This is a genomic window from Halorubrum sp. SD690R, from assembly GCF_005435035.1.
Classification (GTDB): domain Archaea; phylum Halobacteriota; class Halobacteria; order Halobacteriales; family Haloferacaceae; genus Halorubrum; species Halorubrum ezzemoulense.
The window spans coordinates 57672-170147 of sequence record NZ_SGTV01000003.1; the positions used below are offsets into that span (position 1 = coordinate 57672).

A 112476-nucleotide genomic window follows, 5' to 3' on the forward strand; every position below is an offset into this window, starting at 1 on the left:
GAACGCGGCGACGGCGAGGACACCGGAGGGCGAGCGAGCGCGACAAATGACGGTCGGCCGAGCCCCCGACTCCGTTCGGTAGCCGATCGCTCCGTCCGGTAGTCCGTCACTCCGTGTAAGGTTTCTCGACGTTCCCGTCGCCGCTGATGTACGCGTTCATCCGACGGGTGATCCCGTCGAACAGCGTACTGAGCGGCGAGAGGACGCGCTCGACGAGTCGGATCGGCGACGAAGGCCGGGACGGGCCGGCCCGACGAGAGAAAACGGTCGACTCGCGCTACTCTTCTTCCTCTTCCTCGACCGGTCCTCGCCCTCGTTCCCAGACCGCGTCCGCGGAGGTGTCGTTCGGTGCTGTGTGCGAGACGTCTTTCATGGTGTCGCGATCGCTTGCCATATTGACTCCCAATACCCCGGACCTCTGTATTAACCCTTCGTGGAAAGAGATAATGAGTCCTCATACCATATAAGGTATTAATATGGCTCTGTGCCACGATAGCGCAAAAAGTGGACGAATTGCGTATTGCCTCTGTTTTATGCCCCAGGTATCGGATGTGCGTTCGGATCTGAGCGGAGGATCACAGCGATGAGGGACGCCGCCGCCGGAGGACGCGACGTGTTGGGAGATTCCGATCGCGACAGCGAAACCGCGGTGGTCCGAGAGGGGACGACGCTCGCGGTCGGCCGCGACATCGACGCCCCGCCTGAGCGGACCGCGACGGCGCTCCGCGACACGCGACGGTGGCCCGACTGGAGCCCGTCCGTGGGGGGCGTGGAGAGCACCGATCGGTACGTCGAGAGCGGGACGACCGGACGGGTCCGGGTCGCGGACGCTTGGGTTCCGTTCCGGGTGACGGCCGCGACGCGCCTCCGCTGGGACTGGCGGGTCGCCGGGGTTCCGGCCACGGGCCACCGGGTCGACCGCTATCCGGAGGATCCGGGTCGGTGTCGAGCGGTGATCGAAGTCCCGCTCGTCGCGGCCCCGTACGTCCCCGTCTGCCGACGCGCGCTCGACAAGTTCGCGGCGCTCGTCGAGGGAGGGTGATCCGGGCGGCGCCCGTGCCTCAGTTCTCGTAACCCGCTTCGAAGGGGTCGATGACCTCGCCGCCGGGCTCGTCCTCGTCGCGGGTGACTCCCGGCCCTCGCGTCGCGAGTTCGAAGACGAGCCCGTCGGGGTCGGTGAAGTAGACGCTCTTGAAGTAGGTCCGGTCTTTCACCTCGGAGACGCGGACGTCGTGGGCCTCGAGGTGTTCCCTCCACTCGCGGAGCGTCGCCTCGTCCTCGACGCCGAACGCGAAGTGGTGGCTCGCGCCCGGACCGGGCGTCCCCTGCGAGTTCGGGTACTCGAAGTAGGTGACGTTGGTGCCCGGCTCGCCCTCCGGAGTCGACGAGAAGTAGTAGTGCGGCGTCCCGGGGTCGTCGTAGTTCTGCGTCCGCTTGACCGTGTGCCAGCCGAGCACGTCCTCGTAGAACGCCGCGGTCTCCTCGATGTCGGTACAGATGTTCGTGACGTGGTGGAGTCCCGTCGTCGGCGGCGCGTCGGTCATGGTCCGCGTGATCGGTCGTCGGGAGAGTAGTTAGTCGTACTGGGGGTTCGAAACGCGGATACGCCAGTCGCCGGACGATTCGGTTGGGGGTCGGCTCGGTCAGTCGGTTCGAACGGCGCTCAGAACAGCCCGACGCCGACCGCGTACGGCCACGCGGCCCCGCCGACGGCGAGCAACGCCAGCGCGGCGCCGGCGCCGTAGACGTTCTTCAGGAAGCTCGTCATCTCATTCTGCCGCTCTTCGGGGTCGTCCACCGACCAGAAGTCGTGCATCGTCACGGCGGAGACGAGGAGGAAGAACGCGAGCGAGCCCCCGGCGAGGACCGGGAACGCGCCCGCGGCGACGGCGAGTCCGCCGAGGACGAGGACGGCGCCCGAGGCGATCACCGAGAACTGCGGCGCGGGGAGGCCCTTGAACTCGGCGTAGCCGGCCATCGTCTCGAGGTCGGTGAAGTGGTTGAGCCCCATGAACGCGAGCGTCGCGCCGAACAGGATCCGGCCGAGCAGGAAGAGTTCGCCCGCGAGGGGTGTGTCGAACTGGAGCGGTAACGTCGCGGTTTCAGCTAACATCGTGTAACCTGCTATACGGACGTAACCTATTTATCGCTTCCCGGACAATAGAGTTAGTAGGTAACACCGATGTCATCACAGGACCTTTCCGCGGCGGAGTCGGCGGAGACGGCGGATTCGGGGGCTGAAGCGGCTGGCGAGGCGACGGCGCCCGAGACCCCATGCCCCGTCATCGACTCCATCGAACAGATCGGCTCGCAGTGGCGGCTCGTCGTCCTCCACGAGCTGTTGAACGGCGAGGCGCGGTTCAACGAGCTCAAGCGCGAGACCGACGCGAACGCCCGGACGCTCTCGCGCGTGCTCAACGACCTCCAAGAGACGGGCTTCGTCGACCGCCGGTTAGAGGAGGACGCGCCGGTGGCGACGTACTACAGCCTGACCGCGAAAGGCGAGTCGCTCGCCCCCGTCTTCGAGGAGATCGACGAGTGGGCCCAGGAGTGGCTCGCCGAGTGCGACGCGTAAGCGTGCGTTAGCAGGAGTGGATTTCGTTTATAAACAGACATCCGTTTCCAGGCTGTTTGTTTATAAACTACCAACAGCGAATCGTCGATGAAGGCCTCCAAAGCCCCAGCCGCGAGGGCGGCGCACGCTCGCTGCGCTCCTCGGTCGCTCGCGCTGCTCGCTCCCTGCGGTGCTTGCGTCGCCTGCGCCGCCCTCGCGACTGCCCCTTTGAGTCCCGCCCCGTACAGCACCGCAGCCTCACACCATCCCAGCCTCGTCGGCCGGCCTCCGCTTCGCTCCGGCCCGCCGACTCCCTCGCGCGTGCTCCTCGCGTCCGTTGGACGCTCGGAGGCACGCGCCACCGCCTCACAAATCGATGAGCGGCGCTGGCAGGCTCATCGGTCTGTAAATCGTGCCGCCGCGTCGCGCAGCCGCTGCGTCGCTCTCACACGTACTTTCGCGCGAACGCGTACAGGTCCGGGATGATGTACGCTACCCCGCCCACCGCGAGAGCGATCACGAGCGGGACCCCCCATGGGGTGTACCCGTCGAGTCGTATCGACCACCTGAGCAGCCCGGCGGCCTCCACGAGCGGCGGCACGAGGTACACGCTCGCACCGACCGCCGCGGCCGCCGGCGCGTGGACCGCCGAGACCCGATAGCCGTAGGCGCTGCCGGCGATGAGGGCGAGGCCGAGAGCGATCACGAAGGCGGCGTAGATGAGCGCGCCGAACCCGCCGAGCGGACCCGGTCCGTAGAGCGTGAACTCGTAGACGCGCTCGTCCGCGAACACGTAGTACAGGCCCCCCTCCTCGGGAGCCTCCTCGATGTCGATCCCGGTGTCTCCCGGAGCGACGTCCAACCCCGAGGGAACCGGTTTCGAGATCGAGACGCTGCCGTCGTCGGAGTCCGCCGCCATCGTGAAGAAGCGCTGTCCCCGTTCGGAGAGGTCCTCGTATTCGAAGGCGAACCCCTCGCAGTCGGCGAACGCGACGCTGACGTCTCCGGAGTCGGCGTCGTCCGTCGGGAAGAAACACGCCAGTTCGCCGCCGTCCCTGACGAAGTTCCAAGCCCCCGACCGGAACTCGGACGGGAGGTCGTCGACGGCGACCTCATCGCGATCGCCGGCGGCCTTGACGGAGGCTTCACCGCGATCAGAGCCGGCGTCGACGACGTCCCGCGCCGCCCCGGAGAGGTCCGCGTAGCGGTGGACTTCGCTGTCCGTTCGATCTACCGAGTACGTAACCGGGGCCGGGTTCGTCGCGCCCGCGACAGCGCCGGTGACGACCCCGACTCCGACGACGAACAGGCAGAGGGCCGCGAGGAGTTCGGGTGACGGGCGATTCATCACCTGTTCCGATCCTCCGACGGCGTATGTGTTTTGTGTGACCTCGATTCGGCGACGGCGCTCCCGGCGCGGGCGGAAGGTGCTTGCCCGCCGAAACGCACACCATTCTCCGGCGCGTACGTGACGCCGTGTACGCCGGACTGAAGAACACCCCCTGTTGCCTGTGCGGCCGGGACGACACCCACACCCGGATCGCCGTGCCGCCGCGGGCGCTCCGGCTCATGGAGAACGGCGAGCCGATCGCGTGGCGCGACGTGGTCGGCACCGTGACGCTCCGCTTCTGCGCCGACGACTGGGACCTCGTGAGCGACCTCGCCGTCGAGATGGACGCGCACCCGCTCTCGCGGTGTAACGCGGCGCACGTCTCCCTCGACCTCCGCGAGGACCACGAGGCGCTGCTGTCGGCGACGAAGGCCGAGACGGACCAGACGGAACTGGAGACGCGACTGGCATCCGAGGCCGAGGCGACGCTCGACGCGGTCGACGATCCCTACACAGAGGAGCGCGACGTGGTCGAGGCGATCGTGGTGTTGCGCGCGCTAGAGGAGCTCGGCGTCCGGGAACCCCCCGGCGACGCCGCCGCGCTGGCGCGCGACGACTGAGACGGTCGGGCGGCGCCGACGCCCGCTCACCGCCTGACCTCGAACCCGTCTTCCCCCTCCGGCGCGCCGTACTCGGCGTCCACGTCGTCGACCTCGGCGGCCCGGCTCCCGGTCTCACACCACGCCACCATGTCGCGAACGGCTCCCTCCGGACCCTCGAAGACGGCCTCGACCCGGCCGTCGTCGAGGTTCCGCACCCAGCCGTCGACGCCCTTCTCGCGGGCGGCGTCGCGGGTGCTCGCCCGGTAGTAGACGCCTTGGACGCGGCCCGAGACGAACACGTGCGCTCGAACGCGGTCGGTCATCGGTCGGTGGTGCGGCGCGCTGCCTGTTAAACGACCCGCCCGCGACCGACCGGCCGCCGACCGACCCGCGCCCGCAACCGACGCCTACTAACTCCCGCGCGCCGACGTAGGCGACATGGACCTGTTCGGAACCGCCGGGATCCGCGGCGGCGTCGAGGACCGCGTCACCCCGTCGCTCGCGCTCGCCGTCGGGCGGGCCGTGGGCGCCGAGATCCGATCGCGTACCGACGATTCGACCGCCGCGTCGACGCCCGAGCCGACGGTCGTCCTCGCCCGCGACGGGCGGGTGACCGGCCCGGCGCTCGCGGCCGCGATGGAGGCCGGTCTCTCCGCCGGCGGCGTCGCCGTCCGCCGCGCCGGGCAGCTCCCGACCCCGGCGCTCGCGTACGCCTCGCGGGGGCGCTACGGCGTGATGCTCACCGCGTCCCACAATCCGCCGACGGACAACGGGATCAAGCTGTTCCGCGACGGGACGGAGTTCGACCGCGACGCTGAGCGCGCCGTCGAGTCGCGGGTCGCCGACGAGGAGCCGGTCGCTCCGTGGGACGAGTGGACCGAGCCGACTCGAACCGACCCGCTCGGCGACTACCTCGCCGCCGTCCGCGAGTACGCCGCGGGGTTCGGCGCGCCCCTCGACGGGCTCCGGGTCGCGGTCGACTGCGGAAACGGGATGAGCGCGCCCGCGACGCCGACCGTCCTCCGCGAACTCGGCGCCGACGTGGTCACGCTCAACGGGAACGTCGACGGCCACTTCCCCGGCCGCGGGAGCAAGCCGACCCCGGAGACGCTCGCCGACCTGCGCGCGTTCGTCGCCGACGCCAACGAGGGCGTCGAGGACCCCGGACGGCCGGCCGACGACGGGAGGGGAGCGGGAGGCGACGGCGACGCGGACGAGACCGAGGGGTTCGCCTTCGGTATCGGTCACGACGGCGACGCCGACCGGATCGTGATCGTCGACGCGGACGGCGAGGTCGTCCACGAGGACACGGTGCTCGCGGTGCTCGCGGAGCGGTACACCCGCGCGAGCGACGCCGCTGACCCCGTCGTCGTGACGACGCCGAACGCCTCCGGTCGGATCGACGAACGCGTCCGCGACGCCGGCGGGCGCGTCGAGCGCGTCCGGCTCGGCGCGCTCCACGAGGGGATCGCCGCGGTCCGGGAGGACGCCAGCGTGGCCGGCGCCCTCGGCGAGGCCGGCACGGTCGGCGAGGCGGGCGCCGCGGGAGAGGTGGGCGCTGACACGCGCGTCGTCTTCGCGGCCGAACCGTGGAAGCACATCCACGTCGCGTTCGGCGGCTGGATCGACGGCGTGACCTCCGCGGCGGTGCTCGCGCGCCTCGTCGCCGACGAGGGGCTCAACGCGCTCCGCGGCCCGGTGACCGAGCGCCCGTACCGAAAGGTGAGCGTGGCCTGTCCCGACGACGCGAAGGAGCCGGCGATGGACCGGTTGGCGACGGCGTTGCCGGACGCATTCCCCGACGCCGCGGTGGACACCGACCACGGCGTCCGCCTGGAGTTCGACGACGCCTCGTGGACGCTGGTTCGGCCCTCCGGCACCGAGCCGTACGTCCGCGTGTACGCCGAGAGCGACGATGTCGACGCCCTCGTCGCCGAGGTCGAAGCCGTGGTCGAGGACGCGGTCGCGGACGCGTAGGGCCGGCCGGTCCGACCGCCGACGCCCCGTCGCGGACGCGTCGGCGACCCCGCGTCACCCCGTTCGGAACCGTGAGAGATTCGGGTTCGTGGATCAGACGGCGGCGATCGGGCGACTGATACCCCGGAATCGGGCCGCTTCTCTCCACGAACGTGCCACCTCGACACCGCGAGAACGACGAATTTATGCCGCGTTCCGACGGGGGTACGAGTGAGATGGCATCCGACTTCGATCGGCGGCGGTTCATCAAGGCGGCAAGCGCAGCGGGCCTCGTCGGCCTCGCCGGGTGTAGCGGCGGCCCGAGCGGTGACGGGGGCGACGGGGGCGACGGCGACGTGCCGGCGCGGATCGGCATCGTCTATTCCGACGGCGGACTGGGGGACAACTCGTTCAACGACGCGGCCCAGCAGGGGATCTTCCAGGCGGAAGAGGAGTTCGGCATCGCGTACGACGAGTCGGAGCCCGACGGCGCCGGCGAGTTCGAGCAGTTCCAGCAGCAGTACGCCGGCTCGACCGACCCGGCCTACGACCTGGTCTGTACGATCGGGTTCAATCAGGGCGACTCGCTCTCGCAGACCGCGCCCGAGTACCCCGACCAGGACTTCATGATCGTCGACACCGTCGTCGACGAACCGAACGTCGCGAACTACCTGTTCCGCGAGCACGAGGGCTCGTTCCTGATGGGCGTGCTCGCCGGCCGCCTGACCGAGACCGAGTTCTCGGCCGGCGCCGGCGAGACGGACCCGGACTCGACGACCGTCGGGTTCGTCGGCGGCGTCGACAGCCCCGTCATCCGCCGGTTCCAGGCCGGGTTCGAGGCCGGCGTCGACTACGCGACCGACGACGTCGACGTCACCACGAGCTACGTCGGCAGCTACGCCGACCCCACCGGCGGGCAGGAGGCGGCGCTGTCGATGTACCAGAGCGGCGCGGACGTCGTCTACCACGCCTCGGGCGCGACGGGCGTCGGCGTGTTCCAAGCCGCACAGGAGGAGGGGCGGTTCGCCTTCGGCGTCGACCAGGACCAGTCGGTCTCCAACGAGTCGTTCTCGGACGTCATCCTGGCGTCGATGGTGAAACGCGTCGACACCGCGGTCTACGAGTCGATCTCGAACGTCATCGACGACAATCACCAGGGCGGGTCGACCACCGCGCTCGGCTTGGAGTCCAACGGCGTCGAGTGCGTCTACGGGCAGGAGATCGGCGACCAGGTCCCAGACGAGATCGCGACCGCCGTGGCCGACGCGCGCGACGAGATCATCGCCGGGAACATCGAGGTCCCGGAGACGACGAGCAACTGAACGCGGCGCCGCCGACTCGAAGCCGAACCCCGCTGGCGGAATTTTTTTGCTCCGGTCGGGCGACGGAGTGTCCCTCGTTCCGGTCGGACGACGAACAGGACCGGGCGCAGTAGCTCGGAATCCGGGCGCTTTTAGGCTCCGGCGCGGAGTTACGGGTGAATGAACCCGGCGGTCCACTTGGACGGTATCACGAAGCGATTCCCCGGGGTCGTCGCGAACGACGACGTCGATCTCGCGGTGGAGCGCGGGAGCGTCCACGCCCTCCTCGGCGAGAACGGGGCCGGCAAGACCACGCTGATGAACGTCCTGTACGGTCTCTACCGGCCGACCGAGGGGACCGTCCGGCTCGACGGCGAGCCGCGGTCGTTCGACTCGCCGCGGGACGCGATCGACGCGGGCGTCGGCATGATCCACCAACACTTCATGCTCGTCGACCCGATGACGGTGTGGGAGAACGTCGTCTTAGGCAACGAGCCGACGACTTGGGGCGGACTCCGCGTCGACAGGAAGGCGGCGCGGGAGGCCGTCGTCGAACTGAGCGAGCGGTACGGCTTCGACGTGGACCCGGACGCGACGATCGCGGACATCTCGGTCGGAGAGCAGCAGCGCGTCGAGATCCTGAAGGCGCTGTACCGCGGCGCCGAGGTGCTCATCATGGACGAGCCGACCGCGGTGCTGACGCCGCAGGAGGTCGAGGAGCTGTACGGCGTCTTCGAAGAGCTCACCGAACAGGGGAAGACGATCATCTTCATCTCGCACAAGCTCGGCGAGGCGCTGTCGGCGGCCGACGACATCACCGTCCTCCGCGACGGGGTCAACGTGGGCACCGTCGCCGCGGCCGACGTGACGCGCGAGGAGCTCGCGGAGATGATGGTCGGCCGGGAGGTGCTGATGGACCCCGCCACGTCGCCCCGAGAGACGGGCGAGCGCGTGCTGGAGGTGACCGACCTGTGCGTCGAGGACGACCGGGGCGTCGAGGCGGTCTCGAACCTGTCATTCGAGCTCCGGGGCGGGGAGATCCTGGGGATCGCGGGCGTCGACGGCAACGGACAGTCACAGCTCGCCGAGGCGATCACGGGTCTGCGCGAGACGGCGTCCGGGGAGATCCGCTACCGCGGCGAGTCGATGGTCGGGCAGACCCGCCGTGACCGGATCGACCGCGGGATGGCGTTCATCCCCGAGGACCGACAGGAGCGCGGCCTGGTGATGTCATACGACCTCACCGAAAACGGGGTTCTAGGGAGCCAACACGACCCGCCGTTCGCGCGCGGCGGACGGCTCGACTGGGGCGCGGCGCAGGACCACGCCGAGTCCGTCATCGAGCAGTACGACGTCCGCCCGCCGGACGCCGACGCGGAGGCCGAGTCGCTGTCGGGAGGGAACCAGCAGAAGTTCATCGTCGGGCGGGAGTTCGAGCGCGACCCTGAGCTGGTCGTCGCCGCCCACCCCACCCGCGGCGTCGACATCGGCTCCACGGAGTTCCTCCACGACCGGCTGCTCGAACTGCGCGCCGAGGGGAAGGCGGTCCTGCTCGTCTCCTCGAAGCTCGACGAGGTACAGGGGCTCTCCGACCGGCTCGCGGTGATTCACGAAGGAGAGTTCACCGGGGTCGTCGACCCCGCGACCGTGACCGAAGAGGAAATCGGGCTGCTGATGGCGGGCGAGTCGCTCGACGACGACTCGGTCGAACGGGCGGCGATCCACGACGCCGGCGGCGCGCCGGACGAGGCCGACGGCGGGGCGGCCGACGACGAGGGGGTGGACGCGTGAGCGATTCGGCGCCCGACGGGGACCGTACGGAGTCCCTCCTCGCCCGCGTGGTCGCCCCGTTCGTCGACCGGAGCGTCGTCGAGCGGCTCGTCATCAGCGTCGCCGCGATCCTCCTCTCGATCGTCGTCGGCTTCGCGCTCGTGCTCGTCTCCGGCCGGATCGCGCAGTGTTCGACCGCGGCGTGGACGATGCCGCTCACCGGGATCGGCTTCTGTTACGACCCGATCGAGGTGTACGTCGTGCTGTTCAACGGCGCGCTCGGGTACCCGTTCGCCGTCGGCGACCCCGGGCTGTTCAACCCCGCGTGGACGCCGTTCAACCTCTCGTTCGGTCTGACGCTCTCGGAGACGACGCTCCTGATCTTCACCGGGCTCTCCGTCGCCGTCGCCTTCCGCGCCGGCCTGTTCAACATCGGCACGCAGGGGCAGCTCGTCGTCGGGGCGCTCTCGACCGCCCTCTCGGTCCTCGCGCTCGCGCCCCTGCTCCCGGCCGGCCCGGTCGCCGGTGCCGTGCTGATCGTCGTCGGGACCGCGGCGGGCGCGGTCGGCGGCGGACTCTGGGGCGCGATACCCGGCGCGCTCAAGGCGTACGCCGACGCCAACGAGGTGATCACGACGATCATGCTCAACTTCGTCGCCGCGAACGTCGCGTACGTGCTCGTGTTGGAGGTGTTCCGCGCCGAGGGCTCCTCGGTGGTCGCCACCCGCTACGTCCCAGAATACGCGCAGTTCCCGTCGGTGCTGTTCCCCCCGTCCACCGACTTCGCGCTGCTCGCGCTGGCAGGGGGCATCGCCTTCATCGGCGCGCTCTACTACTTCGTCGAGCACACGTCGCTCGGGTACGACCTCCGGACGAGTGGCGTCCAGGCGGCCGCGGCCGAGTACGGCGGTGTGAACGCGAAGCTCACGACCGTGCGGGCGATGACGTTGTCCGGCGCGCTCGGCGGTATCGGCGGCGCGGTGTGGGTGCTGATGTCCGAGGGGCGGTGGATGGCCTCGATCCCGGACCTCGGCTTCGACGGGATCACCGTCTCGATCCTGGCCGGGAACAACCCGATCGGCGTGCTGCCGGCGGCGTTCCTCTTCGGGGTCCTGAAGGGCGGCGCCTTGGAGATCGGCTTCCGGACCGACGTTCCCACGGAGCTCGTCGCCGTGCTGCGCGGGCTCATCATCCTGTTCGTCGCGATGCCGGAGTTCTTCCGGATGATCGGTCGATACACCGGCGTCGGGGGGACCGCGGGCGGCCCGGGCGGCGCGGCGTCGGCGGAGTCAGATGCCTCCGCCGGCGGCGACGGGGGTGAAGCCGATGCGTAACCCGCTCTCGCCGGCGTCGCTCCTCGAAGGCGCGAGCGAGTCGGGGTACGTCCGTTCGCTTATCGCCGGCACCGTCGGAGTGCTCGCGCTGCTCGGCGTGTCCGGGCTCGCGTTCCCCGACTCCGTGGCGGGCGACCTCGCGGGCATCGTCTTCTCGACGAGTACCGCCACGTCGACGGCGCGGCTCGCGGCGCCCATCGTGCTCGCCGGACTCGGCGGCATCTTCGCCGAGAAGTCCGGCGTCATCAACATTGGCCTAGAGGGGCTCCTCATCATCTCGGCGTTCGTGTCGGTGTACGCCGCGTCGGTCGTCGGCGTGGGCAACGCCGTCCTCGGCGTCCCGGCGCTCGCGATCGCGTTCCTCGCCGGCATCGCGGCGTCGACGTTCCTGTCGGCGGTGTTCGCGGTGGTCTGTATCGAGTTCAAGGCGGACCAGATCATCGCCGGGCTGGCCGTCTGGCTCATCGCGTTGGGGCTCGCGCCGTTCCTGTCGACCGTGTTCTTCGGCGGCGTCAACACGCCGAACCTCGGCGTGAGCGTCGGGTGGCAGTACTCGGCGACGATGGTGGTTTTCGCGACCGCCGGCTCGTGGTGGCTGTTGAACAAGACCGCGTTCGGCAAACACCTCCGCGCGGCGGGCGAGAACCCGAAGGCGCTCGACACGGTCGGCGTCTCCGTCTCGAAGGTGCGCTACGCCGGGGTGCTGCTCTCGGGCGTCCTCTCCGGAGTGGGCGGCTCGGCGCTGGCGCTGTCCATCGGGCAGTTCGTCGGCTCCGGCGAGACGATGGTCCAGGGCAAGGGGTTCATCGCCATCGTCGCGTACCTGTTCGGCAACTACAATCCGCTCGGGACGCTCGGCGCGGGCGCGCTGTTCGCCGGCCTCGACGCGATACAGATCCGGCTCCAGCAGCTCGGGTACGCGATCCCGGACACGCTGGTCCAGACCATCCCGTACGTCGTCGTGATCGTCGTCCTCACGCTGGTCGGCCGGACGCAGATCCCCGAGGCCGCGGGCGAACACTACGAGACCGAGGAGTAGCTCGCGCCCGCTGACGACCTCCCGGGTCCGGACGGTCAGTCCGACGCCTCGGTCTCCTCGGTCGGCGAGGGCAGTCGCAGGTCGGCGAACGCCTCGGTGTCGCCGATCCCCGTGACGATCTTGACCTCGTTGGTGATCGGGACGCCGACGCAGGAGAGGCGGGCGTTCGCCCCGCGGATCTGCTCGTCGGAGAGGATCGACTGCCCCGGCATCGCCACGTCGCCCTTCACCACGACCACGGCGCAGTTGGAGCAGGCGCCGCCGCGGCAGGCGTACGGCCACGACCGGCCGCCGCGCTCCGCCGCTTCCAGGATCGACTCGCCGGGCTCGACGAGGAAGCGGCCGTACTCCGGGAGATCGAGGTCGGCGTCCGCGGCCTTCTCGAAGAGGTCCTCATCGTCCAGCGACCAGCCGTGCTCGGTCAGCGCGTCGCGGTCGAGGTGATAGACGGTGGACGGCGAGCCGGTGCGGACCGGTTCGACCGACCCCTCCGCGTACCGCCGAACCACGTCGGCCGCCTCGCCGACCGGCTCGTCGCCGAGGTCGTCGAACCAATCGCGGACCGTCGCGGGCGCGAGGTTCGACTCCGCGGCGACCGCCCCGATGTCGACCCCTTCGAGCCGGGCGACCGTCGAGACGAGCCCCGGCGAGTCGAGGGCCGCGATCGTCTCCTCGACCCACTCCTCGGAGCGGTCGTACCACGAAGCGAGTTCGGCCGTGCCGATACCTCGGTCGTACGCGACGGCGGTCATCAGCGCCGCGGTCGCCTCCGCCGACCGGACCTCCGAGAGCCACGCCCGGAGCCGGTCGGCGTCGACCCGTTCGAGTTGCCCCATGTCCGTATCGTTCGTTTCGAGGCCGTTAAACGACGAGCCTGAACAGTTAGGCTCTGGACGCGCCCCGGCCATCGCGAAATTCGTCGGCGCGCGGCCGACCGAAACGGGAGCAAAGAGTTTTGCCCGGCGCACGACACGGTCCGGTAATGGATATCGACGAGTACGACGTCGTCGTGGCGGGGGCCGGGACCGCCGGCTGCTACGCCGCCGCGACGATCGCGAACGAGGGGCTCGACGTCGTCATCGTGGAGCGGAAGGACGCCGAGGAGGCCGGCCACATCGCCTGCGGCGACGCCCTGAAGGGCGCCGACGCCTTCCCCGAAGCGATCCCGAAGGACCGACTCGAACCCGCGTTCACGAACACCGGCGTCGACCACGGTCGCTTCGAGATCCCGCAGGAGGACACGGTCCTTGAGATCCCCGTCCCCGGCGAGCTCGCCGTCATCGATCGCTGGGAGTACGGCCGCCAGCTCATCTCCGGGGCCGAGGACGCGGGCGTCGACTTCCACTACGACACCGTCATCAACGACGTGAGACAGGACGAGAGCGGCCGCGTCACCGGTATCCACGCGGTGCGGAAGGGCGACCCGCGGACGTACGAGGCGGACGTCGTGATCGACGGTGCCGGGTCGCTCTCGCTGCTCCAGGACAAGGCGGACTTCGAGGGGACGACCTTCGACACGAACGTCCGGTACTCGCAGTTCTGCTCGGCGTACCGCGAGATCGTCGACGTGCCGGAGCCGGTGGAGTGGGACGACGCGCTGGTGTTCAAGGCGACCGACCGCGCGGCGGGCTACCTCTGGTACTTCCCACGGACCGCGACGGAGATCAACGCCGGCCTCGGCTTCCAGATGACGGAGAAGCCGATGAAGCTCGTCGAGTCGCTGAAGAAGGACCTCCGCGACCGCCCCGAGTTCGAGGGCGCGGAGGTCCGCGACAAACTGGGCGCCGCCCTGCCCACCCGACGCCCCTACGACTCGGCGGTCGCGCCGGGGTACATGGCGGTCGGCGACGCGGCGGGTCACGTGAACCCGACGACCGGAGGGGGAATCGCCGGCGCGGCGTACGCGGGCAAGTACGCCGGCGAGCAGGCCGTGAAGGCCGTCTCGGACGGCGACGTGAGCGAGGAGAACCTCTGGCGGTACAACACCCGCGTGATGGACCACTTCGGCGGCCGGTACGCCGGCCTCGACGTGTACAACGTCCTCGCGACTTCGGTCGACGTGGACAACCTCATGGGGCTGCTCGCGTCGCTGCCGGGCGAGAAGCTCGCGGAGGCGCTGTACGAGGGGTCGACCTCGATGTCCTTCGGGCTGAAGCTGAAGGCCGCGGTCAAGTCGTTCGGCTACTGGGGGACAATCCGGAACTTCTACCAGACGAAGTCGCTGGCGGACGAGCTGATCGGCCACTACGAGGAGTACCCGACGAGCCCCGCCGCGATGGCGAACTGGACCCGCCAGCGCGACGACATCATGGACCGCGTCTACGAGACGACCGGCGCCGACGCGAAGTACTGAGGCCGTGAGCGGCTACCGGCTCACTACCGTCGAGACGGTGCGCGAGCAGGGCTCGTGGGCGTTCACGGCTCGTGAGGGCGACGAGGACCGCGAGGTGTTCCTCGTGCCGTGCGCGGACGAGTCGGATGAGCGCGACGACGAGGACCCGCCGGTGCGCGCGTGGATCAACCGCTGTACCCACGAGAACCAGCGGCTTCACCGCGAGGCGGTGGGCGCCGTCACCCGCGGCGGCTCCGTCGTCTGTCCGAAGCACGGCTCGGCGTTCGACGCGTGCGACGGCGGCTGCGACAACGGCGAGGCGGCGGGCACGACGCTCCGATCGGTGGACGTGACCGTCCGCGACGGCGCGGTGTTCCTGACCGACGACGACCTCAGCTACCTCCGCGAGGGGTTGCCGGACGAGGACGACGACGACGGCGCGGGGCCGTCGTCGAGCTCGCACCTCACCTTCTGAACGGGGCGAGATTCGGCGGACCGGCGACGTCTACGGCTGCGCCTCCGCGACTCGCCGGATCGCGCCGGCGATCACGTCGATGCCGAGCGACAGGTCGTCCTCGACCACGTCGAAGTCGGTGGTGTGGTGCCCGCCCGGGTGGTCGGTTCCGACGCCGAGGTAGCAGGCGAGCCCGCCCTGATCTTGGACGCGGTTCATCAGGTACGTAGCGTCCTCGGAGCCGCCGAGGTCGTCGCTGTCGACGATGTTCGTGACGCCCTCGACGTCGCCCGCGGACTCCCGGACGAGGGCGGCGAGCGCGTCGTCGCTCGTCGCGCTGGGCGCCTCGCCGAGCGTCGACACCTCGACCTCGCAGTCGTGCATCGCCGCGGCGGAGTCGAGGATGCGGTCGGCGTGGTCGGACATGTACTCGGCGAGCTCCGTCGTCTGTCCGCGGAGCTCGCCCTCGATGTGCGACTCCTCAGGGATGATGTTCGTCGCGGTGCCGCCGCCGACGAGCCCAGCGTTCACGCGCGTGGGGCCGTCGGCGTGCCGCGGGATGGCGTAGAGGTTCTGGACCGCCGCCGCCATCGCCTGAACCGAGTTCCGACCCTGCTCGGGGCGCGCGCCGGCGTGCGCGGGCTCGCCGGAGAAGTCCGCGAGGAAGTGCCGCACCGCGAGGAACCCCTCGACGCCGCAGACGACCTCGCCGGACGGGTGATCGAGGCCGACGTGGACCGCGTAGAGGTAGTCGACGTCGTCGAGGTGGCCCGACTCGGCCATCGGCTTCCCGCCGGCGACCTGCTCCTCGCCCGGCTGGAAGAACACCTTGAGCGTGCCGGAGAAGTCGGAGTCGAGGACGGCGTCGAGCGCGCCGAGCCCCATCGTCGCGTGGGCGTCGTGGCCGCAGGCGTGCATGAACCCCTCGTGCTCGGAGCGGAACCCCTCGGCGGTCGGGACGTGCTCGGCCGACTCAGACTCCGTGATCGGGAGCGCGTCGATGTCGACTCGCAGGCCGATCACGGGGCCGTCGCCGCGCTCGACGACCGCGACGCAGCCGGTGTAGCCGCCCGAGAGCCGGTCGAGGATATCCGGGTCAGCGCCCGCCTCGCGCGCCTGCTCCTCCCACTCCGAAAGCTCCTCGTCGTCGGGGACGTTCAGTCGCTCGTCGGTCGCCAGCGCGTCCGGGCCGACGTGGAGCTCCGTCAGGTCCCGCTCGCGGAGGGCCTCGACGATGCGGGCGGTGGTGTAGAACTCGCGCCACGCGGGCTCGGGGTGGCGGTGGAGGTCGCGGCGGAACGCGCGGTACTCGTCGTCTTCGAGAACGCTCATACCCGTGGGTGGCCCGGGGACAGGTTAAAACGTCGGCTGCCGGAGAGCGACGGGGACCGCATCGGAGCCGACCGCGGGCGGCTCACTCCTCGGCCGTCCCCATCCGCTCAGAGTAGTCCCACGCGTGGATCCGCTCCGGTTCGATCCGGATCTCGACCTCCTCGCGCTCGGATCGCAGGAGCCGGTCGGCGGTCGGGTTGTCCGTGCCGCCGAGGTACTTCGTCAGGAGCGACCGCAGGAGCCGCTTCCCATCGTCGGGTCGGACCGTCGCCCGGCCGCGGCCGCGGACCCCCTTGTACGGCGGGTCGTTCGTCGACACGTCGAAAGAGACGCTGTCGTCGTGGTCGACGAACTCGACCAGATCGGCGTTCGCGCTCGTCGCACAGCGGATCGCGCCGGGCGGCCGCGCCGCGCCGTCGCCGTCGTCTCCACCGTCGGCGCTCCCCCCGTCCGGGTCCCACGCGAACCACAGCGAGACGATCCACGGACGGTCGCCCGGGGTACGGCAGCCGAGGCGGACCGGGACGGACGCGGCGGCGAGGAACTCGTCGACGCGGTCGCGGTCCCACGGGCCGGTCGGGTCCATACCGATCCCACGCCCGCGCCCCGCCTAACAGTTGCGGCGCCCGGACTCGATCGAGGTCGACGGCCGAACCACTCGGAGCCCGGCGGCTCCGGAACACAAGAGAATTGACGGTCCCCCCGCGAGAGGTGGTATGACCGACTACTTCGAGGTCCACGAGCGCGACGGCGCCGCCCGGCTCGGGGAGGTCCGCCTCGCCGAGCCCGTGTCCACGCCGGCGCTGGCGGACCCGTTCCTCGACGACGCCGGAAGTCTTTGGGCCGGTGACCGCGAGGTCCCAGACGGCGACGAGACCGCGCTGACGGTGCTTCCCCACAGGGCGTTCCCCGCGGGGACCCGCGACGAGGTGCGCGAGTCGTTCGCGGTCGACCACCCCGGCGTCGCGTTCCCCTCGGCCGCGGTCGTCGACAGTCGGAGCGCCCGCGACCTCGGCGCCGACGCGTACCTGCTCTCGGACGCGCAGGGGTTCGTCGGCCACGGCGAGGCGTTCCGGGACGCGATCCTCCGCGCGAAGTCGGCGCTGCCGCCGGACGCCGCGCTCGGCCTCTCCGGCGTCGCGACCCCGCGGAACGTCGCGCTCCTCGCGTACGCCGGCGCCGACCTCGTCGACGCGACGCGCGCCCGGACGAAGGGGACGCAGGGGATGTACCTCACCGCCGACGCGGAACATTTCCTCGAAGACTTGGAGGAGCTCCCCTGCGCCTGCCCGGCCTGCGCGAAACCCCGGAGCGAGTTCACCCGGGACGACTGCGCCGACCACAACGCCAACGCGCTGCGGGCCGAGCTTCGGCGGGTCCGCGAGCGGATCCGGAGCGGCCGCCTGCGCGATTACATCGAGGCGCAGGCCCGCCACGAGGGGTGGCTCACGGCCGCGTTCCGCGAGTTCGACGACCAGTGGGGGTACTTGGACGAGCGGACGCCGCTCATGCGCGACGCGGAGGTGACGGCGGCGTCGGCGGAGACGCTCGACCGCGTCGAGATCCGTCGGTTCGCCGACCGCGTCACGAGCCGCTACCGGAACCGGTTCACCGACCAGCCGCTCGTGTTGGTCCCCTGCTCGGCGACGAAGCCGTACAGCGACTCCCAGAGTCACCGCCAGTTCCACGACGCGATCAAGTGGCGCGGCCACACCGTCTCGATTACCTCCCCTATCGGCGTGGTGCCGCAGGAGCTCGAGACGACCTACCCCGCTCAACACTACGACTCGGTCGTCACGGGCGACTGGAGCGAAGACGAGATCGAGTTCGTCGCGGAGGTCCTCCGGCGGTATCTCGAACGCAACGACTACTCGCGCGTCGTCGCGCACGTCCCCGAGGACGGGTACCGCGAGATCTGCGAGCGCGTGGAGAGCGATCCCGCGATCGACGCCGACTTCGAGTACACCTGCGTCGACCACCCGACGACCGACGAGTCGCTCGGCGAACTGAACGCCGCCCTCCAGGGCGAGCCGGCGTACAGCAAGCGGGAGCGCGAGCACAACACGGTTCGCGCCATCGCCGATTACCTGCTCGGCGACGGCGCGGGCGACGACCTGTTCGGCGGTCTCGGCGCGAGCGGCGGAGGCGACCGATACGGCGGCGAGGCCGACGTCCGCACCACCGGCCGCTACCCCAAGCTCCAGGTGTGGGGCGACGAGCCCGACGCCGGCCGCGAGGGCGAGCCGGGCGAACAGCTCGCGACGATGGTCCCGCAGTACGGCACGCTCTCGTTCACCCTCGCCGGCGCGCGCCGCTGGGTCGAGAGCGACGCGCCGACGAAGCGGGTGGAGATCGATCAGTTCGTCCCGCGTGGCTCCGTGCTCGCGCCGGGCGTCGTCGACGCGGACGACGATATTCGGGTCGGCGACGAGGTCGTCATCGAGGGGCCGAAGGCGTTCGCGGTCGGCCGCGCGGCGATGTCTGGCCCAGAAATGGCGGGATCGACCCGCGGCGTCGCCGTCGAGGTGCGGCACGGAGAGGAGAAGTAACTGGACGGCTCCGGTGGACTCCTCGGCGGACGATCGCCTTCAGTTGTCGCGCCGGACCCGGAGCCCGTTTCGATGTCGGCCCGCTACGACTCGGGAGCGCTCCGCGAGAAGCCCCCCGAACTATCGGCGTTGCGAGCGCTTCACTCGTCGGCCTCGGATCCCTCCGCGCCGCCGAGTTCGGACAGTTCGGTTTCCAATTCCTCGGAGTCTTCGAGGAGCAACCCCGTCCCGCCCGCGGCGATCATACCGACGCCGATCGCACGGAGCTGCCGGAGGTACGCCGGCTTCGCTTCGAGCTCCGACGCGTTGTCGAAGTTCTTCCCGATCATCTTTTTGCTGAGCCTGACGCTCGCCCGCGGGAAGAGCGCGGTGACGACCCCTTGGACGAGTATCATTGCGGACCCGAATAGACGGCCTTTCTCACAGCCTTTCATACACGGTAGTACGTCTCGCCGCCGGATAACTATTGCCCCTAACACGCAATACCACCCCGTCAGTTTTCTTCAGATGCGCATTTCCAGCTACTTCCTCCGTATATATTGTGGACTATTTACAACACTATGTTTATCCGTAGGGCGCCTGTATACGACCTATGACGAGAGACGCTGAGGCGGCGGACCGATGTGGTGGAACCGCCGTCGCTGCGACCGCGAAGCAGCGCCCGACAGACTCGCCGCTCGGAGCCGACACCCCGTCGCGCGTCGGGCCGTCCCCGGACGGGAGGTCGGCATGACCGCACGGAATCCGATAGCCGCTCGGACGCTCGCCGTCCGCGGGGCCGGGATGTTCCTGATCGGGGTCGCCGTCAATCTCGCTCTCGGGTGGATCGCGTTGACCGGGGGTCTCGTGGCGTCGACGGAGTTCTTCCGGTACCCCCCGATCGTCGTCTGGACGCTGTTGGGAACGATCGGTGCGGCCGTTATCTACGGGGCGCTCACGCGTTTCTCCACGACGCCGGACCGGACGTTCGTCCGCATCGCCGTCGCCGCGCTCCTCGTGTCGTTCGTCCCCGATGTCGGCCTGCTCGTCGCCGTCGAGGGCGTGACGACGAGCGAGGCCGTCGCGCTGATGGCGCTTCACGTCCCGCCGGCGATCACCGCGATGATCGCGCTCCCGAACACTCCGTTCGGGCGTTAGCCAGCTTCCGGAGTTTACACCTTCGCGAGGCCGGCCGAACCCGCACTCCTCAGTCGTCGGCGGTCGCCTCGGGTCGGTACGCCTCGCTGATCTTCTTCCACTTCCCCGACCGGAACCGGAGGTAGTTGATCGCGGCGGGGATCGTCGTCTCGGCCATGAACGCGAAGTAGAGTCCCCACAGCCCGATCGCCGGGAGCGCCACCTCGGGGACCGTGAGGCCGACGAGCGGGAGGTCGATCGCGGGTGTCGCGTCGTGTGCGCCGACGTACGCGAGCGGGATCGACACGCAGAACATCCCGAGGAACTGGCTCGCGAAGGGGATCTTCGTGTCGCCGGCGGCGTCGAGGGGGCCGGCCGCCCCGCCGGAGACGCCTTGGAAGATCACCGCGGCGCAGGCCGCGTACACGAGGTTGACGGCGATCGGTATCTCCGGGCTGTCGGGCGACTCGGCGAACAGCGAGACGATGTCGGTGGCGAAGACGGCGATCAGCACCGCGGAGACGGCGTACGTCGCCACCGAGAAGCGGATGATGTCGCGGGCGTACGCCTCTGCTTCGTCCGGGCGCTCGACGCCGAGCTCCTGCCCGACGAGGCTGGAGGAGGCGAGGCCGAACCCCCAGCCGGGCGTGTTCATGATCCCCCAGATGCGGCGGGCGATGACGAACGCGGCCACGGTGTTTTCCCCGAACACGTCGAGGATGGCGAGCATCGGGAACTCGGCGGCCGTCCACACGAGGTTGCGCGCCCCGACCGGGACGCCGATCTCGACGAGGTCGCGGAGCATGCCGGGGTTCAGGTACGAGCCGGTCGGGTCGATCGCGACCGGGAACTCGCCGATGAGGGGGGCGCTCCCGCGCACGAGGCCGACGGTGAAGCCGCCGACCGCGAGCACGTTCGAGAGGACGGTGCCGACCGCGGCCCCCTCGACGCCCCAGCCGAACCCGAAGATGAACAGCGCGCTGAGGGCGATGTTCGCGACCGCGCCGCCGGCCCGGACCTGCATCGCGGTGTAGGCGTCGTCGCAGCCGACGAGGATGCGGCTCCCGACGAGGTTGAGCGCGGCGAACGGGACGCCGAGGCCGACGACGCGGAGGTAGTCCGCGCCGTAGGCTATCGCCGCCTCGTTGCTGCTCAACACGTTGATGAGCGCGGGGGCGAACAGCCAGAACGCCGCGCTGACCGGCAGCGTGATCGCCACCGCGAGGAGGACGCTGGAGCGCACCGCGTCCCCCAGTTCGCCGAACGCCTCGGCGCTGTACCGCTGGGAGACCAAGGCGATCGTGCCGCCGGCGACGCCGCCGCCGAACGCGAACGCGAGCCCCCAGTAGGGCCCCGCGAAGCCGACGCCGGCGACGGCGCTCGTGCCGACCGCGACGCCGACCATCGCGACGTCGACCGCGTTCTTCGACATCCGGGCGATCCCGGTGACGATCCGGGGCCACGCGAGGTCGGTGGTCCGCACCACGCGGTGACGGTCGATCAGCCCGGCCCTCGCGAGGGCGAAGCCGATGTAGAGGATCAGCGCGCGGAAGGGGTTCGGCAGCCGAGAGATCAGCTCGCGGAGGGAGTTCGGAAGGCGAGACACGGCAGATGCCCGCCTTTTCCGCTGGCGGCTAAAGGAGTTTCGTCACGCGGCAGGCGGTTCCGGATCGAGCGGGGGTCGCGGGCCGAGCCGTCGCCCGATCAGGCGCCCGAGACGAGGTAGACGGCCGCGGCGGCGAAGACGATCCCGAGCCCCTTCCGAGCCGTGAACGACTCACCGAGGAAGAGGAAGCCGATCACCGACGAGAAGACGAGGAACATCGCGAAGATGGGCGTCACGACGCTCACCGGACCCGCGGAGAGCGAACGGTACAGTGCGAGGATCCCGATACCGAGGAACACGCCCGCGGCGAGCACGTGCGCCAGCTTCGGCGAGGCGAGGTGGCCGGTGAACTCCTGTCCGGTGTACGCGATCACGCCGAGCGCCATGGCGACGAGCAGCGTGTTCGAGACGACGACGGCGACGTCGCTCGGGATCGCGTTCGGACCGGTCGTGGCGACGCGCATCAGCGGCGAGACGAGCGCGTACGCACCCATGGCGAGCAGCGCGTACGGGAGGTAGGTCGTGGCCGTAGCGTCCATACCACGGGGTCACCGCCCGGAGGCAAGTGCCTATCGACCCGCGTTCGGCGGCGGCCCCAGCGGGGCCGACTCGTCGGCCGACCGCGAGTCGTCGGGAACGTCGCCTTCGCGGTCGGCGTCCGAACCGCCCCGGTCGTGAACCGGGACGCAGACCGTCACCGCCGTCCCCCTCGGCTCGCGCTCCGCGAACGATATCCGGCCGCCGAGGTGGTCGACGCCCCACTTGACGATCCACAGGCCGATCCCGCTCCCGTGGCGCAGCGGCGTCTCGGTGCCGCGGTCCAACACGTCGTACTCCGCGGGGTCGATGCCGGGACCGTCGTCCGCGACGGTGACCTCGACCCAGCCGTCCTCGACGAGGGCGTCGATCCGGGCCCACGGCTCGTCCGCGTCGTTGTGTCGGACCGCGTTCGAACAGAGGTTCTCCAAGACGACCCGCAGCACCACCGACACCGAGACGGACGGCACCGTTCCGACCTCGATCCGCGCGTCGGGATCGATCTCCCGCGCGTCGGCGACGGCCTCGTCGACCACGTCCGGTAGCGGCGCCGACCCGGACTCCTCGGTCGGGGCGAACAGCTCGCCGGCGGTCCGGGTGCGCTCGCTGAGTTCGAGCATCCGCCCGGCGCTCTCCTCGATGACCGAGAGCGCGCGTTCGTCCGTCGGGTCGGTCCGGAGCCGCGCGGCGTACCCCTGAATGAGGTTGGTCTCCGTCCGCACGTCGTGACGGAACACGCGGTTGAGCACGTTGAGCCGCTGCTGTTGGCCGAGGTACGCGCCGACGTCGTGGAAGGTTATCACTCGGGCGGTGGTGCGGTCGTGGTCGTCGGTCACGTCCCTGACAGTCGCCTCGTACGGTCGCCGCCCGTCGCGGCCGACGATCGGGACCGCTCGCGGCGCGTCACCCTCGGCGCCGTCTGGCTCGCTGACCGTCTCGTACTTCGGGACGACCGCGTCGGCGGGCTCGCCGATCGCCGCGCGCCGGTCGACGCCGAACGTCTCGGCCGCGCTTTCGTTCAGGTCGACGACGAGCCCCTCGGTGCCGACGACGAAGACGGGGTCGTGGAGCTGCTCGAAGACGAGCTGGCGCGCGCGGCGGCGCGGCGCGGGCGCGAGCGTCAGCAGTCGGAACCGCGACAGCGCGAGGAGGTATGCCACCCCCGAGACCACGAACACCAGCGGGGTCGGATCGAGCCCCGAGATCGGAATCGCGCCGGAGAGGTAGGCGACGCTCCCGGCCCACGGCGCCGCGGTCCCGACGAGCAGCGCCGCGCTCTGCCCGCGGAACGGGCGCGCGTCGTCGCGGATCAGCTGGATAAGTGGGACCGAACCGACGGCGCCGAGGAGGTAGGTGTACCCCGCGATGACGTAGTACAGCGGACCGGGGACGACGTCGAGGAACGTTCCGACCGCGGTCTCGCGCACGAATCGACCGACCGTGAGGAGGTTCCCCGGGTCGTCCGCGGCGGCGACCGCGACGGTGGCGACGGGCACGACCGACACCAGCGCAACGGAGAACGGCGTCACGTAGCGGTCGTAGCCGGTGTACGCCAGCGCGAAGAAGAGCCAGCCGACCGGGATGGCCACGACGCCGACCCACTGGACGTCGTACCACAGCGCCTTCGCCGGCAGCGTGGTCGCCTCCAGTTCGAAGACGAGGAACGTCGCCCACCAGACCTGCCCGGCGAGCAACACCGCGAGCCACGTCGCGCCCGGCTCCGGTCGCTCCCGCCACGCGAGGATCGCCGCCGCCAGACCGACCGTCACGGCGACGAGGAGAGCGACGGAGAGCGGGCTCAACGCGGCCATGCCGTTTTTTACACAGATCGGATTTATAACTCATCGGGTCTGTTCACCTGATTGAAAATTCCGGCGTCACCCGGCCGAACCTACCGGTGGGCGCCGCCTCACCCGCCGAGCGCGAGGAGCGCGACGCCGGCGACGAACGCGCGGTGAACAGCGCGCCCGCGTCGAACGCGGCGACCCGTCCGAGGGACCCCGTGGCGGGGGTGGTTGCGCGCGGACGAGACTGCGCTGCCGTGCCGTCTGGCGTCGACGGCCTGATCGGTTCGTTTGCCATGGAGACGTCCGCCGCAGGTCGGCGACGGACGTGCGTCGTGGGGTATCGATCTACACTTACCCACGCCGTGAGGCGTTAACAAAACGCGAGCGCTCGCGGTATCAGCGGGCTCGGTCGAACGACGCGGGCACCTTCGGGGTTCAGTACGCTTTTGACACGAGCGGCCGATAACTCGCGTATGGACGGAACCTTCGATCACGTGATGATCCGCGTCGAGGACTTAGAGGAGAGCCTCGACTGGTACCAGACCCACCTGAACTACGAGGAGAAGGGCCGCTGGGAGGCCGACACCTTCACCAACGTCTTGCTCGGTCCCGAGGACGTTCACGAGGACGGCGCGCTCCTCGAACTCACGTACAACCACGACGGCCGGAGCTACGAGCTCGGCGACGCGTGGGGTCACATCGCGGTTCGCGTCCCCGAGGACGCGCTCCAGGAGTCGTACGACCAGCTGATGTCGGGGGGCGTCGACGACTACCGCGACCCCGAGTCCTGCGGGAACCGCTACGCGTTCGTGAAGGACCCGGACGGCCACGAGATCGAGATCGTCAAGCGCGACCACGGCGCGAAGTGGAGCATCGACCACACGATGGTCCGCGTCGAGGACGCCGACGAGGCGCTCGGCTACTGGACCCGCAAGTTCGAGTACACCGAGTACCCCGGCCGCTGGGAGGCCGACACCTTCTCGAACTACTTCGTGGCGCCCGAGGACGCGCCGGAGGAGGCGATGAAGCTCGAACTCACCTACAACTACGACGGCCGGGAGTACACGATGGGCGACGCGTGGGGCCACGTCGCGGTCCGCGTCGACGACCTCGACGACGCGTGGGACGCGCTGATGACCCGCGAGGCCCCTGACTACCGCGACCCCGCCTCCTGTGACCACAACTACGCGTTCACGAAGGACCAGGACGGCCACGAGGTCGAACTGGTCACGCGGGACTGAGTCCGCCGCCGTCCGACTCCGTTTCTCCTCCGCGGTCGCCGTCAGTCTGCCGACTCGACCCCGGTGATCTCGAAGCGCGCCCCCCCGGCCTCGCTCTCGACGGCCCGCACCGACCAGCCGTGCGCGTCGGCCACCTGCTCGACGATCCGCAACCCGAATCCGGTCCCCGACTGCGATGTGGAGTAGCCGGCGTCGAACACCGTCCCGCGCAGGTCCGGGTCGATCCCCGAGCCGTCGTCGGCCACGTAGAAACCGTCCGGCAGCGATCCGACCGTGACGGTCAGGTCCTCGCCGCCGTGTTCTATCGCGTTCCGGATCAGGTTCTCTAACAGCTGTTTGAGTCGCCCCTCGTCCGCGACCACCGTCCCCTCGACTTCGGTGCGCAGCGTCGCGTCGCTGGTGTCGACGGTCCGCCAGCAGGCGCCGACGACCCGTGCGATGTCGACCGGCTCGGCGTCGGTCACAGGGTCGCCCTCGCGCGCGAGCGTGAGGAGGTCGTCGATCAGCGCGGTCATCCGGTCGTGGGCGCGCTCGACCGCCGCCAGGTGTTCGCTGTCACACTCCTCGCGCGCGAGTTCGGTCCGGCCCCGCGCGACTTCGAGCGGGTTCCGGAGGTCGTGTGACACGACGCCGGCGAACTCCTCTAGTCGGTCGTTCTGCCGCTCCAACTCCGCAGTCCGATCCGCGAGGCGACGGGTGCGCGCCTCAGCCTGGAACGCCGTCTCGGCCGCGGTCGCCAGGATTCCGGCGAGGTACTCGTCGACGCTGCCGAGCATGCCCGGCTCCGTCTCGCCGATCGATATCGTCCCGAACTCGCCGATCGGAACGATGAGCAGGCTCCGGAGCGGCGTGTCGACGTCGAGCGCGTCGGTCGTCCGGATGTCGTCGAACTTCCGGAGCTCGCCCGCCTCGAACGCCGCCCAGTTGAGGCTCCCGCCGTCCGGCGTGAACGTCTCCCGCTCGGGCAACACCTCCGTCGCGCGGTCGGAGACGGCGACCGGGACCAGCCCGCCGGCCGCCTCGTCGTAGAGCCGGACGGTAACGATCGAGAACTCCAGGACGTCGGTGGCGGCCGCGACGGCCTGCTCGGCGATCGCTTCCCGCGACTCCGCGCGGACGAGCGTCCGCGTGGCGCCGTGGAGCCGCTCGACGCGGCTCTCGCGCTCGATCCGGTCGAGCGCCGCTTCGAGGTGGTCGGTGAGGATCTCCGCCACGAGGACGTCGGTGTCGGTGAACTCGTGCGGGTCCGGGGAGGAGACGACGAACAGCCCGTGGTCGCCGATCGGGCCCAACACGAGGCTCTCCGCCGGCGAGGGCTCGTCCAACCGATCGGACGACGAGAGCTCGTCGATGACGACCGACCCCTCGCCGCGGAAGGCGCCCCACGCCAGCGCCGCGCGCGATCCTGCCGGCGCGTCGCGGTCGTACGACGGCTGCTCCTCGAACAGCATCGGCACAGAGTCGCCGAGCGCGGCCGGCTGGAGGCTCTCGCCGTCCTCCGAGAGCAGGTGGATCCCGCTCAACCCGGCGTCGATCAGGTCGTCGACCGCCTCGACCGCCAGCTCGGCCGCCTCGTCGGTGGTTCGCGTGTAGTTGAGCTCCCGCGTCCACTCCCGGAGGCTCGCGAGCGTCCGCTCGCGCTCCTTCCGCTCGGAGATGTCGCGCGTGGTGACGACGTACCCCTCGATGCCGTCCGTCTCGATCCGGTCGCTGCCGACGGACTCGAGCCAGCGGTAGCCGCCGTCGGTCGTTCGGAACCGGTACTCGGCGGTCGGGGGGTCCCCGTCGCCCTCGAGCGCGCCGAGCGCCTCACTCACGGCATCTCGATCCTCCGGGTGGATGTACTCCAGCGCCCGCTCGCCGAGGAGGTCCGACGGCGCGTAGCCGATCACGCTTTCGCCCGACGGACTCAGGTACCGGAATCGCCAGTCGCTCGACAGCACCGTGACCACGTCGCCGGCGTGTTCGATGAACGCCCGGTGTCGCTCGCGCTCGCTGTCGTCGCGGACCACGCCGACGAACCGCCGCTCGCCGTCCGCGGTGAACTCGCCGTACGAGATGGAGACGGGGACCTCGTGGCCGTCGCGGTGGAGCGCGTTGAACCGGACGTCTGACCAGTCGACGCTCCGCTCGCCGTCGGCGAGATACCGATCGACCGCCTCGAGGTGGTCGTCGCGGTGTCGTTCCGGTATCAGCGTCGTGAGCGGTTCACCCTCCAGATCGGCCGGTTCGTACCCGAACATCGGCTCGACGGCGGCGTTCGCGAACCGGATCACGCCGTCGGTGTCGACCGACAGGATCGCGTCCGACGCCCCTTTTGCGACCGCGCGGAACTGTCCGACGGCCTGCTCGGCCTCCCGCTCGGCCCGCCGCTGCTCGACGGCCTCGACGATCCGGTCCGCCAGCCGCTCGCACTGCTCCGTGTCGCCGGACTTCCGCATGTAGTCGGTGACGCCCGCGGATATCGCCTCGCTCGCGACCGCCTCGCTCCCCCCTCCGGTGAACAGGATGAAGGGAAGGTCCGGGTCGCGCTCACGGACCTCGTCGAGGAGATCGAGGCCGTCTCGACCGGACAACTCGTAGTCGGAGACGATACACTCCACGTCGCGCTCCGACAGCGTCTCGAGTCCGGCGGCCGCGTCGGGCGCCGTCTCGACCGCGATCCGGTCTCGCTCCTCCCGTAAGAACGACGCGACGACCGCACGCAGGTCCGGGTCGTCGTCGACGAGCAGGACCGGGATGCGGTCGGTCATACACTCGGATTACTTACCATTCGGGTATAACGGTTTTGCCCCGCAGGCGTCGAGCGGTCGGCTCCGTCCGAGCGGTCAGCGGTCGCCGGCCGCGATCGCCCGGGGCTCCCGAACCGGTCCGTCAGCCCGCCGCTCGCGGCTCACTCGTCTTCGGCCGGGGTCTCACCGGCGGCCGGACGGAAGGCGACCAGCCGCTCGCCGTCGGTGGCCCGCTCGCCGATATCGACCGTCACCGCGTCGCCGATCGCGACCGCCGGGGCGGCGTCGTCTCCGTCTCGCTCCGCGTCGCCGTCGCGGACCACGCCGGTGAGCCGCGTCGGGCCGAAGTCGACCACCGCGGTCGCGTACGGCGCGTCGTCGGCGAAGCGCGGCGAGGGGACGTGGACGACGCTGTACGTCTCGACGGTCCCCGTCTCGTCGAGGGGCTCCCGCGAGAGTTCGGGGGAGCCGCACTCGGGACACACCCGCCGCGGGGGAAGGGAACCGTGCCCCTCCGGGCAGACGACCGCGAACCCGTCCCCGTCTGCGAGCGCGTCGAGCCACTCGGCGTACTCTCGGTCCGTCGGCGACGAGGCGTCCGCCGCGTCCGCGCCGTCGTCGCTCATTCCGCCACCTCCAGCACGTGGACGACCGCGCTCGCGACGGTCCCGCCCGCATTGTGCGCGACGCCGACCTCGGCGTCCGGAATGTGGTCGCTGTTGGGGTGGTCGCCCCGCAGTAGGCGGGTCAGCTCCGCGATCTGCGAGCCGCCGGTCGCGCCGACCGGGTGGCCCTTCGCCTTCAGGCCGCCGGAGAGGTTCACCGGGAGGTCGCCGTCGGCGGTCGTGACGCCCTCTCGGGCCGCCGCGATCCCCTCACCCGGCTCGAACAGTCCGAGCGACTCCAGCGCCAGCACTTCGGCGATGGTGAAGCAGTCGTGGACCTCCGCGACGTCGACCGCGTCGGCACCGATGTCGGCGTCGGCGTAGGCCGCGTCGGCCGCGTCGTCCGCGGCGGGCGTCCGCGCGAGGCTGTCGCGGTCGCCGAGCGCCATCCGGTCGGTCCCCTGTCCGGTCCCCGTCACCGCGACCGGCGCGTCGAGGTCGCGCTCGGCCGCGTACTCCTCGGAGACGAGCACGAGCGCGCTCGCGCCGTCGGTGATCGGACAGGCGTCGTACAGGTGGAGCGGCTCCGCGACCGGCGGGGCGTCCATCGCCTCGTCGACGGACACCTCCTTCCGGTACTGGGCGTACTCGTTCGGCACCGCGTTGGCGTGGTTCTTCGACGCGACGTGCGCGAGGTCCTCGCGGGTCCCGCCGTAGGCGTCGAAGTACGCGTTCGCCATGAGCGCGTACGCGCCGGGGAACGTCACGCCCGACCGGACCTCGAATAGGTCGTCGGCGGCGATGGCGAGCCCCTCCGTCACCTCGTCGGTCGGGAGGTTCGTCATCCGTTCCATTCCGCCCGCGAGGACCACGTCGGCGTCGCCGGCCGCTACCGTCCGGACCGCCTCGCGGACCGCGACCCCGGCCGACGCGCAGGCCGACTCGTAGCGCGTCGCCGGGCAGCGGACCCCGGCGGCCTCGGCCATCAGCGGCGCTTGGTGGCCCTGGTGTTCGGCGAGCGAGCCCATGAAGTTCCCGTAGTTCAGCTCCTCGACGTCGGACCGAGCCACTGCGGCGTCCTCGAACGCCCGGAGCGCGGCCTCCGCGAACAGATCGCGGCCGGTCCGTTCAGGGTGGCTGCCGAAGGGTGTGAGCCCGACACCGGCGACGCGTACCTCAGACATACACGAACGATGATCGGGGATGCGGTTTAGCTCTGCCGGAAGCGGGAGTCCCGGTCGGCGGACGGCGGAGCAGCGCGTGGGCGAGGAAGAGAAAAATTGCCGGACTGCGTCGAGGGTCTGCCCGCGCTCAGCCGATGTACCGGAGGTCGTCGTCCGGCACCGCCGGCCCCTCCTGCATCTCGCGGATCTTGCCGACGACCTCCTCCATCTCCTCGGCGCGGTCCTCGAGGCTCTCGTAGTCGACGCGCAGATCGAGGACGGCTTCGAGGACCTCCAGCACGGCCCGCGCGCTCTTCGGGTCGACGAGGTAGCCGCTCGTCTCGCCCATCAGGCACGTGGCGTCGAAGCCGCGGCGACCGCCGAGCCCCAGCACGAGGCCGGAGACGCCGACGATGCCGCCGGCCGGTTCGTCCGCGCGGAACTCGACGCCTGCGTCCTCCAGGTCGGCGGTGAGGTCGCCGTCGGAGACCGCGCCGAGGACGGTGTACTCCTCGACGAGTTCGCCGGTCGGGACGCCCCCGAGGGCGAATGCGCGCTCGGCACCGAACTCCGCGGCGACGTCGAGGAACGTCGAGGTGAGCCGGTAGTGGCCCGCGTTCGACCCGGCCTGGTGGTCGCCGGTCAGCACGAGCAGGTCGGCGCCGTCCGTCTCGACGGCGTGGAACTCCGCGCAGGTCAGCTCCGCGACCCCCTCGTCGTCGACGCTCACCTGCGGGGGGAACTCCGTGGCGTACACCCGGCGGACCAACTCCCCGTCGAACTCCTCTAAGATGTGTTCGGCCGCCAGCTTCCCCACGTGGCCGACGCCCGGCAGCCCCTCGATCAACACCGGGTCGTCCAGCTCCGGCGTCGCGACCTCGTCGATCTCGATGTCCTCCATGTCCCGTCCGTCCGGGCGGCGGTCACAAGAGCGTGGCTATTCGCGCGTCGGTACCGTCCTCGCGATCGACCGAGGGGTCACTCCGTCCGTCGTCGCGCCCGCCGCCGGTACTCGCCGTACGGGTCCTCCGGCCCGAACGGGGCCGGCGCGCTGTTCTCGGTGGGACCGTCGCACTCCGGGCAGCGGTCGCCGAGCGCGTACACCGGTCGGTCGTGGACGCGCTCCCAGTTCGCGCAGACGCGGATATCTGATTTCACGGGTAGAAGGGTCGTGTTACGGGAAAACGGTCGTGTCCTCGGCCGATCGGCGCTACTCGTCGTCTTCGCGGCGCTCGCGGTGGAACTCGCCGGCGCCGCCGGCGGCCTCGATCGACTCGCGGGCGCGCTCGGCGGCGGCCTCGAGCTGCGACTCCGCCGTCTTGTAGTTCGGCGCGCGGACCTTGATCCGGTACTCGGGCGAGCCGACGTAGCCGACGTCGAGGTCGACGCCGTCCGGGATCTCGCCGTTCCCCTCGGCCGCCGCGAGGGCGTCGCGCACGTCGTCGACGCCGTCGGGGGCCGCGGACTCGAGGTCGACGTACCCGGTCACGTCGACGTACGGGACGGAGACGTTGTTGCGGGCGGCCGTGACGATCGCGTCGACGGTGTCGCCGTCGACATCGACGTCGTCGAGCGCCTCGTCGCCGCTGATCGCGGCCGCCTCGAAGGCGTCGTAGAGGCTCTCGTACTCCGCGAGGAGGGCGTTCGCGACCGTCGTGTAGCGGTCGTCGTCGACGTCCTCGCCGAGCGCGATCAGCATCCAGTTGTCGGCCTTCTGGGCGTTCTTCCAGTCTTGGATCGTCTCCTTACGCTGGTGTTCGTTGACGTCTTTGATCGAGAGGTCGATCTGGTTCGACGACTCGTCGATCTCCAACACCTTCGCCACGACCGTCTGTCCCTCGCGGACGTGGTCGCGGACGTTCTTGATCCAGCCGGAGGCGACCTCGCTGATGTGGCAGAGGCCGCGCTTCTCCTCGTACTCGTCGAGGTCGACGAACACGCCGAAGTCGGCTATCTCGTCGACTTCGCCAACCACTAGTTCGCCGGGTTCGGGCCAGCCGCTGTACTTCATGACGGAGATGCGAGGCGGTTACCGCGCCTCAACGGTTTCGACGATCTCGCCGTGAAGCTCGGCCTCACCGCCGGTCGGGGTCGCGAGGGTCGTGCCGCAGACCGCACACGACACCGTGGAGGAGGCCTTGCCGAAGACGACCTGTTCGTTCTCGCAGTCGCCGCAGGCGACGCGGTGGAAGTCTCCCGCCATGCTTACTCCTGGAACGTGAGACGGCCGGCGCGCCATCCCTCGCGCATGTGAGCCTTCCCGCAGTCGCCGCAGCGGTACTTCAGGTGGGTCTTCTTCGTCGGCTTGTCGCCACCAGGCACCTTCGAGTACCCGCCGGCGTTGCCGATGGTCGCGAGCGCGCGGCGTCGCTGCCGAGCGTCGCGTTTCATTCCGGTCGCGCGACCCGATCGAACCTTCTCCACCTCGTGCTCGTGGTGGGAGTCACAGTGGGGGCAGTACGTGTTGAAGCGGCGTGGCATTTCCATGGATATCGACCTTGAAACGCGGTTCGTCGCCGACGCTTAAAACGGGTTTGGTCTGGGGCGCCGGCGAGGCGCCGCCCCTGACCGAGCGTTCGATGCGCCGCTCAGTCCGCCCACTCTGCCACCGCGCGCACCGGCGACCCGTCGGCGCCGCGAAGGCGGAGCGGGAAGGCGTACAGCCGAAACCGCGACGGGAGGCCGTCGAGCGCGCGGAGGTTCTCGACGATCGGGAGCGAGTCGCCCAAGAGCGCGTCGTGAGCGGGGGTCCCGTCCGGCTCGTTCCGTTCGGACGACCGCGCGTCGGCCGCGCCGCTCGCCGCCGGCGTCGGATCCGGTCCGAAGGTGTCGAGGCCGACCCCGACGCCCGCGGCCCGACAGCGCTCGACGGCCGCCGCGGTGAGGTACGGGTGGTCGCGGTACCGGTCGCTCCCCCAGTGAGACGCCCAGCCGGTGCGGAGGACGAGGAGGTCGACGCCGGGGTCGAGGTCGCTCGGCTCGGGCAGCACCTCGGGCGGAATCGCCGCTCGCGGTTGCAGCGGTCGAAGGTCGACGAGGCGCGCGTCGAAGGCGAACCGACCGACCGGCTGGTCGTCGATCGCCTCCCCCTCGGGGAGCGTGTGGCGAGGCGCGTCGACGTGGGTTCCCGCGTGGGTGCCGGTCCGGAGTTCGCTCGTCGCGTACCCGTCGGCCTCGTGGGTCGCGTCGGGCGCGAGCGTCACGTCGGGGTCGCCCGGGTACGTCGGCATCCCCGTCTCGGTCGGTCGCGAGAGGTCGCGGAACACGGTCGGCGGTCGGACCGCGGCGCGGTTAAGTCGGTCGCCGTCAGTGCCCCCGACACGACGGGGTCGGCCCGCCGTCGTCCGCGGGGTTCCGCGGCCCGAACGTATTTCCTGCGCCCGCCGCTGGGTGGTTCCATGTCGGAACTGCCGCTCGACGCCTACTACGACCTGACCCAGATCGGCGAGGTCGCCGTCTCACCGGCGGGCGACCGCGTCGCCTTCACCGCGACCGAGTACGACCAGGCCGCGGACGAGGCGGTCTCCTCGCTGTTCGTCGTCCCGACCGACGGCTCCCGCGAGCCCCACCGCCTGACGAGCGCGTCGGGCGCCGCCTCGCCGACGTGGGGACCCGACGGCGACCGCCTCGCGTTCGTGGCCGCCCGCGACCGCGACGCCGAGAAGCGGGTCGGCTGGCGGGACCGCGACGATGAGGACGCGGGCGACGCGGAGGGCGACGCGAGCGAGGACGACGCGGACGACGAATCGGCCGACGGTGAGGGCGAGGACCACCTCGGCGGCGACGACGAGCCCAAGCCGCAGGTGTGGATCTTCGACCTCGCCCTCGGCGGCGACGCGCGACAGGTGACCGAGCGCGACGAGGGCGTCGCCGGGTTCGACTGGTCGCCCGACGGCGACCGACTGGTGATCGAGTCGCGCGACCCGACCGACGAGGAGTCCGAGTACCTCGACCAGGTCCGCGAGGAGGGCGGCCCGATCGAGACGACCCGCCTTCAGCACAAGGTGAACGGCGCCGGGTGGACCGACGACGTGACGCGGTACCTCTTCGTCGTCGACCTCGACGACCCCGAGACCGACCCCCGGCGGCTCGACGACGCGCACGGCGGCGGCGCGTTCGAGGACGTCGCCGGCATGGACCCGACGTGGGGGCCGGGCGACCGGATCGCGTTCACCTCCTGTCGGCTCGACCGCCCCGACGACACCACCGTCCGCGATCTCTACGCGGTGTCGGCCGACGGGGGCGACGCGGAGCGGCTCACGGGCGGCGACCTCGCCCACGGCGCGCCCGCGTGGCACCCGGACGGCGACCGGATCGCGACGACCGCGAGCGACCCGGACGACCCGCCCGCGCCGGCGGAGGTGTACCTCGTTGACGCCGCCGAGGGGGAAGGCGACGACCCGGATGCCGACGACCGCGACGCCCCGACCTCGGTCACTGCCGCTCTCGACCGGACGATCGCCCGCGGCGGCGGGGTCGAGTGGGTCGACGGGTCGATCTACACCCGAATCGCCGACGAGAGCCACACCCGGTTGGTCCGTGTCGAGACCGACGGCAGCGCGGAGCGCGTCTTCGAGGCGCAGGGCCGCGACCGGGCCATGGTCGGGTTCGACATCGCCGACTACGGGGCGACCGCGGTGACGGTCCTTTCTGAGCCGGAGTCCGGGACCGACCTGTACGCGGTCGACGTCACCGACCTCGACGCGGCCGCCGAACCCGACTCCCTTCGCCGCCTCACGAGCGTCAACGAGTCGCTGACCGACGAGTTCCCGATGCCGGAGGCCCGCCGCGTCGAGTGGGAGTCTGACGGCTGGACGCTCGACGGCGTGCTCTACCACGGCCCCGACGTGGATCCGGACGACGGCGACCACCCGCTGGTGGTGGCGATCCACGGCGGCCCGATGTCGTACGACGAGCCGGTGTTCAGCTTCGACCACGCCGCCCTGACGAGCCGAGGGTACCTCGTGTTCCGGCCGAACTACCGCGGCGGTACCTCCCGCGGCCGGGAGTTCACCGCGGAACTGAGCGGAAAGTGGGGCACCGCAGAGGTCGACGACATCGCGGCGGGCGTCGAGTCGCTCGCGGACCGCGGGTGGGTCGACCCGGACCGCGTGTTCGGCCACGGCTTCTCGTACGGCGGCATCGCGCAGGGGTTCCTCGTCACGCAGGAGCCGGAGCTGTTCACCGCCGCGGCGCCGGAGCACGGTATCTACGACCTCCGTTCGGCGTTCGGCACGGACGACACCCACGTCTGGCTGGAGGCGGAGTTCGGGCTCCCGTGGGAGGACCCCGAGGCGTACGCGTCGTCGACGGCAATGTTGGACGCCGGGAACATCGAGACCCCGCTGCTCGTGATGGCCGGCGGCGAGGACTGGCGGTGTCCGCCCTCCCAGTCGGAGCAGCTGTACGTCGCCGCCCGCAAGCAGGGGGTCGACGCGGAGCTGGTCGTCTACCCCGACGAGCACCACAACATCGGTGACCCGGACCGCGCGATCCACCGGCTAGAGAAGATTCTCGGCTGGTACGAGACGCACGACCCGGCGATCGAGGCGGCGGACTGAATCGCGGCGGCTCCCTCCGGCGGAACCGCTCTCAGTGTTCGACGAACTCGACGAGGACGCCGCCGGTGGACCGCGGGTGGCAGAACGCGACCTCGTGGCCCCACGCCCCCGGGCGCGGTTCCTCGTCGACGAGGTCGATACCGAGGTCGCGCGCGTGGTCGAGCGCCGCCGGCAGGTCGTCGACCGCGAGCGCGACGTGGTGAACTCCCGGTCCCTCGCGGTCGAGATACTCCGCGATCGTCCCGCCAGCGTCCGGTTCGAGCAGCTCGAAGTACCCACCGCCGTCGAGTTCGAGAAAGACGATCCGCATGTCGTCGAACGTCTCCTCGTGGGCGACCGGGGCGTCGAGCAGGCCGCCGAACAGGTCGGCTAAGTCGGTCGCGTCGCGGGTCGCGACGCCGACGTGGTCGAAGCGCATACGGTTCAGTTCCGGCGGCGTCGACTTATAATGACCGCGCGGTTCCCGGTCGCCCTGCCCCTATCCCAAGGTTTGGGTGCGTCCCTGCCGTACCTCGCATCATCACCCAGCCGTGAGCGACTCAGAGACAGGCGGCTCGACGGAGCAGATGACCTCGCGGAACATCCTCGGGTCGCTGCTCAAAAGCGGGCTCCACGAGATGAACCGCGAACGGTCCGGGCTCCTCCTCTCGGGACTGTCCGCCGGGCTCGACATCGGGTTCGGACCGCTGATGATGGCAGTCGTGTTGACGCTTTCTCCGGGGACCTTCGGCGATCTGACGACGGAGCTCCTGTTGGCGTCAGTCTACTCCGTCGGCTTCATGTTCGTGATACTAGGGCGCTCGGAGCTCTTCACCGAACACACGACGCTGGCGGTCATCCCGGTGATCGATCGGCAGGCCTCGGTCCGCCAGCTCGGCCGGCTCTGGGGACTGGTGTACGCGGGGAACATCGTCGGCGGGCTGCTGTTCACGCTGCTCGTGACGCTGCTAATGCCGGAACTCGGCGTCGTCGAACCGACTTCCTTCGAGACGATCGCGTTGAAGCTGGTCGACCACGACCTCCCGTGGCTGTTCGTCGGCGGCGTCTTCGCCGGGTGGCTCATGGGGCTGCTGGCGTGGCTCGTCGCGGCGGCGCAGGACACGACCGCTCGGATCCTCCTCGTGTTGATAGTCACCGGAACGATCGGTCTGCTCCACCTCCCGCACTCGATCGCGGGCAACGTCGAGGTACTGTTCGGGCTGATCGTCTCCTCGGCGATCACCCCGATGGACTACGTCGCGTTCCTCGCGCTGGCGACGGTCGGGAACGCCGTCGGCGGCGCGGTGTTCGTCGCGCTGCTGAAGTACGGTCACGTCGTCCGCGGCGCGGACTGAAAACGCCCGGACAGGGGCGACCGCGGATCGTCTCCGACCTCACCGCCCCGGCTTGTACTCCCCGAACTCGTCGCGGAGCACGTCCGATATCTCCTGGACCGTCGCGTACGCCTTCACGGCGTCGACAACGTGCGGCATCACGTTCTCCGTCCCCTGTGCGGCCTCGCGCAGTCCGGCGAGCGCCTCGTCGACCGCGTCGTCGTCGCGCTCGTCCTTGACCCCCTTCAGGCGGTCCCGCTGGTTCTGCTCCTGATCGGGGTCGACCTCTTCTAAGTCCATCTCGGGCTCCTCGTCGACCTCGAACTCGTTGACGCCGACGATGATCCGTTCGCCCTCCTCGATCTCCTGCTGGCGCTCGAAGGCCACGTCCTGAATCTGGCGCTGGACCCAGCCGCTCTCGACGGCCTCCAGCATGCCGCCGCGTCGGTCGACCTCCTCGAGGATCTCGAACGCCTCCTCCTCGATCCCGTCGGTGAGGTCCTCGACGTAGTACGAGCCGGCGAGCGGGTCGATCGTGTCGGCGGCGCCCGACTCGTGCGCGAGGATCTGCTGGGTGCGGAGCGCGGTGCGGACGGACTTCTCCGTCGGCAGCGCGAGCGCCTCGTCCTTCCCGTTCGTGTGGAGGCTCTGGGTGCCGCCGAGGACCGCGGCCAGCGCCTGATAGGAGACGCGGACGACGTTGTTCTCGATCTGCTGGGCGGTGAGCGTCGAGCCGCCGGTCTGGGTGTGGAACTTCAGCTGCTTCGACTTGGGGTTCTCCGCGCCGAACCGCTCGTCCATGATCTTCGCCCACATCCGGCGGGCGGCGCGGAACTTCGCGGCCTCCTCGAAGATGTTGTTGTGGGCGTTGAAGAAGAAGGAGAGCTGCGGGGCGAACTCGTCGACGTCGAGCCCGGCGTCGAGGGCCGCCTCGACGTACTCGATCCCGTCGCCGAGGGTGAAGGCGATCTCTTGGGCCGCGGTCGACCCCGCCTCGCGGATGTGGTACCCCGAGATGGATATCGTGTTGAACTTCGGGGTCTCCGCCGCGCAGAACTCGAAGATGTCCGTGATCAGCCGCATCGACTCCTTCGGCGGGTAGATGTAGAGGTTCCGCGCGATGTACTCCTTCATGATGTCGTTCTGGATCGTCCCGCGGAGCTGCTCGCGCGGGACGCCCTGCTTGTCCCCCATCGCGACGTACATCGCGAGCAGCACCGCGGCGGGCGCGTTGATCGTCATCGACGTGGACACTTCGTCGAGGGGGATCGAGTCGAAGACGGTCTCGAAGTCGTCAAGGGTGTCGATGGCGACGCCGGAGCGCCCGACCTCCCCCTCGGCCATCGCGGCGTCGGAGTCGTACCCCATCTGCGTCGGGAGGTCGAACGCCATCGACAGCCCCGACGAGCCCTCGTCGATGAGGTAGCGGAACCGCTCGTTCGTCTCCGCCGCGGTGCCCATCCCGGCGTACTGGCGCATCGTCCAGAGCCGCCCGCGGTGCATCGTCGAGTAGACGCCGCGGGTGTACGGCTCCTCTCCGGGGTAACCGAGGTCCTCGCGGTAGTCCAGGTCGACGTCCGCCGGCGTGTACAGCGGATCGACCTCCTGCCCGCCGGTGTCGGTGGTGAACGTCTCCTCGCGCTCGCCGAACCGGTCGACCGTCTCGCCGTAGGTGCCCGCCTCCCACGACTCCTTGCCCTCCCGGATCTCGGCGAGTTCCTCAGGGTCGTACATTACTAAATCGGTCGACCGAACGGGACTTAACAGTTTTCAGGGACGGGCGGGCGCGGGCCGCGCGACCGGCAGCGCCACGGCACCCCGTCCTCGCGGGGGCGATTTAAGTATCCCGCGTTCGACACGGCCGCATGGACGTACTCACGGACCTCGCGCGCCGCTTCCTCGCCGCGACCGCGCCGGACCACACCGCGGTCCAAGCGGAGATGGCCGACCTCGCCGACGAGTGGGGGTTCCCGATCATCGGTCCCGAGGCGGGGGCGGTCCTCCGGCTGCTCGCGCGGCTGACGGACGCCGACCGCGTCTTCGAGTTCGGCTCCGGCTTCGGCTACTCGGCAACGTGGTTCCTCCGCGGCGGCGCCGAGAGCGTGGTCTGTACCGAGTTCGACGCCGGCGAGGCCGAGCGCGGCGTCGCGTTCGCCGCCGACCACGGCTACGCCGACGGCGTCACCTTCGAGGTCGGCGACGCGATGGAGACGGTCGACCGCTACGACGGGCCCTTCGACGTGGTCCTCATCGACCACCAGAAGGGCCGGTACGCCGACGCCTACCGAACCGTCCTGCCGAAAGTCCGGTCCGGGGGCGTGATCGTCGCCGACAACATCGCCCGGGGGCCCATCGACTTCGAGACCCTCGTCGCACACTTCGAGGCGGGCGAGCCGCTGCCGGACGACGCCGTCGACGGAGCGACGCGCGGCATCGGCGAGTACGTGGGGACCGTCCGCTCCGACGACGCGGTGGAGACGGCGATCCTCCCCGTCGGCTCCGGAATCGCCGTTTCGACGGTCGTTCGATGAGATCGAACGGAACGGTCATCATATCGAGTTACATATATTACTCCGGGTGTGCGGACCGTACGGGACCGACGGGACGGCGGGGCGAACGCGCCGTCACCGGTTCGCGTACTCGTCGGCGCCGGCGCTGCTCCCCGCTGGCTCCGGTATCTCCGTTTCGGCGGTTATTCGGTGAAACCGAACGAAACGGTTATCATGTCGAATAGAAAACATCAGTCCGGATGAGCGGAGCGAACAGAGCCGACGGGACGGCCGGAGCGAAAGCGGCGTCGCCGGTCCGCGTGCTCGTCGTCGACGGGGGACTGGGATTCGCAGAGGCGGCCGCCTCGCGGCTCGAGTCGCGCGACGACCGGATCGAGGTGCGAACGGCGGTCGACGCCGACGCGGCGCTCGACGCACTGTCCGCGGCGACGTTCGACTGCGTGGTGTCCGGCTACGAACTGGCGGAGACCGACGGGGTCGACCTGCTCGAAACGGTCCGTGACAGACACGGCGACGTGCCCTTCGTCCTGTTCACCGGATCGGGGTCCGAAGCGGTCGCCAGTGAGGCGATCTCCGCCGGGGTCGACGAGTACGTCAGGCGGAGCGAGCCCGCCGACCAGTACGCGCGGCTCGCGGGCGCGGTGACCGAACTCGTCTCGGAGACGCGGGACGACCGTCGGCTCGCCACGCACTTGGAGCACACCAGCGACGCCTTCTGCGAACTCGACGCCGAGTGGCGGCTGACGTACCTCAATGGGCGGGCGGCCGAGTTCATCGAGCGCGACCCGGATGAGGTGCTCGGCGAGCGGATCTGGGACCTGTTCCCGGAGATCGTCGGCACCGACGCCGAGACGGCGCTGCGCGAGGTCGCCGAGACCGGCGAGGGGAAGCGGTTCGAATACCACGTCGACCGGCTCGGCGCGGACCTCGTGGTGAACGCGTATCCGGCCCCCGGCGGGCGGGCGCTGTACTTCCGCGACGTGACCGAGCGGCGAGAGCGGGAGCGAGAGCTCCGCGAGCTCTCCGAGCGCCTTCAGCTGGCCGTGGAAGGCGCCGACATTGGCGTCTGGGACTGGAACGTCCGGACGGACGAGGTCCGGTTCGACGAGCGGTGGGCGGCGATACTGGGGCACGAGCGCGACGAGTTGGCGTTCGAGCTCGGCACTTGGGAAGAGCGGGTTCACCCCGACGACATCGACGCCGCGTGGAGCGCCATCGAGGCTCACTTCGCCGGCGAGTCGGACCTCTACCAGTCGGACTACCGGATGCGGACGGAGTCGGGCGACTGGAAGTGGATCCGCGACCGCGGTCGTGTCGTCGAGTGGACCGACGACGGCGAGCCCCGGCGGGCCGTCGGGATCCACATCGACGTCACCGACGAGAAGGAGCGCGAACGCGACCTCGAACGGTACCGGCGGATCGTCGACGAGCTGCCCGAGTCCGTCTGTACATACGACGCGAACGGCCGGTTCGCCCTCGTCAACGACCACCTCGCCGAGGTGTACGACGCCGCTCCGGAGGGGCTCGCCGGCGAGCCGAGTCGCCTCGTTGAGCGTGTTCGAGCGGCGAGCGACGGGGACCCGTGGCGGGCGCTCGTCGAGGGTGACCGCGACTCGCTGACCGGGACGACGGAAGTCGACTTGCCGACGAAGTCGGACGCCATCGTCGACTACGACTTCAGCCGGCTGGTCATCGACGGCGAGCTCGACGGCGTCCTCGGCATCTCTCGGGACGTGACCGAGCAGCGACGGCGCCAGCGCCGGCTCGAACGCACCTCGGCGCGCCTCGAAGCGCTGTTCGAGGGGTCTCCCGACATGATCGACATCCACGACGAGGGGGGAGAGATCGTCGACGCCAACCGGGAGATGACCCGAGAGCTGGGGTACGACCGCGACGAGGTCGTCGGGATGGACGTGTGGGAGGTCGACGCGGAGCTGGAGCCCGACGAGGGGATACGGCTCTGGCATGGGTTGGAGATGGACGAGACGGTGCGGCTGGAGACGACGTTCACCCGCGCGGACGGGTCGACGTTCCCCGTCGAGGTCCACGTGCGACGCATCGACGTTCGGGGAGAAGACCGGTTCCTCGCGAGCAGCCGAGACATCTCCGAGCGGAAGGCGTACGAGCGCCGGATCGAACGGGAGAACGAGCGGCTCGACGAGTTTGCGAGCATCGTCTCACACGACCTCCGGAACCCCCTCAACGTCCTCTCGGGGTACCTGCGTCTCGCCCGCGAGACCGGGGACGACTCGTACTTCGACCGGTGCGAGCGCGCGCTCGACGAGATGGAGCGACTCATCGAGGACGTCCTGACGCTCGCCAAACAGGGCGAGGCGGTCGGCTCGTTCGAGCCCGTCCACCTGGGCGAGCTGGCCGCCCGGTACAGCGACGACGCGTTCGGGTCGGCCGAGGGCGAGGACCCCTTCGGCGGCGACGAGACGGAGGGGGAGCCTCGCGTCACGGTCGCGGTCGAGGCCGACGGCGAGATCTGCGCCGACTCCGGGCGGGTCGGCCAGCTGCTCGGGAACCTGTTCCGCAACGCCGACGAACACGGCGGGGACCGCGTCGTCGTTGGCGACCTCCCGGACGGGTTCTACGTCGCGGACGACGGCCCCGGGATCGACGCGGACCGCCGCGACGAGGTGTTCGAGAGCGGCTACACGACTTCGGAGACCGGCACCGGGTTCGGGCTCTCCATCGTCCAGCGCATCGCCGAGGCGCACGGCTGGGAGGTCGCGGTGACGGAGGGGGAACGCGGCGGCGCTCGGTTCGAGTTCACCGGCGTCGACCGGCCGGAGTCGCCCGCGGAGACCGCCGAGTCGTCGGGCTGAGCGTACGGCGCGGGAAAGAGAAGACCGCGTCGACCCGGCTAGAACGCGCCGGTGTAGACGCTGACGTCGGCGTTCAGCTCCTCGCGGAGAGCGCTGTGAACGTGGCAGATACCCTCGGCGCGCTCGGCGATGTCCGCGGCGGTCTCGTCGTCGAGGTCGGCCTCGACGTGGACGTCGAAGGCGATCGACTCGAGGTCGTCGTGGTCGTCCAGCTCGGCGCTGGCGTCGATCTGGATCTGCCCGAGCTCCTCCTCGCCGCGCTGGCTGCCGCCGACGCGGAACGCCGGGAGGTAACAGGAGGCGTACGTGGCGACGAGCGTCGCGTTCGGGTTCGGTCCCGTCTCGTCGGTCGCGTCGATCTGGAGGTCGAACTCGCCGACCTGACTCGTGCTGGCGTATCCGGACTCGGAAACTGTGGATGTCTCGATGTCTGCCATAGTCATCTCGCAGTTCGGACTCGCGGGGATAAAAGTTACCGCCATCGGCGCGCCGACACCGCCGCGACCCGTCGCCGAGGGCGGCGGACCGGCCTCAGTCGTCTTCTGACGCGTCGGACCCCAGTCCCGTCGCCCCCCGGAGGTCGGCCTCGATCGCCTCCAGCGTCCGGCCGTTCGTCTCGGGCACGACGCGGTAGGTGAAAAGCAGCGCGACGAGGCTACACGCGCCGAACAGCCAGAACGTCATCGGCGTGCCGATCCCGTCGAGCAGCACGGGGAACGAGAGCGCCACCACGAGGTTCGCGAGCCAGTTGGCGACGGTCACCAACCCCATCGCGCTCCCCCGGACGGCGAGCGGATAGATCTCGGAGATCAGCAGCCAGAACACCGGACCGAGCCCGATGGCGAAGAACGCGACGAACGAGACCAGCGTCAGCGTCGCCAGCCACCCCATTCCGCCGGTCGGGTCCGCGAACTGGAAGACGAGGCCGGCGACGGTGAGCGACCCGATCATCCCACCGGTCCCGACGAGCAGGAGGGGCCGCCGCCCGACGCGGTCGACGAGGAGGATCGCGACGACGGTCATGACGACGTTGACCGTCCCGATGGCGACCGAGGCGAGGATCGACTGCGAGCTGCCGAGCGCGGTCGACTCCAGTATCGTCGGCGCGTAGTACATCACGGCGTTGATCCCGGTGACCTGTTGGAAGACTGCGAGCCCGAGGCCGACGATCAGCGCCGGGCGCATCCACGGGCTGAGCAGGTCGCGGACCCCGTTCCCGGACTGGGCCTCGACGGTCGCTTCGATCTCCGACAGCTCCGACTCGATATCCCCGTCGCGCGTGCGACGGAGGACGGCGCGAGCCTCGTCGGTCCGGCCCCGCTCGTAGAGCCACCGCGGGCTCTCCGGCATCCGGGACATCCCCGCGGCGAGCACGAGGGCGGGGACCATCCCCGCGCCGAGCATGATCCGCCACGATCCGGAGCCGGAGAAGGCGTAGTTGACGAAGTACGACGAGAGGATCCCCACGGTGACCATCAGCTGGTTCAGCGAGGTGAGCCCACCGCGGACGGCGGGGGGCGCAATCTCGGAGATGTACAGCGGGCCGACGATCGACGCGAACCCGATGGCGATCCCGTCGATCATCCGCCCCGCGACGAGCACCTCGACGGTGGGCGCGACCGCCATGAGGAACGAGCCGAGGAAGAATACCCCGGCCGACAGCAGGATAAAACGCTTGCGGCCGATCCGGTCGGACAGCTGCCCGCCGACGGCCGCGCCGGCCGCCGCGCCGACCATCGCGCCGCTGACCACGATCCCCTCCACCAAGGGACTCAGCTCAAAGGCGGTGTCGATGAAGAGGATGGCTCCGGAGATGATCCCCGTGTCGAACCCGAACAGGAGTCCGTTGAGCGCCGCGAGCGCGGAGACGATGTACACGAACCGTCCCCCGTCTCCGCGTATCGCGGCCCGCATATCGGCGGTTGACATGGTGTACCGATCCGGCGCTAATCATCTTTTATTTAGAAGACTTCTGATTTATTATTAATTTACGTATATCCAATATATTTCTGTCAGCGGAGCGCGACGAAATCTACCACTGGGACGGCTTATATTTATTCGAATCCGAATAGTATCTTATTACCGGTCCGCCCGGCAGTCGGGACTCGACGCGTGACAGTGGTACGCCGAACGCGGGCTCGAAACGGTGCCTCGCGCGCCCCTCGCGCTCCGCGGACGCGTCGTCGTTTCGCGAAAAGAGCCCGGTCGGAGCCCCGTCGCCGTGGGCACGGGACGCCCCTCGCGCTACTCCAGCGTGTACGTCTCGTCGCCGTCCAGGACGACGGGCTCGGCGGCGGCCCCCGCCGCCTTCACCTCGCTGACGAACTCCTGCGTCTCGATCTCGATCGGGCCGAACGAGTCGTAGTGTATCGGGAAGACGACGTCGGCGCCGACCCAGTCGGCGGCGATTCCCGCGCCGGCGGGCCCCATGGTGAAGTGGTCGCCGGCGGGTAAGGCGGCGGCGTCCGGCTCGAGGTACGGCGCGATCACGTCGACCATCTCGGACATCAGGCCCGTGTCGCCGGCGTGATAGAAGGTGGTACAGTCCGGGTCGGACTCCTGGGTCGGCTTCTTGTCGCCCACGACGAAGCCGGTCGGCATGCCGCCGGCGTAGTCCGGGTCGTTCTCGATGCCGTTCGAGTGGTCCGCCCGGACCATCGTCACCCACGCGTCGCCGCACTCGACGGTGCCGCCGATGTTCATCCCCCCGGCCGGCACGGTGTTCTCGAGGCCGAAGTTCTCTTGGACGTAGGCGGTCAGCTCCGGGGTGGCGACCACGGTGGCGTCCTCGAACTCGGCCGCGTCGGCGATGTGGTCCGCGTGGCCGTGGGTCAAGAGCAGGTAATCGGGGTCGAGGTCCGCGGGATCGACGTCGGTCTTCGGGTTGTCGAAGAACGGGTCGATGAGCAGCTCCGTGTCGTCGACGACGACGTGCCACGTGGAGTGGCCGTGCCAGGTGAGTTCCATGGTCCGTTCGATGCGTCTCGGCGAACGGTAATAAAACTCGACGCTGCGGATCCCAATCGGCGCGCGATAGAGAGCGGGGCCACGGCGAACCGGTCCGCACCGCGACCGGCGGTGTCTGTTCGTCTCGTTTCCGCCGTTTTTCGGCAGAGCGATCAGTTCGAGCGGCGGCCTGCGCAATATCTTCCCGCGAATACAGCCTTAACAATCGGATCGTCCTACGACGCCCGTGACAGTGGAGCCTCGACATGGCGGGTGAGCCGACCGACGAACGCGTCGAGGACGGCTCGAATGACGACCGATATCGTCACCTCATCGAACACGTTCAGGACGCGGTCGTTGAGTTCACGCTCGCCGACGGAGAGCCAACGGTCAGCGACGTCAATCGGGCGTTCGTCGACGTCTTCGGCTACGAGGCCGACGACATTCGCGGCGAGTCGCTCAACGAGTGGGTCGTCCCCGACTGGAAGCTCGCGGAGGCGAGGGAGTTGGACACGAACACCGCCTCCGGCGCGATCAACTACCAGCAGGTGACCCGTGAGACCGCGACCGGCCTCCGCGAGTTCCTCTACCGGGGGATCCCGTACGCGACCGGCGATGCGGACGACGACACCCCCGACGGCGGCTTCGCGGTCTACACCGACCTCACGGAGGTGTCCAGAAACGAGCGGCGGCTGGGGGTGTTGAACCGGATCCTCCGGCACAACCTCCGTAACAACGCAAACGTCGTCGCCGGCCACACGACGCGGTTGCTGGCCCAACTGGAGGATCGACGCGGCGAGACGGTCGACGTGGCGGCCACGATCGAGCGCGCCGCCCACGAGCTCGAACAGCTGGCCGACGAGGCCAACCACATCCGTCAGGTCCTCGAACATCCGACCGACGAGGTGGCCGATATCGACCCCGAACCGACGGTGCGCGCCGTCGTCGACGACCACCGAGAGCGGACGCCGAGCGCCGACATCGAGATCGAGACCGGCGAGACGGGTCGGGTGATGGCCGACAGCCGGCTCCGGTACGCGGTCGACAGCCTCGTCGACAACGCGATCGAGCACAATCCGAGCCCGGAGCCCCGGGTCCGTCTCCGGATAACGAGCGCGGAGGGCCTCTCGGGCGCGGCGTCCGGGGAGTGGGTCGTGATCCACGTTGAGGACGACGGCCCCCAGATCCCGGCCGACGAGCGGGACGTGATCCGCGACGGATCGGCGATAACGCCGACGCACCACGGAAGCGGGCTCGGGCTCTGGCTCGCTGAGCTGACCGTCGAGACGTTCGGCGGAGAGCTCTCGTTCGGCGCGAGCGACCTCGGCGGGAACGACGTGTCGATCCGGCTCCGCCGGCGGTGAGGAGAGGAGTTAACACGCCTCCGCGCGAACCGACTGTCGATGCCCTCCAAGCGGACCGACGCCCCGCCGCCGACCGACCGGTGTCACGAGTGTGCTCAGGCGGTTCCGGCCGGGGCGAGCTTCTGCCCCGACTGCGGCGCCGACCTCGACGGCCCCGCCGCGTACTGCGCCGAGTGCGGCGAGGCGTTCGACGAGGACGACCGGTTCTGCTCGAACTGCGGCGCGTCGCGGTCGGGCGACGGGTCCGCCCCGGCCGCGTCAGAGAGCCGGACCGACGCGGCCGAGCGCCCGAGCGATGCGGAACGCGCCTCTCGATCGGAGCCGTCCCCAGGCGAGAGCGAGCGCGCCTTCAGGCGCCGCGTTCAGGACCACCTCGACGCCGGGTGGGACGTGGAGCGGGACGACGGCGACCGCGTCGTCCTCGTCGACAGGGGAATCGGCTCCGTCGGCGTCCACATCCTCCTGTTCATCTTCACCAGCGGCATCGGCAACCTGCTGTACGGCTGGTGGCACTACTCCAAGCTGGCCGAACGGCGCCGACTCGTCCGCGGCGACGAGACGACCGCGCGCGCCCCGTCGAGCGTCGACGGTGGCGGCGGTCGGTTCGAGACCGCCTCCGCGTACGTCCTGACCGCGCTGCTGCTGCTGATCGGCGGCTGGATCGCGTTCCTCTCGGTCGTGTCTGGCTCCCCGCCGGCCGCGCTGATCGGCCTCGCGTTCGCGGGGCTCGGCCTCGGCGTCGCTCCGCCAGTCCGCCGACGGCTCGACCGCCGCCACGGGATCACGCGGTTCGGTCGGCAGCGGACGGTCGACCACCGGATCGTCCGACCGCCCGAGTCCGTCGACGATCCCTGCGTGGTCTGCGGCCAAGAGTTCGACCGCGGACTCGTCAGGCGGCGCCGCGACGAGACGCTCGTCGCCGGCGTCCCCGTCCGCACCCACTCGGTCCGCCACAACCACTACTGCGTCGACTGCGCGCGCTCGGAGGTGTTCGGCGACCGCGTCGACTCGCCGTCGCTCGGCGGCCTCGCCGACGAGAGGGTCGCGGTCGACGACGAGGCCGCGGACGGCGGCGCGGGCCGTCCCGCGGACGACGCCGTGGGCGACGGTTCGAGCGCGGAGTCAGCGACTGACTCGGTCCGCGAGTCGGCTGACTCCGCCGAGTGAGTCGGGGCCTCTCCGCCGCGGTCGTCGCTTCCTTCGATGGGTCGTCGCTTGCCCCTCCGCGAACGCTTTTCGGGCGGCCGCCCGTTCGGCCTCGTATGTACCACGTACGGTTCCGCGATCCGGCCGGATCGATCCGCGACGGCGAGTACGACCCGGCGACCGACACGGTCGCCTTCGGCGGCGAGGCGTACGCGCTCTCGGACCCCGCGATCGACGTGCTCGCGCCGAGCGAGCCCTCGAAGATCGTCTGTATCGGCCGCAACTACGCCGACCACGCGGAAGAGCTCGGGAACGACGTGCCCGACCGCCCGCTGCTCTTCCTCAAGCCGCCGAACGCGGTGGCGAGCCACGGCGACACCGTGACCGTCCCGGCCGGCAAAGACCGGATCGACTGGGAGGCGGAGTTCGCGGTCGTGATCGGCGAGCAGTGTAAGGCGGTCGACGCCGCCGACGCGATGGACGTCGTCGCCGGGTTCACCTGTATGAACGACGTGTCGAACCGCGACGACCAGAACCGCGAGCAGAACTGGGTGCGCGGGAAGGCGTTCGACGGCGCCGCGCCGCTCGGCCCGGTCCTCGCGACGCCCGACGAGGTTCCCGCCGACGCGAGCGTCGAGCTCCGCGTCAACGGCGAGACGAAGCAGTCGAGCGACCGCGAGCACATGATCTTCGACGTGCCGACGCTGATCGAGGAGATCACGACGTACCTCACGCTCGAGCCCGGCGACGTCATCGCCACTGGCACGCCGGAGGGGGTCGGCGCCCTCTCTGACGGGGACACGGTGGAGATCGAGATCGAGGGCGTCGGCACGCTCGAACACGACGTTCGCGTCCCCTGAGCGCCCGGGCCGACCGACCTGTCCGGCCGTTCCTGTAGCTCGGTACCACACCTCGTTTCCGGTGAACGCTTATATGCCAGCCCCCGGAGTCGGAGGTATGGAGACCAGTTCGTTCGTCGCCGAACCTTGACGGCACCGTCGCGGCGCGATCCGACGCCGGCCGACCCCGTCGGACGCGGGACAACCGGTCCGAATCGGATCGACCGATCGGACGCGCCGCCGAGACCGCACGCGGAGCGGAGACGCTCCCCTCCCCGGGCCGACGCGAGCGCCCGACCGAATGTCACGAGACGACGACGCGACGAACGAACGCGACGCATCGAGCGAGTCAGACGCACGCGAGACCGCGACCCCGCACGCCGACGCGACCAGGGCCGTGGTCGCGGCGCGGTCCGACGACGGCCCGCCGGACACGGCGGAGATCCGCGAGCTGGCCGCCGCGGCCGGCTACGCGGTGGTCGGCGAGGTCACCCAGCGGCGGCGCGAGGACCCGACCTACGACCTCGGACGCGGGAAGGCCGAGGAGCTGATGCGGCTCGCGGCCGACGCCGACGCCGAGGCCGTCATCTACGACGGCAGCCTGTCGCCGGGACAGACGTTCTCACTCGGCGACCTGCTGCCGACCGGGACCGCGGTCGTCGACCGCCCGCGATTGGCCTTGGAGCTGTTCGCCGACGCCGCCGACTCGCGGGCCGCCGACCGACAGCTGGAGCTGGCGCGGCTCCGCTACGAGCTGCCGAGACTCCGGGAAGCGGTCGCCCGCGACGCGAGCGAGGACGTGCGCCTCCGGCCGGAGGGCGACAGCCGCGTCCTCGACGTCGAGAAGCGGATCGAGTCGGCCGAGCGCGCGCTCGACGAGATCGCCGACGACCGCGCGGCGCGCAGGGCGGAGCGCCGCGACGCCGGGTTCGACCTGATCGCCCTCGCGGGCTACACCAACGCCGGGAAGTCGACGCTGGCGCGGCGGCTCGCGGACGAGGTCGACGACCCCGATTTCGGTGCCGGGGCCTCGGATCGGCCCGCAGCGCGCGCCGACACAGCCGCGGGGGACCCGGCGGACGACGCCGGTGCGCTCGCGGTCGCCGACCGCCCGTTCGAGACGCTCTCGACGACCACGCGCCGCGCGACCGTCGCCGGACGGCGCACCCTGCTCACGGACACCGTCGGGTTCCTCGACGGGCTGCCGCACGAGGCGGTGCGCTCGTTCCGCGCCACCATCGACGCGGTCCGGGCCGCCGACTGCGCGCTGCTCGTCGCGGACGCGAGCGACGACCCCGCGGCCCTCCGTCGGAAGCTCAGCGCGTCGCTGTCGGCGATCGAAGCGACCGACGGCCCGGTCGTCCCCGTCCTGTCGAAGGTCGACGAGGTCGATGCCGACGGGCTCGCGTCCGCCGTCGAGGCGTACGAAACCGTCGTCGCCGAACTCGGCCCGCGGGACGCGCCCGTCGCCGACGCGGTCCGGTCGCCGGTTCCGGTGAGCGTCCGGGACGAGTCGGGGCTCGGCGACCTCGCGGACGCGGTGGCGGACGCGCTGCCGACGGCGACGGCGACCGTCGAGGTCCAGAACGGCGGGGACGCGCAGGCCGCGCTCTCGTGGGCGTACGACCGAGCGGTGGTCGCGGGCGTCGAGTACGGCGGCGAGACGATGGCCGTCGACCTGGCGGGACGGCCCGACGTCGTCGCCGAGGCAGAGCGGCGGCTGCGCGGCGCGGGTTCGCCCCCGTGAGCGCTCCCGACACCGACCCGGGAGCGCCGTGACCGGCGTCCGTCAAGACCACCCTTAAGCCCGACCGCCCCCGACCTCCGGGCATGCGACCACGGGATCTCTCCGATCACTCGCCGTACGTGCCCGGGCGGGGCGTCGAGGAGGTCGCCCGCGAGCGCGGGATCGACCCCGACGACCTCATCAAGCTCTCCTCGAACGAGAACCCGCACGGCCCGAGCCCGGCGGCCGTCGAGGCCATTCGCGACCACGCCGACCGCGTGAACCAGTACCCGAAGTCCTCGCACACGGACCTCACCGCGAAGATCGCCGAGAAGTGGGGCGTCGACGACGAGCAGGTGTGGGTCTCGCCCGGCGCCGACGGCTCGATCGACTACCTCTCTCGGGCCGCGCTGGAGCCGGGCGACGAGGTGTTAGTGCCGAGCCCCGGCTTCGCGTACTACGCGATGTCCTCGCGGTACCACCACGGCGAGGTGACCGAGTACGAGCTCTCGACCGCCGACGGCTTCGCGCAGGACGCGGAGACGGTGCTGTCCGCCTACGGGGGCGAGCGCATCGTCTACGTCACCTCGCCGCACAACCCCTCTGGCTCGACGATGCCGCTCGACGAGGTCGAAGCGATCGCGGACGCGACCGCGCCGGAGACGCTGGTCGTCGTCGACGAGGCGTACGGGGAGTTCTCGGACGTCGACAGCGCGATCCCGCTCGCCGACGAGCGCGACGACGTGGCGGTCCTTCGCACCTTCTCGAAGGCGTACGGGCTCGCCGGGCTCCGGATCGGATACAGCGTCGTCCCCGAGGCGTGGGGCGAGGCGTACGCCCGCGTCAACACGCCGTTCGCGGCCAACGAGCTCGCCTGCCGGGCCGCCCTCGCCGCGCTCGACGACGAGGGGCACGTCGAGCAGTCGGTCGAGTCCGCCCGCTGGGCCCGCGAGTACATCGCGGACGAGCTCGACGCGCCCACCGTCGACTCCGCGGGGAACTTCGTCCTCGCCGCGGTGGGCGACGGCGAGCGCGTCGCGGAGGCGGCTCAAGAGCGCGGCGTGATCATCCGCGACTGTACCTCGTTCGGGCTCCCCGAGCACGTCCGTATCTCGACGGGGACCCGCGAGGAGACCCGCGAGGCGGTCGAACTGCTCAACGAGACGCTGGCCGACCTCGACCTCGGTGTTCGGGCGTGACGGCGGGGGCCGACGACGCCGACGCCAGCCCTGACCGCGACCGCGCCGACCGCGTCGCCGTCACGGGCACGCCCGGAACCGGGAAGACGACCGCGACGGCGCTGCTCGAAGGGGAGTACGACGTGATCCACCTCAACGACCGGATCAAGTCCGACGACGACCTCTGGACCGAGCGCGACGACGAGCGCGACACGCTCGTCGCCGACCTCGACGCGGTCCGCGAGGACCTCGGCGGCTGGTCCGGGGTCCTCGACTCGCACCTCGCGCACCGGTTCGCTGTCGACCGCGTCGTCGTGTTGCGCTGTCACCCCGAAACGGTCGAGTCCCGACTCGAGGCGCGCGGCGAGACGGCCGAGACGGCGGCCGAGAACGCCGAGAGCGAGGCGCTCGACGTGATCCTCTCGGAGGCGGTGGCCGAACACGGCGCGGAGAACGTCTACGAGGTGGACGCCACCGACCGCAACCCCGAGGCGGTCGCCGATGCGATCCGGGCAGCGATCGAGGGGGAGCGCGAGCCGAGCGCCGGCACCGTGGACTTCATCGATTATATATGAGCCGGCCGCGAGCGTCGAGACGGTAGATGACCCTCGACCAGTACCGCTCCGTGGCCGACCGGCTGCTCGGCCCGTGGGTGTCCGCGGCCGACAGGCTCGGCCTCTCGCCCGACCAGGTGAGCGTGATCGCCTTCCTCGTCGCGGTCGGGGCCGCCGCGGCCTTCGCCGCCGGGTCGACGCCGCTGTACGCGGCCGGCGCGCTACTCGTCCTCCTCAACGGCTGGCTCGACCTCGTCGACGGCGCCCTCGCGCGCCACCAGGAGATCGCCTCCGACGGCGGGGACTTCCTCGACCACGTCCTCGACCGCTACGCCGACGTGGCGGTCATCGGCGGGCTCACGGCCGGCGTGGAGGCGTACGCGCTGGGCTTCGCCGCCGTCACGGGCGTCCTCCTCACCTCGTACCTCGGCACGCAGATCCAAGCGGTCGGGATCGGCCGCGAGTACGGCGGCCTCCTCGGCCGGGCCGACCGGCTCGCGCTGATGGGCGTCGTGGGCGTCGTCGCCGCGGTCTACTCGGCGCCGATCGTCGCCGGACTGAACGTCGTCGGCCTGCTGCTCGCGCTGTTCGCCGTCGTCGGTCACCTGACCGCGGTCCAGCGGTTCCTCGGCGCGTGGAGCGACCTGTAGCCGCTCGCGGTTCCCTCCCCCGGTCCGGTCCTGCCCAAGAGCGGCGCCTGAGCAGATGTTCGGATCGGCGGCGGCGATGGGTTCTCAGCCGTTCTCGACCCCCGTGAGCGCAGTTCCGACCCCCGCGCGTGGACGTCGTCGACGGCGTCGCGGACGATCGACTCGTCGACGTCGAACGCCCGGGCGGCGTACGCCACCGACAGCCTGACGGCGAGACACGTCATCCGGACCTCCTCGTCGGCTCGGACGACCGAGGGCGGGGTACCCCGTCTGCCGGTCTGTCTCTCGTCGAACCCGCCGGCGATAGCGTACAGATCGGCGTACAGCCGGGCCGCCTGCGGGAGGTCGGACGACGCGATGCGCCCGTCGGAGCCGTCGAAGTGGTACGCGTCGGGGCGGACACGCTCCTCGCGGACGATCCGATGGCCGTCGTCGTACGTTTCGATGATCGTCTCGGCGGAGTCGCTCACTGGAACCAGCCTCTCCGAACGCCTCGCGAAACGAGGGAACAATTTAAAAGCGTCCGGTCGATACGGGAGGTATGCCCACTTTCGAGCTGAACCTCTCGGACGACGTGTACGCGGAGTTTCAGCAGCTGGCCGATGAGGAGTTCGTTTCCGAGGAGCAGGCCGCCGAGGACCTCATCGCGTCCGGCATCGAGGCGTACAACGTGAGCGTCGTCGACGACGATCCCCGCGACGAGATGCTCGACGGCGCCGAGAACAACATGTTCGACACCGCCGAAGACCCCGGAAGCATCGAAGACGACCGGCTGTAAGAGTCGTCTCGACGCCTGACCCGGCTTCTTCCTAGAAACGCACCACGCCGACAGCGAGCGGCGTCCGGCGGACTACGGCCGCCGCGTGTGAGTCAGAAGCGGGAACTCCGTGCGAACGGTGAGCCGAAGGTCCCCGGCCAGCGGTCGCGCCTCGGCGGGCGCTTCGCTCTCGTCGATCAGGAGGCCGCCGCTCTCGGAGAGTCCGACGAACAGCACGTCGCCGACCGAGAGCCGCTCCGAAAGCCTGCTGCTGGCGCTCCCCCGTTCGTCTCGCAGACGAATACGTGCGTCTCGGGACACGTCGTCGCCGCCCGTCATCTCCACCCGGAACGCGGTGCCGTCGTCGGTGAACGCGACGTCGAACCGGACGCCCTGCTCTCGCGCCGCGTCCGCCCAGTCGGGCTCGTCCACGCTCGTGTCGCCGACCGCGGTTATCGCGGCCGTGACGTCGAACGCGATCGTTTCGCCGCCCTGGAGCTCCGTCTGATCGTACTCCAGCTGGCTCACGAATCCGGACTCGCTGACCGTTATCGACGCGTCGAACTCCCGCATCTCCCCGAAGCTGAGTCGCTCCGAGTAGCCGACCGACTCGTAGACGACCCCCAAGCCGCCCGCGGTCTCGACCAGTTCCGTCGCCGCTCCCCACTCCACCTCGGAGATGTACCGTCTGAACTCGCTCAGCCCGGTCACCTCGTCCGTCGGCGGTGCGCGCTCGTCCACCCTGTAGGCCTGCTCGAACCCGGACTCCATCCTGACGTACGCCACGTCCTCGTCGGCCGGCGACCAGACACGCTCGGTCTCCCCGTTCTCCGTTACCTCACGCGAGACGGCGTTGTCGTCGAACTTGCTCGTCTGCGTCTGGGAGAACTCGTTGTCGTCGAACACGTCGGTGCGCTCCCCTTCGTGCGTCAACGACCCCGCCTCGACCAGGGTCGATTCGTGCGTGCCGAACAGCGTCGCCCCGTCGACACCGTCCTGACGTGCCCCGTCCGGGTAGTCGAAATCGTCCAGTGTCGGCGCCGCGTCTTCGGTGCTTTCCGTCTGATTCTCCGAGCCGTTGTCGTCCCCGTCGTCCCCGTCGGACGCTTCCTCGGACCCGTTCGGCGGCGCCGACTCGTCGGGGGTCGAACCGCTACAGCCCGCAAGTGGAAGAGAGACGGCCGCCGCGCTGGTGAGAACGTATCGCCTGTTCATATGTGGTCTACGGTACCCTCCAGACACGTACGTAAATACGTGCTGACTTGTTTTGTATATTATATTCTGGCTGGCGTTCGAATCGAAGTTCGGTCGACCGAATCTGTGTGTAGTAACTCTACAACAGGCATGTAACTGACATACCTGCGGCGAGTCAATACCCCAAGCCAAACAGCCGGTTCGCCGACAGCGTGGCCAGCCCGAGCGCCATCACGCAGGCGAGCAGCCCGAACGCGACCGGCCACCCCGCGGCGTCGGAGACGGCGCCGACGACGACGCTGCCGGAGGCCCCCGTGACCATGTACGCCGTCCGGACCAGCCCGAACCCGGCGCCGCGCTCGGCGTCGGAGAGGAGGTCCATGAACCGCGACTGTACCGGCGCGCCCCACGACATCGCGAGGCCGACGAGGCCGACGCCCGCGACCGTGACCGGCAGCCCCAGGTCGAGCGTCGCAGTCGCGACGAGGGCCCCGTACCCGACGACGCCGGCGCTCATGGTCACCATCGCGGTGGCGTCGCGGCCGATCCGGTCGGATATCGACCCGGTGACCGGCTGTGTTCCCCCGTGGACGAGGAAGTACGCCGAGAACAAAAGCGCCGACAGCGCGCTCGATAAGCCGGTCCCGACCTCGAGGAACGTCGGCAGGAAGGATGCGGTCGCCTGCCACGTGAACGCGCCCATCGTCGCCAGCGCCGTCGTGTAGAGGATCTCGGGCCGCGAGAGCAGCTCGGCGAGCGGACCGAACGCGAACCGCTCGCCCATCGGCTGGTCGGGGCGGAGCGGTTCGGTCGGCCGGACCCGCCACGCGAACAGCGCGAACACGGGGACCGCGACGGCAGCGCCGAGGAGGACCCCGGCGCGCCACCCGTACCGCGATCCGACGAGCGCGGCCGCCGGCGGCGCGGCGAGTCCCGCGAGCGGTCCCCCGGCCACGTGGACGCCGATGGCGCGGCCGGTGTCGTCGAACTGCCGCGTGAGGAACGTCGTCGCGACCGAGTAGTGGAGCCCCGCCCCGACGCCGAGAACGGCCGCGAACAGTCCGAACGCGAGCATCGAAGGCGAGGCGGCGAGGAGCACCGACGCGATCGCGGTGGCCCCCACCGCGGTGAGGATGACGCGGCGCTCGCCGTAGCGATCGCCGAGGACGCCGGAGGGGAACTGCGCCAGCGCGTAGGTGAGCCACATGCCGCTGAGCGCGAGCCCGACGGTGCCGTTGGTGACGCCGAACTGCGTCGTGATCTCCGGGACCAGCGGGCTGACGACCAGCCGCGCCACCATGGTGCCGGTGAACGCGAGCGTACAGAGCGCGAGCGCCGTCTGTTCGTACCGCCAGTTCACAGTCGCCGTACCGGACACGGGTCAAAGCGGCTTCCGATCGCGGTCAGACGAACCGGAGCCTCTCCGGCCGGACCGCCCGAGAGCTCACTCGGCCGCGAACCGGATCGGGTAGTCGGTGAGGTTCTCGTAGCCGTCCTCGGTGACGACGACGAGGTCCTCGATCCGGACGCCGCCCACGTCGGGGTCGTAGAGGCCGGGCTCGACGGTGATCACGTGGCCCGGCTCCAGCTCTCCGCCGCCGCTCGCGAGCCGCGGCGACTCGTGGACGTCGAGACCGATGCCGTGCCCCGTCGAGTGGATGAACCCGGTCTCCGTCTCCGGGTCGGTGCGGAAGGTCGGCTCGCCGGCCTCGTCGTACACCTCGCAGGCGGCGGCGTGGACGTCTTCCCCGGTCGCGCCCGGCTCGACCGCGTCGAGCGCGGCGTCGAGGGCGCGCTCGGTGAGTTCGTACCACTCGCGGAGGGTCTCGTTCGGCTCGCCGACGCAGAACGTCCGCGTCATGTCGGCGTTGTACTTCGTCGCCTTCGACCGGGGGAAGATGTCGACGATGATCGCCTCGTCCGCGCGGAGCGGGCCCGAGCCACGGTCGTGGGGGTCCGCGGCCTGCGCGCCGCCGGCGACGATCGTCTCGTCGAGCGCGCAGCCGTGCCGGAGGAGGGTGACCTCGATCTCCTCGGTCACCCGCTCGCTGGTGAGCGGCTCGCCGTCGCGGAGCAGGACGCCCGTCTCCGCGTCGTCGCTCTCGGTCGCCACGTCCGCGCCGGCGATCAGGTCCTCGGCGGCGCGCATCGCCGCCTCGTTCGCCGCCTGGGCCTCGCGGATCGCCTCGATCTCGTCGTCGGTCTTGACCGCCCGGACTTCCCGGAGCCGGTCGTCGGTGTCGACGGTCACCGCCACGCCGCGCTCCCGGAGGGCGTCGGCGGTACCGACCGGGCCGCGGGGCGGCATCGAGACGGACTCGACGCCCTTGTCGCGGACGAACGCGGCGTACATGTCGTTTCGCGCCTCGCGCCCGCCGTACTCGTAGTCGTAGTCGGCGTGGCGCTCGACGCCGTCGGCCGTCGCCTCCTTCTTCGCCCGCCCGTACTCCAGGCCGCCGACGAGGACGTGGACCGCTCCGTCGGCGTACAGCGTGAGGAACGGGTCGGGCCCGGTGAACCCGGAGAGGTACAGCTGGTTGGCGTCCTCCTGCGAGGCGTCGATCAGGTAGCCGTCCGTCTCGAGGTCGGCGAGGCGGTCGTCGAGCCGCGGTCGGTTCATACGTGCCCCTGTTCGGGGAGGGGCAAAGCGGTTGTCCTCTCGGAACCGGCGAGACGGTGAGGGGCCTCGACGACCCGCGACAAAGCATATGCCCGCCAAGCCGGAACGACCGGGGCGTGATGTCGACGGACCGACGAACTACCCTCCTCTCGCTCGTACACCTCCCGTCCGGCTGGCTGCCGGTCGCCGTCGCCTGCGGGAGCGCTGCGGCGCTGCTCGGACTGGCGCTCACCTGGATCGGGCTCGCGGTCGCCGGCGTCTCGCCGGAGGAGTCCGAGGTCGCCCGGTGGATGGTCGGCGGCCCGATATCCGCGGTCGAGGGGTCGATCTGGTTCCTCCTCGACGCCCACTGGGTCCGGGTCCGGACGGGACCCGGGCTGTCGAACCACGTCATCTTCGGGCATCCGCTGATACAGGCCGACGCCGCGCTGTGGCCGCTCCGCGCGGTCCCGCTGACCTTCGCTCTCGGCGCCGCGGCCGCCGTCCGATACCTCGGTGTCGACGACCTGCTCGCCGGCGCCGTGACCGGCATGGGCGCGACCCTCGGATACCTCCCGACGATGCTCGCGCTGCGGGCGGTCTCTCGGGTGCCGTTGACGCGTCACGCGACCGACGGGACGGTGCCGATCTCCGACGCGGACGGGATACCTGTGACGGAGGCCGCCGGCGTCACCGCCGGTCCGGACTTCGCCGCGACAGTGCTACTGGTGACCGGACTGGGCGTCGTCGTCGGCCATCTCGTCGGTGCGAGCGCGACCTTCGCGACCGGGGACTGACGGCCGGATCGGTCGCCGCGAACGCCGTCCCGTCACCGCGAAACGCCTATATACTATATCCCGGGGAGAGTCCGTCTGTTTCGCTCGTGACGTGGTTTCGCAGGAGGCATCTCGAATACCGAATCTTACAGGGTTGTACACTCCGTTTTCGGGCGTGTCTCAGAGGTACCAACCACACAAACATTTAAGTATTTGGCTCACTTACCCGAAGGTGAGGAAAACACCGAGATCCGTCTCTCGGTTTCGTTGTTCCCTCCACGTACCAAACCAATGAGCGAGAACCTTCGAACGTACACGACAGAGACGGCCGACGACGAGCGCGAAACCGAGTCGGAGAGCCAAGAGGAGGAACTGCGGTGTCCCGAGTGCGGCGGTCAGCTAGCGACGGACACGGAACACGGCGAGACCGTCTGCGTCGACTGCGGACTGGTCGTCGAAGAGGACGAGATCGACCGCGGGCCGGAGTGGCGCGCGTTCGACTCCAAGGAGAAGGACAACAAGTCCCGCGTCGGTGCCCCGACGACGAACATGATGCACGACAAGGGGCTCTCGACGAACATCGGCTGGCAGGACAAGGACGCTTACGGTAAGTCGCTGTCCAGCCGCCAGCGCGAGAAGATGCAGCGGCTGCGGACGTGGAACGAGCGGTTCCGCACCCGCGACTCCAAGGAGCGCAACCTCAAGCAGGCGCTCGGCGAGATCGACCGCATGGCCAGCGCCCTCGGCCTCCCCGACAACGTCCGCGAGACTGCGAGCGTCATCTACCGCCGCGCGCTCGACGAGGACCTGCTTCCCGGCCGGTCCATCGAGGGCGTCTCGACGGCCTCGCTGTACGCCGCAGCCCGGCAGGCCGGGACGCCGCGGAGCCTCGACGAGATCGCGGGCGTCTCCCGCGTCGAGAAGGACGAGATCGCCCGGACGTACCGCTACGTCGTCCGCGAGCTGAAGCTGGAGATCCAGCCCGCCGACCCCGAGAGCTACGTCCCGCGGTTCGCCTCCGACCTCGGCCTCTCCGACGAGGCCGAGCGCCGCGCCCGCAGCCTGCTCGACACGGCGAAGGAGCAAGGGATCCACTCCGGCAAGTCGCCGGTCGGGCTCGCCGCCGCCGCCGTCTACGCCGCCTCGCTGCTGGTCAACGAGAAGGTGACCCAGAGCGAGGTCAGCGAGGTCGCGAACATCAGCGAGGTCACCATCCGGAACCGGTACCACGAGCTCCTCGAGGCCGAGGACTCCGTCGCGCTGAACTGAGCCGCTTTTCTGCCCGCCGCCGCGTCGGTCGCCCTCCGTCCGGGTCGAAACCGCGAAGGCGACGCGTCGCCACCCGCACGTATGGAGACGACCCGCCACTTCACGGCGACGACGTACATCGTCAACGACGGCGCGACGGCGCTTCACGACCACGAGCGGCTCGGCATCCGGCTGCCGCCCGGCGGCCACGTCGACCGCGACGAGCTCCCGCACGAGGCCGCTCGCCGCGAGGTCCGCGAGGAGACGGGGCTGACGCCGGAGCTGGTCGCCGCCGAGTCGCAGATCACGGGCCCGAACACCCGCGGGCTCCCGGAGCCGGCCCACCTCATGCTCCACGACATCAACGTCCACGAGGACGGGTTGGTGGGCCACCAGCACGTCGATCACCTCTACTACGCCCGCGTCGACTCCCGAGAGATCGCTCCCGACGGCGACGACGAGGTCGACCCGGACCAGTGGCGCTGGTACACCCGGTCTGAACTCGCGGCGAGCGACCTCCCGGAGGACGTCGTCGACCTCGGTCGGGAGGCGATCGCCGCCGTCGACGAGGGGTGAGCGGGACGGGCCGTCGAGAGCGCTCTCGGGGCCGCCGCCGTCCGCCGGTCGGAGCGGCGGAGCGGGGCGTCAGACGGCCGTCTCACGCTCCGGAAGGTATTTGAGTCGGTGTTGGCGACGTAAACGCAAGGATGGACGCACAGCGAAGGGAAGCGATCGCCGAGTGGGACGAGCGCTCGTTTTCCGACGGGCTCGCGGGGCTCGGGCGGATCGTCGACGACGGGTTCTCCGGCGCCGCAACCGACGGGGTCGGGTGGGTGTTCCTCGTCGACGGTCGCGTCGTCGGCGTGGTCGACGCGACGCTCGACGCCTTCGCGGAGGCCTCGGGGACCGTCTACCGGGCCCCCGACGACGCGCTCCCGGTGCTCTTCGCGATGCAGGAGCTCGGCGGCGAGCCGCGGGCGAAGTACTACACCAATGACACGCCGCTCAAGGAGGCGGACCGGAAGCTCTCGCAGGGCGGATTCACCGGCTACATCGAGCTGTCGGAGAACGTCCTCTCCGGCGACTACTACGTCGCGTACACCGGCGGCGAGTCGATGGCCGCCGCGTACGTCGGCAACGCGCGCCGGCTGGAGACGGGGGACGACGCCTTCGAACTCGCCGCGGACGAGGTCGGCATCTACAGCGTGTACGAGGTCGATCTCGACGTCCGCCCGCTCCCGGACGACGCGGAGACGGCGGACGCTACGGACGACGGGACGACCGACGAGACGGAAGACGCGGGGAGCGACCCCGACTCGAGGGGCGACGACGGGAGGGACGCGCCGGGCGGAGCCGATGAAGCTTCCCCCGCGGACGCCGTTGATCCCGCGCCGAACACCGGGCGGGACGACGGCTCGGCGGCCCGGCCCCGAGACGACCCGACGACCGCCGCTCGCGACTCAGATTCGGACGGGCCCGACGCGGCCGAAGCGGGCGGTGAAGCGACGACGGGGGAGGGCGAAGAGTCGCCCGACGCGGTACAGATAGGAGCCGCCGACGCCGCGGAGATGGACGCCACGGAGACGGACGTCGAGGCGGCGGGGGTGACGGACCGCGAGCGCCGGCCACCGACCGAAGCGACCGGAGACGGTGCTTCGCGGGACACCCGGGGAACGCCGGACGCGGGAGACGCATCGAACGCCGAGGGCGCGTCGGGCACCGGGAACGCGTCGAGCGACGAGGACGTCTTCTCGGAGGAGGCCGAGTGGCGGGAGCAGAAGTCCATCCCGGCGCTCGACCCGTCGGAGGCTGGCGACGAACCCCGCGGGGCCGACGAGCGTCCCGACCCGCCGTCGCAGCGTTCTCGTTCGGCGGCCGACCCCGGGCGGGCCGAGCGGAGCGGATCGAACGCGAACGGCGGGTCGCCGTCGCCGCGCTCCACCGAGCGGTCCGCGTCGACGCCGTCGGCGGTCTCGAAGCGCGACGCCCGCGACGCGACGGGCGACGCGAGCCCGGAGCGGCTTCGGAAGCTCGAGGCGGCCCTCGAGGAGACGGAGACGAAGCGCCAGTCGCTGGCCGACGAACGCGACCGGCTAGCGGCCGAGCGCGACGAGATCGCGACCGAACGCGACGAGTTGGTCGACGAGGTCGAGCGGCTCGAGTCCGAGGTCGGCGACCTCCGGGAGGAGCGCGACCGGCTCCGCCGCGAGCTCTCCGAGGCGAAGGACCGGCTCCCGGACGCCGAGCGGACGCTCACCCCCGCGAAGGCGCGCAGCGGAACGAACCTGTTCATCAGGTACGAATCGAAGGAGGGCGCGACGCTGGCGGACGCCCACAACGGGAGCGTCGACCGCGAGGCCCTCCGCGAGAACCTCCGGGTCGAACACCACACCAGCTTCGAGACGGAGGGCCTCGCCGTCGACGGGCGGCCGTTCGAGGAGTTCCTCGGGGACACCATCGAGTACGGCTTCACCCGCTGGCTCGTCGAGGACCTCCCGTTCGAGGTCCGCGGTACCGGGAACGAGGGGACGCTTCGGGACCTCTACGACGCGCTCCCGGACATCGACCGCGCCGAGATCGGCGGGACGGTGTCGGTCAAACTCCGCGAGGGCGGCGAGGAGGTCCGCGAGCAGCGGTCGTTCGACCTCGTGTTGCGCGATCGCATGGGACACCCGCTGTTCGTCGCCGACCTGAACGACAGCCGGGACCCGACGCCCGAGGGGACGCTGGAGTCGCTCGTCGAGAACGGGCGCGACATCGCCGCCTCCAACGAGACGTTCGCCGGGGCGTTCGCGGTGACTGAGAGCTTCTTCGAGCCCGGGGCCTTAGAGACCGCGAGCGATGCGGTCGGCGGCGGCCTGTTCAGCCGGTCCAAGCGGGCGAGCTTCGTGAAGCTCTCGCGCAAGCAGGGGTTCCACCTGTGCCTCGTCGAGGCGCGCGACGGCGGGTTCCACATGACGGTCCCGGACCTGTAGTCGGTCCGACCGCCGCGGCTCGCGAGCGCGGGCTGAGAGAGAAAACGCGGCACCTACGTCGGCGGGCCAAATCGGAATCGCAGTCAGTTCTGGAGTTCCGCGGCGTCGTCGATCCGCATCGACCCCAGCTTATCAACGGTCTCGTCGAGCTTCTCGTCGAGTTCGTCGACGAACTCGTGGGTCCGCTCCGTGGTGATCGCTCCCTGGCTGGACGGCTCGATGAGGTTCTCCTCTTCGAGGACGCGCAGCGAGTATCGGACCTTGTGGTGCGGGTACCCAGTCTCGTTCGACATCTTCACGATGCCGATCGGCTCGTTCTCGATGACCATCCGCAGGACTTGGAGGTGACGTTCCAGCATGTCTACCTCTTTCTCTAGTCGATCTATCATGGCACATGTTAACTTGTCATGCCCCCGTTTAAAAGTTGCTGTCGGCGACCGCGGTCACCCTGTCAGATCGCACCCTTTGACGTGGCAGTAATTAACGTGTTCGATTGCGGCGCAGCGCGCGGCTCGGACGCGGCGCGCCCGATCGCGACGGAGACCGCGAGAGTGAGTACAGGTCCGGAAACTGCGAAGATACACGAACGAGCCTATTTCCTGTGAGCCGTTTATTCAGTGATCCTCATTCGTGGTTATGTCGCAGTCACAGACCGTAATCGGTTTTACCCCCCGCCGGGAATCGGCAGGTCGTATGACACTCACCATCGTCGGCTCCCAACTCGGCGACGAGGGCAAAGGCGCGCTCGTCGACCGGTGGGGAGGGGACGCGGACGTCGTAGTCCGTTATCAGGGCGGCGACAACGCCGGCCACACCGTCGTCGAAGGCGGCGCGGAGTACAAACTCTCGTTGGTTCCCAGCGGCGCGGTCCGGGGGACCGTCGGTATCCTCGGCAACGGCTGCGTCGTCAACCCGAAGACGCTGTTCGCCGAGATCGACAACCTGCGCGAGCAGGGGCTCGACCCCGACGTGCGCGTCGCCCGCCGGGCGCACGTGATCATGCCGTACCACCGCGTGCTGGACGGGATCGAGGAGGAGGTAAAAGCCGACGACGACGCCGGCGACGCGGTCGGCACGACCGGTCGCGGTATCGGCCCCACCTACGAGGATAAGGCCGGCCGCCGCGGGATCCGGGTCGCGGACCTGCTCGACCCCGAGACCCTTCGCGAGAAGCTCGAGTACGCGGTCCCGCAGAAGCGCGCGCTCGTCGAGGACGTGTACGGGCTCGACCTCGACAGCGAGGCGCAACGCGCCTCTGGCAACCGGACGCAGTCCGGCGACGACGACAGCGATGACGACCGCGCGGCCGCCTTCGACGTCGACGCCCTCCACGAGGAGTTCGCCGCGATCGGCGAGCGCCTCGCCGACGAGGGGATGACCGTCAACTGTTCCGACTACCTTCACCGCCGTCACGAGGCGGGCGACGAGATCCTCTTCGAGGGCGCGCAGGGGACGCACATCGACGTCGACCACGGGAACTACCCGTTCGTCACCTCGTCGAACCCGACCGCGGGCGGCGCGGCCGTCGGCTCCGGGCTCGGCGTCACGACGGTCGGCGACGGCGAGGTCGTGGGCATCGTGAAGGCGTACCTCTCGCGCGTCGGCGAGGGGCCGCTCCCGACCGAACTCGACGGCGACGCCGACGAGGAGGCGCTCGCCGACGAGATCCGCGAGAAGGGCGGCGAGTTCGGCACGGTCACCGGCCGCCCACGCCGGATCGGCTGGCTCGACCTGCCGATGCTCCGTCACGCCGCGCGCGTCTCCGGGTTCACCGGGGTCGCGGTCAACCACGTCGACGTGCTCGCCGGGCTCGACGAGCTGAAGGTGTGTACCGGCTACGAGCTCGACGGAGAGACGCTCGACACCGTCCCCACCACGACCGACCGGTGGGAGCGCTGCGAGCCGGTATACGAGACGCTCGACACGTGGGCGCCGTTCGACTCCTCGGCGGTCGCCGAGGCGGGCTACGATGCGCTCCCCGAGGCGGCCCGCGACTACCTGGAGTTCGTCGCCGACGAGATTGACACGCCGGTCTACGCCGTCGGCGTCGGCCCCGACCGCGAGGAGACGGTCGAACTGACGAACCCGTTCGACGAATAGGAACTCGCCCGTCTACCGTCGGATTTCGGGCCTATTCCCGCGGATCTATCGCGTTCAGCGCGGCCATGTCTTCCGCCGTCAGCGACAGGTCCGCGGCCGCGAGGTTGGATTCGAGGTGGTCGACGCTCGACGTGCCCGGGATCGGGAGCGTCACGTCGGAGTGATCGAGGAGCCACGCGAGCGCGACCTGCCGCGGCGTGGCGTCGCGTCGCGCCGCGACCTCGTCGAGCGCGTCGGCGGACTCGTCGTCGTCGACCGCGTACATCGGGCCCCACGGGATGAAGCCCACGCCGCGGCCCTCGCAAGCGCGCAGCACGGCCTCGTCGTCGCGGTGGCCGACGTTGTACCGGTTCTGGACGGTCGCGATGTCGACGATGTCCGTCGCGGTCTCCAGCTGCTCGACGGTGACGTTGGAGAGCCCGACGTGCGCGATCTGCCCGGCATCTTTCATCTCCGCGAACGCGTGGACCGACTCCGCGAAGTCGGTGTCCGGGTCCGGGCGGTGGAACTGGTAGAGGTCGATCGTGTCGGTGCCGAGGCGGTCGAGGCTACACAGGACCTGGTTCTTGAGGAAGTCCGGGTCGCCGTGGGGGAGCCAGTCGCCCTCGCGGTTGCGGAGCAGCCCGGCCTTCGAGGCGATCACCACGTCGTCGGGATCGCCGATCGCCTCGCGGATGAGCCGCTCGGAGACGCCCGGGCCGTAGGAGTCCGCGGTGTCGACGAAGTCGACGCCGAGGTCCACTGCCCGCCGGAGCACGTCCCTCGCGTCTTCCTCGTCGGCGGGCCGGCCGATGACGTCCTCGCCGGTGACCCGCATCGCGCCGAAACCGAGTCGGTCGACCGTGAACGCCCCGCCGATGTCGAACGTGTCGCGTCCGCCGCTGGTGTCGGAAGCCATGGTCCGTCCGTCTCGCGCCACGCTGAAAGCGGTAGGGGTGGCGGAAGGGGACGCGACGAACGGGCGCGGCGCGGCGCCGCCCGTCTTGCGCCCGTCGCTACTCATAAACCGCCCCCGAGTAATCGTAGGGTATGGACGCCGAGCGCGAGGTACTCGACGTGTTGGCGCGGAACGCCCGCGAGGACATCGACGACATCGCGGCCCAGACGGGCCTCGACGCGGCGGCGGTAGCTGACGCGATCGACGCGCTGGAGGGCGACGGCGTCGTCCACGGCTACCAAGCCGTGGTCGACTGGGACCGCGTCGAGGAGGGGAAGATCCGCGCCGTCGTCGAGATCAACGTGGAACTCGACCGCGAGACGGGGTACGAGCAGGTCGCGGACCGGATCGCGAAGTTCCCCGCCGTCGACGCCTTACACCTGGTCTCGGGCGACTACGACTTCGCCGTCGAGGTGCTCGGCGAGAACATGCAGGACGTCTCCGAGTTCATCTCCGAGCAGGTCGCGCCGATGCCGGCGGTCACCCAGACCGTGACCCACTACATCATGGAGACGTACAAGGACGGCGGGATCCGGTTCGAGGACGGGGACGACGACGACCGCCTCTCCGTGTCGCCATGAGGATCTCGGACCGCGCGCGCACCCTCCCGGAGTCGGGGATCCGGAAGTTCTTCGAGCTCGCTGAGGCGCGCGACGACGTGATCTCGCTGGGGGTCGGCGAGCCCGACTTCTCGGCGCCGTGGGCCGCCCGCACCGCCGCGATCGACTCGCTCGAACGCGGGAAAACGTCCTACACCGCGAACCGCGGGATGGCCGCGCTCCGCGAGCGTGTCGCCGCGCACCACGAGCGCTACGACCAGTCGTACGACCCGTCCGAAGAGGTCCTGGTCACCACCGGCGCGAGCGAGGCGGTCGACCTCGCCTTCCGCGCGCTCGTCGACCCCGGCGACACCGTGGCGGTCCACGAGCCGACGTACATCTCCTACGGACCAGGGATCGAACTGGCAGGCGGCGAGCGGCTGACGGTCCCCACGCGCGCCGCGGACGATTTCGCGCTCACCCGGGAGTCGCTGGAGGCCGCGGGCGCGGCCGACGCTGACCTGCTCGTGCTGTGTTACCCGAACAATCCCACGGGCGCGACGATGACCGACGAGCAACTCGCGGAGGTCGCGGCGTTCTGCCGCGACAACGAGCTCCGCGTGGTGGCCGACGAGATATACGCCGCGCTCACGTACGGGGACGACCACGCCTCGATCGCGACCCAGCCGGGGATGCGCGAGCGCACGGTCGTCGTCAACGGCTTCTCGAAGGCGTACGCGATGACCGGACTGCGGCTGGGGTACGCGCTGGGGCCGACCGACGCGATCGACGCGATGAACCGGATCCACCAGTACACGATGCTGTCGGCGCCGACGACGCCGCAGTACGCGGCGATCGAGGCGCTCGACCGCTGCGACGACGAAGTGTCGGAGATGGTCGAGGAGTACAACCGCCGCCGGCGGCTGGTCGTCTCCCGGTTCAACGAGATGGGCCTCGACACCTTCGAGCCGGGCGGCGCCTTCTACGCGTTCCCCGAGTGCGGCGGGGACGACGAGGCGTTCGCCGAGGAGCTGCTGGAGGCGCAGGGCGTCGCCGTCGTCCCGGGGTCGGTCTTCGGCGAGGGCGGAGAAGGGCACCTCCGGGTGTCGTACGCGACCTCGATGCGCGAGCTGAAGGAGGCGACCGACCGGATCGCGGCATTCGTCGAGGAACGCTGAGGCCGCGGTCGCGGCGCGGTCCCCGTCGCGATACGGCCGTCGCGGGGCGCCTGACGCGCTGGTGGCATACTCGCGGCGCGTAAACGAACAACTACTTCCAAATTCATTGCCGTTCGCCAAAGACTATCACGCTCGATCCTGATGTTCGAGCCATGGAGTTCCAGCTAACCGACGAACAGAAGCAGCTGCGCGAGGAGGTACGGAAGTTCGCCGACGAGGAGATCCGACCGGTCGCGACCGAGTACGACGTCGACGAGGCGTACCCCCACGAGGTGATGGACAAGGCCGCCGACATGGGGCTGCTCGCGCCGCACGTCCCGGTCGAGTACGGCGGGATCGGCTACTCCTCGCTGGAGAACGCCATCCTCACCGAGGAGCTGTTCGCGGCCGACCCCGGGATCGGGCTCTGTATCTCGAGCGCCGGGTTCGGCGCCGAGGCGCTGATGGAGTTCGGCACCGAGGAACAGAAGGAGCGTGTCCTCCCCGAAGTGACCGCGGGCGACGCGGTGATGGGGTCGGCCATCTCCGAGCCGCAGGCCGGCTCGGACGTGACGAGCGTGGCGACGCGGGCGGAGAAGGACGGTGACGAGTGGGTCATAAACGGGTCGAAGATGTGGATCACGAACGGCACCGTCGCGGACTACTTCGTCGTCGTCTGCGAGACGGACCCCGATATCGACGACCGCTACTCGGGCTACTCGCAGATCCTCGTCGAGGGCGACCGCGACGGGCTCACCCGCGACAAGATAACCGGGAAGCTCGGCATCCGCGCGAGCGACACCGCGGAGCTCCGCTTCGACGACGTGCGGGTGCCCGAGGAGAACCTGATCGGCCAGCGCGGGATGGGATTCCTCCAGCTCATGCAGTTCTTCGACGAGACGCGGACCGCGGTCGCCGCGCAGGGCGTCGGCATCGCCCGCGGCGCGGCCGAGCGCGCGCTGGAGTACGCCGAGGAGCGCGAGCAGTTCGGCCGCTCCATCTCCGACTTCCAGGCGATCAAACACAAGCTCGCGGAGATGCACACGAACACCGAGGCCGCCCGCTGGCTCACCTACCGCTCCGCGTGGGCGGTCGACAACGAGGCCGGCGACCTGACCGCGCTCGCGTCGATGGCCAAGGAGTTCGCCTCCCGGACCGCGGTCGAGGTCGCCGACGAGGCGGTCCAGATCCACGGCGGCGCCGGCTTCGTCAACGACCACGACGTCGAGCGGCTCTACCGCGACGCGAAGATCACGCAGATCTACGAGGGGACGACCGAGATCCAGAAGAACATCGTCGCCCGCGAACTGCTCGACGAGGGGATGTGAGGGCGGCGACGGACCGCCGGTCGCCCGCGACCGACATCTAAAACCCCCGGTAGGCCTATATCGTCGGTATGAACGAGGAGGAGGCCCTCAGAGAGGGTAACGACGCGCGCTTCGAGAGCGGCGACAGGGCGGACCCGGAAGAGCGCCTCAAGCGACAGCGCGACGATCTACAGCTGCTGAACCAGGTGATGCGCCACGACATCCGCAACGACCTCCAGCTCGTCGGGGCGTACGCCGAACTGCTCGACGACCACGTCGACGAGGAGGGGCGGGAGTACCTCGACGTGATCAAGCGGAACACGCAGAGCGCCGTCTCGCTCACCACGACGGTCCGCGACCTCGCCGAAGTGATGCTCCGCGAGGACGCCGAGCCGAGCCGCGTCGCGCTCGACCGGGTCCTCTCACAGCAGGTCGAGGAGGTGCGGTCCGCGTACTCAGAGGCCGTCTTCACGGTGGAGGGCTCGTACCCGGAGGTCGAGGTCGTCGGCGACGAGATGTTGAGCTCGGTGTTCCGGAACCTCCTGCGGAACGCGGTCCAGCACAACGACGAGACCCCGCCGAAGGTGACGGTGTCGGCGACCGTCGACGAGGGCGTCGCCGATGTCCGCGTCGCCGACAACGGGCCGGGGATCCCCGAAGGCCAGCGCGACGAGATATTCGGGAAGGGGGAGAAGGGCCTCGACAGCCCGGGCGCGGGGATCGGGCTGTACCTCGTCCGCTCGCTCGTCGAGATTTACGGCGGGGGCGTGTGGGTCGAGGACAACGAGCCGAGGGGCGCTATCTTCGTCGTCAGGCTTCCGCTCTGCTCGGAGTGACCCCGCGACGCGCCGTGTCGCGGCGGCTCACTCGTCGTCGTACTCCATCGCGACCGAGTTGATACAGAACCGCTTCCCCGTGGGCTCCGGGCCGTCGTCGAACACGTGCCCGAGGTGCGAGTCGCAGGTCGCGCACCGGACCTCGGTGCGGCGCATCCCGTGGCTGGTGTCCACCGTCGTCGTCACCGACTCCTCCTCGGCGGCGTAGAAGGCGGGCCAGCCGCAGCCGGACTCGTACTTCGTCTCGGCCTCGAACAGGACCGTGCCGCAGGCGCGACACTTGTACTCCCCGTCGTCGGGGTGGTGGTCGACGTACTCGCCGGAGAACTTCGCCTCCGTGCCGCTCTCGCGCAGCACGCGGTACTCCTCGTCGGAGAGTCGCTCGCGCCACTCGTCGTCGGTCAGCTCCGCCGGGTCGCGCTCGTCTGTCTCGCTCATACCCCCGATACGCGCCCCACGGGCAAGGGGGTTGCGACGGGCGAGCCGCGGAGAAGTTGCGGCCCGCGGCCCCAAACGGTATCCACCCGGCGGTCCGATTCGCGCCCATGGCACGCGAAGTCACGCACGAAGAGCGGGGGCCGACGATACTGGACGACGACGACAAGGGAGACGACGGCCTGATCTACGTCTGTCGGTGCGGGCTCTCCGACTCGCAACCGCTCTGTGACGGCTCGCATAGGGCCACGGCCGACGAGGAAGACGGCGTCGTGTACAAGTACGAGGACGACGACGCCGACGGCGAGCGCCGCGAGGTCGACGAGATCGCGTTCGAAGATGCGTAGCGGCGGGCCGCCGAGCGCGACGGTGCCGGCGGTCAGATCACGCCCATCTCCCCGAGCCGCTCGGGGAGGTAGGTGTCGGTGACGAAGTCGAGCCCGCGGCTCGCGAGGGACTGCTGTTCGGACTTCTTGCCGATGTCGAGCTGGAGCTCGATCTGCTCTTCCCAGTAGTCCGTCTGGAACCGCGGGTCCTCCAGCTCGGATTCGAGGGCGTTGATGTCCGAGTCGGATAGCGGGTCGGAGGGGAGGTCATACTCGACGATGTCCTCGGGCTGGATCCCGATGAACCGCGCCTCGGGCGTCGCGAGGTACTTCGAGAGATGTGCGGACTTGATCGAGCCGTACGCGACGGAGCCGTAGATCCGGTAGGACCACGGGTCGCCGTCGGTGAACACCACGACCGGGAGGTCCAGCTCGTCGCGGAAGCGCTTCGTGAGCCGGCGGGTGGCGCGGGCGGGCTGGCCGCCGAGGTGGACCACGAGGGCGTCGTGGGCCTCGTCGAACCCGTTCTCGACCAACCGGTCACGCATCCCGCCGGTCTCGACGCAGAGGACGAACTCGGCGTCGTTGTCGAGGAACTCGATGGTGTCCGGGTTGTTCGGGATCTGGTAGCCGCCCTGCCCCACGTCGAGCTGACAGTGGATCTCGCGTTCACCGCGGTTGGTCTGCTCGCGGAGGAGCAGCGGCCCCATCACCTTCGCGCCCGACTCCTCCGGGCGCATGTGGAAGTCCTCGCGGGTGACGCCCGTGACGATCTCTAAGTCCTCCACGAGGTCGTTCGACTCGTCCTGGGAGTTGAACTGCGCCTCGTCGTTGTCCCACGACTCCGACAGGTAGTACAGCTCACGCAGCGTCGACGAGCGATCGTCGTCGAGCTGGTTCGCGAGGAACTCGATCGTGTAGGCGGCTTTCAGCAGCTTGCGCGCGCCCCGCACCGAGTTCGCGCTTCGCGTCGAGGTGCGGTCGCCGTAGGTCCAGACGCCGCTCTCCTCGTCGTACTCGATGTTGCTCTTCGTCCGCGTGGGGAGCGTCATCTCCGGAATCGACCCCGCCGCGAACTGGTCGTAGAAGTCGGCGGCCAGGTCGATCAGCTCGTCTCGTGCGTCGCTTTCGGTCGTCATTAGTCGTTCACCGTGAGTTTCTCGGTCTCCACGCCGCCGACGCTGACCTCGAACTCGGGGTCGCCGTCGACCGCGTACGTCAGTTCTCGCTCGTCGCCCGAGGGGACCTCGGGCTTCCACTGGACGAACCACTCGCCGTCCATATCCACCACCGTTCCGTCGGAGAGGTCGGTCGGCTCCGCCGAGACGATGTCGGTGATCTCCAGCTCCTCGTTCACGTCCGAGTGGTTCTCGACGGTGAGCGTCACCGCCTCGCCGTTCACCTCGCGCTCGACGCTGACGTTGTTCATGATCCGCGCCAGGGCCCCGTCGATGTCGGGGCGCGGCCGGCCGGTGACCTCCGAGACCTTGTCGGCCATCTCCGGGAGGATGCGACCGAGCACGTCCTGTTTCTCCCGGCGCTGCTGCATCGAGCGCCGCTTACTGAGGAACGACTTCAGTTCGCGGGCGGCCTCCCGGACCGCGAGCTCGATCTCGTCTTCGATCTCGGGGACGTTCGCGAGCGCGTCCTTCGACTCGCTCGTGAACGGGACGTTCGTGGAGGCGACGTGGATGCTGATGACGGCCGGCCCGTTCGGCATCCCCGACCCCCCGGGCTGGTCTAACCCGTAGTTGCGCCATCCGATCTGTTTTATCACGTCCGTCGTCGCGCAGGCGCCCCGCTGGTAGACGAGCGGGACGCGGTTGGCGAACCGGAGCAGCTCGACCGACCCCTCGGCGGGAATCTCGCCGCCGTACGCGATCCCGGCCTCGACGATGAACGGGTCGCCGCCGTGGACCTCGGCGTCGCGGGTCGCCGCCGCGTAGAAGTCGGCGTCGTACTCCTTCCGTAGCCCGGCCTCGACCAGCTCCGCCGTGATCGGCGCGAGACACCCGGTCGGCGGCGCGAGGATGTCCGTCGTCCGCATCGCCTCTAGGAGGTCGGCCGCGGCGTCGCGGTCGCCCGCGATCGACTTCACCTTCGGCGGGTCGTCTGGCACGGTCCGCGCCCGCGACCAGAACGCCTCGACGACGTTCTCGCGCGCGGTCTCGCCGAAGGTCGCGTCGTGCTGCTCGGCGACGAACGACGCCGCGTCCGCGACGAGGCGTTCGAGGTCGTCGCGGGTGGTCCGGAACGCGTCGCCGTCGAGGTTCTCGAACCGGCGCGCGAGCGCCTCGGCCATCGCCTGAACCGCGGCGTCGTCCTTCCGCGTCGACGTGGCCTCGTCGACCAGCGCGTACACGTCGGGGACGAGCGGGGACTCCTCGGGGTCGTCGGCCCCGCCGTCGCCGCTCGACGCCGCGGCCTCCTCGTCCGCGCCGCCGCGGCCGGTGACCGCCCGCCACCCGGCGTCGACCGCGTTCTCGCGGACGGTCCCGCCGAACGTCTTTCCGGTGTCGTCCTCGACCGTCTCCGCGACGTTGTCGACGATGTCGGCGAGCTCGGACCGGGTGATCCGGTCGTTGTTCCCGACCGTCTCGGCGACGCCCGCTGCGAAGGCGGTCGTCGCTTCCGCGCCCTTGTTGGCGACGGCCTCGGAGACCGCGCTCGCGATATCGCGGTCGTCGTGCGCTCGGGGCGGCGACCACGACAGCTCGCGGCCGTAGTACACGTCTCGGAAGTTGTCGATCACGCTGTCGGCGGTCTTCTTGCCGACCCGTGTGAACTCCTCTTGGAGGAACCCGGAGACCGAGTACGACTCGGTCGCCTCCAGCATCTTGATCAGCGTGCCGAGCTCGACGCCGTGGGGGTGCGGGCGGATCTCCTCCGTCTCCGCCGGCAGCTCGTCGGTGGCGCGCTCGAACTTCATCGGCTCGTCGAGCCCCGGCTCGCGCAGTTCGAGCCGTGCGTGGGGGTTGACGACCGCGGTGTGTTTCACGTAGTCGTGGAGCTGCTGGCGGGCGCGCATGTTCGCCTCCATCTCCAGCTCGATCCGGGTCCCGTGGGGGCGGTCCCACGTCGTCTCCTCGTCGGCCTGGATCTCCGGCTCGTTCGTGTCCGTATCGATGATGAGCTCGAAGTACTGCGCCCGCGATTGGCCCTTCGGCCGCGAAGTGATCTTCGCCGGCTGGCCCGAGGTCAGCTGCGAGTACAGGACGGCCGCCGAGATCCCGATCCCCTGCTGCCCGCGGGACTGCTCGCGGGCGTGGAACCGGCTGCCGTACAGGAGCTTTCCGAACACCTTCGGAAGCTGTTCTTTCGTGATCCCAGGCCCGTTGTCCTCGATGACGAGCCGGTAGTAGTCGCCCACCTCCTCGATCTCGATGTAGATGTCGGGGAGGACGCCGGCCTCCTCGGTCGCGTCGAGGGCGTTGTCGACCGCCTCCTTGACAGCGGTGACGAGCCCCCGGGCGCCCGAGTCGAACCCGAGCATGTGTTTGTTCTTCTCGAAGAACTCGGCGATGGAGATCTCGCGCTGGCCCTCGGCCAGCTCCTCCGCGATCCCCTCCTCGTCGCCGATCGTCGACTGGAAGGACGTCATTCGGTACTCACTCCTTTCCCCGAGGCACCTAAAAACGCACCGGCGGCGCGGTGAAAGTGTATCCCCGCGGAAGAAGCCGTCTCCGACGGATGCGTGTGCCGCTCTCACGTGACAGTTCTCGGGACGCGTCTGAACTCGCTATCCCGTCGTACCGTCGGCCGGCCGGTCGTTACATTGAAATAATTTAAATTTATTGATTAATGTGACACGGTGATGTGTCACAGACCAACATTCGTGCCGGGAGGGAGCACCGAAATGACAGACGACGCGAGTGGCGAGGCGAACCGAGCGCGAACCACGACCCGACCGCCGGAGCCGGACCGACGGGCGGTACTCCGAGGCGCGGCCGCGACCGGCGCCGCCCTCGTCTGGGGCACGTCGACCGCCGTCGGCGAACCGAGAAGTGGGAACGGCGCCGGCGTCCGCGCTGCGGGCGGGTTCCCACCGAAGGGGATCACGACCTACGGCCGGAGCGTCGACCTCGGAAACGGCTCGGTCAGGACGTTCACCACCGAGACCCCGTCGGGCGAGCCGAAGTACCACGGCGTGGAGTTCGACCGGACGGCACTGGAGGGCCTCCCGAACGCCGGCGAGCTCGAAGCGGCCAACCACCGGGCCGAGACCGACAAGTACCGCGCGGGCGGGCAGGCGACGCAGGTCCACTTCAAGCAGTCGCTCCAGTTCTTCGTCCCGTTCCCAGCCGCGGAGCGGACACCGTTCACGCTCCTCGGGCTCAACTGGAATCCGGGCGGCCACTTCGGCGGGGCGGGCGCGTGGCTCAAGCCGCACTTCGATATTCACTTCCACATGCTCGATCCGGCGACCGTCGACGCCGTCGACGGACCTCGACTCCCGCCGTACGACACCGGGAACGGGGAGTACGCGCCCGGCAGTCCGCAGCCGGATCCCGACGGCGAGGTGACGGAGACGCGGTTCGATTACGACCAGCTCCCCGAGGGGTACGCGCGGTCGCCCGAGCCGGTCGCCGACCAGCGGTACATCACCGACATGGGCGAACACACGGCTCCCGCGGACGCGCCGGAACTCCCGGACGGCCCGGGCGAGCCGGGGGACCCGGACGCGTTCGCGAATACGCTCATCCAGGGGTTCATCGCACCCGACGAGAGCGAGCCGCCGCGGTTAGCGTTCGTCGAACCGATGATCACGCGGGACTTCCTCAGGGGCTTCGAGGGGCGGGAGACGTACGCGGTCCCGCAGCCGGACACGTACCCGCACGCCCGACGGCACCCGACCGAGTACGCCGTCCGCGACGTTCCGTCCGCGGACGCGGTGGCCGTCGTGTTGCGCGGGTTCGAGGAGACCTGATTTCGGAGCGTCGCCGCCCCGTCCCGGGGACGCTCTCGGGCGACGGTTCGGCCGCCGACAGGTTTCTCCCCGTGACGCCCCTTCCTCCGTCCATGTCAGGATGGACGGCCGACGAGATGCCGCGGTTGGACGGGAAGACGGTGGTCGTCACCGGGGCGAACAGCGGACTCGGGTTCGAGGGGACCCGGGAGTTCGCCGCGAGGGGCGCGACCGTCGTGATGGCGTGTCGGAGCGTCGAGCGCGCCGAGGCGGCGGCCGACGAGGTCCGGGCGGACGCCAGGGGCGGCCTCGACGGCGACCTCGACGTCCGCGAGTGCGACCTCGCGTCGCTCGACTCGGTGGGGGCGTTCGTCGATGGCCTGCGAGACGACTACGACGGCGTCGACGTACTCTGTAACAACGCCGGCGTGATGGCGATCCCGCGTAGCGAGACCGAGGACGGTTTCGAGACGCAGTTCGGCGTCAACCACCTCGGCCACTTCGCGCTCACCGGACGGCTGTTCGACCTCCTCGACGCCGCCGAGGGGATCGGCGGTGACGCCCGCGTCGTCACGCAGTCCTCGGGGGCCCACGAGCAGGGCGAGATGGACTTCTCGGATCTCAACTGGGAGCGGTCGTACGGGAAGTGGCAGGCGTACGGACGCAGCAAGCTCTCGAACCTGCTGTTCGCCTACGAGCTCCAGCGCCGGCTCGACGCCGCGAGCGACGAGGACGGCGACCCGGGGATCCGCAGCGTCGCCTGCCACCCCGGCTACACCGACACGAACCTCCAGATGCGGACCGCCGAGGAGAGCGGGAACCCGCTGATGAAGGTCGGCATGAAGGCCGCGAACGCGGTCCTCGGGCAGGATGCCGATATCGGCGTCGAGCCGATGCTGTACGCGGCCACCGCCGACGTCGACGGCGGGGCGTACGTCGAGCCGGGCGGCCTGATGAACATGCGCGGGCACCCGACCGTCGGGCGGTCGAACGACGCCTCCTACGACCGGGACGACGCCCGGAAGCTCTGGGAGTACTCGACCGAGGCGACCGGCGTCGAGTACCCGGTGTAGGCGGTTTTCGCGCGCCGCTCGCGCGGCCGCGGCTCGCTCGGTCCGTCCCTCAGTGAAGCGTCCCGTCCCGGACGTGGGCGTCGTGCGCGAACAGCGCGTAGCACACGTCGACCGGCCGGTAGCCCGTCTCGTCGGCGATCGCGCGGATCGGCTCGATCATCGTCACGTAGTCGGCGGCGTCGAACGACTCCTTGCGCCCGTCGAGGTAACCCAGCCGCTCCAGAGACGCCCAGACCCGCGTGTCGACGACGGCGTGCCGATCGCCGTCGAGCGCGGCCACCACGCACGACGCGGTCGCCGCTTTGAACCCGGCGAGGCCGGTGATGAGGTGGATCGACGAGAAGTCGCCATCGACGGCGCGCGCGTTGCGCGTCACCTCGCGGCAGCGCGCCTCGGGGTTCTTCTCGACGTGGTACGCGCTCCGCGTGGACGACTCGTAGGCGATCTCGTACAGCTGATCCCGCGTCAGGTGCCCCTGCGAGCGGTACCGCTCGCCGAACTCGTCGAGCCGCTCCGGGAGGACGCCCTGCGTCTCGGCGTAGCGGTCGAGGTTCTCGGCGACGAACGCGTCGAGGTCGTCGAGGTGGCTGTTAGGGTCGTCGGCCTCCATGTAGCAATCTCGTCGCTCGGCGAGTAAAACGGCGCCGCCGTCGGCGGGAGGGAGAGACGGCGAGGGCGTCGGCCGACGGACGAACGACGGCGCCGTCGCTCGCGGTGCGTAATATACACGGAACGCGTTTCGAGAGCTGTCCGAGTTCGCCGGTAGCGGATGCCGCCGGACGAGTTACAGCCGAGTGAGGTTCGTCGCGCGCGGACCCTTGTCCGCCTCCTCGATCTCGAACTCTACCTCCTGTCCCTCCTCGAGGTCCGGGCCGCCGACGTCTTCCATGTGGAAGAACACGTCCTCGTCAGCGTCGTCAGTCTCGATGAATCCGTAGCCGCCGGTGTCGTTGAAGAAGTCGACCTTGCCTGTCGCCATCGCGGATCAACTGTCGCCCGACGAGGTGATAAGTGTTGTGTGCCGCGTTCGTGGGGAGGAAATAGGGTCGAGTTCGGGCGAAACCCTCCGGTAGCTTCGGATTCTAAATTTCCTCTCTTCTCAGGCTTTGGTTTCGAATGGGAAAACGCACTAAGGGAGTATCCCGTAGTAGTACCCAAGATGAGTGCCAGAACGACCCACCTCGACATCACGGGGATGAGCTGCGCCAACTGCTCGGCGGCGGTCGGCGACGCCGTCGAGTCGCTGGACGGCGTCTCGCGGGCGGACGCGAACTACGCGACCGACGAGGCGAGCGTCGAGTACGACCCGGAGGCGACGTCGCTCGCGGCGATCTACGACGCGATCGAGGACGCGGGCTACGGGGCGGTCTCGGAGACGGCGACCGTCGCCATCACCGACATGTCGTGCGCGAACTGCGCGGACGCCAACCGCGACGCCCTCGAGTCCGTACCCGGCGTCGTCGACGCCGACGTGAACTACGCGACGGACGAGGCGCAGGTCCGATACAACCCCGCCGAGACCTCGCGGGCGGCGCTGTACGACGCCGTCGAGGACGCGGGCTACTCGCCGGTCCGCGAGGACGAGGACTCGAACGGCGAGGGGGAGGACGGCGACTCCGGCGAGAGCGCGCGCGACGCGGCTCGGAACGCGGAGATCAGAAAGCAGCTTCGGCTGACGCTGTTCGGCGCCGCTCTGGCCGCGCCGCTGCTGTTCTTCATGGCCGACAAGCTCCTCCTCGGGGGCGCCGTCGTCCCGGAGCGGGTCCTCGGCGTCGAGATCGGCTGGGTCCAGTTCGCGCTCGCGACGCCGGTCCAGCTGGTGCTCGGGCGGCCGTTCTACAAGAACTCGTACAAGGCGCTCGTCACGAACGGCCGCGCCAACATGGACGTGCTGATCGCGCTGGGGTCGTCGACGGCGTACGTTTACTCCGTCGCCGTCCTCCTCGATCTGGTCGCCGGGAGCGTCTACTTCGACACGGCGGCGCTGATCCTCGTCTTCATCACGCTCGGCAACTACCTCGAAGCCCGCTCGAAGGGACAGGCCGGCGACGCGCTGCGGAAGCTCCTGGAGATGGAGGCCGACACCGCGACCCTCGTCGACGAGGACGGGACCGAGCGCGAGGTCCCGATCGACGAGGTCGCGGTCGGCGACCGGATGAAGGTCCGCCCCGGCGAGCAGATCCCGACCGACGGCGTCGTCGTCGAGGGACAGTCCGCGGTCGACGAGTCGATGGTGACCGGGGAGTCCGTCCCGGTCGAGAAGGGCGAGGGCGACGAGGTCGTCGGCTCGACGATAAACGAGAACGGCCTCCTCGTCGTCGAGGCGACGAAGGTCGGCGCGGACACCGCGCTCCAGCAGATCGTTCAGACGGTGAAGGAGGCGCAGTCCCGCCAGCCCGACATCCAGAACCTCGCGGACCGGATCTCCGCGTACTTCGTGCCCGCGGTCATCGCGAACGCGCTGTTCTGGGGCGTCGTCTGGTTCCTCTTCCCCGAGGCGCTCGCGGGCTTCGTCGACTCGCTCCCGCTGTGGGGGCAGGTCGCGGGCGGACCCGGTTCGACCGGCGGGACCATCTCGGTGTTCGAGTTCGCCGTCGTCGTGTTCGCCTCGTCGGTGCTCATCGCGTGTCCCTGCGCGCTCGGGCTCGCGACCCCGGCCGCGACAATGGTCGGGACCACCATCGGGGCGCGGAACGGCGTCCTGTTCAAGGGCGGCGACGTCCTCGAACGCGCGAAAGACGTCGACACGGTCGTGTTCGACAAGACGGGAACGCTCACGGCGGGCGAGATGGAGCTCACCGACGTGGTCGCGACCGGTGAGGTCCCCGACGGCGGCGCGGTCGCCGAGCGCGGCGACGCGGCGGCGACGGACGACGCGACGGCGACGGCCGAAGACGAGATCCTCCGGCTCGCCGCTAGCGCCGAACGCGGCAGCGAACACCCCCTCGCCCGGGCGATCGTCGACGGTGCCGAGGCGCTCGGCCTCGACCTCGGCGAGCCCGAGTCGTTCGAGAACGTCCCGGGGCACGGAGTCAAAGCCACCGTCGACGGCGACGAGGTACTCGTCGGCAACCGGAAGCTACTGCGCGACGCCGGGATCGACCCCTCGCCCGCGGCGGACGCGATGGAGCGGCTCGAACGCGAGGGGAAGACGGCGATGCTCGTCGCGCGGGTCCCCGCCGGCGCGGACGACGGGGAGCTCCTCGGCGTCGTCGCCGACGCGGACACGGTGAAACCGAGCGCAAAGGACGCGGTGAGCCAGCTCCGCGAGCGCGGGGTCGACGTGATGATGATCACGGGCGACAACGAGCGCACGGCCCGCGCGGTCGCAGAGCAGGTCGGCATCGACCCCGAGAACGTCCGCGCCGGCGTCCTCCCCGAGGACAAGTCCGACGCGGTCGAGGCGATCCAGAGCGACGGCCGTCGGGCGATGATGGTCGGCGACGGCGTCAACGACGCCCCCGCGCTGGCGGTCGCGTTCGTCGGCACCGCGATCGGCTCCGGGACCGACGTGGCTATCGAGGCCGCCGACGTGACGCTGATGCGCGACGACCCGCTCGACGTGGTGAAGGCGATCCGCGTCTCCGACGCGACGCTCCGGAAGATCAAACAGAACCTCGTGTGGGCGCTCGGCTACAACACCGCGATGATCCCGCTCGCGTCGCTCGGGCTGCTCCAGCCCGCCCTCGCGGCCGGGGCGATGGCGTTCTCGTCGGTGTCGGTGCTGACGAACAGCCTCGCCTTCCGCCGGTACGATCCCGACGGAGACTACGCGCTCCTCGGGTTCCTGCGGCGCTGAACGCCACCGACGGTCCCTCGTCGGGCTCTCTCCCCGACTCTCTCGGCTCGCCGTCCCGAAGTCCCAAGACGGCGCGGAGCGTACGCCGGCGCATGTCCACCCTCCTCGTCGTCGGCGGCAGCGGGTTCATCGGACGCGGCGTCTGTCGGTTCGCGGTCCGCGACGGCCACGAGGTCCGCAGCGTCTCGCGGGGCGGCCGCCCGGACCTCGCCGCCGACTGGGTCGACGGCGTCTCGTGGACGAGCGCCGACCTCTTCCGGCCGAACGCGTGGCGCGATCGCCTCGACGGCGTCGACGCCGTGGTTCACGCCGTCGGGACCCTCACCGAGGCGCCGACCGACGGCGTGACCTTCGAGCGCGTCAACGGCGACGCGGCCCTCCTCGCGGCGCTGGAGGCGGAGCGGGCCGGCGTCGACGCGTTCGTCTTCCTCTCCGCGGCCGGGAAGCCGCCCGGCGTCCGGAACGCCTTCCTGACGGCCAAGCGACGCGCCGAGACCGGGATCGCCGACCTCGACCTCGACGCCGTCACCCTCCGACCGGGACCGGTGTACGGGGAGGGACAGCCGCACGTTCCCGGCGTGGTCGACCGCCTCCTCCGGTTCGTCGCGAGCGCGCGGCCGATCGCGTCCCGGCTCGGCGAGTCGCGGCCGCTCTCCGTGGACACGGTCGCGCGGGCGACGTACCGCGCCGCGCTGGATCCGGACGAGCGGTTACTCGACGTCGGTGATATTCGCGAACTCGCCGGGTGAACGGCGAGAGTAATCGGGCGCGTTAGCGCGCGCTCTGCTCTTTGGCGATCTCCAGCGAGATGAAGAAGCCGAAGTAGGCGGGGATCCCCGCGAGCATGAACATGTACAGCACCCACTGCGGGGCCGTCGAGAAGGCGACGTTGTACAGCGACGACGCGAGCCCGACCCACACGAGCGCGAACAGCAGGTCCTGTAACATTCCGGTGCCGTTCTCGCTGAGTACGTGCCGGGCGCGGTCGGCGACGCTCGGGTCGGTCGGCTCGTCGTCCGGCGTCTCCGCGGCGTCCGAGTCGGGCATATGGTGAGTGGCTGAGTGGGATACGTCGGTGTTGCGGAATCGCGCGGCGTCGACCGCGCGGCGAGTCGATCCGTCCGTCGGCGAGGAACCGAACCTCGGGGTTCAGTCCTCGTCGAGGTAGTCGACGACGAGGACGGGGACGTGCGTCGAGCGCAGGGTACGCTCCGTGACGCTGCCGAGCAGGGCGCGGCGGACACCCGCGCGGCCGTGGCTCCCCATCACGATGATGTCGATATCGTGATTCTCGGCGTAGTCGGCGATCACCTTGTGGGGTCGCCCGCCCGCGACGTGTTCGACGACGTCGACGTCGCGCTCGGCGCCACGGTCGGCGACGACGCCGGTCGCCGCTTCGGCCTGTTCTTTCAGCTCGTCCATCTCGTCGAACCGACCCTGCTTGATTCGGTCCACCTGTTCGGTCCCGAGGCTGATGTTCACGGAGTCGATGTCGACGACGTACAGCGCGTGGACCTCGGCGTCGTACTTCTCCGCGAGGTCGAGGGCGTGGTCGACCGCTGCCTCCGCGACGTCGCTGCCGTCTGTGGGAACGAGGATGCGGTCGTACATTATCGCTCCTCCTCCGTCGTCTCGTCGTCAACTGCGCGACCACCGTCCGTCGCGACGTCTTCACCGCCGTCGGCGACCACGTCCTCGGCGGTCTGCTGTTGCCCCATCGGTTCGGGGCTGTGACACTGGCGCACCATCCGCTTGGTCTCCAGTGGCGGTTCTGGCGTCGCCATCGAGACGAAAATCGTGACGAGGAACACGAGCGGCGTTCCGATTAAAGCAGCGCCGATCGGCGGGACGTACTGGGCGTAGATCGGGACGATCGCCTGTCCGGAGCCACCGGCGATGTCGGCGAGGAAGCCCAGGTAGGCGGGCAGGACGCTGTTGATGATCGAAGTGATCCACAGCAGGAGACCGACGGACATCCCGGCCAAGGCCCCCTGGCGATTGGTGTTCTCCCACCAGAGCCCGAGGAAGAACATCGGGAACAGCACGGTGCCGGCGAGCGAGAACGCGTAGGCGACGAGTTCACCGATGAGCGCCGGCGGGTTGAACGCGGTGACAGTGACCAGGGCGCCGATGCCGATGATGGTCGCCCGCCCGATGAGCACCTGCTGGCGCTGGGTCGCGTCGGGGTTGATGAGCTCCGAGTAAATGTCGTGTGCGACGGCCGAAGAGGCCGTGATGAACAGTCCGGCGGTCGTCGCGATGGCCGCGGCCATCCCGCCGGCGGCGACGAGGCCGACGAACCAGCGCGGCAGGCTCGCGAACTGGGCGGCCAGCACGACGATAACGTCCCCTTCCGCGCCGGACATCGCCTGTTGACCGCTGTAGACGGCGTCCGGGGAGAGGTTGTTGACCGCGGCGAACAGGTCGACGCCGAAGGCGGCCATCGCCGGCGCGGCCCAGTACAGGAGCATGATGAAGAACAGCCCCGAGACCGTCGACCACCGGGCCGTGCGCTCGTTTTTGACCGTGTAGAACCGGACCAAGACGTGCGGGAGTCCGCAGGTCCCGACGATGAGCGAGAACGCCGTCGCGACCCAGAGGTAGTAGCTGTTCCCGCCGATGAACGGTTCGGAGAACTGCCGGCTGAGTTCGCTGAACAGGGTGCCGTATTCGATCTGCGGGAGTATGGTGGAGTAGCCCTGTGAGAAGCCGACGACGTAGACGCCCGCGAGGAACGCGATGATGAGGATAACGTACTGGACGGCCATGTTCTTCGTCGCGCCCAGCATTCCGGAGAGCGCGAGGTACCCGACCGTTATGGTCATCATCACGACGATCATCGGGACGATGTCGAGCCCGAAGACGTACTGGCCGACGAGCCCCATCCCGCGGGCCTGGCCCACGGAGTAGACGTACGCGATGAGCAGCGTGGTGAACGCGGCCAGCGCGCGTGCCATCGGGGAGTTGAACCGGTCCGCGACGAAGTCCGGCGCAGTGTACTTCCCGAACCGGCGCATTTGCGCCGCGAGGAAGATGAGCAGGACGAAGTACCCGGTGGTCCAGCCGACGATGAACGCCAGCCCGTAGAATCCGGACAGCGCGACTAGCCCCGCGAGGCCGAGATACGAGGCGGCCGACATCCAGTTGGCGCCGATCGCCATCCCGTTCTCGATGTTGCCGATACCCCGGCCGGCGACCCACATGCCCTCGGCGTCCGCCACCTTGAACACGAACCCGATGACGAGGAACGAGGCCATCATCAGGAAGACGATGATCGCCGGGAGGAGCTTGAACGAGATGTCGAGCGCCTCGGCTTGAAGCGGGGCCATCATCCCTGCTGCCCCCCGTCGTCGACGCTCCCGGAGTCCGCGGGCTCCGCGGCGGTGTGTTCGATGCCGTACTTATCATCCAACTTGTCGCGCTGACGGGCGTAGACGGCCGCCAAGACGAGGGCGCTCGTCGGCGCTCCGAAGGCGACGAGGAAGTAGTGGAGGGGGAACCCGAGCACCGGTACCGTCGTCGTCGTCATCGGCCCCGGAGCGAGCATCGTCAGTGTCACCGGGCCGAAGACGGCGAGCGCCCAGACGATGAACCCGGCCCAGACGATCCTGAGATGGTCTCGCATGTACGCAGTGCTCGGTTTCAGTAGGTTCACCTCTTCGCTGAGGTAGTCGGTGTCCCTGTGCGTCTGTGCGGCTCCGGCAGAGGCGACGCCCCCGTCGGTGGCCGCGTCGTCGGATGCGCGGCCCCCGTCGGTGACCGCGTCGTCGGATGCGCGGCCCCCGTCGGTGACCGCGTCGTCCCGTTCGCGTGAGGTATTATCTGTCATGTTTTGGCGTGAGTCGCGAGTTTGTTTATCTGAGTTTTTCGTGATAGTTGCCGTCGCGTCGTCCGTCGTGGTCGTGGCTGAGACGGATCGAAAACGGTGCGCCGAGCGCTACTCGGCGTCGGCCTTCTGTTGGATCTCCTCGACGATCTCGGGGTTCCGAAGCGTGCTCGTGTTCCCGAGCTCCTTGCCGTCGGCGATGTTCTCCAGCAGGCGGCGCATGATCTTCCCAGATCGGGTCTTCGGCAGGTCGGGCGTGAACACGACCTGCTCGGGTCGGGCGATCGGGCCGATGGCGTCTTCGACGCCCGCGACGATCGCGTCGCGGAGTTCGTCGTCGCCCTCGTAGCCGTCCTCGGTCGTCACGTAGGCGTACACCGCCTCGCCCTTGATGTCGTGATTGCCGCCGACGACGGCCGCCTCCGCCACCCCTTCGACCCCGACGATGGCGGACTCGATCTCCATCGTCCCCAGCCGGTGGCCGGAGACGTTGAGCACGTCGTCCACGCGGCCAAGGACGGTAATGTAGCCGTCCTCGTCGATCTTCGCCCCGTCCTCCGGGAAGTACACCCAGTCGTCGGGGTCGTCGCTGTCGGTGTCGGAGTACTCCGCCCAGTACTCCTCGATGTAGCGCTTGTCGTTGTTGTACAGCGTCCGGAGCATGCCGGGCCACGGCTTCTGTACCGTGAGGTACCCCGCCTTCCCGGGCTCGACCGCCTCGCCGAGCGTGTCGAGTATCTGAACGTCGAGCCCCGGCAGCGGCGGTCCCGCGGCGCCGGGCTTCATGTCCTTGACGCCGGGCAGCGTGGTCACCATCATCCCGCCGGTCTCGGTCTGCCACCACGTGTCCACGATCGGGCACTCCTCGTCCCCGATGTGCTGGTAGTACCACTTCCACGCGCGCGGGTTGATCGGCTCGCCGACCGTGCCGAGCAGGCGCAGCGAGGAGAGGTCGTGACGGTCGGGGTACTCGGCGCCCCACTTCATGAACGCGCGGATCGCCGTGGGCGCCGTGTACAGCTGGGTCGCCTCGTACTCCTCGACGATCTCCCAGAGCCGGTCCTGCTCGGGGTGATCGGGCGTCCCCTCGTACATCATCGTCGTCGTGCCGAGCGAGAGCGGCCCGTAGACGATGTAGGAGTGACCGGTGATCCACCCGATGTCGGCCGAGCAGAAGTACGTGTCATCCGGCTTGATGTCGAGGACGGACTGCGAGGTCCACGACACCCACGAGAGGTACCCGCCGGTCGTGTGTTTCACGCCCTTCGGCTTCCCGGTGGTTCCCGAGGTGTACATCAGGAACAGCATGTCCTCGGCGTCCCGGGTGACGGGCTCGACCTCGGCGCCCTCGTGGGCCGCGACGAGGTCGCCGTAGTCGAGCTGGTCGCCGCCGAGGTCGTGACCGAAGTCGTCGCCGTTCGGCCCGAGCCGGTCGACGACGACGGTCGTGGTGTCGTGGTCGACGCCCGCGAGCCCCTCGTTCGCCTTGTCGAGGTGGTCGAGCGGGTCGCCGCGGCGGTAGTAGCCGTCGCAGGTGACGAGGTACTCGGACTCCGCGGCATTCATCCGCGTCGCGAGCGCGTCGGCCGAGAACCCGGCGAACACGACGCTGTGGGGCGCGCCGATGCGAGCGCACGCCAGCATCGCGATCGGCAGCTCCGGGATCATCGGCATGTACATCGTGACCACGTCGTCCTCCTCGACGCCCTGCTCCCGAAGGGCGGCGGCGAACTCGTTCACCTCGCGGTGGAGCTCCTCGTAGGTGTACGAGCGGTCGTCCTCGTCGACGGGCTCGCCGACCCACTCGATGGCGACCTCGTCGCCGCGGTCCTCGAGGTGTCGGTCGAGGCAGTTCGCCGACGCGTTCAGCTCGCCGCCGGTGAACCACTCGTAGAACGGCGGGTCGTCGTCGTCGAGCACCCGGTCGTAGTCGGTTTCCCACTCCAGCAGGTCGGCGGCCGTCTCCCAACACTCCGGCCAGTTCTCCTCGAACTCCTCGTATATCTCCGGGTCGGAGACGTTCGCCTGCTCGACGAACGACTCCGACGGCTCGAACACCTCTTGTTCCGCTAATCTCGCTTCCAGTTGGCCGTCTCCCTCTGTCATGGTACGGTCGTATCCAACCAATATCACCATATAAACGCTGACGCTAAATACGAAAAATCGTGATGGATACCCCGGCGAGGCGCCCTCGACCCCTACTCGTCGGCGCCGACGATCCTCCCGTCCTCGCGGGAGGCCCGATCTCCGTCCTCCTCGAAGACGCCGTCGAGCAGGGCGCGCTGGGCCTTTCGGAGGTGGTTGTGGAACGTCGGGGAGGAGACGTCCATCGCGTCGGCGACCTCCTCGGCCGTGCTGCCGCGCGGCCAGTCGAAGTACCCGCCGTGGTACGCCGCCGACAGCGCGGCCCACTGGCGGTCGGTGAAGCGGTCGGCGATCCCGTCCCGCAGCGCCGACTCCGTGCGCGGCGAGCGCGCGACCGACTCCTTGCTCGCCAGCCTGACGCCCGCGAACCGGTCGCGGAGCCCGTCGGCGACGGGCCTGACGTTCGTTCCCTCCGGGAAGTCGGCGACGACGCGGACCCGCCCGTCTGCGGTCGACGCGTCGCGCACCGTCGCCCCGTGGTCGATGAGCGCCCTGACGAGCGACCCGCCCGCGAGGCGCACCGACGCCGAACACCCGTCCTCCCGGGTCTCGATCACGCGGAAGTCGGAGACGCCCCTGACTTCCTCGACGACGGTCGCGAACTCCTGCGGACCGGCCCCGTCGACGGAGAGGTACGCCCGGGAGACCTCGTCGTCGACGTCGACGGTCGAGGCCAGTTCGATCCGGCAGTCCAGCCGCTCGCTCGCCCGGGCGAGGAACGCGCCGTCGTCGGTCGCGCGGAACTCGACCTCGGTGACCGCGTCGGAGTGGAGCAGCTCCCGCCACCGGTCCGCGGTGATCAGCCGACCGAGGCAGCGTCCGAGGACCGCGAGCGAACGCGTCTCCGCGTCGTCGACCGGGTCTGCGGCGGCGGCGACGACGCAGAGCGCGCCGTGGACCGCGCCCTCGTAGGCCGCCGGCACCGCGACCGCGGGCCGGCCGCCGGTCTCCTGTCGGCCGTCGGTCGAGACCGGCGCCTCGTCGGCTATCGCGTCCTGCCACGGGCCCCGCGCGGACACGTCGCGCTCCGCGAGCGTCGCCCGGTCGACGCCCGCGGTCGCGGCGATCTCGACCCGCTCGCCCCCGACCGCCCGACGGGCGAACCACGCCTCTGTCCAGCGGTCCGCCTCGGTCAGCCCGGCGGCGACGGCGGCGACGGGGTCTGACGGCCCGGACTCGGTGAGCGCCTCGAACCCCGGGAGGACGGTCGTCCCGGTCCGCCCGACGGTGGCGTCGGCGTCGGCGCCGGCGTCGACGGCGAGGGCGGCCGCCAGCGCCTCCCCGTCGAGCGGGTCGAGGTACGGGTCGAGCGTGCCGAGCGACTCCCAGCCGCCGGCGTCGCGGACGGCGCGCGGGTCGACATCTCGGTCGACGAGGTGCCGTCTGGCGAACGTCTTCCGGAGGGCGCTCGGCGTGACCCGCTCCTCGGGGGCGGCGTCGGTGCGATTCGCCGCTCGCGCCGCCGTCTCGCGCACGATCATCTGGACCCGGCGGGGCGAGACGTCGACGTACGGGTCGTCCGCGCCGAGCCCCTCGCTCGTCGCGTACCGGACGAGGTCGGCGGCCAACGAGGCCGGAACGACGGTCTCGCGGTCGATCTGCTCGTCGATGTCGGCCGGCGGCGCCCCGTCTCCGTCCTCACGCTCGCCGTCCTCGGCCGCCGGTACCGCGAGGAGCCGCGCGCCGGCGCCCGACTCCGCCTCGTGGAGGTGTCGCGGGGCGACGCGGGTTATCTCCTCCGTCCGGAGGCCGGCCTCGCCCGCCAGCCTGACGACGAGCGCCGCTCGATACGTCTCCGCGGCGGTGACGAGCGCGTCGTAGGCGTCCGCGTCGAGTCCGTCGACCATTCGTTTCGGGAACCAATAAGAAGCCGAAACAAAACTGTTCCGGAAACGCGGATCTCGGTCCCCTGAGCTACCGCGTCGTCGCGAGATTCCTCCGTTCGGAAACGATGTTCCGGAGAAGTACTTCGCATCTGCTCGCATTCCCGAAATACTTCCGCCCGCACCCTCGCCAACGCGATCCCACCCCGACATCCCGACACGCCGACGCGGCAAAAGGGGCTGTACGGTCGGTGGCAGCAGACGGAAGCCGACCGGTGCGGAACGTTCGCCGGCGTCGCGGGCGGGTGGCGGCGACCGAAGCTACGGCCGGCTGTTCTCGTCTCTGACGGTCGACTCGATCTCGCCCACGACTTCCGGGTTCCGGAGCGCGCTCACGTCGCCGAACTCCTCGCCGCGGGCGATGTCCTCCAGCAACCGTCGCATGATCTTCCCGGAGCGCGTCTTCGGGAGTTCCGGGGTGAACACGATCCGGTCCGGGCGGGCCACGTCGCCGACCGCCCCCGCCAGCCGGTCGGCGACGGCGTCGCGGAGCCCCTCGTCGGGCTCGACGCCGCTCTTCGTCGTCACGTACGCCACGATGCGGCCGTCGCCGTCGCCGACGACGGCGGCCTCGGTCACGCCGTCGGCGTCGACGATGGCCGCCTCCAGCTCCCCGGTGTTGAACCGCTGGGCGCGGACGTTGATCACGTCGTCGACGCGACCGAGGATCGTGACGTAGCCGTCCTCGTCGACGGTCGCGCCGTCGCCGGTCCGGTAGCGCCAGCCGTCCTCGCCCCTGAGCCAGTACTCCCGGAGGTAGCGCTCGTCGCCCTCCCGGAGCCCGCGCAACATTCCGGGCCACGGCGACGCGAGCGTGAGGTACCCGGACTCGCCGGGATCGACCGGCTCGCCGTCCTCGTCGACGACGCGGGCGTCGATTCCGGGCAGCGGCGGGCCGACCTTCCCCGGTTTCATGGGGGTTATCCCGGGGAGGGTGGCAAGCGCGATGGCCCCGGTCTCAGTCTGCCACCACGTGTCGACGACCGGCGCGTCGCCGCCGCCGACGTGCTCGCGGTACCAGCGCCACGCCTTCGGCGTGATCGACTCGCCGACCGTCCCGAGCAGGCGGATCGACGAGAGGTCGTGCGACTCGGGGTACTCCGCGCCCCACTTCATGAACGACCGGATCGCGGTCGGTGAGGTGTAGAAGACGCTCACCGCGTTGCGCTCGATCAGGTCCCAGACGCGGTCGCGGTCGGGGTAGTCGGGCGATCCCTCGTACAGCACCGTGGTCGTCCCGGTCGCGAGGGGGCCGTACACCCCGTAGGAGTGCCCGGTGATCCAGCCGATGTCGGCGGCGCACCAGTAGGTGTCGTCCGGGCGCACGTCCAAGACCTTCCGCGTCGTCCACGCGACGTGCGCGAGGTAGCCGCCCGTCGCGTGCTCGACCCCCTTCGGCCGGCCGGTCGTGCCCGAGGTGTACATCACGAACAGCAGATCCGTCGCGTCCCGGGCGACCGGCTCGACGGTCTCGCCGTCGTGCGCGTCGACGAGCGCGCCGTATTCGTGTTCGTCGTCGCCGAGCGAGACGGCCAGCTCGTCGCCGAGGCGATCGACGACGACGGCGGCCGACAGCTCGCTCTCGGCGCGGATCCGGGCGTTGTCCGCCTTCGATTTCTGGTTGAACGCGTCCTCGCGGCGGTAGTAGCCGTCGCAGGTGATCAGGTACTTGGAGTCGGCCGCGTCGATCCGGGTCGCGAGCGCCTCCGCGGACAGCCCCGCGAAGACGACGTTGTGCGGCGCGCCGATGCGAGCGCACGCCAGCATCGCGATCGGTAGCTCCGGGACCATCGGCAGGTACAGCGTGACCACGTCGTCTTCCTCGACGCCGAGGTCGCGGAGCCCGGCCGCGACCGCGTTCACCTCGCGGTGGAGGTCGAGATAGGTGTACGACCGGCGCTCGCCGCGCTTGCCGAACCACCGGATCGCGAGCTGGTTCCGGCGGTCGTCGAAGTGGCGGTCGACGCAGTTCGCCGCGGCGTTGAGCCGTCCGTCCGGGAACCACTCGTAGAACGGCGGCTCGGAGTCGTCGAGGACCGTCTCGTACTCGCGGTCCCACGTCAGGAGGTCGGCCGCCGCGCGCCACGCGTCAGGCCCCTCCCGCTCGAACCGCTCGTACACACCCGGGTCATCGGCGGCGGCTCGCTCCAGGAAGTCGGCCGGCGGCGAGACGACGTCCTCATCGCCGTTTGTCAGCCGCCCCCCGCCACCGGAGTCGTCCATACCACGTGATGGCCCGCGGAGGAACGTATACTTTGTCCGACCGCTCGCCGGGCGAAACGGTCTGGGCAGGACGGTCCGGCCGGAGCGGTCTGCGCGGGGCCGGGCGGCGGTCGGACGGTCTTCGGCGAGCGCCCGACCCGCGGCGGTCAGGCCGACTCTTCGGCGGGCGCCGCCGCCATCTCGGCAGCCTTCGCCCGGGCGCGGGCGACTATCGAGGGCTTCGCCTCGAAGTCGACGGTCACCTGGTCGCCCGCGTACGTCTCCTCGGCGACGTACCCGTGGTCGTGGACCCACGAGACGAGGCTCATCGCCTCGTCGGAGACCGGGAGGACGAGCCGCTCGCGCTCCCAGTCGGGAAGTTCGTCCTCGACCCGGTCGCGGAGTTCGGCGACCCCGGCGCCCGTCTTCGCCGAGACGGCGATCGGGTCGGGCGCGACGCCGGAGAGCGCGGCGCGCTTGTCGGCGAGCGCTCCCGGCTCCAGCCGGTCGATCTTGTTGAACACGGTGACGACCGGGGCCTCGTTGCGCTCGTAGAGGGTGTCGTGGCTCGTGACGAGCTTCTCGCGCATGGCCTCGACCGGCTCGCTCGCGTCGACGACGAGAAGGACGAGGTCGGCGCGGTACACCGAGTCGAGCGTCGACTCGAACGACTCCACGAGCCAGTGGGGGAGGTCCGCGATGAACCCCACCGTGTCCGTCAGCAGCACGTCGCGCTTCTCCATCTCGGCCCGGCGCGTCGTGGTCCCGAGCGTCGTGAACAGCATGTCCTGCGACTCCGCGGTGGTGTCGAGGTCGCGGTGACGCTCGGCGTTCTCGTCGACCGCCAGCTCGGCCGCGAGCCGGCGCATCAGCGTCGACTTCCCGGCGTTGGTGTACCCCGCGAGCGCGACGAGGTCGAAGCCGGAGTCGCGGCGCTGCTCGCGGCGCGCCTCCTCCTTCTCCGCGATCGACGCCAGCTCGTCGCGGATCTCGGATATCTGTCGTTTGATGTCGCGCTCGACGCTCTCGTCGTACTCGCCGAGCCCCATGAACCCGGGGCGCTCGTCGCGCTTCGCGAGGCTCGCCTTCGCCTCCGCCCGGGGGAGCTCGTAGCGAAGCTCCGCGAGCTCGACCTGGAGCTGCGCCTTCCGCGTGTTCGCGCGCTGGCCGAATATCTCGAGGATGAGCGTGAATCGGTCGACCACCTCGACGCCTTCGGGGAGCTTCCCGCCGACGTTGAACGTCTGGTACGGCCCCACGTCGTTGTCGATGATCACCGCGTCAGCGTCGGCGCGCCGGACGAGGTCTCGCAGCTCCGCAACCTTCCCCTCGCCGAACATGAACGCGGCATCCTCGGTCCGGGTCTGGGTGAGTTCGCCGACCACGTCGTAGCCCGCCGCCGCCGCTAACTGACGGATCTCGGAGAGGTCGGCCGCACCGGAGTCGACGCGTTTGGCGACGACCGCTCGGCGTCCGTCGGTTCCTGAGTCGGCGTCGGCCGCCCCCACTCCGGCGCCGTCGCTCATCGGAGGAGGTCCCGGACCGCGTACGCGGCGTGGTGTGCTGCCTGCACTGTCTCGCGCTCGCCTATGCTCTCGACGTATTTAAACTCGGGCTGGAAGCTGAGTCCGACGCGGTCGGCCGGCTCCTCGTAGAACTCGCCGCCCTCGGCGACGATCGGACCGTCGGGCGGCGCGGGGAGGTCGCCCACCGCGTCGGCGGCGAGCGCGACGGTCGCCTCCAGCGTCGGCCCCTCGCGCGCGGCGGCGAACCCCATCCCTTCCACGGAGCGGATCCGGGAGGAGTCGATCCGCGCGTGGACCGCGGCCGCGACCATCAGGTACTCGCCGTCCTCCTCGTGACGGCCGCTGATGTCCACGCCGACGACCTCAGGGGCGGGAACCGTCCACCACCGTTCGACCGGCGCGCGCGTTCGCGTCGACTGCTCGTGCGTCCATGCGAGGCCGTACGTGGGCCGTCGAATTGAACGTTTTCGTGGGTCGCCGCGCAGAGCGGCCCGGCGGCCCGAACGGCACGGTCAGTTCCGGAGGCTGTCGACGACGTCCGCGACGCGGTCGACCGCCTCGTCGACGTCGCCCTCGTCGACGTCGAGGTGAGTCGTGAACCGCGTCGTGTAGTCGTCGAACTCGACGCAGCCGACGCCGGCGTCCTTACAGGCCGCGTAGAGCGACTCGGCCGGGATGCCGGCCGCTTCGGTGTCCGCAACGACGATATTCGTGTCCGGCGCGGGCGCGTCGACGCCGTCGAGCGCGTCGAGGCCGGCCGCGAGCCGCTCCGCGTTTGCGTGGTCCTCCGCGAGGCGGTCGACGTTCTCCAGCGCGCGGAGCGCCGGCGCGGCGATCATCCCGGCCTGGCGCATCCCGCCGCCGAACAGCTTGCGGACCCGGCGGGCGTCCTCGATAAACGCCTCGTCGCCGGCGAGGATCGAGCCGACTGGGGCGCCGAGCCCCTTCGAGAGACAGAACGTGACGCTGTCGGCGTGGGCGACGATCTCGCTCGCGTCGACGCCGAGCGCGACCGCGGCGTTGAAGACACGCGCGCCGTCGAGGTGGACCGGCACGTCGGCCTCGCGGGCGGCCTCGGCCGCAGCCGCGATCTGGTCGACCGGGACCGCGATCCCGCCGCGGTAGTTATGGGTGTTCTCCACGGTGAGGAGACCGGTCCCGGGGCGGTGGAGGTCCTCGTCGACGAGCCCCTCGCGGACCGCCTCGGGGGTCGGGACGCACCGCTCGCCGGCGTCTATCGTCCGCGTCTGGACGCCGGAGAGCTTCGCCGCCCCCGCCAGCTCCCAGCGGTAGATATGCGACTCGCGCTCCAAGAGGAGCTCTTGGCCCGGCTCCGTGTGCGCGTGGACCGCGATCTGGTTGGCCATCGTCCCAGAGGGGACGTACAGCGCGGCCTCGGTGCCGACCGCGTCGGCGGCCTGGCGCTCTAACTCGTTGACCGTCGGGTCGTCGCGGTACACGTCGTCGCCGACCTCGGCGGTCGCGGCCGCGTCGCGCATCTCCTCGGAGGGCGTCGTGACGGTGTCGGACCGCAGGTCGATGAACTCGTCGTCGGACATCTGTTGTAGGCCCTACCGCGGCGCCGGGCATATATCCCGCGCTCGGCGAGCGAGCGGCGCAGCGAACGCGGGGAGGGAGATCCGCGCTCGGCGCGGTCGGTTCCGCGTTCGGTCCCTTCTTATTGACCGGGATCGATCCGTGACGTATGGCAACGGAAGCCGCGACAGACGACGCAGCCGACGCACCGGACGCCTACGGCGCGCTCCTCGACCGCGTCCAGCGGTGGAACGCGGTCGGGAGCGCCTCCGGCGTCCTCGGCTGGGACCAGCAGGTGATGATGCCCGAGGGCGGCACGCCCGCGCGGTCGAAGCAGCTCTCGGCGCTCTCCTCGGTCCACCACGACATGGTCACCGCCGACGAGACGGGCGAACTGCTCGACGAACTCGACGACGCCGACCTCACGGACGAGCAGGCCGCGGTCGTCCGGGAGGTCCGCCGCGAGTACGAGCGCGCCGACGCCGTCCCGGTCGAACTCGTCGAGGAGATCTCCGAGACGGGCTCCGAGGCGCTTCAGGCGTGGGAGGAGGCGAAGGCCGAGAACGACTTCGAGACCTTCGCGCCGTACCTGGAGAAACACGTCGAGCTGAAGCGGGAGTACGCGGAGCACATCGACCCCGACCGGGACCCCTACGAGGTCCTCTTCGAGGAGTTCGAGCCGTGCCTCTCGATGGAGCGCGCGGAGTCGATCCTCACCGAGCTCCGCGAGGCGCTCGTCCCGATGATCGAGGAGATCCGCGCGTCCGATGTCGACCTCGCCGTCGACACCTTCGAGGGGACCTTCCCCGAGGACGAGCAGGAGTCGCTCTCGCGAGAGGCGCTCGAGCTCGTCGGCTACGACTTCGACCGCGGCCGTCTCGACGTCTCCTCACACCCGTTCACGTCCGGGAACCAGTTCGACTGCCGGGTGACGACCCGGTTCGACGAGACCGACCCGCTCGGCGCGGTCGGCTCGACGATCCACGAGTTCGGCCACGCGCAGTACAACCTCGGGCTCCCGCAGGAGCACTTCGGCACGCCGCTGGGCACGTCGCGCGACCTCTCGGTCCACGAGTCGCAGTCGCGACTCTGGGAGAACCACGTCGGCCGGAGCGAGGCGTTCTGGCAGGAGTTCCTTCCCGTCTTCCAGGAGCACTTCCCGCAGACCGAGGACGCGACGGTCCGCGACGCCTACGAGGCGTTCAACCAGGTGTACGAGGACAATCTCATCCGCGTCGAGGCCGACGAGCTCACCTACCACCTCCACATCGTCGTCCGGTTCGAGATCGAGCGCGACCTGATCCGCGGCGACCTCGACGTCGAGGACGTGCCCGAGGTCTGGAACGACAAGTACGAGGAGTACCTCGGTATCCGTCCCGAGAACGACGCGGAGGGGTGTCTCCAAGACATCCACTGGAGCCACGGCAACTTCGGCTACTTCCCGACCTACTCGCTCGGTTCCGTGATGGCCGCGCAGCTGTTCGAGGCCGCCGAGGCCGAGATCGACGACCTCGACGCGAAGATCGCCGAGGGCGAGTTCGGCGACCTCCGCGACTGGCTCGGCGAGAACGTCCACCGGCACGGCGCCCGCTACGAGACGAACGAACTGGTGGTGCGCGCGACCGGCGAGGACTTCTCCGCCGACGCCTTCCTCGACTACGTCGACGAGAAGTACGGCGAGCTGTACGGGATCTGAGGCGCCGTCGAGCGCTCCGAACCCGCTTTTTTCCACCGTCGACGGTCCTCGGCGGGACGCGCTCGTGCGTCAGAACGACCGGTCCGTCGCGGCGGCGTCCGCGTTGAACGCGCCGACGGTCTCCACTGCGGCCGCCCCCGCGGCGTTGCCGACCGTCGCCAGCCGGCGGAGGTCCGACGCGCCGCCGTGCCGCGCGGCGAGGACAGCGCCCGCGAACGCGTCGCCGGCGCCGGCCGGTGTGGCAACCGTCGCCGAGGGGGGAGCGACGGGCACGCGCTTCGTGACGGCCCCGTCGTCGATCCGTATCACCCGCGTCGCGTCGCCGCCGTCGGTGACGAACGCCGTCGCGGAGTGGTCCGCCGGGAGCAGTTCGAGCAGGCCCGCCGGCGTCGGCTCGACGCCGGCCACCCCGAGGTCGTCCGTCCCGGCGAACAGTAGGTCGCAGCGCGGGAGGACCTCTCGCAGCGCGTCTCGGTACTCTTCCGGGCCCGACCACTGGTTCGGACGCCCGTTGAGGTCGAACGCGACGCGGGTGCCGCGCTCCGCGGCCGCCGCGGCGAGGCGGCGGACCGTCGCCCCGTTCACCGCGGCCGGCAGCGTGACTCCCTCCAGCAGGATCCACTCGTACGAGGCCGCGAACGACGCTGGATCCTCCGGCGGTGTGAACCCGTAACAGCTTCCGGCCACCCACGCGTTCCATTCCTCGTCGCCCGCCGCCCCGGCGTACAGCGTCAGCGGTGACGGCGCGTCGACCCGCGCGAGGCGTTCCGTGCCGACCGGGCCGTTCGCGAGGTCCCCGGCGGCGGCCGCTCCGAGCACGTCGGTCCCGACGTTCGTGACGAGGTCGACCTCGCAGCCGGCCGCAGCGGCCCATCGGGCGGCGTTCGTCGCCGTGCCGCCGACGTGCCACTCGAAGCCGCTCCCGGGCGCGATCGGTCCGCCGTCCGTGGGGTAGAGGTCGACCGTCGTGTCGCCGACGACCGCCACTCCTCGGTCGCTGTCACTCACTGTCGCACCGTGTTCGCTACGCTGTAGCGGTACCCGCATGAATCTATCCACTCGATTCCCCCTCAGCCGCGCCCGCGATCCGGCCACCCATGGCCGAGACCGAGCGTGCGTCCGGCTGTGGGATATTTCCGGCCGGAGGGCGTCTCCAATCCATATGTCGCAGCCGCAGCCCGAGATCGACCTCAAGCCGGATCTGACCGACGACGTCGCCCTCGTCACGGGCGCGAACCGCGGTATCGGAGCCGAGATCGCCGCGGGTCTCGCGGAACTGGGAGCGACCGTGTACGCCGGGGCCAGAGACCCGAACGACGTCACCGCGGCGGACCAGCGCGCCGTCGAACTGGACGTGACCGACGACGGGCAGATCCGGGCGGCGGTCGACCGGATCGAACGAGAGCGGGGGTCGTTGGACGTTCTGGTGAACAACGCCGGGATCTTCTCCCGGTCGGGACCGCTTCACGAGATGGACGAGGCCGACTTCGACCGGACGATGGCCGTGAACCTCCGCGGCCCGGTCCTGCTGACGAAGCGGGCGCTGCCGCTGCTTCTGGACGGCCCCGGCGGGCGCGTGGTCTCCATGTCGTCGGGCCTCGGACGCTTCACGGAGGGACGAATGGAGGGCGAGTATCCGCCGTACCGGCTGTCGAAGGTCGGTCTCGGAGGGTTGACGGCCTACCTCGACGGGGAGTACGGCGATCGGGGACTCATCGCCAACGCCGCCTCCCCCGGGTGGGTTCGGACTGACATGGGCGGGGACGGTGCGCCCCGCCAGCCGTCGAGGGGGGCCGAGACCCCGGTGTGGCTTGCCAGGTTCGCACCGGGGAGCCCGGGGGGACTACTCTGGAAGGACCGCGAGCGGGTCCCTTGGTGAGGGCGACGCGGACGCCCCGAGGGGCCGTCCCCGCACTCGCTCCGCGCTTATCCCAGCCGGAACCCGGTCATCAGGACGATGAGCACGAGCATCATCGCTCCCTCGAACAGTCCGACGACGAGGTTCTTCTTCTCGATCGATTCGAGCCGCGAGGCGTCCGGATCCGGCGACAGCGTCTCGTAGTAGGCGCTGAGCTGGAGCCGGTGCGGCACGGCGATCCCGAACGCGAACAGCCCCCAGCCGAGCGCGAGCGCGGCCCCCGACCACGCGCCGCCGAAGCCGTAGCCGAGGCCGAGGTCGGGCGTCAACAGCACCGTTCCGGACAGCACCGTCGTCAGCGAGAAGCCGACGAGGAAGAAGACCGCCTTCGGCACCAGCGTCGTCGTGACCGCGGCCGACGCCTCCTCGCCGAGACCACCGAGCGTCGGACCGATGATCGCCGGGAAGATCAGCGCGAACCCGAACCAGACCGCCCCGGCCGCGACGTGCGTGTAAAAGAGCAGTTCGGTGCTCCCGAGCGCGAGGCTCGCCCCGAGGAACGCCAGCGGGACGAGGAGGCTCCCGGCCGCGAACGCCGGATTCGCGGCCCGGGCGAGGTGTTGGACTCGATCGACGAACCCCTGTTCGACGATGCGGCGATTGGTCTCGTTAGCGACTGCCATGCCGTCTGATAACAATCAACTCTAAAATGCGTTCTGGTCGACACGAACGCGGCCGGTTTCCGCCGCGACCGCCGCCGCGGCGGTCACTTCTCGATGATGCTCTCCTCGACGGCCTCGCCGAAGTGGCGCGCGACGTCCTCGTAGTAGACGAGCGCCTCGTCGCCCGGCTCGACCTCGGTGACGGCCTTGCGGCCCTCGCCCGTCGCGATCTTCACCGTCTCGGCGTTCTGGATGAGCGTCTCGATCCGGTCGGTCCCGTCCTCCGTCTCGATCTCCGCTTGGATCCGGAACATCGGGCGCTTCTCGATCTTTACCCGGCCCACGACCGCCTCGCGGGTGTGGCCGTCCGTGTCGACGACCTGGACCTCGTCGCCGCTCGACAGTTCGGCGAGGTAGTTGGTGCCGCCCTCCGAGTTGCGGACGTAGGCGTGGACCGCCCCCGCGTTCACGCGGAACGGCCGCGAGGCGACGTACGGCGACTCCGCCGTCTCGGCGTGGACGAAGAAGAGCCCGCGAGACATCGAGCCGACGAGCATCCCCTCGCTGTCGTCCATCAGCGACCCCGTATCGATACAGACCCGGTCGGCCCTCCCGGTCTGTTCGATCTCGGTCACCTCGGCGTAGCGGAGATCGAGCGTCTCGCGGTCCGCGGCGTCGCGGGCCTGGACCGCGCCGCGGATCTCGTCGGGTGAGTCGGCGTCGAGGAGGACGCCGTCGGCGCCGATTTCCAGCGTCTCGAAGGCGGTCCGGGCCTCCGCGGCCGTCGTCGCGCCGGCGACGAGGTGGGTCTCCTCGCCGACGCGGGCGATCAGGTTCTCCAGCGGGATGATCGACCAGTCCTCGCCCACGATCACGGTGAACTCGGCGTCGTCGGCGGCGGCCTCGGCGAACGCCTCGTACTCTGTGCCGAGGATGCGGACGTATGCGCCCTGCGCGCGGTCGTCGCGGCGGCGCAGCGTGGTCAGGTCGGCCGACCCGGAGAGGTCCTCCGGCATATCGATCGTCCCGTCGCCCTCCCCGCCCTTCCCGACGAAGTACGCGTCGGCCTCGGCGTCGCTCTCGGCGTCGTCGATCACGTCCGCGTCCGATCGGAAGGCGGCCACGTTCACGTCGCCCAGCTCCCGGACCCGGCCGACGTCCCCCTCGTCGACGAGCACCCAGTCCGCGCCGGCCTCGATGGCGGCGGTGACCCGTCGCTTGCGCGCCTCCCAGTCGCCGACGGCGCCGTCGGCTTTGACCCAGACCGTGCGTGTCATTGTCGGAACCTCACGGCGCGGCGGCTTGAAAACTGCGAAAGGAACAGGGAGTCCGACCGGATCTCGCACGGTCGACCGCGGGCGCTCGGCCCGCCCTCAGGCCTCGACGAACCCGCCCGCCCGCAGCGCCTCGTCGACGCCGGCGTCGTCGTGGACGACCGCCGACACCGCTCTCGCGATCCCCTCCGGGTCGTCGTGCTGGAAGATCGACCGCCCCATCGACACCCCGGCGGCGGCGCCGTCCATCGCGCCGCGTACCATCTCGACCGTCTCCCGGTCGGTGCCCTTCGAGCCGCCGGCGATGACGACGGGGAGCCGCGTCGACTCCGTCACGCGGGCGAACGAGTCGCCGTCGCCCGAATACCCGGTCTTCACCACGTCGGCGCCGAGCTCCTCGGCGAGCCTGACGGCGTGTCCGAGGGCCTCCGGATCGGACTCGTCGACGCCCGGGCCGCGGGCGTACGCCATCGCGAGGACGGGGAGCCCCAGCCGCTCCGCGTCGGCGGTCAGCTCCGCGAGGTCCTCGATCTGGTTCGGCTCGTACTCCGAGCCGACGTTGATGTGGAAGGAGACGGCGTCGGCGCCGGCCCGGACCGCGTCCGCCGCCGTGCCGGTGACGCGCTTGTCGCTCTCGTCGGGGCCGATCGTCGTCGAGCCGTTGAGGTGGACGATGTACCCCGCGTCGTTCTTGTTCGGGTGGACGCGCTCCGCGATCCCGCGCTGGGTGAGCACCGCGTCCGCCCCGCCGCTGGTGACGCCGTCGATCGTCGACTCGATGTCGACGAGCCCCTCGACGGCGCCCATCGTGATCCCGTGGTCCATCGGGACGATCAGGTAGCGGTCGTTCGTGGAGATGCGGTCGAGTCGTGCCGAGAGTCCTGCTGTCATAGTGGGGTGGGTCGTTGTGTGAGAGTGTGGCAATCGTAGGTAAGTGGGTTTCGTTCGGGGACGTATTGGCTCCGAGGCGCCGGGATCAGACCGACTCTGTCGCCTCGGCCCGCGAGCGGCGGCCGCGCTCCGCGCCCTCGGTCAGTTCGCGGGAGAGCGCCTCCAGCCGGTCGGCGACCGCCGCGGTCGGGAGGTCCTCCGCGACGCCCTCGGCGACGATGTCGACCAGCGCGGAGCCGACGATGATCCCGTCGGCGCCGCCAGCGACGATCCGCTCGGCGTGCTCGCCGGACGAGATGCCGAACCCGACCGCCTTCGGCACGTCGTACTCGCGGAGCCGGTCGAGGCTCGCCGTGGTCTGGTCTGAGACGTCGTCCCGGGCGCCGGTCGTCCCGAGCCGGGCCTGGACGTACACGTAGCCCGAGACGCGCTCCATGAGCCGGTCGAGGCGGTCCGCGCGCGTCGTCGGCGCGACGATGAAGACGAGGTCGAGCCCGAACTCGTCGCAGGCCTCGCGCAGCGGGTCCGCCTCCTCGGCCGGCAGGTCGGGGACGACGAGGCCCTGAATCCCGGCCGCGGCGGCGCGCTCGACGAAGGGCCGCGGTCCCTCGCCCTCACCGTACTGGTAAATGAGATTGTAGTACGTCATACAGACTAACGCGGCGTCCACGTCGAGGTCCTCCGCGAACGCGAAGAACCGCCCCGGCGTCATCCCCGCGTCGAGCGAGCGGACGAGCGCCTCCTGTATCGTCGACCCCTCCGCGATCGGCTCGGAGAAGGGGAGGCCGAGCTCGATCACGTCCGCGCCGCCGCGGTCGAGCGCCTCGACGTACGCCTTCGACGACTCGTAGTCCGGATCGCCGACGACGAGGTACGGGACGTAGGCCGGGCCGTCCGCGAACGCCGCGGCGATCGCCGAGGAGTTGGCGGGCTCCCCCATTCAGATTCCCTCCGTGAACATCGACATGTCCGGCGCGTTCGGCACGTCCCGCTGGTCGGTCTCCTCGATGGCGGCGTCGAGGTCCTTGTCGCCGCGCCCCGAGACGTTCACGATCACGCGCTCGCCGAGGTCCTCGTGGTGCTCCTCGAGGTAGCCGAACGCGTGCGCCGTCTCCAGCGCCGGGATGATCCCCTCCGTGTTCGAGAGCCGGTGGAACCCCTCCAAGGCGGCGTCGTCGTCGACCGCGACCGGGTCGACGCGGCCCTCGTCGACGAGGTACGCGAGCTCCGGACCGACGCCGGCGTAGTCGAGCCCGGAGGAGACGGAGTGGCTCTCCATGATCTGCCCGTCCGAGTCCTGGAGCAGCTTCGTCCGCGCCCCGTGGAGGACGCCCTCGTCGCCCGCGTACAGCGACGCGGAGTTCGGCGCGACGCCCTCCTCCTCGTCGACTTCGAGGGTGGAGCCGCCCGCCTCGACCGCGTGGAGGGCGACGGACTCGTCGTCGACGAAGTCGGCGAACGTGCCCATCGTGTTCGACCCGCCGCCCGCGCAGGCGACCACGTCGGTCGGGAGCCCGCCCGTCTTTTCGATCGCTTGCTCGCGCGCCTCCTCGGAGATGACCGCCTGGAAGTCGCGGACCATGACCGGGAACGGGTGCGGGCCGACGATCGACCCGATCACGTAGTGGGTGTCCTCGACGGTCTCCGCCCAGTCGCGCATCGTCTCGGAGATGGCCTCTTTGAGGGTGCCGCGCCCGGTGGTGACGGGCTTGACCTCCGACCCGTTGAGCTTCATCCGGAACACGTTGGGGCGCTGGCGGTTGATGTCGCGCTCGCCCATGTAGATCGTACAGGGCATGTCCAGGTGCGCGGCCGCCATGGCCGTCGCGGTGCCGTGCTGGCCGGCGCCCGTCTCCGCGATGATGCGCTCTTTGCCCATGTACTTCGCCAAGAGGACCTGCCCGAGCGCGTTGTTCAGCTTGTGGGCGCCGCCGTGGAGGAGGTCCTCGCGCTTGAGGAACACCTCCGTGTCGTAGCGCTCCGAGAGCCGGTCGGCGCGCTGGAGCGGCGTCGGCCGCCCGCCGAACGCCGCGAGCCGCTCGCGGAACTCGTCCATGAACCCGTCCTCGTTGTTCAGGACGTAGCGCTCGTACGCGTCGGCCAGCTCCTCGATGGCGGGCATCAGCGCCTCCGGGACGTACTGGCCGCCGTACCGGCCGAACTTCCCGTCGTCGCGCCCGCGCTCGCGGCCCGGTCGCCGCGAGGGCACCGCGCCGTCCGTTGCTTCCGTCGTCCGCGTGTCGGTCTCGCTCATGTGGGTGTCTCCGTTGTCTCCGTCGCGTCGTCGTCCGCGGCCGCCGCGTCATCGCCGTCCGCGGTCGCCTCGTCGCCGCCGGCCTCCGTCCGCACCAGTTCGCGGGTGTTCGCCGCCACGTCGCCCTCCATGATCGCGCTCCCGACGAGCAGCGCGTCGGCGCCCGCGGCCCGCATCCGGCAGACGTCGGCGGGCGATCCGATGCCGCTCTCGGCGATCAGCGTGACCTCGTCCGGGACGTGGGGCGCCACGGACTCGAAGGTTCCGAGGTCGACGACTAGCTCCGCGAGGTCGCGGTTGTTCACGCCGATCGTCGTCGCGCCCGCGTCGAGCGCGCGCTCCAGCTCTTCCCGGTCGTGGACCTCGACGAGGACCTGGAATCCCCGGTCTCGGGCGGCCTCGAGCAGTGTCGGGAGGTCGTCGCCGACGAAGCGGGCGATGAGCAGGACCACGTCGCTCTCGACGGCGTCGAGCTGCGCCTCCTCGACGACGAAGTCCTTCCGGAGGACCGGTACGTCTACCGCGTCGCGCACGCGTTCGAGGGTGTCGACGCTCCCGCCGAAGTGCCCCGGCTCGGTGAGCACGCTCAGCGCGGCCGCCCCGCCGGCGACCATCCCCTCCGCGAGCGCGACGGGGTCGTCCTCGCGGCTCCCCTCGGTCGTCGGGCTCGTGGGCTTCACCTCGGCGATAAGCGGGACGCGGTCCTCGGCGTCGGCCCGTTCGAACGCGGCCGAGAGGTCGCGCGGCGAGACCGAGATGTCCCCGTCGGCTCCCCGGGCCGCGCTCGCCCGCTCCCGGGCGCCGGACAGGATCGACCTGACCGCCGGCGCCAGCTCGTCTGGATCGTCCATTACTATACACTAATGTACGTATCTGTTCATAAGGCTTGCGGGGGCGGCCGGGACGCCGTAGCTTCTCACAGAGAAGCCGAACACGTTCCCGTGCCGATGACTTAAGTGATTCACCCTTCCAACGAAGGGTATGAGCCTGTCCGGTACGTCCGGCGTCTTCGCCCGGCAGTTCGACGAGATCGGTCGGACCGTCCAGATCGGGTTCGCCGGCGGTCGCGTCATCTCGGTGTCGTTCCCCGCCGAGCACCCCGGCGACGCCGACGGCGACCACGACCTGTTAGACAGGATCGACGCGTACCTCGGCGGCGAGCGCGACGAGTTCGCCGAGGTCGCGCTCGGCCTCACGGTTCCGACGGACCGGCGCGAGGCGCTGGAGGCGCTCCGGAGCGTCCCGTACGGCGAGGAGGTCTCCGTGAGCCGACTCGCGCGGCTCGGCGGGTTCGACCCCGACGACCCGGACGACCTGAAGGTCGTGACGGGAGCGCTCGCCGACAACCCGATCCCGGTCCTGCTGCCGGACCACCGGGTGAGCGGCGGGCCGTACGCGACGCCGAGCGACGTGCGGAGCGAGCTCCGGCGCGTCGAGGGAATCTCTCGGTAACGGCACCCCGGCGTCAGCGCGCGAGACCGGCGTATCGCGTATAAGAAGTCTTTGTTATCGTTCATTATAGATACACGACCGAGTCAGCTCTAATACCGCCGCGCCCGGGCCGTTACAACTGTCGTTGGTGATTCGATATGAACGGTGAGAAGCGAACGGGAGCGGAGACGGACGGACCGATGACTGCGATGTCGCGTCGGGGGGCGCTCGGCTTCCTCGGAGTTGCCGGGTTCGCCGGGTTGTCGAGCACGACCGCGAGCGCGAAGCAGAGGAAGGGTAACGGAAACGGCGGGAACGGAAACGGCGGGGGCGGCAACGGTGCCAGCGCGGAGATCAACGTCTTACCGAACCCGAACTTCATCACGAACGCAGCCGGGGAGGTCCCGCCGTTCGACCCGGACGTTGAACTGTTCGATCCGGCGCCGGTCTCGATCCCGCTCGACGAGATCATCGAGGGGAGCAAGGAGTACGACTCGACGCTCGGTCGCTCGCTGAACGACGGGAAGCATCAGGTCGTCCGACCGCCGGCGGGGTACGACCGCGAGGAAGGGTACGACGGCTCGTGGGCCCCGGTGACGTGGGGCGAATACGGCGCGGTCGGCGGAACGGCGACCGTCGGCGGCGTGAAGCCGGACAACGGGAACGGCGGGAACGGCAATGGGAACGGCGGCGCGACCGGAACGCGCGTCAACATCAACGTCGAGAACGCGCTGCCGAACGGTCAGTACACGATCTGGGTCGTCAAGTTCGCCGCGCTCGCGGACGACAGCGACCTCGGCCCGAGCGACCCGTTCGTGACGCCCGCCGGGAACGGGCTGGTCGGCTTCCACAACCTCGGCCAGAAGTTCGGCGACGACGGCGACTCGGAGAACGACTTCACGGTCGACGAGAACGGCGACGGCGGGATTCGCGTCTTCAACGAGGGCGGCGACCTGACCGGGATCCCCGGGTTCAACGAGCCGGGATACCCGTTCGTCGGCGAGGCCGACGACTACGAGCAGAGCACGGACCGACTCAGCGAGATCGCGAACGACCTGCGAGAGGAGGACGAGATCCACTTCGTCGGCGCGTTCCACTACGACGACCAGGTGTGGGGCGTCTACCCCGGCCCCTGGCACGTGAACCAGTTCAGCGCGGTCTTCCAGTTCTGACCGCGACGGCAGCCCGGCCGACCGGCCGGCTCAGATCTCGAAGTCGGGCGTGTCGAACGCGCCCTCGTCGGCGTCGACGTCGTAGCGCTCGATCCCGGTGAGCGCGACGTCGAGCGTCGCCTCGGCGTCCCACCGCCCCGTGTTGATCGCGAGGTCGTAGATCGAGCGGTCGGACAGGTCGATCCCGTAGTAGGACTTGTACCGCTGCTCCTCGATTACCTCCCGGACCTGCATCTCCGAGGTCATCTCCTCACGGTCGGCCGTGCGGTCCGCGCGGACCTCGTCGGGCGCGTCGAGCCAGATCCGGATGTCGGCGCGGTTGCCGGCGAGCCAGCCCGCCAGCCGCGACTCCAGCACGAACGCCTTGTTCGCGGTTCCCCACTTCTCGGCGATGCGACGGAGCCGCTGGTCGAGCGCCCGGTCGATCTCCTCGGACTCGCCGGTCTCGGCGATGAGCTGCGAGAGGCTCATGTCCCGCTCGGCCGCGATTTCGCGGAACAGCTCGCCCCCGGAGACGTAGCCGCAGTCGAGCGCGTCGGCGATCCCCTCGACGAGCGTCGTCGCCCCGCAGCCCGGCGGGCCGGAGACGGTGACGAACAGGTTCCGGTCGATCCGTCTGTCGGGCTCCGGCGAGGTGCCGCTCATGCGTGTTGCGCCACGGAAGGCCGTCGGATAAACGGGTCGGTTGCGGGAACGCCCGCCGGACCGGCCGGGCGGGCCGTCTCGCCGCCGGGCGGGCGACGCGGTTCGACGCAACCGATTTCCCGTCCGGAGCCCTCGTGATCGCCGTGAGCGAAACCACGGACCGCGGCGACGAGGCCGCCGCGCGGGCGCTCCTCCGCGACGCGGTCGAGCGCGGCGCGATCGCCGACCCCGACTTCGACCCGGAGTCGGTCCCGATCGCGGACGCCGACGTGCTCGCCCGGCTCTCGCCGCCGGTCCGCCGCTGGTGGGTCGAACGCTTCGGCGGGTACGTCGGCGAGAACGGCGGCTTCTTCACGCCGCCGCAGCGCGAGGCGATCCCCCACGTCGACGACGGCCGGAACTGCCTCGTCGCCGCCCCGACCGGCAGCGGGAAGACGCTCGCCTCCTTCCTCGCGGTCCTCGACGACCTCTTCGCCCGCGACCGCGACGGCGAACTCGAGAACTCCGTCTACTGCCTCTACGTCTCGCCGCTGAAGTCGCTCGCGAACGACATCGAGCGCAACCTCGAAACCCCGCTGGCGGGGATCGGCGAGGCGGTCGCCGCCGCGGAGGCGGAGAGCGCGACCCGCGACGGCGACGACGGGGCGGCCTCGGACGGCGCCTACGACCCCGGCGTCAGGCAGGCGATCCGCCACGGCGACACCTCGAAGGCGGACCGACAGGCGATGCTCTCGGAGACGCCGCACGTCCTCAACACCACGCCGGAGACGCTGGCGATCCTGCTCAACTCGCCGAAATTCAAGGAGAAGCTCCGGACCGTCGAGTACGTGATCGTCGACGAGATCCACTCGCTGGCGGCGAACAAGCGCGGTACCCACCTCGCGGTGTCGCTGGAGCGACTGACGGAACTGGCGCGCAACGAGGGTCCGGACGCAGGGGAACCGGCCGGCGGCCCGGCGCCGCACGCGCCCGGCGACATCACCCGGATCGGCTGCTCGGCGACGGTCGAGCCGCTCGACGGGATCGCCTCGTTCCTCGCGGGGCGCGAGCGCGCCGCGGGCGCCGTCGGCGAGTTCGAGGGGTTCGAGACGCGCCCCTGCGAGGTGGTCGACGCGCGGTTCGCCCGCGAGTTCGACCTCGAACTCCGGACGCCGGCGGCCGACCTCATCCACACGCCGCGGTCGGCGGTGACCGACCGCTTCTACGAATCGCTTCACGACCTCGTCGAGGCCCACAAGAACACGCTCGTGTTCACGAACTCACGGTCTGGCGCCGAGCGAACCCTTCAGGAGCTCCGCCAGCGGTTCGACTACGACGAGTCGGACTCGGGCGTCCACCACGGGAGCCTCGGCGAGACGCAGCGAACGCGGGTCGAGGAGGGGCTGAAGTCGGGCGATCTCGACGTGGTCACCACCTCGACGAGCCTCGAGCTCGGCATCGACATGCCACACCTCGACCTCGTGGTTCAGGTCGGCTCGCCGAAGTCGGTCGCGGCGCTGCTCCAGCGCGTCGGCCGGGCGGGCCACAGCCCGGGCGAGACCGTCGAGGGACGGGTGTTCGCCCTCGACCGGGACGAGTTGATCGAGTGCGCGACGCTGCTCGCGCGCGCCGAGGAGGGGTTCGTGGACCGGGTGTTCCCGCCCGAGGGCGCCTACGACGTTGCCGCCCAGCACGTGTACGGGATGGCCATCAACCGGATCCGCCCCGACCGCGAGGTCCGGGAGGTGCTGCGCCGCGCGCACCCGTACCGCGGCTTCGGCGACGAGGCGTACGAGCGGCTGTTCCGGTACCTCACCGGCGACTACGACGGACTGGAGGAGAAGAACGTCTACCCGAAGGTGTGGCGCGACGGCAACGACCCGCCGGACGGCGAGCACCACTACCCCGAGTACCCGGTCGGCGAGACGCTCGTCGGGAAGCGCGGGCGGCTGGCGCGGGTCATCTACATGACGAACGTAGGGACGATCCCCGACTCGTTCACCTGCGACGTGTTCACGCGCGACGACGAGTGGGTCGGCACGCTCGACGAGTCGTATCTCGACACGCTGGAGTCCGGCGACGTGTTCGCGCTTGGCGGCGAGCGGTTCGCGTTCCGCTACCGCCGCGGCTCGAAGGTGTACGCCGACCGGACGAGCGAGCGCCCGACCGTCCCCTCGTGGTTCGCCGAGCGACTTCCCCTCTCGGCGGACCTCGCCCGCGAGGTGTTGGCGTTCCAGGCCGAACTCCTCGACCGGCTGGCCGGCGATGACCCGAGCGCCGGCCCCGCCGCGGTCCGAGCGTGGCTCCGCGAGTTCCCCCTCGACGGGAACGCCGTCCGCGCGCTCGCCCGGATGTACGACGAGCAGGTCCGGTACGCCGGCGCCGAGGCCGTCTCGACGCCCGACCGCCTCGTCGTCGAGGAGGAGCTCGACCGGAGCGAGTACAAGCGCCGCTTTTACGTCCACTCGACGTACGGGCGCCGGTTCAACGACGGCCTCTCGCGGCTCGTCGCGGCGGCGGTGGCGAACCGGACCGACGCCAACGTCGCGGTCGCGGTCGCGGATCGCGGGTTCAGCCTCGCGCTCCCGCTCAACCGCAAGGTCGACGTGGCGGGTATCCTCGCCGACCTCGACCCGGAGACGGTCCGGGAGGACCTCCGCGAGGCTGTTCAGGGGACCGACCTGCTCCAGCGCTACTTCCGGATCAACGCCGGGCGCGCGCTGCTCATCCTGAAGCGGTACAAGGGGTACGAGAAGTCGGCGGCCGAACAGCAGGTCTCCGCCGAAATGTTGCTGTCGTTCGCGGCCGATCTGGAGGAGTTCGCCGTGTTGGAGGAGACGTACCGCGAACTGCTGGAGGACCGCCTCGACGTGGGCGGGATCCGCGAGGCCGTCGGCCGGATCGCGGGCGGCAACCTCGCGGTCGAACACCGCGTCGTCGACTCGCCGAGCCCGCTCGCGTTCGGGCTGGCGACGCTCGTCGACTCCGACACGGTCATCGCTGACGACGAGTCCGCGGTCCTGCGGGAGTTCCACGCCCGCGTCATGGAGGAAATCGGCGACGGGCCGCGGAGCGCCGACCGCGGCGCCGAACCGCCCGGGGACCGGGAGGGCGACTGAGATGGCGGAGCCCGCGCCGTCGACGGCGTCGCCGCGCTCCCGGCTCCGGCTCCGGTTCGCCGGCGCGGTGACGCTCGGCGCGCTCGGGCTCGCCGCGCTGTGGCGCACGTTCGGGACCGCGTGGGTCCTCGCCGCGGCCGGACCGGGCGCGTACCTGGCGGCGTACGCGTGGACCCACCTCGGTGCGAACCACCGACCCGGCGTCGACGGGCCGCACCCGCGGCTCGGCCCGGCGAACGCGATCACGCTGTTCCGCGGCTGGCTCGCGTCGGTCCTCGCCGGCGCGCTGGCGGCCGCCCCGCCGCACCCGTGGATCCCCGCCGCGCTGTTCGCGGGCGCGGTCGGCCTCGACGCGGTCGACGGGGCGGTCGCCCACCGGACACGGGAGACGATCCTCGGCGCTCGCCTCGACGGCGCGACCGACGCGCTGGCCGTCCTCGTCGGGGCCGCGGTCGCCGTCGCGCTCGGGGCGCTCCCGGCGTGGTACCTCCTCGCCGGCGGCGTCTGGTACGCCTACGCAGGGTCATTGTGGTGGCGGCGGCGGACCGGCGCGCCGGTGTACGAGCTCCCGCCGAGCCGGGTCCGCCCGTTCGTCGGCACCGCGCAGTTCGCCGCCGTCGCGGTCGCGCTCGTGCCGGGCGTCGGGGGCGCTCGGGTGACCTCCCCGCTCGCCGCGTTCGCGGGCGTCGCGCTCGCGGCGCTACTGGCGAGTTTCGCCCGCGATTGGGCGGCCGCGACGGGACGGCTCGGCCGCGACGACCCGCCGACCGCGAACCGCGAGTGACCGAAACGCTCCCGCCGTCTGCGCGCGGAGAGCCTCAGGACTCTCGGGACAACAGGACCGCGAGGACGGCGATCAGCGCGACCTGCGCGACCTTGTCGACGGCGCCGTAGACGCCGACGTCGGCCGGGAACGAGTACGTCCCGAAGACGAAGTTGATGACGTACCACAGGACGATCTGTCCGGCGGTGAACGGGATTCCGAGCGCGTACACCAGCCGGCGGCGGTACCCCGAGACGATCGCCGTCACGCCCGCGCCGAAGCCCAGGGTCGCGAAGAAGAACGAGATCCCCAACGCCCCCCCGACCAGGAAGCCGAGCGCGACGTGGACGATCCCGGACACGGTCGCGGCGAGGATTCCGATCCAGTGGAGGGGGGTCAACGATTCGACGTCGACGCCGGTGTCGGTGCGTGTCATGAATGTGCGACCCACGGACTCGGTCGGCTTATGTCTACTCCCGCCCCCGAATCGACGGCCGACGAGGGGGCGCCGACCGTCGCCGCCGTGGGTTTATGACGGATCGGTCCGTGTGATCGCCAATGCCACATCGTCTCAGTCGTCGACCGCGGACGGGTGAGTCCGCGTGAGCGACGGCGACGCCGGACGGGCCGTAGAGTTCGTCGGTCCGGAGCGCGTCGAGGTCGTCCCGACGGAGGCGCCCGTCCCCGGTCCTGACGAAGTGGTCGTCGACGCCGCCGTCTCCGCGGTGAGCGCCGGATCGGAGCTGCTCGCGTACCGCGGCGAACTCGACCCGGAGACGGTCGCGGACGAGGAGCTGCCCGCGCTCGACGGCGACCTCTCGTACCCGCTCCGTTACGGCTACGCGGTCGTCGGGAACGTGACCGCGGTCGGCGACGCGGTCGACCCCGCGTGGCGCGGTCGCACCGTCTTCGCGTTCAACCCCCACGAGACCCGGTTCGCCGTCGCCCCGGACGCCCTGCGTCCGGTCCCCGACGGGATCGACCCGGAGACGGCGACGCTGTTCGCGAACGCCGAGACCGCGGTCACGCTGACGCTCGACGCCGCTCCCCGGATCGGCGAGCGCGTCGCGGTGTTCGGCGAGGGCGTCGTGGGGCTGCTCACGACCGCGCTGCTCGCGCGGAGCGGCGTCGAGACCGTCGTCGCGGTCGAGCCGAAGGACCGCCGCCGGTCGCTCGCGGCCGAGTTCGGCGCCGACGCCGTCGTCGACCCGAGCCGGTACGACGGGCGGGCCGGCGTCGTCGACGCCGTGCGCGAGTATACGGGCGGCGTCGACCTCGCGGTCGAGGTGTCGGGTCGCCCCGAGACGCTCGAAACGGCCGTCGAGACGACGCGGTTCGACGGCCGGGTCCTCGTCGGATCGTGGTACGGGACAAAGCGCGCCGACCTCGGCTTCGGCGACCACTTCCACCGCGGGCGCGTCACCGTCCGGAGCAGTCAGGTCTCCACCATCGCGCCGGAGCTCCGCGGGCGCTGGGACCGGGACCGCCGACGTGAGACCGCCTGGCGCGAACTCCGGCGGCTCGACGACGACCTCAACGTCGCCGACCGGCTCGTCACGGACCGCGTCCCGGTCGGCCGGGCGGCGAGCGCGTACCGGCGCCTCGCGGACGAGAGCGAGCCGACCCTCCAACTCCTCTTCACTTACCCATGTACGAACTGACCGTCACCGAGTCGTTCGTCGCACAGCACTACCTCACCGTCCCCAACCCGCCAACCGACGAGGCGGCGCTTCACTCTCACGTGTTCACCGCGGAGGCGACGTTCCGCGGCCCGGAACTGGGCGAGTACGGCTACCTGCTCGATATCGACCTCGCGCTCGACGCCCTGAGCGACGCCGCGGAGCGCTACCGCGACGAGACGCTCAACGACCACCTAGAGGGCAACCCGAGCGCCGAGCGTCTGGCCCGGGCGCTGTTCGACGCGCTCGCGACCGTCGACGCCCCGGCCGCGACGGAGCTGACGGTGACCGTCCGCGAGGACGACGTGGCGAGCGTCTCGTTCACCGGCGACCTGCGGTGACCGTCCGATGCGCGTCACGCTCGTCCTCGCCGGCGACATCGAGTCCGAGTCCGGCGGGTTCTACTACGACCGGCGGCTCCGCGACCGGCTCCGCGATCGCGGGCACGCGGTCGAGGTCGTCTCGCTCCCGCGGGGCTCGTACCGGGAGCGACTCGCGCCGAACCTCCGCGCCCGCCGGCTCGCCGACCGGCTCTCGGAGTTCGACGTCGTCGTTGAGGACGGGCTGGCGCACCCCTCCGTGCTGTGCGCCAACCGACGGCTCGACGCGCCGTCGGTCGCGCTCGTCCACATGATCGCGTGGCGTGCGCGGGCGGCTGAAGGGGTGCGATCGAGCGGGACGGGAGCCGGCGAGCGGGTCCGCGCCGAACTCGGTCGGCGCGGGGTCGCGGCAATCGAGCGCCGATTCCTCCGCGGGGTCGACGCCGCGGTGTACAACGCCGAGACGACCCGCCGGGACGCGGCCGGGCTCGGCGGGCCGGCGCGCAGCGTGGTCGCGCCGCCGGCCGGCGACCGCTTCGAACCGGTGGTCTCCGCCTCGGAGATCCGCGAGCGAGCGCGATCCGGCCCGCTGGAGGTGACGTTCCTCGGCAACGTCGTCCCGCGGAAGGGGCTCGATACGCTCGTCGAGGGAGTCGCCCGGCTCGACCGCGCCGCGGTCGACTGGCGGCTGACCGTCGTCGGCGATCGGACGATCGCGCCCGAGCACGTCGAGCGCGTTGAGGGCATGACCGCCGAGGCCGGGATCGGCGACCGGGTCCGGTTCGCCGGCCGACTCGACGACGCGACCGTCGCGGCGCGGCTGCGCGAGAGCCACGTCCTCGCGGTGCCCTCGCAGTACGAGCCGTTCGGTATGGTGTACCTGGAAGCGATGGGGTTCGGCTGCGTTCCGCTGGCGACGACCGCGGGCGGGGCGAGCGAGTTCGTCCGCGACGGCGACTCCGGGGTCCTCGTTCCGCCTAGCGACCCCCGCGCCGTGTCCCGGGCGCTCCGGGACCTCGACGACCGCGACCGGCTGGCGGAGATGGGGATCGCCGCGCGCCGCGACTACGAGGCGCGCCCGGGGTGGCCCGAGACGCTCGACCGCGTCGTCGACTTCCTGGCGGCGACCGGTAGCGAGAGGCCGCGGGGTGACGCCGCGTGACCGACCACGCGACGTACCTCGACGCGAAGCGGGCGCTCGACGACCGCTCTCTGAACCGCGAGGTCCTCGATCGGTTCGCCGCCGAACTCCCGCCGGAGCCGGAGATACTCGAAGTCGGCGCCGGGACGGCGACGATGGTCGAGCGCCTCGTCGACTGGGGCGTGATCGAGGGGGGCCGGTGGGTAGCGGTCGACGCCCACGAGGCCGCGCTCGCCGCGGGCGAGGCCCGGGTCGGGGAGGCGGTGGGCGACGTGGCCGTCGAGTACCGCGTCGCCGACGCCTTCGACGCTGTGAGCAAGGCGGTGGCCGCGGGAGACCGGTTCGACGCCGTCGTTGGCTGCGCGTTCTTCGACGTGGTCGACGCGGCGCCCGCGGTCGCCGCCCTCGCGGACGTGGCCCCCGTCGCGTACGCGCCGATAACCTATGACGGCGAGACGCGCTTCGCGCCAGCGGACCCCGACGACGACGCCGTCCTCGACCGCTACCACCGACACATGCGGGAGTTCAGGGCCGGGGGCCCGGACGGCGCGGCGGCCTTGGCTCGGGAGGCGACCGTGATCGCGGAGGGGCCGTCTCCGTGGCGGATCGAGCCCCCCTACGAGTCCGGCGAGCGGACGGTCCTCGCGCACCTGCTCGATACGGTCGAAGAGGCGGTCGGAGAGACCGGATACGACGCGAGCGACTGGACGGAGCGGCGGCGAGCGGCGCTCGGCGACGGGCGGCTCCGATATGAGGCCGCGAACCGGGACCTGCTGGTCCGCCTCGACTGACGCCCTCGATCGACGGAGGAGTCCGGCCCGGTCTATCCTTGTCGGGGGACGAACTATGGGCCGATCGGCTCGGTCGGAATCGGCTCCGGGAGCCCCTCGAGCACGAGCGTCGTGTAGTGGAGGAACACGGCCAGCGCCGCGATCGACAGCAGCAGCAGGAAAAGCAGAATCATGCGCTCGTCGCTGCGGACGACCCCGGCGGTGTCCGCGAGAAACGCCGTCAGCGCGCGACACTCGGGCATTGGACTCAGTTGCGCACGCGCTTAGTTAAAACTGCCTGGCGGACCGTTCGGACGGCGCCGATTGGGCCGACCCGCCGGTCCGGCTCGGTCGCGGTCGCTCAGTCGTCAGACGGTGACGGCGGCGATCGGCCGAGCGGTTCGCCGTCGACCGGCTCGTCCGGGTTCGCGTTCACCGCGGCGTCGCTCAGCCCGAGTTGGGCGTCGACGTCGACGTCTTCGCGGACGTGGACGGTGCCGCGGTGAACCGCGATGGCGTCCGCGAGGTGGAGCCGGACCGCGTCGAGCAGGACCTCGGCCTCGAGCGGCTGCCCGCGCCGCTTGATCTCGTTGACCTCGGCCCCCGGCGGCACGTCGAAGGCGCGCTGGGCGATCACCGGGCCCTGATCGAGGTCCGTCGTGACGTAGTGGGCGGTAACGCCAGCGATTCGGACGCCCGCGTCCTTCGCCTGTCGGTACGCCTCGGCACCGGGGAACGCCGGGAGCAGCGAGGGGTGGACGTTGATAATCCGGCCCTCGTAC

107 protein-coding genes (1 of these 107 cut by a window edge) are annotated in these 112476 nt (G+C 70.3%); 50 read left to right on the forward strand and 57 right to left on the reverse strand.

All coding sequences use genetic code 11. The features are described 5' to 3' along the window. Window positions 1-583: 583 nt before the first annotated feature. A complete protein-coding gene (locus EXE41_RS02740) occupies window positions 584-1042 on the forward strand; it encodes an SRPBCC family protein (RefSeq protein WP_049929655.1) in 459 nt (152 codons plus the stop codon). 19 nt (window positions 1043-1061) lie between these two features. Here EXE41_RS02740 and EXE41_RS02745 read toward each other — a convergent pair whose 3' ends face one another. Further along, window positions 1062-1544 carry a VOC family protein gene (locus EXE41_RS02745; RefSeq protein WP_086216626.1) on the reverse strand — a complete coding sequence of 161 codons (483 nt, stop codon included), beginning with the start codon at window positions 1542-1544 and terminating at the stop codon, window positions 1062-1064. Window positions 1545-1663: 119 nt separating this feature from the next. Next, window positions 1664-2113: a DoxX family protein gene (locus tag EXE41_RS02750; RefSeq protein WP_049929653.1), complete on the reverse strand. Its 450-nt coding sequence runs from the start codon at window positions 2111-2113 to the stop codon at window positions 1664-1666. A gap of 69 nt (window positions 2114-2182) precedes the next feature. Here EXE41_RS02750 and EXE41_RS02755 point away from each other — a divergent pair, with 69 nt between their 5' ends. Next, on the forward strand, window positions 2183-2575 hold the full coding sequence (locus EXE41_RS02755; protein WP_137690236.1) for a helix-turn-helix domain-containing protein: 393 nt from the start codon (window positions 2183-2185) through the stop codon (window positions 2573-2575). A 424-nt stretch (window positions 2576-2999) separates the two neighbouring features. Here EXE41_RS02755 and EXE41_RS02760 read toward each other — a convergent pair whose 3' ends face one another. Continuing rightward, on the reverse strand, window positions 3000-3902 hold the full coding sequence (locus EXE41_RS02760) for a hypothetical protein (RefSeq protein ID WP_137690237.1): 903 nt from the start codon (window positions 3900-3902) through the stop codon (window positions 3000-3002). Between the two features lie 128 nt (window positions 3903-4030). Here EXE41_RS02760 and EXE41_RS02765 point away from each other — a divergent pair, with 128 nt between their 5' ends. Beyond that, window positions 4031-4504 carry a hypothetical protein gene (locus EXE41_RS02765; RefSeq protein ID WP_086215896.1) on the forward strand — a complete coding sequence of 158 codons (474 nt, stop codon included), beginning with the start codon at window positions 4031-4033 and terminating at the stop codon, window positions 4502-4504. A gap of 26 nt (window positions 4505-4530) precedes the next feature. On the opposite strand, the gene EXE41_RS02770 is transcribed toward EXE41_RS02765, so the two are convergent. Then, window positions 4531-4809, reverse strand: coding sequence for an acylphosphatase (locus tag EXE41_RS02770; RefSeq protein ID WP_086220003.1), 279 nt, complete (start codon window positions 4807-4809; stop codon window positions 4531-4533). Between the two features lie 115 nt (window positions 4810-4924). Here EXE41_RS02770 and EXE41_RS02775 point away from each other — a divergent pair, with 115 nt between their 5' ends. From EXE41_RS02775 to EXE41_RS02795, 5 genes are all read left to right on the forward strand, one after another. After that, entirely contained in the window at window positions 4925-6463 is a 1539-nt protein-coding gene (locus EXE41_RS02775) for a phosphomannomutase (RefSeq protein ID WP_137690238.1), read from the forward strand. Window positions 6464-6678: 215 nt separating this feature from the next. Then, window positions 6679-7764 carry a BMP family protein gene (locus EXE41_RS02780; RefSeq protein ID WP_086215894.1) on the forward strand — a complete coding sequence of 362 codons (1086 nt, stop codon included), beginning with the start codon at window positions 6679-6681 and terminating at the stop codon, window positions 7762-7764. Between the two features lie 159 nt (window positions 7765-7923). Continuing rightward, window positions 7924-9534, forward strand: a complete 1611-nt coding sequence (locus EXE41_RS02785; RefSeq protein ID WP_137690239.1) for an ABC transporter ATP-binding protein — start codon at window positions 7924-7926, stop codon at window positions 9532-9534. After that, window positions 9531-10847 (forward strand): ABC transporter permease, encoded by a 1317-nt coding sequence (locus EXE41_RS02790; protein ID WP_137690240.1) that lies wholly within the window; start codon window positions 9531-9533, stop codon window positions 10845-10847. Before EXE41_RS02785 ends, EXE41_RS02790 begins: the two co-directional genes overlap by 4 nt. Continuing rightward, window positions 10840-11886 (forward strand): ABC transporter permease, encoded by a 1047-nt coding sequence (locus EXE41_RS02795; RefSeq protein WP_086215892.1) that lies wholly within the window; start codon window positions 10840-10842, stop codon window positions 11884-11886. Before EXE41_RS02790 ends, EXE41_RS02795 begins: the two co-directional genes overlap by 8 nt. Before the next feature lie 35 nt (window positions 11887-11921). On the opposite strand, the gene fer is transcribed toward EXE41_RS02795, so the two are convergent. After that, window positions 11922-12722 carry a ferredoxin Fer gene (gene fer / locus EXE41_RS02800; protein ID WP_137690241.1) on the reverse strand — a complete coding sequence of 267 codons (801 nt, stop codon included), beginning with the start codon at window positions 12720-12722 and terminating at the stop codon, window positions 11922-11924. A gap of 146 nt (window positions 12723-12868) precedes the next feature. On the opposite strand from fer, the gene EXE41_RS02805 reads away from it, so the two are divergent. Further along, complete coding sequence (locus tag EXE41_RS02805) at window positions 12869-14239, forward strand: geranylgeranyl reductase family protein (protein ID WP_137690242.1); 1371 nt, start codon at window positions 12869-12871, stop codon at window positions 14237-14239. 4 nt (window positions 14240-14243) lie between these two features. Continuing rightward, entirely contained in the window at window positions 14244-14693 is a 450-nt protein-coding gene (locus EXE41_RS02810; RefSeq protein ID WP_137690243.1) for a Rieske 2Fe-2S domain-containing protein, read from the forward strand. A gap of 30 nt (window positions 14694-14723) precedes the next feature. On the opposite strand, the gene EXE41_RS02815 is transcribed toward EXE41_RS02810, so the two are convergent. Then, a complete protein-coding gene (locus EXE41_RS02815) occupies window positions 14724-16004 on the reverse strand; it encodes an amidohydrolase (protein WP_137690244.1) in 1281 nt (426 codons plus the stop codon). A gap of 82 nt (window positions 16005-16086) precedes the next feature. Continuing rightward, entirely contained in the window at window positions 16087-16590 is a 504-nt protein-coding gene (locus EXE41_RS02820; RefSeq protein WP_049929639.1) for a hypothetical protein, read from the reverse strand. Between the two features lie 130 nt (window positions 16591-16720). Between EXE41_RS02820 and arcS the strand changes: the two genes are divergently transcribed. Next, a complete protein-coding gene (arcS, locus tag EXE41_RS02825) occupies window positions 16721-18553 on the forward strand; it encodes an archaeosine synthase subunit alpha (protein ID WP_137690245.1) in 1833 nt (610 codons plus the stop codon). A gap of 140 nt (window positions 18554-18693) precedes the next feature. On the opposite strand, the gene EXE41_RS02830 is transcribed toward arcS, so the two are convergent. Then, window positions 18694-18987, reverse strand: coding sequence for a hypothetical protein (locus EXE41_RS02830; protein ID WP_049929637.1), 294 nt, complete (start codon window positions 18985-18987; stop codon window positions 18694-18696). Between the two features lie 158 nt (window positions 18988-19145). Here EXE41_RS02830 and EXE41_RS19005 point away from each other — a divergent pair, with 158 nt between their 5' ends. Together EXE41_RS19005 and EXE41_RS02835 are read left to right on the forward strand one after the other, a co-directional pair. After that, window positions 19146-19286, forward strand: a complete 141-nt coding sequence (locus EXE41_RS19005) for a hypothetical protein (protein WP_158294386.1) — start codon at window positions 19146-19148, stop codon at window positions 19284-19286. Further along, entirely contained in the window at window positions 19283-19690 is a 408-nt protein-coding gene (locus EXE41_RS02835) for a DUF6069 family protein (RefSeq protein ID WP_137690246.1), read from the forward strand. Before EXE41_RS19005 ends, EXE41_RS02835 begins: the two co-directional genes overlap by 4 nt. A gap of 49 nt (window positions 19691-19739) precedes the next feature. Here EXE41_RS02835 and EXE41_RS02840 read toward each other — a convergent pair whose 3' ends face one another. The 3 genes from EXE41_RS02840 to EXE41_RS02850 form a co-directional block, all read right to left on the reverse strand. Further along, window positions 19740-21275, reverse strand: coding sequence for an MATE family efflux transporter (locus EXE41_RS02840; protein ID WP_137690247.1), 1536 nt, complete (start codon window positions 21273-21275; stop codon window positions 19740-19742). 98 nt (window positions 21276-21373) lie between these two features. Continuing rightward, entirely contained in the window at window positions 21374-21814 is a 441-nt protein-coding gene (locus tag EXE41_RS02845; protein WP_049929634.1) for an EamA family transporter, read from the reverse strand. Window positions 21815-21844: 30 nt separating this feature from the next. After that, window positions 21845-23623 carry a histidine kinase N-terminal 7TM domain-containing protein gene (locus tag EXE41_RS02850; protein ID WP_086219177.1) on the reverse strand — a complete coding sequence of 593 codons (1779 nt, stop codon included), beginning with the start codon at window positions 23621-23623 and terminating at the stop codon, window positions 21845-21847. 449 nt (window positions 23624-24072) lie between these two features. Between EXE41_RS02850 and EXE41_RS02860 the strand changes: the two genes are divergently transcribed. Continuing rightward, on the forward strand, window positions 24073-24840 hold the full coding sequence (locus EXE41_RS02860; protein ID WP_137690249.1) for a VOC family protein: 768 nt from the start codon (window positions 24073-24075) through the stop codon (window positions 24838-24840). Between the two features lie 41 nt (window positions 24841-24881). Here the strand turns inward: EXE41_RS02860 and EXE41_RS02865 are convergent, their stop codons facing one another. From EXE41_RS02865 to EXE41_RS02905, 9 genes are all read right to left on the reverse strand, one after another. Further along, window positions 24882-27593 carry a PAS domain S-box protein gene (locus EXE41_RS02865; RefSeq protein WP_137690250.1) on the reverse strand — a complete coding sequence of 904 codons (2712 nt, stop codon included), beginning with the start codon at window positions 27591-27593 and terminating at the stop codon, window positions 24882-24884. 140 nt (window positions 27594-27733) lie between these two features. Continuing rightward, the gene (locus tag EXE41_RS02870) at window positions 27734-28198 is read right to left on the reverse strand and encodes a Zn-ribbon domain-containing OB-fold protein (protein WP_049929630.1); all 465 of its coding nucleotides are present in this window, start codon (window positions 28196-28198) and stop codon (window positions 27734-27736) included. Beyond that, window positions 28195-29361, reverse strand: a complete 1167-nt coding sequence (locus EXE41_RS02875) for a thiolase domain-containing protein (RefSeq protein ID WP_137690251.1) — start codon at window positions 29359-29361, stop codon at window positions 28195-28197. Before EXE41_RS02875 ends, EXE41_RS02870 begins: the two co-directional genes overlap by 4 nt. A gap of 127 nt (window positions 29362-29488) precedes the next feature. Further along, window positions 29489-30241, reverse strand: a complete 753-nt coding sequence (locus EXE41_RS02880) for a proteasome assembly chaperone family protein (protein ID WP_049929628.1) — start codon at window positions 30239-30241, stop codon at window positions 29489-29491. A 77-nt stretch (window positions 30242-30318) separates the two neighbouring features. Further along, window positions 30319-30498, reverse strand: coding sequence for an RNA-protein complex protein Nop10 (locus tag EXE41_RS02885; RefSeq protein ID WP_049929627.1), 180 nt, complete (start codon window positions 30496-30498; stop codon window positions 30319-30321). A 52-nt stretch (window positions 30499-30550) separates the two neighbouring features. Further along, window positions 30551-31351 (reverse strand): translation initiation factor IF-2 subunit alpha, encoded by an 801-nt coding sequence (locus EXE41_RS02890; protein ID WP_086219183.1) that lies wholly within the window; start codon window positions 31349-31351, stop codon window positions 30551-30553. An 18-nt stretch (window positions 31352-31369) separates the two neighbouring features. Next, window positions 31370-31543, reverse strand: a complete 174-nt coding sequence (locus EXE41_RS02895) for a 30S ribosomal protein S27e (protein WP_004595868.1) — start codon at window positions 31541-31543, stop codon at window positions 31370-31372. A gap of 2 nt (window positions 31544-31545) precedes the next feature. Beyond that, window positions 31546-31827: a 50S ribosomal protein L44e gene (locus tag EXE41_RS02900; RefSeq protein WP_004595867.1), complete on the reverse strand. Its 282-nt coding sequence runs from the start codon at window positions 31825-31827 to the stop codon at window positions 31546-31548. Window positions 31828-31928: 101 nt separating this feature from the next. Beyond that, on the reverse strand, window positions 31929-32606 hold the full coding sequence (locus EXE41_RS02905) for a cyclase family protein (RefSeq protein ID WP_080508532.1): 678 nt from the start codon (window positions 32604-32606) through the stop codon (window positions 31929-31931). A gap of 132 nt (window positions 32607-32738) precedes the next feature. Between EXE41_RS02905 and EXE41_RS02910 the strand changes: the two genes are divergently transcribed. Beyond that, window positions 32739-34901 carry a S9 family peptidase gene (locus EXE41_RS02910; protein WP_086215878.1) on the forward strand — a complete coding sequence of 721 codons (2163 nt, stop codon included), beginning with the start codon at window positions 32739-32741 and terminating at the stop codon, window positions 34899-34901. A gap of 31 nt (window positions 34902-34932) precedes the next feature. Here the strand turns inward: EXE41_RS02910 and mce are convergent, their stop codons facing one another. Beyond that, on the reverse strand, window positions 34933-35319 hold the full coding sequence (gene mce, locus EXE41_RS02915) for a methylmalonyl-CoA epimerase (protein WP_049929624.1): 387 nt from the start codon (window positions 35317-35319) through the stop codon (window positions 34933-34935). A gap of 112 nt (window positions 35320-35431) precedes the next feature. Here mce and EXE41_RS02920 point away from each other — a divergent pair, with 112 nt between their 5' ends. Next, window positions 35432-36235 (forward strand): formate/nitrite transporter family protein, encoded by an 804-nt coding sequence (locus EXE41_RS02920; RefSeq protein ID WP_086215876.1) that lies wholly within the window; start codon window positions 35432-35434, stop codon window positions 36233-36235. A 39-nt stretch (window positions 36236-36274) separates the two neighbouring features. Here the strand turns inward: EXE41_RS02920 and EXE41_RS02925 are convergent, their stop codons facing one another. Then, window positions 36275-37948: a methylmalonyl-CoA mutase gene (locus EXE41_RS02925; RefSeq protein WP_049929622.1), complete on the reverse strand. Its 1674-nt coding sequence runs from the start codon at window positions 37946-37948 to the stop codon at window positions 36275-36277. A 131-nt stretch (window positions 37949-38079) separates the two neighbouring features. On the opposite strand from EXE41_RS02925, the gene EXE41_RS02930 reads away from it, so the two are divergent. Beyond that, on the forward strand, window positions 38080-38745 hold the full coding sequence (locus tag EXE41_RS02930; protein WP_137690252.1) for an O-methyltransferase: 666 nt from the start codon (window positions 38080-38082) through the stop codon (window positions 38743-38745). Window positions 38746-38963: 218 nt separating this feature from the next. Then, a complete protein-coding gene (locus tag EXE41_RS02935) occupies window positions 38964-41555 on the forward strand; it encodes a PAS domain S-box protein (RefSeq protein ID WP_137690253.1) in 2592 nt (863 codons plus the stop codon). Window positions 41556-41593: 38 nt separating this feature from the next. On the opposite strand, the gene EXE41_RS02940 is transcribed toward EXE41_RS02935, so the two are convergent. The 3 genes from EXE41_RS02940 to EXE41_RS02950 all read right to left on the reverse strand — a co-directional run bounded on the left by EXE41_RS02940 (window position 41594) and on the right by EXE41_RS02950 (window position 44522). Then, window positions 41594-41992: an OsmC family protein gene (locus tag EXE41_RS02940; RefSeq protein ID WP_086215873.1), complete on the reverse strand. Its 399-nt coding sequence runs from the start codon at window positions 41990-41992 to the stop codon at window positions 41594-41596. A 94-nt stretch (window positions 41993-42086) separates the two neighbouring features. Next, a complete protein-coding gene (locus EXE41_RS02945; RefSeq protein ID WP_086215872.1) occupies window positions 42087-43484 on the reverse strand; it encodes a sugar porter family MFS transporter in 1398 nt (465 codons plus the stop codon). A gap of 315 nt (window positions 43485-43799) precedes the next feature. Then, entirely contained in the window at window positions 43800-44522 is a 723-nt protein-coding gene (locus tag EXE41_RS02950; protein ID WP_086215871.1) for a metal-dependent hydrolase, read from the reverse strand. A 245-nt stretch (window positions 44523-44767) separates the two neighbouring features. Between EXE41_RS02950 and EXE41_RS02955 the strand changes: the two genes are divergently transcribed. The 7 genes from EXE41_RS02955 (at window position 44768) to EXE41_RS02985 (ending at window position 51958) form a co-directional block, all read left to right on the forward strand. After that, complete coding sequence (locus tag EXE41_RS02955) at window positions 44768-45865, forward strand: sensor histidine kinase (RefSeq protein ID WP_137690254.1); 1098 nt, start codon at window positions 44768-44770, stop codon at window positions 45863-45865. A gap of 39 nt (window positions 45866-45904) precedes the next feature. Beyond that, a complete protein-coding gene (locus tag EXE41_RS02960; protein WP_137690255.1) occupies window positions 45905-47032 on the forward strand; it encodes a zinc ribbon domain-containing protein in 1128 nt (375 codons plus the stop codon). A 95-nt stretch (window positions 47033-47127) separates the two neighbouring features. Further along, on the forward strand, window positions 47128-47871 hold the full coding sequence (locus EXE41_RS02965; RefSeq protein WP_137690256.1) for a fumarylacetoacetate hydrolase family protein: 744 nt from the start codon (window positions 47128-47130) through the stop codon (window positions 47869-47871). 280 nt (window positions 47872-48151) lie between these two features. Then, complete coding sequence (locus tag EXE41_RS02970) at window positions 48152-49597, forward strand: GTPase (protein WP_137690257.1); 1446 nt, start codon at window positions 48152-48154, stop codon at window positions 49595-49597. An 83-nt stretch (window positions 49598-49680) separates the two neighbouring features. Beyond that, window positions 49681-50775 carry a histidinol-phosphate transaminase gene (hisC, locus tag EXE41_RS02975; protein WP_137690258.1) on the forward strand — a complete coding sequence of 365 codons (1095 nt, stop codon included), beginning with the start codon at window positions 49681-49683 and terminating at the stop codon, window positions 50773-50775. Then, window positions 50772-51329, forward strand: coding sequence for an adenylate kinase family protein (locus tag EXE41_RS02980; RefSeq protein ID WP_137690259.1), 558 nt, complete (start codon window positions 50772-50774; stop codon window positions 51327-51329). Before hisC ends, EXE41_RS02980 begins: the two co-directional genes overlap by 4 nt. Before the next feature lie 26 nt (window positions 51330-51355). After that, on the forward strand, window positions 51356-51958 hold the full coding sequence (locus EXE41_RS02985; protein ID WP_049929608.1) for a CDP-alcohol phosphatidyltransferase family protein: 603 nt from the start codon (window positions 51356-51358) through the stop codon (window positions 51956-51958). On the opposite strand, the gene EXE41_RS02990 is transcribed toward EXE41_RS02985, so the two are convergent. After that, window positions 51910-52428 (reverse strand): hypothetical protein, encoded by a 519-nt coding sequence (locus tag EXE41_RS02990; protein ID WP_233125172.1) that lies wholly within the window; start codon window positions 52426-52428, stop codon window positions 51910-51912. The genes EXE41_RS02985 and EXE41_RS02990 overlap by 49 nt on opposite strands. Window positions 52429-52499: 71 nt before the next feature. On the opposite strand from EXE41_RS02990, the gene EXE41_RS02995 reads away from it, so the two are divergent. Beyond that, the gene (locus tag EXE41_RS02995) at window positions 52500-52736 is read left to right on the forward strand and encodes a hypothetical protein (protein ID WP_008442562.1); all 237 of its coding nucleotides are present in this window, start codon (window positions 52500-52502) and stop codon (window positions 52734-52736) included. Between the two features lie 72 nt (window positions 52737-52808). On the opposite strand, the gene EXE41_RS03000 is transcribed toward EXE41_RS02995, so the two are convergent. The 3 genes from EXE41_RS03000 to EXE41_RS03010 form a co-directional block, all read right to left on the reverse strand. After that, the gene (locus tag EXE41_RS03000) at window positions 52809-53930 is read right to left on the reverse strand and encodes a hypothetical protein (protein ID WP_137690260.1); all 1122 of its coding nucleotides are present in this window, start codon (window positions 53928-53930) and stop codon (window positions 52809-52811) included. 154 nt (window positions 53931-54084) lie between these two features. After that, window positions 54085-55269 (reverse strand): MFS transporter, encoded by a 1185-nt coding sequence (locus tag EXE41_RS03005; RefSeq protein ID WP_086215812.1) that lies wholly within the window; start codon window positions 55267-55269, stop codon window positions 54085-54087. 84 nt (window positions 55270-55353) lie between these two features. Continuing rightward, entirely contained in the window at window positions 55354-56529 is a 1176-nt protein-coding gene (locus EXE41_RS03010) for a Xaa-Pro peptidase family protein (RefSeq protein ID WP_137690261.1), read from the reverse strand. 119 nt (window positions 56530-56648) lie between these two features. On the opposite strand from EXE41_RS03010, the gene EXE41_RS03015 reads away from it, so the two are divergent. The 4 genes from EXE41_RS03015 to EXE41_RS03030 all read left to right on the forward strand — a co-directional run bounded on the left by EXE41_RS03015 (window position 56649) and on the right by EXE41_RS03030 (window position 61507). Next, complete coding sequence (locus EXE41_RS03015; RefSeq protein ID WP_137690262.1) at window positions 56649-57305, forward strand: hypothetical protein; 657 nt, start codon at window positions 56649-56651, stop codon at window positions 57303-57305. 270 nt (window positions 57306-57575) lie between these two features. Then, entirely contained in the window at window positions 57576-58553 is a 978-nt protein-coding gene (locus EXE41_RS03020; protein ID WP_049929602.1) for a transcription initiation factor IIB family protein, read from the forward strand. Between the two features lie 81 nt (window positions 58554-58634). Further along, on the forward strand, window positions 58635-59108 hold the full coding sequence (locus EXE41_RS03025) for an NUDIX hydrolase (protein ID WP_137690263.1): 474 nt from the start codon (window positions 58635-58637) through the stop codon (window positions 59106-59108). 131 nt (window positions 59109-59239) lie between these two features. After that, the gene (locus tag EXE41_RS03030) at window positions 59240-61507 is read left to right on the forward strand and encodes a hypothetical protein (protein WP_137690264.1); all 2268 of its coding nucleotides are present in this window, start codon (window positions 59240-59242) and stop codon (window positions 61505-61507) included. Window positions 61508-61590: 83 nt separating this feature from the next. Here the strand turns inward: EXE41_RS03030 and EXE41_RS03035 are convergent, their stop codons facing one another. After that, window positions 61591-61896, reverse strand: a complete 306-nt coding sequence (locus EXE41_RS03035) for a hypothetical protein (protein ID WP_049929599.1) — start codon at window positions 61894-61896, stop codon at window positions 61591-61593. Between the two features lie 304 nt (window positions 61897-62200). Here EXE41_RS03035 and EXE41_RS03040 point away from each other — a divergent pair, with 304 nt between their 5' ends. After that, window positions 62201-63607, forward strand: a complete 1407-nt coding sequence (locus EXE41_RS03040; RefSeq protein ID WP_086215807.1) for an adenylosuccinate synthase — start codon at window positions 62201-62203, stop codon at window positions 63605-63607. A gap of 31 nt (window positions 63608-63638) precedes the next feature. Here the strand turns inward: EXE41_RS03040 and EXE41_RS03045 are convergent, their stop codons facing one another. Then, window positions 63639-64505 carry an aldo/keto reductase gene (locus tag EXE41_RS03045; RefSeq protein WP_049929597.1) on the reverse strand — a complete coding sequence of 289 codons (867 nt, stop codon included), beginning with the start codon at window positions 64503-64505 and terminating at the stop codon, window positions 63639-63641. 131 nt (window positions 64506-64636) lie between these two features. On the opposite strand from EXE41_RS03045, the gene EXE41_RS03050 reads away from it, so the two are divergent. The 4 genes from EXE41_RS03050 to EXE41_RS03065 all read left to right on the forward strand — a co-directional run bounded on the left by EXE41_RS03050 (window position 64637) and on the right by EXE41_RS03065 (window position 68383). Beyond that, a complete protein-coding gene (locus EXE41_RS03050) occupies window positions 64637-65125 on the forward strand; it encodes an Lrp/AsnC family transcriptional regulator (RefSeq protein ID WP_049929596.1) in 489 nt (162 codons plus the stop codon). Next, the gene (locus EXE41_RS03055; protein WP_086219207.1) at window positions 65122-66261 is read left to right on the forward strand and encodes a pyridoxal phosphate-dependent aminotransferase; all 1140 of its coding nucleotides are present in this window, start codon (window positions 65122-65124) and stop codon (window positions 66259-66261) included. Before EXE41_RS03050 ends, EXE41_RS03055 begins: the two co-directional genes overlap by 4 nt. Before the next feature lie 152 nt (window positions 66262-66413). Continuing rightward, on the forward strand, window positions 66414-67568 hold the full coding sequence (locus tag EXE41_RS03060) for an acyl-CoA dehydrogenase family protein (RefSeq protein WP_049929594.1): 1155 nt from the start codon (window positions 66414-66416) through the stop codon (window positions 67566-67568). 68 nt (window positions 67569-67636) lie between these two features. Continuing rightward, the gene (locus tag EXE41_RS03065; protein WP_137690265.1) at window positions 67637-68383 is read left to right on the forward strand and encodes a sensor histidine kinase KdpD; all 747 of its coding nucleotides are present in this window, start codon (window positions 67637-67639) and stop codon (window positions 68381-68383) included. 27 nt (window positions 68384-68410) lie between these two features. Here EXE41_RS03065 and msrB read toward each other — a convergent pair whose 3' ends face one another. Continuing rightward, window positions 68411-68821 (reverse strand): peptide-methionine (R)-S-oxide reductase MsrB, encoded by a 411-nt coding sequence (gene msrB / locus EXE41_RS03070; protein ID WP_137690266.1) that lies wholly within the window; start codon window positions 68819-68821, stop codon window positions 68411-68413. A gap of 107 nt (window positions 68822-68928) precedes the next feature. On the opposite strand from msrB, the gene EXE41_RS03075 reads away from it, so the two are divergent. After that, window positions 68929-69165 carry a CDGSH iron-sulfur domain-containing protein gene (locus tag EXE41_RS03075; protein WP_086219209.1) on the forward strand — a complete coding sequence of 79 codons (237 nt, stop codon included), beginning with the start codon at window positions 68929-68931 and terminating at the stop codon, window positions 69163-69165. A gap of 32 nt (window positions 69166-69197) precedes the next feature. Here the strand turns inward: EXE41_RS03075 and EXE41_RS03080 are convergent, their stop codons facing one another. Together EXE41_RS03080 and EXE41_RS03085 are read right to left on the reverse strand one after the other, a co-directional pair. Further along, complete coding sequence (locus tag EXE41_RS03080) at window positions 69198-70283, reverse strand: DNA topoisomerase IV subunit A (protein WP_049929589.1); 1086 nt, start codon at window positions 70281-70283, stop codon at window positions 69198-69200. Beyond that, on the reverse strand, window positions 70283-72745 hold the full coding sequence (locus tag EXE41_RS03085) for a DNA topoisomerase VI subunit B (RefSeq protein WP_086215802.1): 2463 nt from the start codon (window positions 72743-72745) through the stop codon (window positions 70283-70285). The genes EXE41_RS03080 and EXE41_RS03085 overlap by 1 nt, the downstream gene beginning before the upstream one ends. A 255-nt stretch (window positions 72746-73000) precedes the next feature. Here EXE41_RS03085 and EXE41_RS03090 point away from each other — a divergent pair, with 255 nt between their 5' ends. Both EXE41_RS03090 and EXE41_RS03095 read left to right on the forward strand, forming a co-directional pair. Then, on the forward strand, window positions 73001-74071 hold the full coding sequence (locus EXE41_RS03090; RefSeq protein WP_137690267.1) for a hypothetical protein: 1071 nt from the start codon (window positions 73001-73003) through the stop codon (window positions 74069-74071). Window positions 74072-74163: 92 nt separating this feature from the next. Continuing rightward, window positions 74164-75123 carry an oxidoreductase gene (locus EXE41_RS03095; protein ID WP_086215801.1) on the forward strand — a complete coding sequence of 320 codons (960 nt, stop codon included), beginning with the start codon at window positions 74164-74166 and terminating at the stop codon, window positions 75121-75123. 49 nt (window positions 75124-75172) lie between these two features. Here EXE41_RS03095 and EXE41_RS03100 read toward each other — a convergent pair whose 3' ends face one another. Both EXE41_RS03100 and EXE41_RS03105 read right to left on the reverse strand, forming a co-directional pair. Further along, a complete protein-coding gene (locus EXE41_RS03100; protein ID WP_086215800.1) occupies window positions 75173-75733 on the reverse strand; it encodes a hypothetical protein in 561 nt (186 codons plus the stop codon). 174 nt (window positions 75734-75907) lie between these two features. Beyond that, window positions 75908-76102 carry a cold-shock protein gene (locus tag EXE41_RS03105; protein ID WP_004045866.1) on the reverse strand — a complete coding sequence of 65 codons (195 nt, stop codon included), beginning with the start codon at window positions 76100-76102 and terminating at the stop codon, window positions 75908-75910. A gap of 180 nt (window positions 76103-76282) precedes the next feature. Between EXE41_RS03105 and EXE41_RS03110 the strand changes: the two genes are divergently transcribed. Beyond that, on the forward strand, window positions 76283-78922 hold the full coding sequence (locus EXE41_RS03110; RefSeq protein ID WP_137690268.1) for a heavy metal translocating P-type ATPase: 2640 nt from the start codon (window positions 76283-76285) through the stop codon (window positions 78920-78922). 92 nt (window positions 78923-79014) lie between these two features. Continuing rightward, complete coding sequence (locus EXE41_RS03115; RefSeq protein ID WP_049929584.1) at window positions 79015-79671, forward strand: NAD(P)-dependent oxidoreductase; 657 nt, start codon at window positions 79015-79017, stop codon at window positions 79669-79671. Window positions 79672-79693: 22 nt separating this feature from the next. Here the strand turns inward: EXE41_RS03115 and EXE41_RS03120 are convergent, their stop codons facing one another. From EXE41_RS03120 to EXE41_RS03165, 10 genes are all read right to left on the reverse strand, one after another. Beyond that, a complete protein-coding gene (locus EXE41_RS03120) occupies window positions 79694-79969 on the reverse strand; it encodes a hypothetical protein (RefSeq protein ID WP_086215798.1) in 276 nt (91 codons plus the stop codon). A 102-nt stretch (window positions 79970-80071) separates the two neighbouring features. Beyond that, on the reverse strand, window positions 80072-80533 hold the full coding sequence (locus tag EXE41_RS03125) for a universal stress protein (RefSeq protein ID WP_086215797.1): 462 nt from the start codon (window positions 80531-80533) through the stop codon (window positions 80072-80074). Beyond that, window positions 80533-82254 carry a cation acetate symporter gene (locus EXE41_RS03130; RefSeq protein WP_086215796.1) on the reverse strand — a complete coding sequence of 574 codons (1722 nt, stop codon included), beginning with the start codon at window positions 82252-82254 and terminating at the stop codon, window positions 80533-80535. The genes EXE41_RS03125 and EXE41_RS03130 overlap by 1 nt, the downstream gene beginning before the upstream one ends. Continuing rightward, window positions 82251-82751, reverse strand: a complete 501-nt coding sequence (locus EXE41_RS03135) for a DUF4212 domain-containing protein (RefSeq protein ID WP_137690269.1) — start codon at window positions 82749-82751, stop codon at window positions 82251-82253. The genes EXE41_RS03130 and EXE41_RS03135 overlap by 4 nt, the downstream gene beginning before the upstream one ends. 108 nt (window positions 82752-82859) lie before the next feature. Continuing rightward, window positions 82860-84854: an acetate--CoA ligase gene (gene acs / locus EXE41_RS03140; protein WP_137690270.1), complete on the reverse strand. Its 1995-nt coding sequence runs from the start codon at window positions 84852-84854 to the stop codon at window positions 82860-82862. Window positions 84855-84946: 92 nt separating this feature from the next. Further along, entirely contained in the window at window positions 84947-86740 is a 1794-nt protein-coding gene (locus tag EXE41_RS03145) for a bacterio-opsin activator domain-containing protein (RefSeq protein ID WP_137690271.1), read from the reverse strand. Between the two features lie 297 nt (window positions 86741-87037). Then, window positions 87038-88999 carry an acetate--CoA ligase gene (gene acs / locus EXE41_RS03150; protein ID WP_137690272.1) on the reverse strand — a complete coding sequence of 654 codons (1962 nt, stop codon included), beginning with the start codon at window positions 88997-88999 and terminating at the stop codon, window positions 87038-87040. A 146-nt stretch (window positions 89000-89145) separates the two neighbouring features. Beyond that, window positions 89146-90504, reverse strand: coding sequence for a GTPase HflX (gene hflX, locus EXE41_RS03155; protein WP_137690273.1), 1359 nt, complete (start codon window positions 90502-90504; stop codon window positions 89146-89148). Then, window positions 90501-90857, reverse strand: coding sequence for a DUF2209 family protein (locus EXE41_RS03160; RefSeq protein ID WP_086215790.1), 357 nt, complete (start codon window positions 90855-90857; stop codon window positions 90501-90503). Before EXE41_RS03160 ends, hflX begins: the two co-directional genes overlap by 4 nt. A gap of 159 nt (window positions 90858-91016) precedes the next feature. Then, a complete protein-coding gene (locus EXE41_RS03165; protein WP_086215789.1) occupies window positions 91017-92063 on the reverse strand; it encodes a low specificity L-threonine aldolase in 1047 nt (348 codons plus the stop codon). A gap of 146 nt (window positions 92064-92209) precedes the next feature. On the opposite strand from EXE41_RS03165, the gene EXE41_RS03170 reads away from it, so the two are divergent. Then, window positions 92210-93736: a carboxypeptidase M32 gene (locus EXE41_RS03170; protein ID WP_086215788.1), complete on the forward strand. Its 1527-nt coding sequence runs from the start codon at window positions 92210-92212 to the stop codon at window positions 93734-93736. A gap of 69 nt (window positions 93737-93805) precedes the next feature. On the opposite strand, the gene EXE41_RS03175 is transcribed toward EXE41_RS03170, so the two are convergent. Next, a complete protein-coding gene (locus tag EXE41_RS03175; RefSeq protein WP_086215787.1) occupies window positions 93806-94744 on the reverse strand; it encodes a carbohydrate kinase family protein in 939 nt (312 codons plus the stop codon). A gap of 154 nt (window positions 94745-94898) precedes the next feature. Between EXE41_RS03175 and EXE41_RS03180 the strand changes: the two genes are divergently transcribed. After that, entirely contained in the window at window positions 94899-95615 is a 717-nt protein-coding gene (locus tag EXE41_RS03180) for an SDR family NAD(P)-dependent oxidoreductase (RefSeq protein WP_137690274.1), read from the forward strand. 47 nt (window positions 95616-95662) lie between these two features. Here EXE41_RS03180 and EXE41_RS03185 read toward each other — a convergent pair whose 3' ends face one another. The 6 genes from EXE41_RS03185 to trpC form a co-directional block, all read right to left on the reverse strand. Next, on the reverse strand, window positions 95663-96277 hold the full coding sequence (locus tag EXE41_RS03185; RefSeq protein ID WP_137690275.1) for a hypothetical protein: 615 nt from the start codon (window positions 96275-96277) through the stop codon (window positions 95663-95665). 83 nt (window positions 96278-96360) lie between these two features. Then, window positions 96361-97533, reverse strand: coding sequence for a 3-dehydroquinate synthase II (locus tag EXE41_RS03190; protein ID WP_094495566.1), 1173 nt, complete (start codon window positions 97531-97533; stop codon window positions 96361-96363). 96 nt (window positions 97534-97629) lie between these two features. Next, window positions 97630-98421 (reverse strand): 2-amino-3,7-dideoxy-D-threo-hept-6-ulosonate synthase, encoded by a 792-nt coding sequence (locus EXE41_RS03195; protein WP_049929569.1) that lies wholly within the window; start codon window positions 98419-98421, stop codon window positions 97630-97632. A gap of 85 nt (window positions 98422-98506) precedes the next feature. Continuing rightward, window positions 98507-99361, reverse strand: a complete 855-nt coding sequence (gene trpA / locus EXE41_RS03200; RefSeq protein WP_086220104.1) for a tryptophan synthase subunit alpha — start codon at window positions 99359-99361, stop codon at window positions 98507-98509. Further along, complete coding sequence (gene trpB / locus EXE41_RS03205; protein ID WP_049929566.1) at window positions 99362-100675, reverse strand: tryptophan synthase subunit beta; 1314 nt, start codon at window positions 100673-100675, stop codon at window positions 99362-99364. Further along, on the reverse strand, window positions 100672-101526 hold the full coding sequence (trpC, locus tag EXE41_RS03210; RefSeq protein WP_137690276.1) for an indole-3-glycerol phosphate synthase: 855 nt from the start codon (window positions 101524-101526) through the stop codon (window positions 100672-100674). Before trpC ends, trpB begins: the two co-directional genes overlap by 4 nt. Window positions 101527-101656: 130 nt before the next feature. Here trpC and EXE41_RS03215 point away from each other — a divergent pair, with 130 nt between their 5' ends. Both EXE41_RS03215 and EXE41_RS03220 read left to right on the forward strand, forming a co-directional pair. Then, window positions 101657-102127: an MGMT family protein gene (locus EXE41_RS03215; RefSeq protein ID WP_086216584.1), complete on the forward strand. Its 471-nt coding sequence runs from the start codon at window positions 101657-101659 to the stop codon at window positions 102125-102127. Between the two features lie 137 nt (window positions 102128-102264). Continuing rightward, entirely contained in the window at window positions 102265-103278 is a 1014-nt protein-coding gene (locus EXE41_RS03220) for a hypothetical protein (protein ID WP_137690277.1), read from the forward strand. 30 nt (window positions 103279-103308) lie between these two features. Here the strand turns inward: EXE41_RS03220 and cmk are convergent, their stop codons facing one another. Next, window positions 103309-103923 (reverse strand): (d)CMP kinase, encoded by a 615-nt coding sequence (cmk, locus tag EXE41_RS03225; protein WP_049929561.1) that lies wholly within the window; start codon window positions 103921-103923, stop codon window positions 103309-103311. Window positions 103924-104057: 134 nt separating this feature from the next. Between cmk and EXE41_RS03230 the strand changes: the two genes are divergently transcribed. Both EXE41_RS03230 and EXE41_RS03235 read left to right on the forward strand, forming a co-directional pair. Further along, on the forward strand, window positions 104058-107021 hold the full coding sequence (locus tag EXE41_RS03230) for an ATP-dependent helicase (RefSeq protein WP_137690278.1): 2964 nt from the start codon (window positions 104058-104060) through the stop codon (window positions 107019-107021). 1 nt (window position 107022) lies between these two features. Then, window positions 107023-107805: a CDP-alcohol phosphatidyltransferase family protein gene (locus EXE41_RS03235; protein WP_137690279.1), complete on the forward strand. Its 783-nt coding sequence runs from the start codon at window positions 107023-107025 to the stop codon at window positions 107803-107805. 34 nt (window positions 107806-107839) lie between these two features. Here EXE41_RS03235 and EXE41_RS03240 read toward each other — a convergent pair whose 3' ends face one another. Further along, window positions 107840-108220 carry a hypothetical protein gene (locus EXE41_RS03240; RefSeq protein WP_086216580.1) on the reverse strand — a complete coding sequence of 127 codons (381 nt, stop codon included), beginning with the start codon at window positions 108218-108220 and terminating at the stop codon, window positions 107840-107842. Between the two features lie 166 nt (window positions 108221-108386). Between EXE41_RS03240 and EXE41_RS03245 the strand changes: the two genes are divergently transcribed. Genes EXE41_RS03245 through EXE41_RS03260 form a run of 4 tightly spaced genes read left to right on the forward strand, consistent with a single transcriptional unit; the run spans window position 108387 to window position 111715 of the window. Next, window positions 108387-109445, forward strand: coding sequence for a zinc-binding alcohol dehydrogenase (locus tag EXE41_RS03245; protein ID WP_137690280.1), 1059 nt, complete (start codon window positions 108387-108389; stop codon window positions 109443-109445). Beyond that, on the forward strand, window positions 109433-109804 hold the full coding sequence (locus tag EXE41_RS03250) for a 6-carboxytetrahydropterin synthase (RefSeq protein WP_137690281.1): 372 nt from the start codon (window positions 109433-109435) through the stop codon (window positions 109802-109804). The genes EXE41_RS03245 and EXE41_RS03250 overlap by 13 nt, the downstream gene beginning before the upstream one ends. 7 nt (window positions 109805-109811) lie before the next feature. Next, window positions 109812-110945, forward strand: a complete 1134-nt coding sequence (locus EXE41_RS03255; protein WP_086220112.1) for a glycosyltransferase family 4 protein — start codon at window positions 109812-109814, stop codon at window positions 110943-110945. Beyond that, window positions 110942-111715 carry a class I SAM-dependent methyltransferase gene (locus EXE41_RS03260; protein ID WP_086220113.1) on the forward strand — a complete coding sequence of 258 codons (774 nt, stop codon included), beginning with the start codon at window positions 110942-110944 and terminating at the stop codon, window positions 111713-111715. Before EXE41_RS03255 ends, EXE41_RS03260 begins: the two co-directional genes overlap by 4 nt. Before the next feature lie 53 nt (window positions 111716-111768). Here EXE41_RS03260 and EXE41_RS03265 read toward each other — a convergent pair whose 3' ends face one another. Then, window positions 111769-111957 (reverse strand): hypothetical protein, encoded by a 189-nt coding sequence (locus EXE41_RS03265; RefSeq protein WP_049929553.1) that lies wholly within the window; start codon window positions 111955-111957, stop codon window positions 111769-111771. Window positions 111958-112055: 98 nt separating this feature from the next. Next, window positions 112056-112476, reverse strand: the end of a protein-coding gene (locus EXE41_RS03270; RefSeq protein WP_086220114.1) for a formyltransferase family protein. Its footprint extends 557 nt past the window's final position; the window shows 421 of its 978 coding nt (coding positions 558-978); the start codon falls outside the window, past its right edge; its stop codon occupies window positions 112056-112058.

Bases quoted from the DNA above. Each gene is read 5' to 3' on its own strand.
- EXE41_RS02740 (WP_049929655.1), top strand. From the start codon at position 584: ATGAGGGACGCCGCCGCCGGAGGACGCGACGTGTTGGGAGATTCCGAT.
- EXE41_RS02745 (WP_086216626.1), bottom strand. From the start codon at position 1,544: ATGACCGACGCGCCGCCGACGACGGGACTCCACCACGTCACGAACATC.
- EXE41_RS02750 (WP_049929653.1), bottom strand. From the start codon at position 2,113: ATGTTAGCTGAAACCGCGACGTTACCGCTCCAGTTCGACACACCCCTC.
- EXE41_RS02755 (WP_137690236.1), top strand. From the start codon at position 2,183: ATGTCATCACAGGACCTTTCCGCGGCGGAGTCGGCGGAGACGGCGGAT.
- EXE41_RS02760 (WP_137690237.1), bottom strand. From the start codon at position 3,902: ATGAATCGCCCGTCACCCGAACTCCTCGCGGCCCTCTGCCTGTTCGTC.
- EXE41_RS02770 (WP_086220003.1), bottom strand. From the start codon at position 4,809: ATGACCGACCGCGTTCGAGCGCACGTGTTCGTCTCGGGCCGCGTCCAA.
- EXE41_RS02775 (WP_137690238.1), top strand. From the start codon at position 4,925: ATGGACCTGTTCGGAACCGCCGGGATCCGCGGCGGCGTCGAGGACCGC.
- EXE41_RS02780 (WP_086215894.1), top strand. From the start codon at position 6,679: ATGGCATCCGACTTCGATCGGCGGCGGTTCATCAAGGCGGCAAGCGCA.
- EXE41_RS02785 (WP_137690239.1), top strand. From the start codon at position 7,924: ATGAACCCGGCGGTCCACTTGGACGGTATCACGAAGCGATTCCCCGGG.
- EXE41_RS02795 (WP_086215892.1), top strand. From the start codon at position 10,840: ATGCGTAACCCGCTCTCGCCGGCGTCGCTCCTCGAAGGCGCGAGCGAG.
- fer (WP_137690241.1), bottom strand. From the start codon at position 12,722: ATGGGGCAACTCGAACGGGTCGACGCCGACCGGCTCCGGGCGTGGCTC.
- EXE41_RS02805 (WP_137690242.1), top strand. From the start codon at position 12,869: ATGGATATCGACGAGTACGACGTCGTCGTGGCGGGGGCCGGGACCGCC.
- EXE41_RS02815 (WP_137690244.1), bottom strand. From the start codon at position 16,004: ATGAGCGTTCTCGAAGACGACGAGTACCGCGCGTTCCGCCGCGACCTC.
- EXE41_RS02820 (WP_049929639.1), bottom strand. From the start codon at position 16,590: ATGGACCCGACCGGCCCGTGGGACCGCGACCGCGTCGACGAGTTCCTC.
- arcS (WP_137690245.1), top strand. From the start codon at position 16,721: ATGACCGACTACTTCGAGGTCCACGAGCGCGACGGCGCCGCCCGGCTC.
- EXE41_RS02830 (WP_049929637.1), bottom strand. From the start codon at position 18,987: ATGAAAGGCTGTGAGAAAGGCCGTCTATTCGGGTCCGCAATGATACTC.
- EXE41_RS19005 (WP_158294386.1), top strand. From the start codon at position 19,146: ATGACGAGAGACGCTGAGGCGGCGGACCGATGTGGTGGAACCGCCGTC.
- EXE41_RS02835 (WP_137690246.1), top strand. From the start codon at position 19,283: ATGACCGCACGGAATCCGATAGCCGCTCGGACGCTCGCCGTCCGCGGG.
- EXE41_RS02845 (WP_049929634.1), bottom strand. From the start codon at position 21,814: ATGGACGCTACGGCCACGACCTACCTCCCGTACGCGCTGCTCGCCATG.
- EXE41_RS02850 (WP_086219177.1), bottom strand. From the start codon at position 23,623: ATGGCCGCGTTGAGCCCGCTCTCCGTCGCTCTCCTCGTCGCCGTGACG.
- EXE41_RS02860 (WP_137690249.1), top strand. From the start codon at position 24,073: ATGGACGGAACCTTCGATCACGTGATGATCCGCGTCGAGGACTTAGAG.
- EXE41_RS02865 (WP_137690250.1), bottom strand. From the start codon at position 27,593: ATGACCGACCGCATCCCGGTCCTGCTCGTCGACGACGACCCGGACCTG.
- EXE41_RS02870 (WP_049929630.1), bottom strand. From the start codon at position 28,198: ATGAGCGACGACGGCGCGGACGCGGCGGACGCCTCGTCGCCGACGGAC.
- EXE41_RS02875 (WP_137690251.1), bottom strand. From the start codon at position 29,361: ATGTCTGAGGTACGCGTCGCCGGTGTCGGGCTCACACCCTTCGGCAGC.
- EXE41_RS02880 (WP_049929628.1), bottom strand. From the start codon at position 30,241: ATGGAGGACATCGAGATCGACGAGGTCGCGACGCCGGAGCTGGACGAC.
- EXE41_RS02890 (WP_086219183.1), bottom strand. From the start codon at position 31,351: ATGAAGTACAGCGGCTGGCCCGAACCCGGCGAACTAGTGGTTGGCGAA.
- EXE41_RS02895 (WP_004595868.1), bottom strand. From the start codon at position 31,543: ATGGCGGGAGACTTCCACCGCGTCGCCTGCGGCGACTGCGAGAACGAA.
- EXE41_RS02900 (WP_004595867.1), bottom strand. From the start codon at position 31,827: ATGGAAATGCCACGCCGCTTCAACACGTACTGCCCCCACTGTGACTCC.
- EXE41_RS02910 (WP_086215878.1), top strand. From the start codon at position 32,739: ATGTCGGAACTGCCGCTCGACGCCTACTACGACCTGACCCAGATCGGC.
- mce (WP_049929624.1), bottom strand. From the start codon at position 35,319: ATGCGCTTCGACCACGTCGGCGTCGCGACCCGCGACGCGACCGACTTA.
- EXE41_RS02925 (WP_049929622.1), bottom strand. From the start codon at position 37,948: ATGTACGACCCTGAGGAACTCGCCGAGATCCGGGAGGGCAAGGAGTCG.
- EXE41_RS02930 (WP_137690252.1), top strand. From the start codon at position 38,080: ATGGACGTACTCACGGACCTCGCGCGCCGCTTCCTCGCCGCGACCGCG.
- EXE41_RS02935 (WP_137690253.1), top strand. From the start codon at position 38,964: ATGAGCGGAGCGAACAGAGCCGACGGGACGGCCGGAGCGAAAGCGGCG.
- EXE41_RS02940 (WP_086215873.1), bottom strand. From the start codon at position 41,992: ATGGCAGACATCGAGACATCCACAGTTTCCGAGTCCGGATACGCCAGC.
- EXE41_RS02945 (WP_086215872.1), bottom strand. From the start codon at position 43,484: ATGTCAACCGCCGATATGCGGGCCGCGATACGCGGAGACGGGGGACGG.
- EXE41_RS02950 (WP_086215871.1), bottom strand. From the start codon at position 44,522: ATGGAACTCACCTGGCACGGCCACTCCACGTGGCACGTCGTCGTCGAC.
- EXE41_RS02955 (WP_137690254.1), top strand. From the start codon at position 44,768: ATGGCGGGTGAGCCGACCGACGAACGCGTCGAGGACGGCTCGAATGAC.
- EXE41_RS02960 (WP_137690255.1), top strand. From the start codon at position 45,905: ATGCCCTCCAAGCGGACCGACGCCCCGCCGCCGACCGACCGGTGTCAC.
- EXE41_RS02965 (WP_137690256.1), top strand. From the start codon at position 47,128: ATGTACCACGTACGGTTCCGCGATCCGGCCGGATCGATCCGCGACGGC.
- EXE41_RS02970 (WP_137690257.1), top strand. From the start codon at position 48,152: ATGTCACGAGACGACGACGCGACGAACGAACGCGACGCATCGAGCGAG.
- hisC (WP_137690258.1), top strand. From the start codon at position 49,681: ATGCGACCACGGGATCTCTCCGATCACTCGCCGTACGTGCCCGGGCGG.
- EXE41_RS02985 (WP_049929608.1), top strand. From the start codon at position 51,356: ATGACCCTCGACCAGTACCGCTCCGTGGCCGACCGGCTGCTCGGCCCG.
- EXE41_RS02995 (WP_008442562.1), top strand. From the start codon at position 52,500: ATGCCCACTTTCGAGCTGAACCTCTCGGACGACGTGTACGCGGAGTTT.
- EXE41_RS03000 (WP_137690260.1), bottom strand. From the start codon at position 53,930: ATGAACAGGCGATACGTTCTCACCAGCGCGGCGGCCGTCTCTCTTCCA.
- EXE41_RS03010 (WP_137690261.1), bottom strand. From the start codon at position 56,529: ATGAACCGACCGCGGCTCGACGACCGCCTCGCCGACCTCGAGACGGAC.
- EXE41_RS03015 (WP_137690262.1), top strand. From the start codon at position 56,649: ATGTCGACGGACCGACGAACTACCCTCCTCTCGCTCGTACACCTCCCG.
- EXE41_RS03020 (WP_049929602.1), top strand. From the start codon at position 57,576: ATGAGCGAGAACCTTCGAACGTACACGACAGAGACGGCCGACGACGAG.
- EXE41_RS03025 (WP_137690263.1), top strand. From the start codon at position 58,635: ATGGAGACGACCCGCCACTTCACGGCGACGACGTACATCGTCAACGAC.
- EXE41_RS03030 (WP_137690264.1), top strand. From the start codon at position 59,240: ATGGACGCACAGCGAAGGGAAGCGATCGCCGAGTGGGACGAGCGCTCG.
- EXE41_RS03035 (WP_049929599.1), bottom strand. From the start codon at position 61,896: ATGATAGATCGACTAGAGAAAGAGGTAGACATGCTGGAACGTCACCTC.
- EXE41_RS03040 (WP_086215807.1), top strand. From the start codon at position 62,201: ATGACACTCACCATCGTCGGCTCCCAACTCGGCGACGAGGGCAAAGGC.
- EXE41_RS03045 (WP_049929597.1), bottom strand. From the start codon at position 64,505: ATGGCTTCCGACACCAGCGGCGGACGCGACACGTTCGACATCGGCGGG.
- EXE41_RS03050 (WP_049929596.1), top strand. From the start codon at position 64,637: ATGGACGCCGAGCGCGAGGTACTCGACGTGTTGGCGCGGAACGCCCGC.
- EXE41_RS03055 (WP_086219207.1), top strand. From the start codon at position 65,122: ATGAGGATCTCGGACCGCGCGCGCACCCTCCCGGAGTCGGGGATCCGG.
- EXE41_RS03060 (WP_049929594.1), top strand. From the start codon at position 66,414: ATGGAGTTCCAGCTAACCGACGAACAGAAGCAGCTGCGCGAGGAGGTA.
- EXE41_RS03065 (WP_137690265.1), top strand. From the start codon at position 67,637: ATGAACGAGGAGGAGGCCCTCAGAGAGGGTAACGACGCGCGCTTCGAG.
- msrB (WP_137690266.1), bottom strand. From the start codon at position 68,821: ATGAGCGAGACAGACGAGCGCGACCCGGCGGAGCTGACCGACGACGAG.
- EXE41_RS03075 (WP_086219209.1), top strand. From the start codon at position 68,929: ATGGCACGCGAAGTCACGCACGAAGAGCGGGGGCCGACGATACTGGAC.
- EXE41_RS03080 (WP_049929589.1), bottom strand. From the start codon at position 70,283: ATGACGACCGAAAGCGACGCACGAGACGAGCTGATCGACCTGGCCGCC.
- EXE41_RS03085 (WP_086215802.1), bottom strand. From the start codon at position 72,745: ATGACGTCCTTCCAGTCGACGATCGGCGACGAGGAGGGGATCGCGGAG.
- EXE41_RS03090 (WP_137690267.1), top strand. From the start codon at position 73,001: ATGACAGACGACGCGAGTGGCGAGGCGAACCGAGCGCGAACCACGACC.
- EXE41_RS03095 (WP_086215801.1), top strand. From the start codon at position 74,164: ATGTCAGGATGGACGGCCGACGAGATGCCGCGGTTGGACGGGAAGACG.
- EXE41_RS03100 (WP_086215800.1), bottom strand. From the start codon at position 75,733: ATGGAGGCCGACGACCCTAACAGCCACCTCGACGACCTCGACGCGTTC.
- EXE41_RS03105 (WP_004045866.1), bottom strand. From the start codon at position 76,102: ATGGCGACAGGCAAGGTCGACTTCTTCAACGACACCGGCGGCTACGGA.
- EXE41_RS03110 (WP_137690268.1), top strand. From the start codon at position 76,283: ATGAGTGCCAGAACGACCCACCTCGACATCACGGGGATGAGCTGCGCC.
- EXE41_RS03115 (WP_049929584.1), top strand. From the start codon at position 79,015: ATGTCCACCCTCCTCGTCGTCGGCGGCAGCGGGTTCATCGGACGCGGC.
- EXE41_RS03120 (WP_086215798.1), bottom strand. From the start codon at position 79,969: ATGCCCGACTCGGACGCCGCGGAGACGCCGGACGACGAGCCGACCGAC.
- EXE41_RS03125 (WP_086215797.1), bottom strand. From the start codon at position 80,533: ATGTACGACCGCATCCTCGTTCCCACAGACGGCAGCGACGTCGCGGAG.
- EXE41_RS03130 (WP_086215796.1), bottom strand. From the start codon at position 82,254: ATGATGGCCCCGCTTCAAGCCGAGGCGCTCGACATCTCGTTCAAGCTC.
- EXE41_RS03135 (WP_137690269.1), bottom strand. From the start codon at position 82,751: ATGACAGATAATACCTCACGCGAACGGGACGACGCGGTCACCGACGGG.
- acs (WP_137690270.1), bottom strand. From the start codon at position 84,854: ATGACAGAGGGAGACGGCCAACTGGAAGCGAGATTAGCGGAACAAGAG.
- EXE41_RS03145 (WP_137690271.1), bottom strand. From the start codon at position 86,740: ATGGTCGACGGACTCGACGCGGACGCCTACGACGCGCTCGTCACCGCC.
- acs (WP_137690272.1), bottom strand. From the start codon at position 88,999: ATGGACGACTCCGGTGGCGGGGGGCGGCTGACAAACGGCGATGAGGAC.
- hflX (WP_137690273.1), bottom strand. From the start codon at position 90,504: ATGAGCGACGGCGCCGGAGTGGGGGCGGCCGACGCCGACTCAGGAACC.
- EXE41_RS03165 (WP_086215789.1), bottom strand. From the start codon at position 92,063: ATGTCCGACGACGAGTTCATCGACCTGCGGTCCGACACCGTCACGACG.
- EXE41_RS03170 (WP_086215788.1), top strand. From the start codon at position 92,210: ATGGCAACGGAAGCCGCGACAGACGACGCAGCCGACGCACCGGACGCC.
- EXE41_RS03180 (WP_137690274.1), top strand. From the start codon at position 94,899: ATGTCGCAGCCGCAGCCCGAGATCGACCTCAAGCCGGATCTGACCGAC.
- EXE41_RS03185 (WP_137690275.1), bottom strand. From the start codon at position 96,277: ATGGCAGTCGCTAACGAGACCAATCGCCGCATCGTCGAACAGGGGTTC.
- EXE41_RS03190 (WP_094495566.1), bottom strand. From the start codon at position 97,533: ATGACACGCACGGTCTGGGTCAAAGCCGACGGCGCCGTCGGCGACTGG.
- EXE41_RS03195 (WP_049929569.1), bottom strand. From the start codon at position 98,421: ATGACAGCAGGACTCTCGGCACGACTCGACCGCATCTCCACGAACGAC.
- trpA (WP_086220104.1), bottom strand. From the start codon at position 99,361: ATGGGGGAGCCCGCCAACTCCTCGGCGATCGCCGCGGCGTTCGCGGAC.
- trpB (WP_049929566.1), bottom strand. From the start codon at position 100,675: ATGAGCGAGACCGACACGCGGACGACGGAAGCAACGGACGGCGCGGTG.
- trpC (WP_137690276.1), bottom strand. From the start codon at position 101,526: ATGGACGATCCAGACGAGCTGGCGCCGGCGGTCAGGTCGATCCTGTCC.
- EXE41_RS03215 (WP_086216584.1), top strand. From the start codon at position 101,657: ATGAGCCTGTCCGGTACGTCCGGCGTCTTCGCCCGGCAGTTCGACGAG.
- EXE41_RS03220 (WP_137690277.1), top strand. From the start codon at position 102,265: ATGAACGGTGAGAAGCGAACGGGAGCGGAGACGGACGGACCGATGACT.
- cmk (WP_049929561.1), bottom strand. From the start codon at position 103,923: ATGAGCGGCACCTCGCCGGAGCCCGACAGACGGATCGACCGGAACCTG.
- EXE41_RS03235 (WP_137690279.1), top strand. From the start codon at position 107,023: ATGGCGGAGCCCGCGCCGTCGACGGCGTCGCCGCGCTCCCGGCTCCGG.
- EXE41_RS03240 (WP_086216580.1), bottom strand. From the start codon at position 108,220: ATGACACGCACCGACACCGGCGTCGACGTCGAATCGTTGACCCCCCTC.
- EXE41_RS03250 (WP_137690281.1), top strand. From the start codon at position 109,433: ATGTACGAACTGACCGTCACCGAGTCGTTCGTCGCACAGCACTACCTC.
- EXE41_RS03255 (WP_086220112.1), top strand. From the start codon at position 109,812: ATGCGCGTCACGCTCGTCCTCGCCGGCGACATCGAGTCCGAGTCCGGC.
- EXE41_RS03265 (WP_049929553.1), bottom strand. From the start codon at position 111,957: ATGCCCGAGTGTCGCGCGCTGACGGCGTTTCTCGCGGACACCGCCGGG.